Annotated in this window: 94 protein-coding genes and 7 pseudogenes (1 of these 101 only partly in view); 54 read left to right on the forward strand and 47 right to left on the reverse strand. The window is 73.0% G+C overall.

From position 1 onward, the window contains the following. From ACF07S_RS28085 to ACF07S_RS28105, 5 genes are all read left to right on the forward strand, one after another. A protein-coding gene (locus ACF07S_RS28085; protein ID WP_391975510.1) for an amino acid ABC transporter permease crosses the window boundary here: on the forward strand, window positions 1-701 show its 3' portion. Its footprint begins 229 nt before the window's first position; 701 of the gene's 930 nt are visible here — the last part of the coding sequence; the start codon falls outside the window, past its left edge; the stop codon is at window positions 699-701. 291 nt (window positions 702-992) lie between these two features. Beyond that, window positions 993-1,562 carry a winged helix-turn-helix domain-containing protein gene (locus tag ACF07S_RS28090; RefSeq protein ID WP_391975462.1) on the forward strand — a complete coding sequence of 190 codons (570 nt, stop codon included), beginning with the start codon at window positions 993-995 and terminating at the stop codon, window positions 1,560-1,562. A 13-nt stretch (window positions 1,563-1,575) separates the two neighbouring features. Next, entirely contained in the window at window positions 1,576-1,749 is a 174-nt protein-coding gene (locus tag ACF07S_RS28095) for a hypothetical protein (protein ID WP_391975463.1), read from the forward strand. After that, window positions 1,746-2,033, forward strand: a complete 288-nt coding sequence (locus ACF07S_RS28100) for a hypothetical protein (protein WP_391975464.1) — start codon at window positions 1,746-1,748, stop codon at window positions 2,031-2,033. Before ACF07S_RS28095 ends, ACF07S_RS28100 begins: the two co-directional genes overlap by 4 nt. A 109-nt stretch (window positions 2,034-2,142) precedes the next feature. Next, on the forward strand, window positions 2,143-2,610 hold the full coding sequence (locus tag ACF07S_RS28105) for a transposase (protein WP_391975511.1): 468 nt from the start codon (window positions 2,143-2,145) through the stop codon (window positions 2,608-2,610). Between the two features lie 720 nt (window positions 2,611-3,330). Here the strand turns inward: ACF07S_RS28105 and ACF07S_RS28110 are convergent. The 4 genes from ACF07S_RS28110 to ACF07S_RS28125 all read right to left on the reverse strand — a co-directional run bounded on the left by ACF07S_RS28110 (window position 3,331) and on the right by ACF07S_RS28125 (window position 7,668). Beyond that, window positions 3,331-3,831, reverse strand: coding sequence for a transposase family protein (locus tag ACF07S_RS28110; RefSeq protein WP_391966358.1), 501 nt, complete (start codon window positions 3,829-3,831; stop codon window positions 3,331-3,333). 127 nt (window positions 3,832-3,958) lie between these two features. Beyond that, on the reverse strand, window positions 3,959-4,162 hold the full coding sequence (locus ACF07S_RS28115; RefSeq protein ID WP_391966359.1) for a hypothetical protein: 204 nt from the start codon (window positions 4,160-4,162) through the stop codon (window positions 3,959-3,961). Window positions 4,163-4,931: 769 nt separating this feature from the next. Then, a complete protein-coding gene (locus ACF07S_RS28120) occupies window positions 4,932-5,159 on the reverse strand; it encodes a hypothetical protein (protein ID WP_391966360.1) in 228 nt (75 codons plus the stop codon). A gap of 985 nt (window positions 5,160-6,144) precedes the next feature. Continuing rightward, on the reverse strand, window positions 6,145-7,668 hold the full coding sequence (locus ACF07S_RS28125) for a Gfo/Idh/MocA family oxidoreductase (RefSeq protein WP_391975465.1): 1,524 nt from the start codon (window positions 7,666-7,668) through the stop codon (window positions 6,145-6,147). A gap of 153 nt (window positions 7,669-7,821) precedes the next feature. Between ACF07S_RS28125 and ACF07S_RS28130 the strand changes: the two are divergent. Continuing rightward, window positions 7,822-8,061: pseudogene (locus ACF07S_RS28130) on the forward strand (IS6 family transposase); the annotation flags it as partial. A 444-nt stretch (window positions 8,062-8,505) separates the two neighbouring features. On the opposite strand, the pseudogene ACF07S_RS28135 reads toward ACF07S_RS28130, so the two are convergent. Then, window positions 8,506-8,832 (reverse strand): annotated as a pseudogene (locus ACF07S_RS28135) (IS6 family transposase); the annotation flags it as partial. A gap of 78 nt (window positions 8,833-8,910) precedes the next feature. Beyond that, window positions 8,911-10,254 (reverse strand): endonuclease domain-containing protein, encoded by a 1,344-nt coding sequence (locus tag ACF07S_RS28140; protein WP_391975466.1) that lies wholly within the window; start codon window positions 10,252-10,254, stop codon window positions 8,911-8,913. A 296-nt stretch (window positions 10,255-10,550) separates the two neighbouring features. Here ACF07S_RS28140 and ACF07S_RS28145 point away from each other — a divergent pair. Continuing rightward, a pseudogene (locus ACF07S_RS28145) lies at window positions 10,551-10,679 on the forward strand (IS6 family transposase); the annotation flags it as partial. A gap of 331 nt (window positions 10,680-11,010) precedes the next feature. Here ACF07S_RS28145 and ACF07S_RS28150 read toward each other — a convergent pair. From ACF07S_RS28150 to ACF07S_RS28170, 5 genes and pseudogenes are all read right to left on the reverse strand, one after another. Next, window positions 11,011-11,424 carry an SRPBCC family protein gene (locus ACF07S_RS28150; protein ID WP_391966364.1) on the reverse strand — a complete coding sequence of 138 codons (414 nt, stop codon included), beginning with the start codon at window positions 11,422-11,424 and terminating at the stop codon, window positions 11,011-11,013. A gap of 244 nt (window positions 11,425-11,668) precedes the next feature. Continuing rightward, entirely contained in the window at window positions 11,669-11,914 is a 246-nt protein-coding gene (locus tag ACF07S_RS28155; protein ID WP_391966365.1) for a DUF5133 domain-containing protein, read from the reverse strand. Between the two features lie 358 nt (window positions 11,915-12,272). Next, window positions 12,273-13,136 (reverse strand): DUF1963 domain-containing protein, encoded by an 864-nt coding sequence (locus ACF07S_RS28160; protein ID WP_391966366.1) that lies wholly within the window; start codon window positions 13,134-13,136, stop codon window positions 12,273-12,275. 71 nt (window positions 13,137-13,207) lie between these two features. After that, window positions 13,208-13,648, reverse strand: coding sequence for a hypothetical protein (locus ACF07S_RS28165; RefSeq protein ID WP_391966367.1), 441 nt, complete (start codon window positions 13,646-13,648; stop codon window positions 13,208-13,210). A gap of 151 nt (window positions 13,649-13,799) precedes the next feature. Continuing rightward, a pseudogene (locus ACF07S_RS28170) lies at window positions 13,800-13,871 on the reverse strand (hypothetical protein); the annotation flags it as partial. 14 nt (window positions 13,872-13,885) lie between these two features. Between ACF07S_RS28170 and ACF07S_RS28175 the strand changes: the two are divergent. Next, window positions 13,886-14,020: pseudogene (locus ACF07S_RS28175) on the forward strand (IS5/IS1182 family transposase); the annotation flags it as partial. 145 nt (window positions 14,021-14,165) lie between these two features. Here the strand turns inward: ACF07S_RS28175 and ACF07S_RS28180 are convergent. The 3 genes from ACF07S_RS28180 to ACF07S_RS28190 form a co-directional block, all read right to left on the reverse strand. Then, window positions 14,166-14,453 (reverse strand): hypothetical protein, encoded by a 288-nt coding sequence (locus ACF07S_RS28180; RefSeq protein WP_391966368.1) that lies wholly within the window; start codon window positions 14,451-14,453, stop codon window positions 14,166-14,168. A gap of 9 nt (window positions 14,454-14,462) precedes the next feature. Next, a complete protein-coding gene (locus tag ACF07S_RS28185) occupies window positions 14,463-14,876 on the reverse strand; it encodes an STAS domain-containing protein (RefSeq protein WP_391966369.1) in 414 nt (137 codons plus the stop codon). Between the two features lie 141 nt (window positions 14,877-15,017). Continuing rightward, window positions 15,018-15,497, reverse strand: coding sequence for an ATP-binding protein (locus ACF07S_RS28190; protein WP_391966370.1), 480 nt, complete (start codon window positions 15,495-15,497; stop codon window positions 15,018-15,020). 196 nt (window positions 15,498-15,693) lie between these two features. Between ACF07S_RS28190 and ACF07S_RS28195 the strand changes: the two genes are divergently transcribed. Together ACF07S_RS28195 and ACF07S_RS28200 are read left to right on the forward strand one after the other, a co-directional pair. Further along, a complete protein-coding gene (locus tag ACF07S_RS28195) occupies window positions 15,694-16,050 on the forward strand; it encodes an STAS domain-containing protein (protein ID WP_391966371.1) in 357 nt (118 codons plus the stop codon). Window positions 16,051-16,255: 205 nt separating this feature from the next. After that, complete coding sequence (locus ACF07S_RS28200; RefSeq protein ID WP_391975467.1) at window positions 16,256-16,645, forward strand: hypothetical protein; 390 nt, start codon at window positions 16,256-16,258, stop codon at window positions 16,643-16,645. A 785-nt stretch (window positions 16,646-17,430) separates the two neighbouring features. Here ACF07S_RS28200 and ACF07S_RS28205 read toward each other — a convergent pair. From ACF07S_RS28205 to ACF07S_RS28215, 3 genes are read right to left on the reverse strand one after another with little or no spacing between them, the layout of a single operon-like run. Beyond that, window positions 17,431-18,180, reverse strand: coding sequence for a hypothetical protein (locus ACF07S_RS28205; protein WP_391966373.1), 750 nt, complete (start codon window positions 18,178-18,180; stop codon window positions 17,431-17,433). Then, window positions 18,167-19,732 (reverse strand): substrate-binding domain-containing protein, encoded by a 1,566-nt coding sequence (locus ACF07S_RS28210; RefSeq protein ID WP_391975468.1) that lies wholly within the window; start codon window positions 19,730-19,732, stop codon window positions 18,167-18,169. The genes ACF07S_RS28205 and ACF07S_RS28210 overlap by 14 nt, the downstream gene beginning before the upstream one ends. Next, window positions 19,729-20,835 (reverse strand): hypothetical protein, encoded by a 1,107-nt coding sequence (locus ACF07S_RS28215; RefSeq protein WP_391975469.1) that lies wholly within the window; start codon window positions 20,833-20,835, stop codon window positions 19,729-19,731. The genes ACF07S_RS28210 and ACF07S_RS28215 overlap by 4 nt, the downstream gene beginning before the upstream one ends. A gap of 415 nt (window positions 20,836-21,250) precedes the next feature. Between ACF07S_RS28215 and ACF07S_RS28220 the strand changes: the two genes are divergently transcribed. After that, the gene (locus ACF07S_RS28220) at window positions 21,251-21,382 is read left to right on the forward strand and encodes a hypothetical protein (protein ID WP_391975470.1); all 132 of its coding nucleotides are present in this window, start codon (window positions 21,251-21,253) and stop codon (window positions 21,380-21,382) included. Window positions 21,383-21,633: 251 nt separating this feature from the next. Here ACF07S_RS28220 and ACF07S_RS28225 read toward each other — a convergent pair whose 3' ends face one another. Together ACF07S_RS28225 and ACF07S_RS28230 are read right to left on the reverse strand one after the other, a co-directional pair. Then, window positions 21,634-21,837, reverse strand: coding sequence for a hypothetical protein (locus ACF07S_RS28225; RefSeq protein ID WP_391966377.1), 204 nt, complete (start codon window positions 21,835-21,837; stop codon window positions 21,634-21,636). Between the two features lie 104 nt (window positions 21,838-21,941). Then, the gene (locus ACF07S_RS28230) at window positions 21,942-22,382 is read right to left on the reverse strand and encodes an ATP-binding protein (RefSeq protein WP_391975512.1); all 441 of its coding nucleotides are present in this window, start codon (window positions 22,380-22,382) and stop codon (window positions 21,942-21,944) included. A 235-nt stretch (window positions 22,383-22,617) separates the two neighbouring features. Between ACF07S_RS28230 and ACF07S_RS28235 the strand changes: the two genes are divergently transcribed. Both ACF07S_RS28235 and ACF07S_RS28240 read left to right on the forward strand, forming a co-directional pair. Then, window positions 22,618-22,947 carry an STAS domain-containing protein gene (locus ACF07S_RS28235; protein ID WP_391966378.1) on the forward strand — a complete coding sequence of 110 codons (330 nt, stop codon included), beginning with the start codon at window positions 22,618-22,620 and terminating at the stop codon, window positions 22,945-22,947. A 235-nt stretch (window positions 22,948-23,182) separates the two neighbouring features. Further along, window positions 23,183-23,344, forward strand: a complete 162-nt coding sequence (locus ACF07S_RS28240; RefSeq protein WP_391975471.1) for a hypothetical protein — start codon at window positions 23,183-23,185, stop codon at window positions 23,342-23,344. A 187-nt stretch (window positions 23,345-23,531) separates the two neighbouring features. On the opposite strand, the gene ACF07S_RS28245 is transcribed toward ACF07S_RS28240, so the two are convergent. Beyond that, window positions 23,532-23,978, reverse strand: coding sequence for a hypothetical protein (locus ACF07S_RS28245; RefSeq protein WP_391975472.1), 447 nt, complete (start codon window positions 23,976-23,978; stop codon window positions 23,532-23,534). Window positions 23,979-24,104: 126 nt separating this feature from the next. Between ACF07S_RS28245 and ACF07S_RS28250 the strand changes: the two genes are divergently transcribed. Both ACF07S_RS28250 and ACF07S_RS28255 read left to right on the forward strand, forming a co-directional pair. Continuing rightward, a complete protein-coding gene (locus tag ACF07S_RS28250) occupies window positions 24,105-24,233 on the forward strand; it encodes a hypothetical protein (protein WP_391975473.1) in 129 nt (42 codons plus the stop codon). A 44-nt stretch (window positions 24,234-24,277) separates the two neighbouring features. Further along, window positions 24,278-24,631 (forward strand): MMPL family transporter, encoded by a 354-nt coding sequence (locus ACF07S_RS28255; protein WP_391975474.1) that lies wholly within the window; start codon window positions 24,278-24,280, stop codon window positions 24,629-24,631. Window positions 24,632-24,955: 324 nt separating this feature from the next. Here ACF07S_RS28255 and bla read toward each other — a convergent pair whose 3' ends face one another. From bla to ACF07S_RS28270, 3 genes are all read right to left on the reverse strand, one after another. Further along, a complete protein-coding gene (gene bla, locus ACF07S_RS28260; RefSeq protein WP_391966382.1) occupies window positions 24,956-25,969 on the reverse strand; it encodes a class A beta-lactamase in 1,014 nt (337 codons plus the stop codon). 347 nt (window positions 25,970-26,316) lie between these two features. Then, the gene (locus ACF07S_RS28265) at window positions 26,317-27,450 is read right to left on the reverse strand and encodes an MBL fold metallo-hydrolase (protein WP_391975475.1); all 1,134 of its coding nucleotides are present in this window, start codon (window positions 27,448-27,450) and stop codon (window positions 26,317-26,319) included. An 83-nt stretch (window positions 27,451-27,533) separates the two neighbouring features. Next, window positions 27,534-28,472 (reverse strand): serine hydrolase, encoded by a 939-nt coding sequence (locus tag ACF07S_RS28270; RefSeq protein ID WP_391975476.1) that lies wholly within the window; start codon window positions 28,470-28,472, stop codon window positions 27,534-27,536. 104 nt (window positions 28,473-28,576) lie between these two features. Between ACF07S_RS28270 and ACF07S_RS28275 the strand changes: the two genes are divergently transcribed. Further along, the gene (locus ACF07S_RS28275) at window positions 28,577-29,545 is read left to right on the forward strand and encodes a LysR family transcriptional regulator (RefSeq protein WP_391966385.1); all 969 of its coding nucleotides are present in this window, start codon (window positions 28,577-28,579) and stop codon (window positions 29,543-29,545) included. 641 nt (window positions 29,546-30,186) lie between these two features. Here ACF07S_RS28275 and ACF07S_RS28280 read toward each other — a convergent pair. Genes ACF07S_RS28280 through ACF07S_RS28305 form a run of 6 tightly spaced genes read right to left on the reverse strand, consistent with a single transcriptional unit; the run spans window position 30,187 to window position 35,905 of the window. Then, window positions 30,187-31,215, reverse strand: coding sequence for an NAD(P)/FAD-dependent oxidoreductase (locus tag ACF07S_RS28280; protein WP_391966386.1), 1,029 nt, complete (start codon window positions 31,213-31,215; stop codon window positions 30,187-30,189). 11 nt (window positions 31,216-31,226) lie between these two features. After that, entirely contained in the window at window positions 31,227-31,745 is a 519-nt protein-coding gene (locus ACF07S_RS28285; RefSeq protein ID WP_391966387.1) for an isoprenylcysteine carboxyl methyltransferase family protein, read from the reverse strand. Next, complete coding sequence (locus ACF07S_RS28290) at window positions 31,742-32,830, reverse strand: type III polyketide synthase (protein ID WP_391966388.1); 1,089 nt, start codon at window positions 32,828-32,830, stop codon at window positions 31,742-31,744. The genes ACF07S_RS28285 and ACF07S_RS28290 overlap by 4 nt, the downstream gene beginning before the upstream one ends. After that, a complete protein-coding gene (locus tag ACF07S_RS28295) occupies window positions 32,827-34,008 on the reverse strand; it encodes an NAD(P)/FAD-dependent oxidoreductase (RefSeq protein WP_391975477.1) in 1,182 nt (393 codons plus the stop codon). Before ACF07S_RS28295 ends, ACF07S_RS28290 begins: the two co-directional genes overlap by 4 nt. Beyond that, window positions 34,008-34,844: a UbiA family prenyltransferase gene (locus ACF07S_RS28300; RefSeq protein ID WP_391975478.1), complete on the reverse strand. Its 837-nt coding sequence runs from the start codon at window positions 34,842-34,844 to the stop codon at window positions 34,008-34,010. The genes ACF07S_RS28295 and ACF07S_RS28300 overlap by 1 nt, the downstream gene beginning before the upstream one ends. After that, the gene (locus tag ACF07S_RS28305; protein WP_391975479.1) at window positions 34,841-35,905 is read right to left on the reverse strand and encodes an NAD-dependent epimerase/dehydratase family protein; all 1,065 of its coding nucleotides are present in this window, start codon (window positions 35,903-35,905) and stop codon (window positions 34,841-34,843) included. Before ACF07S_RS28305 ends, ACF07S_RS28300 begins: the two co-directional genes overlap by 4 nt. Before the next feature lie 585 nt (window positions 35,906-36,490). Between ACF07S_RS28305 and ACF07S_RS28310 the strand changes: the two genes are divergently transcribed. Genes ACF07S_RS28310 through ACF07S_RS28350 form a run of 9 tightly spaced genes read left to right on the forward strand, consistent with a single transcriptional unit; the run spans window position 36,491 to window position 46,376 of the window. Next, a complete protein-coding gene (locus ACF07S_RS28310) occupies window positions 36,491-37,741 on the forward strand; it encodes an inositol-3-phosphate synthase (protein ID WP_391966392.1) in 1,251 nt (416 codons plus the stop codon). Beyond that, window positions 37,738-38,688 (forward strand): hypothetical protein, encoded by a 951-nt coding sequence (locus ACF07S_RS28315; protein ID WP_391975480.1) that lies wholly within the window; start codon window positions 37,738-37,740, stop codon window positions 38,686-38,688. The genes ACF07S_RS28310 and ACF07S_RS28315 overlap by 4 nt, the downstream gene beginning before the upstream one ends. Continuing rightward, a complete protein-coding gene (locus ACF07S_RS28320; protein WP_391975481.1) occupies window positions 38,685-39,932 on the forward strand; it encodes a class I SAM-dependent methyltransferase in 1,248 nt (415 codons plus the stop codon). The genes ACF07S_RS28315 and ACF07S_RS28320 overlap by 4 nt, the downstream gene beginning before the upstream one ends. Further along, on the forward strand, window positions 39,929-41,056 hold the full coding sequence (locus ACF07S_RS28325; RefSeq protein ID WP_391975482.1) for a Gfo/Idh/MocA family protein: 1,128 nt from the start codon (window positions 39,929-39,931) through the stop codon (window positions 41,054-41,056). Before ACF07S_RS28320 ends, ACF07S_RS28325 begins: the two co-directional genes overlap by 4 nt. Then, window positions 41,053-41,880 carry an MBL fold metallo-hydrolase gene (locus tag ACF07S_RS28330; RefSeq protein WP_391966396.1) on the forward strand — a complete coding sequence of 276 codons (828 nt, stop codon included), beginning with the start codon at window positions 41,053-41,055 and terminating at the stop codon, window positions 41,878-41,880. Before ACF07S_RS28325 ends, ACF07S_RS28330 begins: the two co-directional genes overlap by 4 nt. Then, on the forward strand, window positions 41,877-43,364 hold the full coding sequence (locus ACF07S_RS28335) for a YcaO-like family protein (protein ID WP_391966397.1): 1,488 nt from the start codon (window positions 41,877-41,879) through the stop codon (window positions 43,362-43,364). The genes ACF07S_RS28330 and ACF07S_RS28335 overlap by 4 nt, the downstream gene beginning before the upstream one ends. Next, window positions 43,361-44,281, forward strand: coding sequence for a sugar phosphate isomerase/epimerase family protein (locus ACF07S_RS28340; RefSeq protein ID WP_391975483.1), 921 nt, complete (start codon window positions 43,361-43,363; stop codon window positions 44,279-44,281). Before ACF07S_RS28335 ends, ACF07S_RS28340 begins: the two co-directional genes overlap by 4 nt. A gap of 44 nt (window positions 44,282-44,325) precedes the next feature. After that, complete coding sequence (locus tag ACF07S_RS28345) at window positions 44,326-45,558, forward strand: glycosyltransferase family 4 protein (RefSeq protein WP_391975484.1); 1,233 nt, start codon at window positions 44,326-44,328, stop codon at window positions 45,556-45,558. After that, a complete protein-coding gene (locus ACF07S_RS28350) occupies window positions 45,555-46,376 on the forward strand; it encodes a PIG-L deacetylase family protein (RefSeq protein ID WP_391975485.1) in 822 nt (273 codons plus the stop codon). Before ACF07S_RS28345 ends, ACF07S_RS28350 begins: the two co-directional genes overlap by 4 nt. Before the next feature lie 177 nt (window positions 46,377-46,553). Here ACF07S_RS28350 and ACF07S_RS28355 read toward each other — a convergent pair whose 3' ends face one another. The 3 genes from ACF07S_RS28355 to ACF07S_RS28365 form a co-directional block, all read right to left on the reverse strand. Beyond that, window positions 46,554-47,033: a MarR family winged helix-turn-helix transcriptional regulator gene (locus tag ACF07S_RS28355; RefSeq protein ID WP_391975486.1), complete on the reverse strand. Its 480-nt coding sequence runs from the start codon at window positions 47,031-47,033 to the stop codon at window positions 46,554-46,556. Between the two features lie 9 nt (window positions 47,034-47,042). Beyond that, entirely contained in the window at window positions 47,043-48,119 is a 1,077-nt protein-coding gene (locus ACF07S_RS28360) for an alkene reductase (protein WP_391975487.1), read from the reverse strand. 81 nt (window positions 48,120-48,200) lie between these two features. Continuing rightward, a complete protein-coding gene (locus ACF07S_RS28365) occupies window positions 48,201-49,115 on the reverse strand; it encodes an NADP-dependent oxidoreductase (RefSeq protein WP_391966403.1) in 915 nt (304 codons plus the stop codon). Window positions 49,116-49,661: 546 nt separating this feature from the next. Between ACF07S_RS28365 and ACF07S_RS28370 the strand changes: the two genes are divergently transcribed. Both ACF07S_RS28370 and ACF07S_RS28375 read left to right on the forward strand, forming a co-directional pair. Then, the gene (locus ACF07S_RS28370; RefSeq protein WP_391966404.1) at window positions 49,662-49,940 is read left to right on the forward strand and encodes a GlsB/YeaQ/YmgE family stress response membrane protein; all 279 of its coding nucleotides are present in this window, start codon (window positions 49,662-49,664) and stop codon (window positions 49,938-49,940) included. Window positions 49,941-50,162: 222 nt separating this feature from the next. Then, on the forward strand, window positions 50,163-50,636 hold the full coding sequence (locus ACF07S_RS28375) for an ATP-binding protein (protein WP_391975488.1): 474 nt from the start codon (window positions 50,163-50,165) through the stop codon (window positions 50,634-50,636). A 326-nt stretch (window positions 50,637-50,962) separates the two neighbouring features. Here ACF07S_RS28375 and ACF07S_RS28380 read toward each other — a convergent pair whose 3' ends face one another. Genes ACF07S_RS28380 through ACF07S_RS28395 form a run of 4 tightly spaced genes read right to left on the reverse strand, consistent with a single transcriptional unit; the run spans window position 50,963 to window position 55,719 of the window. Next, a complete protein-coding gene (locus tag ACF07S_RS28380) occupies window positions 50,963-52,372 on the reverse strand; it encodes a methylaspartate mutase (protein WP_391975513.1) in 1,410 nt (469 codons plus the stop codon). Window positions 52,373-52,392: 20 nt separating this feature from the next. Then, window positions 52,393-52,929 (reverse strand): cobalamin B12-binding domain-containing protein, encoded by a 537-nt coding sequence (locus tag ACF07S_RS28385; protein WP_391966406.1) that lies wholly within the window; start codon window positions 52,927-52,929, stop codon window positions 52,393-52,395. Further along, complete coding sequence (locus ACF07S_RS28390) at window positions 52,922-54,172, reverse strand: type III PLP-dependent enzyme (RefSeq protein ID WP_391975489.1); 1,251 nt, start codon at window positions 54,170-54,172, stop codon at window positions 52,922-52,924. The genes ACF07S_RS28385 and ACF07S_RS28390 overlap by 8 nt, the downstream gene beginning before the upstream one ends. Then, complete coding sequence (locus tag ACF07S_RS28395; protein WP_391975490.1) at window positions 54,169-55,719, reverse strand: AMP-binding protein; 1,551 nt, start codon at window positions 55,717-55,719, stop codon at window positions 54,169-54,171. Before ACF07S_RS28395 ends, ACF07S_RS28390 begins: the two co-directional genes overlap by 4 nt. 338 nt (window positions 55,720-56,057) lie before the next feature. Between ACF07S_RS28395 and ACF07S_RS28400 the strand changes: the two genes are divergently transcribed. The 17 genes from ACF07S_RS28400 to ACF07S_RS28480 all read left to right on the forward strand — a co-directional run bounded on the left by ACF07S_RS28400 (window position 56,058) and on the right by ACF07S_RS28480 (window position 74,826). Next, window positions 56,058-56,294, forward strand: a complete 237-nt coding sequence (locus tag ACF07S_RS28400) for a phosphopantetheine-binding protein (protein WP_391966409.1) — start codon at window positions 56,058-56,060, stop codon at window positions 56,292-56,294. Further along, window positions 56,270-59,530 (forward strand): amino acid adenylation domain-containing protein, encoded by a 3,261-nt coding sequence (locus tag ACF07S_RS28405; RefSeq protein WP_391966410.1) that lies wholly within the window; start codon window positions 56,270-56,272, stop codon window positions 59,528-59,530. The genes ACF07S_RS28400 and ACF07S_RS28405 overlap by 25 nt, the downstream gene beginning before the upstream one ends. Window positions 59,531-59,551: 21 nt before the next feature. Next, window positions 59,552-61,075 (forward strand): amino acid adenylation domain-containing protein, encoded by a 1,524-nt coding sequence (locus ACF07S_RS28410; protein ID WP_391975491.1) that lies wholly within the window; start codon window positions 59,552-59,554, stop codon window positions 61,073-61,075. Beyond that, window positions 61,072-61,857 carry an SDR family NAD(P)-dependent oxidoreductase gene (locus ACF07S_RS28415; RefSeq protein WP_391975492.1) on the forward strand — a complete coding sequence of 262 codons (786 nt, stop codon included), beginning with the start codon at window positions 61,072-61,074 and terminating at the stop codon, window positions 61,855-61,857. Before ACF07S_RS28410 ends, ACF07S_RS28415 begins: the two co-directional genes overlap by 4 nt. 6 nt (window positions 61,858-61,863) lie before the next feature. Next, window positions 61,864-63,138 (forward strand): glutamate-5-semialdehyde dehydrogenase, encoded by a 1,275-nt coding sequence (locus ACF07S_RS28420; protein ID WP_391975493.1) that lies wholly within the window; start codon window positions 61,864-61,866, stop codon window positions 63,136-63,138. A 78-nt stretch (window positions 63,139-63,216) separates the two neighbouring features. Beyond that, window positions 63,217-63,531 (forward strand): acyl carrier protein, encoded by a 315-nt coding sequence (locus ACF07S_RS28425; protein WP_391966414.1) that lies wholly within the window; start codon window positions 63,217-63,219, stop codon window positions 63,529-63,531. After that, window positions 63,528-64,934, forward strand: coding sequence for a TrpB-like pyridoxal phosphate-dependent enzyme (locus ACF07S_RS28430; RefSeq protein ID WP_391966415.1), 1,407 nt, complete (start codon window positions 63,528-63,530; stop codon window positions 64,932-64,934). The genes ACF07S_RS28425 and ACF07S_RS28430 overlap by 4 nt, the downstream gene beginning before the upstream one ends. Beyond that, window positions 64,931-66,109 carry an acyl carrier protein gene (locus ACF07S_RS28435; protein WP_391966416.1) on the forward strand — a complete coding sequence of 393 codons (1,179 nt, stop codon included), beginning with the start codon at window positions 64,931-64,933 and terminating at the stop codon, window positions 66,107-66,109. The genes ACF07S_RS28430 and ACF07S_RS28435 overlap by 4 nt, the downstream gene beginning before the upstream one ends. A 72-nt stretch (window positions 66,110-66,181) precedes the next feature. After that, the gene (locus tag ACF07S_RS28440; protein WP_391966417.1) at window positions 66,182-66,445 is read left to right on the forward strand and encodes an acyl carrier protein; all 264 of its coding nucleotides are present in this window, start codon (window positions 66,182-66,184) and stop codon (window positions 66,443-66,445) included. After that, window positions 66,442-67,656 (forward strand): acyl-CoA dehydrogenase family protein, encoded by a 1,215-nt coding sequence (locus ACF07S_RS28445; protein ID WP_391966418.1) that lies wholly within the window; start codon window positions 66,442-66,444, stop codon window positions 67,654-67,656. The genes ACF07S_RS28440 and ACF07S_RS28445 overlap by 4 nt, the downstream gene beginning before the upstream one ends. Next, window positions 67,649-68,746, forward strand: a complete 1,098-nt coding sequence (locus tag ACF07S_RS28450; RefSeq protein ID WP_391975494.1) for an acyl-CoA dehydrogenase family protein — start codon at window positions 67,649-67,651, stop codon at window positions 68,744-68,746. Before ACF07S_RS28445 ends, ACF07S_RS28450 begins: the two co-directional genes overlap by 8 nt. Beyond that, a complete protein-coding gene (locus tag ACF07S_RS28455) occupies window positions 68,743-69,432 on the forward strand; it encodes a 4'-phosphopantetheinyl transferase family protein (RefSeq protein ID WP_391966420.1) in 690 nt (229 codons plus the stop codon). The genes ACF07S_RS28450 and ACF07S_RS28455 overlap by 4 nt, the downstream gene beginning before the upstream one ends. Continuing rightward, window positions 69,429-70,373, forward strand: coding sequence for a hypothetical protein (locus ACF07S_RS28460; protein WP_391966421.1), 945 nt, complete (start codon window positions 69,429-69,431; stop codon window positions 70,371-70,373). Before ACF07S_RS28455 ends, ACF07S_RS28460 begins: the two co-directional genes overlap by 4 nt. Further along, entirely contained in the window at window positions 70,363-71,973 is a 1,611-nt protein-coding gene (locus ACF07S_RS28465) for an amino acid adenylation domain-containing protein (RefSeq protein WP_391966422.1), read from the forward strand. The genes ACF07S_RS28460 and ACF07S_RS28465 overlap by 11 nt, the downstream gene beginning before the upstream one ends. Before the next feature lie 209 nt (window positions 71,974-72,182). After that, window positions 72,183-72,719: a flavin reductase family protein gene (locus ACF07S_RS28470; protein ID WP_391966423.1), complete on the forward strand. Its 537-nt coding sequence runs from the start codon at window positions 72,183-72,185 to the stop codon at window positions 72,717-72,719. Window positions 72,720-72,724: 5 nt separating this feature from the next. Beyond that, a complete protein-coding gene (locus ACF07S_RS28475; protein ID WP_391975514.1) occupies window positions 72,725-74,005 on the forward strand; it encodes an MFS transporter in 1,281 nt (426 codons plus the stop codon). A 2-nt stretch (window positions 74,006-74,007) separates the two neighbouring features. Next, complete coding sequence (locus ACF07S_RS28480) at window positions 74,008-74,826, forward strand: thioesterase II family protein (protein WP_391966424.1); 819 nt, start codon at window positions 74,008-74,010, stop codon at window positions 74,824-74,826. Here ACF07S_RS28480 and ACF07S_RS28485 read toward each other — a convergent pair. From ACF07S_RS28485 to ACF07S_RS28495, 3 genes are all read right to left on the reverse strand, one after another. Next, window positions 74,813-75,655 carry a BTAD domain-containing putative transcriptional regulator gene (locus tag ACF07S_RS28485; RefSeq protein WP_391966425.1) on the reverse strand — a complete coding sequence of 281 codons (843 nt, stop codon included), beginning with the start codon at window positions 75,653-75,655 and terminating at the stop codon, window positions 74,813-74,815. The genes ACF07S_RS28480 and ACF07S_RS28485 overlap by 14 nt on opposite strands. Before the next feature lie 101 nt (window positions 75,656-75,756). Beyond that, complete coding sequence (locus ACF07S_RS28490; protein WP_391966426.1) at window positions 75,757-76,299, reverse strand: hypothetical protein; 543 nt, start codon at window positions 76,297-76,299, stop codon at window positions 75,757-75,759. Window positions 76,300-76,635: 336 nt separating this feature from the next. Continuing rightward, a complete protein-coding gene (locus tag ACF07S_RS28495; RefSeq protein WP_391966427.1) occupies window positions 76,636-77,631 on the reverse strand; it encodes a LuxR C-terminal-related transcriptional regulator in 996 nt (331 codons plus the stop codon). 653 nt (window positions 77,632-78,284) lie between these two features. On the opposite strand from ACF07S_RS28495, the gene ACF07S_RS28500 reads away from it, so the two are divergent. Together ACF07S_RS28500 and ACF07S_RS28505 are read left to right on the forward strand one after the other, a co-directional pair. Next, a complete protein-coding gene (locus ACF07S_RS28500) occupies window positions 78,285-78,527 on the forward strand; it encodes a response regulator transcription factor (protein ID WP_391966428.1) in 243 nt (80 codons plus the stop codon). Window positions 78,528-78,797: 270 nt separating this feature from the next. Next, window positions 78,798-78,992: an antitoxin gene (locus tag ACF07S_RS28505; protein WP_391966429.1), complete on the forward strand. Its 195-nt coding sequence runs from the start codon at window positions 78,798-78,800 to the stop codon at window positions 78,990-78,992. Window positions 78,993-79,123: 131 nt separating this feature from the next. On the opposite strand, the gene ACF07S_RS28510 is transcribed toward ACF07S_RS28505, so the two are convergent. After that, window positions 79,124-79,270, reverse strand: a complete 147-nt coding sequence (locus tag ACF07S_RS28510; RefSeq protein ID WP_391975495.1) for a hypothetical protein — start codon at window positions 79,268-79,270, stop codon at window positions 79,124-79,126. 108 nt (window positions 79,271-79,378) lie between these two features. Here ACF07S_RS28510 and ACF07S_RS28515 point away from each other — a divergent pair, with 108 nt between their 5' ends. After that, the gene (locus ACF07S_RS28515) at window positions 79,379-80,344 is read left to right on the forward strand and encodes a YihY/virulence factor BrkB family protein (RefSeq protein ID WP_391966431.1); all 966 of its coding nucleotides are present in this window, start codon (window positions 79,379-79,381) and stop codon (window positions 80,342-80,344) included. Window positions 80,345-80,520: 176 nt separating this feature from the next. Here ACF07S_RS28515 and ACF07S_RS28520 read toward each other — a convergent pair whose 3' ends face one another. Next, window positions 80,521-81,120, reverse strand: a complete 600-nt coding sequence (locus ACF07S_RS28520) for a lytic transglycosylase domain-containing protein (RefSeq protein WP_391975496.1) — start codon at window positions 81,118-81,120, stop codon at window positions 80,521-80,523. Between the two features lie 322 nt (window positions 81,121-81,442). On the opposite strand from ACF07S_RS28520, the gene ACF07S_RS28525 reads away from it, so the two are divergent. Further along, a complete protein-coding gene (locus ACF07S_RS28525) occupies window positions 81,443-81,700 on the forward strand; it encodes an HU family DNA-binding protein (RefSeq protein ID WP_391966433.1) in 258 nt (85 codons plus the stop codon). Window positions 81,701-82,408: 708 nt separating this feature from the next. Continuing rightward, entirely contained in the window at window positions 82,409-83,635 is a 1,227-nt protein-coding gene (locus ACF07S_RS28530) for a PP2C family protein-serine/threonine phosphatase (RefSeq protein ID WP_391966434.1), read from the forward strand. Between the two features lie 138 nt (window positions 83,636-83,773). Here the strand turns inward: ACF07S_RS28530 and ACF07S_RS28535 are convergent, their stop codons facing one another. After that, window positions 83,774-84,208, reverse strand: coding sequence for a VOC family protein (locus tag ACF07S_RS28535; RefSeq protein ID WP_391975497.1), 435 nt, complete (start codon window positions 84,206-84,208; stop codon window positions 83,774-83,776). A 487-nt stretch (window positions 84,209-84,695) separates the two neighbouring features. Between ACF07S_RS28535 and ACF07S_RS28540 the strand changes: the two genes are divergently transcribed. Further along, window positions 84,696-86,021 carry a ricin-type beta-trefoil lectin domain protein gene (locus ACF07S_RS28540; RefSeq protein WP_391975498.1) on the forward strand — a complete coding sequence of 442 codons (1,326 nt, stop codon included), beginning with the start codon at window positions 84,696-84,698 and terminating at the stop codon, window positions 86,019-86,021. A gap of 96 nt (window positions 86,022-86,117) precedes the next feature. Here ACF07S_RS28540 and ACF07S_RS28545 read toward each other — a convergent pair whose 3' ends face one another. Then, window positions 86,118-86,345 carry a DUF5133 domain-containing protein gene (locus tag ACF07S_RS28545; protein ID WP_391966437.1) on the reverse strand — a complete coding sequence of 76 codons (228 nt, stop codon included), beginning with the start codon at window positions 86,343-86,345 and terminating at the stop codon, window positions 86,118-86,120. Between the two features lie 587 nt (window positions 86,346-86,932). Between ACF07S_RS28545 and ACF07S_RS28550 the strand changes: the two genes are divergently transcribed. Next, the gene (locus ACF07S_RS28550) at window positions 86,933-88,195 is read left to right on the forward strand and encodes an MFS transporter (protein WP_391975499.1); all 1,263 of its coding nucleotides are present in this window, start codon (window positions 86,933-86,935) and stop codon (window positions 88,193-88,195) included. Window positions 88,196-88,296: 101 nt separating this feature from the next. Here the strand turns inward: ACF07S_RS28550 and ACF07S_RS28555 are convergent, their stop codons facing one another. Then, on the reverse strand, window positions 88,297-91,182 hold the full coding sequence (locus tag ACF07S_RS28555; protein WP_391975500.1) for a hypothetical protein: 2,886 nt from the start codon (window positions 91,180-91,182) through the stop codon (window positions 88,297-88,299). Between the two features lie 188 nt (window positions 91,183-91,370). Here ACF07S_RS28555 and ACF07S_RS28560 point away from each other — a divergent pair, with 188 nt between their 5' ends. Then, window positions 91,371-91,676: an SH3 domain-containing protein gene (locus ACF07S_RS28560; RefSeq protein ID WP_391966439.1), complete on the forward strand. Its 306-nt coding sequence runs from the start codon at window positions 91,371-91,373 to the stop codon at window positions 91,674-91,676. Window positions 91,677-91,823: 147 nt separating this feature from the next. On the opposite strand, the pseudogene ACF07S_RS28565 reads toward ACF07S_RS28560, so the two are convergent. Beyond that, a pseudogene (locus ACF07S_RS28565) lies at window positions 91,824-92,488 on the reverse strand (ROK family protein); the annotation flags it as partial. 536 nt (window positions 92,489-93,024) lie between these two features. On the opposite strand from ACF07S_RS28565, the gene ACF07S_RS28570 reads away from it, so the two are divergent. Then, window positions 93,025-93,267 carry a DUF6411 family protein gene (locus ACF07S_RS28570; RefSeq protein WP_391966441.1) on the forward strand — a complete coding sequence of 81 codons (243 nt, stop codon included), beginning with the start codon at window positions 93,025-93,027 and terminating at the stop codon, window positions 93,265-93,267. Between the two features lie 114 nt (window positions 93,268-93,381). Here the strand turns inward: ACF07S_RS28570 and ACF07S_RS28575 are convergent, their stop codons facing one another. Together ACF07S_RS28575 and ACF07S_RS28580 are read right to left on the reverse strand one after the other, a co-directional pair. Further along, window positions 93,382-95,139, reverse strand: coding sequence for a lectin (locus ACF07S_RS28575; RefSeq protein ID WP_391975501.1), 1,758 nt, complete (start codon window positions 95,137-95,139; stop codon window positions 93,382-93,384). A 17-nt stretch (window positions 95,140-95,156) separates the two neighbouring features. Then, window positions 95,157-98,051 carry a lectin gene (locus ACF07S_RS28580; protein WP_391975502.1) on the reverse strand — a complete coding sequence of 965 codons (2,895 nt, stop codon included), beginning with the start codon at window positions 98,049-98,051 and terminating at the stop codon, window positions 95,157-95,159. A 444-nt stretch (window positions 98,052-98,495) separates the two neighbouring features. Between ACF07S_RS28580 and ACF07S_RS28585 the strand changes: the two are divergent. Next, window positions 98,496-98,752, forward strand: a pseudogene (locus tag ACF07S_RS28585) (erythromycin esterase family protein); the annotation flags it as partial.

Here is a 98,752-nt window from a genome sequence, read left to right on the forward strand (position 1 = left end):
TGCGGCTTTCTGCCGATCCTGTACTGCGCACGCTGAGTTGGGGTTACGTGTGGATCTTCCGGTCCACTCCGCTGCTGGCACAGCTGCTGTTCTGGTTCAACATCGGCGCTCTCTACCCGACGCTCGGCCTCGGCATCCCCTTCGGGCCCGAGTTCGTCACCGTCAAGACGGTCAACCTGCTCGGCCCCACCCTCACCGCCGTCATCGGCCTGACCCTGCACGAAGCCGCCTACGCCGCCGAGGTGGTGCGCGGCGGCATCCTCTCCGTCGACTCCGGCCAGACGGAAGCCGCCCAGGCTCTCGGCATCGGCAGACGGCGCACCCTGCGCCGGATCGTCATTCCGCAGGCGATGCGCTCCATCGTGCCGACCGCCGGGAACATGCTGATCGGCACCCTGAAGGGCACCAGCATCGTCAGCGTGCTGGCCGTGCACGACCTGCTGTACTCGGTGCAGCTGGTCTACAACCAGACGTACCGGGTCATCCCGCTGCTGATGGTCGCCACCCTCTGGTACATCGCGGTCACGACCGTGCTCAGCGCGGGGCAGTTCTACGTCGAGCGCCACTGCGCGCGTGGCTCCGCCCGCGCGCTGCCGCCCACGCCTCTGGAAAAGCTCAGGGTCCATCTGGCCGCGGTGCGTGCCCGGCTGTACAGGGCGACGGAGCCCGACGCCCGCCCGGCAGTCGACCGTGGCCGGTGAGCCCACCCGCGGTGTTGCTTTCCCTGCATTTCCCATCGATTTACTAGGAAAGCATTGACGACCCGCCCATCGGGTGCGCAGGATGATGCACATGGCCCACACGCAGCAGCGACTCGTTCGTCGTCGGCATGTCGACTTTGGTCACGTCGTCAGCGCCGCCTGCTGTCGCGCGTAGAGGGCACGCCGCTCACACGTTGCGCGTGCCACCCCGCTCCTTCTCTCTCATCCAGGTGATCAGGCAAAGCCACCGCTGCGCCTGATGGCCCGACGCCCTCCTGAAGGACGACCGCCATGACCACGGCACTTCCGGCCCAGGCCACTCCATTGAATTCGCCACTCCCCGACATGCGCCATCTCCGCCTCGTGGGCGACACCGCGCAGTTCGGCGACGAGGGAAACGGTTCCGCTCCCCTCGTCGGCTACCTCGTACTCGTCCCCGAGGGCACCGATCCCGCCCAGCTCTTCGCGAAGGACGTGACACGACCGGAGATCCGGCCGGTCGCCTATACGGACGCACCTCCCGTGCAGCAGACGGGAGACGGCGGCGTGCGCATCGATCCCGCGCGACATGCCGCAGAGCTGGACGGACGTGAACTCGATCTCACCTACCTGGAGTTCGGGCTGCTGGCCCATCTCGTTCTACATCCCCACCAGGTGCATTCGCGCGAGCAGTTGATGGCCGGCATCTGGGGCTACGACCACATCGGCGACGGCCGCACCGTGGATGTCCACATCGCGCGGCTGCGCCGCAAGCTGGGCAGAGTTCACCGGCACCGGATCGTCACCGTGCGGCGCGTGGGCTACAAGTACGTGCCCGACCGGCAAGAGGACCCCGACACCGCACCTTGCCGCCGGCCTTGAGCAGAAAACCGCCATGGGCGTTGCCACTGCGCCGTCCGGACCCGCCTCGGATTCCGACCTGATCGGGCCCGGCCGTGCGCACTGGCTGCGCGAGGCCCGCAAGCGCATCCGGCTGCTGGAGCAGGAGACCGAGGTGCTGCAGAGGGCTGCGGCGTATCCGTCGCAGGCGAACCTGCCGGCAGAATGACGTACCCTCTCCTCCACGAGCTGGCCGCAGCCGCTGCCCCTCACCGGGTGCCGGTGGCGGTGACGTGCCGGGTGCTCGGGCCGGCCCGCCGGCCCTGCTGCCGGTGGCTGGACCGGCCGGTCACCGATACCGAGCTGTCCGAGGCATACCGGGCCAGTGCCCTGGGCGACGCGCACCGTGACGATCCCGGGCTCGGTCACCGCTTCCTTCTCGACGAGGCCCGCGTCGCCGGTGAGCCGACGGCCGAGCGGACCGCCTGGCGGATCTGCCGGGACAACGGCTGATGGAGCGCCTTCGGCAAGCGCAGGGGCCGCGGCAGGAACGCCAGGTCCGGGCCGCCGGTCCACGATGAGCGGGTAACGCCGCACCTTCACCGCCGACGGGCCGAACAGGCTGTGGCTCACGAACATCGCCGAGCACGCCACCCGCGAGGGGAAGCCGTATCTGTGCGCCGTCAAGGACGCCTTCCCGGGCCGCATCATGGGCTGCTCCACCGACGCCCGCACGGAGTCCCGCCTCGCCGTGGCCGCGCTGGAGTCCGCCGTCGCCCGCCGTGGCCGGGTGGCCGGGTGCGTGGTGCATGCGGACCGCGGCTCGCAGTTCCGGTCACGGAAGGCTGCTGCCGTACTCACCCGGCATGGCCTGGCCTGCTCGATGGGCCGCGTCGGGGCGGCGGGTGACAACGCTGCGATGGAGAGCTTCTTCGCGCTGCTGCAGAAGAACGTCCTCGACCGCCGTGTCTGGGCCGCTCGCCAGGAGTCGCGAATCGCGATCGTGACCTGGCTCGAGCGGACCTGCCACCGGCGCCGGCGCCAAAGACGCCTGGACCGATTGCCCCTGTCGAGTACGAGACCATCATGACCCCACCCGCGGCTCTGGCTGCATGAACCCCGTTGTCACCCGATCACGCAGCAGTCCCGACGGTGGATGGGGAAGGGAAGCGGGCCGGCCGGGGATGGTGCCGGACGAGTTGGTCAGGCGTGCGGTCGACGCATGATGGCAGGCAAGGTCGTTGTCCTGATCCGGCGATAGGTCACAAAGCCGTACACAGCCAGTGCCGCCCAGATGACGGTACTGGCCAACGGCCACCACATGTCCCGTCCCCTCTCCCCCTGGATGAGACTGCTGGCCCAACTGGCCAACCAGCTGACCGCGAGGAGAAGCGCCGCCCATCTGGCCCACCGCCAGATTCGCATGGTCCCTCGAGCACGGGCCTCCTGTGGGCCCTGCTCGTCCTGCCGCAATCGTGTGCCGTCCATGACTGCCGTCTACCCCCTCCCCGTCCCTCGCCTCCTGCCTCCTTCGGGAAAGGCCAAAAACGGATGGCTTCGCCAGCTTCACGGATACTCAGAGGCGGTCCGGGAGGAACTGGATTGCACTTCGTGTTTCGTTCTTTCCCAATGAGCTCGTGCACGGTAAGCGGTGAGGCGTCGAGGATGGCGGCGGAGCTCGATGTTCACGTCCGCCGTGCCGACGTCAGGTCCGCGGCCTGCTGAGGGGACAGCAGGCCGGCGACGGCCTGGACGGTGTGGCTCATGTGCTCGCGGCGACCGAGGTGGCGGGACAGAGCACGTCAGTTCTTCAGGTGGACGATGCCGGTCCTTGCGCCCGGCGGCAGGCCGCCGGGCGCGGCTCTCGGTGCCGTCGGCGATCCCGGTCTTCCCGCCGGCACCGAGGTGGGCGACGACCTCGGCCGGAGTCCGCAACCGAAGGCCGGGGCCCACAACTGCCTCCCCGCTCGGCCGGCAGAGGTCGCACCTCGCCAATGGCGCGGGTGATGGTGGAGCGGTCCACGTCGAACCAGCAAGCCAGCACGCCGTGCGTGGCCCCGTATCGGAGGTGCACGAGGATGGCCAGGAGCCGGTCGACGAAGAGCAGTGGGTGCTTCGCGGCGGTGCCCAGCGCGCGCTTCCGCGGTCCGGGCACAAGCCTGGCCCGGTGTCGTTCACGCCACAACGGACCGAGCTCGGCCACGGGTTCAGCGATCACGTCGGCCGACAGGCCCGTGACCCTCCGGTCGCTGATGACCGCTGCGCACGACGCGTTCCTCACCACACGACCATGAACGGCGATCAGGAGCACGACACCTCATCGCTCACCGTGCACGGGCTCGTCAGGGCCTGCCGGGAATCAATCCGTGGGTTTCGAGGCCTGAAATCGCAAGTCGGCGTGTCACTCGCCTGCATGTTGTTCTTCGGCAGGTCCTTGGTCAGCGTGTGCGGCGAGCGGTGGCCAGACCGTAGCCTCCGAGTACGATCGCGATGACGGACAGCACCAGCGCCGTGACCGGGAGGATCGCGGCGCCGTCGCGCAAAGAACCGGCTGAGCTGGTGAGCGCCACCAAGCCGAGAAGCAGCACGACCAGAGCGTGCAGTCGGGTGGCGGGAACGAGCTTCGAGCGGGTTTCACTCACACTTGCCTCCTCAGGTGGCCAACGTTGTCAGCTGTGCTCACGACTGCCCCTGGTGGAACCGATCATGCAGTCAACGCGACTGATGAACCACGCAGTTGGGCCGCTCGAACGAATGAACCGCTCCAGGTCCGATGGAGGCTCGATTTCCTGAAAGGATCAATTCATGGTATGCCCGCCCCCTACCCTCCTGGGCTGAAGCGGCCCGGCTCCACCAGCCGCTTGGACCGCGCGCACTCCTTCCCCTCGGGAGGCGGATGCGCTGTCCCGGCCCAGGACCGTCACCGCCCGACGGTGACCATCAACGTCTGGTAATTCAACCGCCAGGGCCTCGCGGCCCGGCCGCGTCCTTCCGGTGAGAAACCACCGTGCGTGGCCCGGTCGGCCGCACCGGTCTTCCCCCGACGACCGGCCGTCGATCACCACAGCAGGAGCATCCGTCCCGGCCGGCGCCTCCAGATACTGCGCCAGGCCGATGCCCCGGCGTCGGAGCACCTCCTCCGCCTCGGCCGGCGCCGACCGCACCCGCTCCGACTCGGCGCCGAGTTCCTCCACCCGCACCGCAGCGGCCTTCTGCCACGATGCCAGGACCGCCCGCATCGCGCGGCACAACCTCACGATCCTGGCATCAGGCGCGGCATGAACACAGACGGCGGGAACGACGAAGCCTCCGGAGCCGACCAGCCCCGGAGGCTTGCGCCGCGTCACCCCTCAACGAGCCCCGTTCACCGGGGTCACGCTGCCCACTCCGTAGCGGTGGGCGCGCAGGTGTTCAGCCGGTGCTGTTGTTCTCCGTGCCCTGCGCCTTCGTGTTCCCGTTGTTGTTCGACGCGCCCGAGAGGGCGCCGTTGGTGAGCGTGCCCAGGATGTTGCCGGGACTCAGGGCAGAGACGTTGTTGAGCGCGCCGTCGATGATGCCGGCCTGTGCGGGGGCCACGGAGGCAAGGGCTGCACCGGTGGTGAGCGCGGTGATGGCGAGGATGCGGGAGAATGTCTTCATACCGTGATCAACTTCCACGATGCCTTCGCGGATACGCCTGCAGTCCCCTGAAGGGACCAATCGTTCCTGTCTGCCGGGGGCGGCTACCCTCCACAGGGGCACCTGTGCCCGGACTGCCCAGCTCCCACCTGGACACGGGCCCGGCGGGCCCTCACGGTGCACCGCGGCCCCGGGGCACCCCGAGGCGGAATCGCAGTTCGGCGGTTCGTCCGCCCGGGCCCGGCCGGCCCGGGCGGTGAGGAAATGCTGTGCTCGTGGGACTGAGCCGCTGTGCCCTCGGCCTGAGACAGTGGCGGGACTGCCGGTCAGTAGTCAGGGCAGCCCGGCTAGCTGGAACGCCTGGCGGCCATGCGGACGCCGGCAACGTCCTCCGGGACGCCGTTCCCCTCGGCGCGATCGTTCGTTGAGGCGTCCCGCCGGGCGCTCATCGGGCGAGGCGGAACCGACATCGCCACGCCCGCCTGGACACCCTGCAGCGCACCCGTCGCGATCTCCGTCCTCGAGCGCCTGCCGAGGCCGCGCTGGGATGCGGCCGGCATGCCGGGGCAGGGTCGGCTGCGCTACAGAGGAAGGTGGCGAGGGACAGCCGCCCGTGGGCGCCCCGCGACTCCCCCGGTCCTCGGCTTCCACGACGACACCCACGCGATGGTGATGACGGACGCCTTCCCCGCCAGCCACGGCCGGCAGTTCGGGCAGGGCGAGGGCGAAGCGTCAGCCGCTTGGTGCGTCTGCGGCATCGTCGCTCGTCGGCGATCGGTACCGGATCGGTTCACAGGACCGGGATGCGGGAGAACCGGTCACGGCGGATCTTGGTGATCGCGCTTCCCCGGTGCCTCGGATGCGGATGACATGGCTCACGTCGCCGCCGGTCGCCCGCCCGATCGCGGTGATGTCGCCCGTGTGCGGGGCAGTCGGCCGGAACGAGGGGCAGCGCCTGGCCCGTCAGCGCGGACGGGGACGGCAGCGTGGGGCGCGGGGAGAGGGGTCACAGTGCAGCATCCGCCCTGGGACCGCGGGCGGGCGAGGGAACGCTCGTGTGTGTCGGTCCGAGGCTCAGCGTGGTCTCGGAGGAGCCGCCGGTCCACTGCGTGGCCATCGACAGGTAGGCGCCTGCCATCAGGGTGGCGGCCGTGCGGTGGCTGGTGAGCTCGGAGCGCATCTGTTCGCGGGTCCGTCGCCCGTTGAGGTAGTACAGGAACTCCTGAGAGGAGCGGCGTCTGGAGGATTGCTGCGTCGGGTGGGCCACCTGACCTTCCCAGGTGCTGGTCAGAGCCCCGTGGTCGAGACGGGTGTGGGCCGCCCAAGCCGGTCGGAACCGGCTGTTGCGGAAGACGTGCACCTCGACGTGGCCATCGCCGCCCGCTGCGTAACGGTCGTTGGTGCACCGACCGTCGTCCAGGGTCTGTAACGAGTGGAAATGCAGGGCCTGGAAGGGGCCTTGCTGAATGATGTGGGTTTCCTGCCGCACCCGGCCGTTGTCCTTGTAGAGGCCGAGGCCGGTCGCCGGGGCGAAGTTCCCCCGCTGGGAGAAGCCGTTGTGGACGAGGTTGAGGCTGCCGAGTGTCATGGTGCGGTCGGCGCTCTGGAACGCCATGGAGATGAAGGCGTCCACCTCACCGAAGCCGCGGGCCGCCGTGTGCAACTCCTGCGTGCTGTACGGGTTGCGTGCGGCGAAGCCGGGGAAAAGCCGCTCGTGGTCGACGACACCGAGCTGCGCCAGGAGGTCTGTGGGCCGGGTGACCCGGGCGTGGACCTTCACGGTGTCGGAGGTCTTGCCGCTGCGTTCGCCGGCGGCCAGCAGCCACGGGATGATGTCGAAGAAGTGGTAGCCGCTGTGAGCACACTTGCCGTAACCGCGGTCGTAGCCGTGGTAGCTCAGGTCGAGCAGTTCGTCGGGCAGCCGCCACTGCCCGTCGCTGTGGAAGGACTGCACGGAGGTCACCGGACAATTGGTCTCCTCGGCGATCTCCGTGATGAGCTGCCGCATCCGCCAGAACGCCGGGTGATAGCGCCGCTGCGACTGCACGCTCACCAGGATCTCGGGGTGGCGCCCTCGGGCTGCCTGGTACCGGACGAGCAGGTCGTCGACGTCCGCGAGGGTGGCGCTCGCCTGCCGGGGGTCGGTGGAGGCATCGGTGCGCACGCCCAGCGGCTTGTCGAGCAGTACGCTCAGTCCCCGTTCCAGCGCCCAGCGGGTGTAGACCACGTGATAGGCGGGTTCGGTGGACACCACGACCGCGTCGATGCCGCGACGGGCCACCAGCTCGTCCAGGGTACGCCGTACACCGTCCGGCAGCGTCCGTTCCCGGGAGTCGAAGGGCTCGACCAACGTCACCGGCACGGAGCGGGGGCCGTCATCGGCGTCGTAGGCGACCACAACGTTCGCAGCCCCGAGAACGTCCACGCCGCAGATTGTGCCGACGAGCCCGGCTGCCTGCCCGGCCGCCAGAGCAGGCAGGTGGGATCTGCGGGCGTGCGGACCGACGCCGATCACCAGCAGATTCTTCATGTCGGCCTCTCCACCTGGATCGGGCATGGGCTGCGGTGCCGGTACCGAAGCGTCACGGATGCCCCGGGCCGCGGCAGCGCAGCTCGGGCGGAACGCCGTCGCCGACGATATAGGCCTCCTCCGGGCGCGGGAAACCGGACAGGTTGAACGGCACTGCCACATGGGTTGAGAGGACATCGGTACCGGTTCGGTCATGTCCCACTGTGTGGGGCTCTCCCACCGCTTTCCGTTGTCGTACCGCGAGGTCGGGAGCTGATGCTCGGGCGCGGTGCGGTCGTCTCCTGCGGGACGGTCCGGCGGTGGTGTGCGGAGTTCGGGCAGGGCTGCGTCGGCGCGCTGCGCCGCCGGCGGCCCCGGCCCGGGGACGAACGGCAGCTGGACGAGGCCTTCCTCGGGACCGACGCCGGAGTTCGGCGATCCTGCCGGTGGTGAGCACCGCCGTGTGGCGCGTGCCCGGCAGATACTCCGCGGTGAGCAGGCTCTCGGCCAGGCGGATGCGCTGCTTCCTGTCCTCCCGTCCCGTCCGCAGGTCGATGGTGTGCGCCTCGGGCTCTCCCCCACACTCACCGTGACATGTGCCGGGTCCGGATGGGCCCCTGGTGAAGTCCGGGTCCCCGGCGGTACTGAGCCCGAGGCCGCGGAGTTCCAGGACGGACGGGAGGCGGCGCCCTTGCCGTGCGTCCCCGTGCTCGAGGACCGAACCGGACAGGGTGACCCCCCTGTCGTCGCTCTGGAACATGATGTCGATCATGTCCGGTTCTCCGGTCGCCTCGGCGAGGGGAGGCGCGGACACGACGAATTGGCTGATCCGACTGGTCGCGGCCTTGTTCCGGTGGTCTGCGCCAGGATGTCCAGGACGCCGCCGTCCTGGACGACGGCCCCCCACAGATACTTCCGTTCCCCACTGACCGTGATGAAGACCTCGTCCTGGTGCCATGTGGCACCAGGACGGGCCTGCCGGCGGCGCAGCGCACTCGCGTACTGCTGTCCGAACCCGGCACACCAGCGGGGCACCGTCCCGCAGGAGACGACGGTCCCGCGCTCGAGCATCAGCTCCTCGACCTCGCGGAACGACAGCAGGAAGCGGTGGTACCACCACACGCAGTGGGAAATGATCTCGACCGGATACCGGTGCCCCTCGTGCGACGGCGACACGCTCCCCACGGGCGGCCCTTCCCAAGCTGATCAACCGGGAAATCATCCCTACCGGTCAGCCAACGTGACAGTGCCCCCGGTGCCTGCTCAAAACAATCCCGGATCCTCGCCGCTGGTGTCTGCGATGACGGGCCGGAACTGTGCGGGGAGGCCGTCCAGGCGGTCGGGACCGGCCGCAGCGGCCACGGCAGGGGCCGTCTCGGTCAACCAGACGCGAAACTGCTCGACGGCCTCGCGGTAGGGGACTTGCGCCAGGACACGGTGCTCGCCGGAGGGACAGAAGTCGACGGTGACGGTGAGCAGGCAGGAACGGGGGGCGTTCTGACTGCCCGTCCAGGACACGCGCAGGACACCACAGGGCTTGCGCCCGCGGGGGGCGGGGTGGGTCGGGCGCAGTGACCGACAGGCTGTGTAGGCGGTCCATGCGGCGAGGTGCGGCAGGGGCAGGGTGGTGCGTGCGCGGCAGCCGGGGCAGCGGTGCCAGTGGCGGAGCCAGTCGTCGGTGTGGGTGTGGAAGAGGCGTGTGTAGCGGTTCGCCACGCGGATGTCGTTGCTGTAGAGGTGGTCCGGACGTTCTTGTGTGTTGCAGGACTGGCAGAGGGGGGCGCGGACGTAGCCGTGTTCGTGGCAATGGTCGAGCACGGTGGCGGGTGCGGTGCGGCAGACGGCACACGCCCACTCAGCCACCCTGCGGGAGGCAGCGGGCTTCCTGCTGAACACCGAGTACAGCTGGCCTTCCAGCTCTTTGTGGTACGGGCGCAGCGAGGCGGTGGGGCTCTCGAGACTCCTCGTCCGCCGACCGTCGGCGTCTGGGGTCTGCCGGGGGTGGGAGGGCGGGTCGGTGACGGCCGTGTTTGCCTGGCGGGTCCGCGCGGCTTGCACCCACTGCGTTTCGGCGTGCTCGGCCGCGTCCAGCAGCCTGACCACAGCGCGCGGCAGCCACCACGTGCGCTGCGTCCCGTCGCGGGTCTGCTCCACGAGTATCTTCCGCCAGTCGATCCCGGCCAGATGGTACGGGCGGCCGGCTTCACGGTGTGCCGCCCGCTCGGGGCCGCCCAGTTCCTGCAGTTCCCCCGCGATGCGCCGACGCCAACGCAGCCTCGTCTCCTCGTCGCGCTCCTGCCCAGATGCCCGACGAAACGGGCCGATGCGAACCAGGTCCTGCCGATCCATCCCCACCGCGTTCAGTCCTGCGGCCGCCAGGCGCACCTCACCCTCCACAACACTCCACCGACCTCCGCTCGTCCTCACCGTCGCCACCACGTGGCCGCCGAGCAAGACGTACCCCGCCCGGACACGGGCAGGAGAACAGGTGAATGCCCCAGAAGCCGTCGGCACAGCACTGTCGGCCGTCAAATCGGCCCACAGAGCGTCCGCGGCGACCAGGGGGATCAGGCCGTCCGTGCGACCGGGCATGACACGCTCCGACATACCCACAGGCTAATTGCGATGTCCCGGTTTCACGTCGGTCGACCGCCTGTGGATGTGCCGTCCCATGGCGGCGACTGACGATTTGCGACTGCCACAAAGCCGACACGTCGCAACGATGCCGCGCTGCGCACAAGGCGAGGGAGTGCGGGTGACGAGCGGGGACGGAGCGTTGCGCCGGATCGAGGGCGGTCGGCGGGTGGTGAGCCGGGCCCGGGCCGTGCAGCACACCGGTGCGTCGTCGGCGACCGTGGCCCGCTGGTACGCCCGGCGCGAGCAGTCCCCGGAAGGGCTCCGGCGGAATCTCACCGCACTTCCGACCCCGCCGCCACCTGATGACCGCTCCCCACTGCCGAGCCGAGATCGCCGCCCGCTTCGCCATCTGGGACCGGATCACCGGGTCTGTCGGCCAATCCGTCACCACCTGACCGCAGCCCCGGATCGCGAGCCCGCATACCGCGCGCACCATCAGACCGTCGTGCATCCACCGACGTGCCAACACCCGAACTCGACGTCTGTCCGCCTACCGTGCACGAACTCGCCAGGTAGGGCGCATCCGCAGGATGCACTTGAACAGCACGGACGAGGCAGCGCCCGTCTGCTCCTCTTCGCGATGACCACACCTTCAGCCTGTGAGGCAGGACCGGGGGCAGGCACTGCGGTGCTCGCGGCAGCCGCAGAGGAGTCGGCCGGTCCCAGCTGCGCGGTGGCCGCCCGTGGCCGCTGGGCGCGTGCCCGTGCCGGCTGCGTCCGGAGAGGTCAGTGCTCCGCACGCTCGACGGCGTTCTTGATACCGGTCAGAGCCTCGTCGAGGCCGTGATCGATCTGCTCTCCTTCAGCACTTTCGGTGTGCAGTTCGACGGTGAGTCGAGAGGTGCCGTCGCCGTCGCCGCCTGCGACGTGCAGGCGACCGTGATAGTCGTGCGGGCCCGGTGCGCCCCACTCCAGGCTCTTGCCCTCTTCGACCACACGGATCCACGCCTCGCTGGTGACGTCCTGTTCCGGGGCGTCGACAGGGTCGATATGGGCGGTCACGGTGACCTTGTCACCGTCATGAGGGCGCACGGAGGTCAGGCGCGGCAGGTAGGCGGGCAGGTTCTGTACGTCGGCGAGGTAGGAGAAAAGCCGTTCCGGCGGCACTGCCACCGTAATCGTGTCGCTGTAGTCACCCATGACCTTTTGGTCCCCGAACGGCCACACCATGAAACGGAATGGCGGATTCACCGCCCGGTGGGCGCATCGGTCGCTCGCCGCCGCCCACTCAGCACGGTCTGCGGCGCGTCCGCCGGCCGCTGCCGGCGGACGCGGAGTTGCCGACGGCCCGGCGGCAGACCGGCCGGCACCGCCATGGTCACGGTCCGGGCAGCGCGCCGTCGCCCGGCGCAGCGACAGGCGGAGGGGATCCAGCCTTACAGCCTTACGCGGCCAGCGTCTCGTCCTCCTGGGAGACACTCACACGGCCCGCGCTGTACCGCTCGAGCAATGCGTCGGCCGCGAGCAGGGCCTGCTCGACGGTGCGGACCCCGGTCATCACGCACAGCGTGTACGTCGAGTCTTCGAGATCCCGGCTGGTGCGGCCGGTAGGGCGCACGTCGTGTTCGATGCGCGCCTGAGCAAAACGGGCCAGCACGGCGCGCAATTCCCTCTCCGCCGGAAGGACCATGATGATACCTCTCCCCTCGAAGCCCATCCCGCGGTGCGGCCGGCCGCACCGCGGGGAATCAGCTGCATCCACGACGCCGGACACCACGGTTCATCACCGGACGGCGTCAAGCAGACCTTCAAATGCCCCGCATCGAGAGGTCTACGCCACCGTGCTCACTGTCCTTCGGCCTGTCCCGACCCCGTGGCGGTGCCGTCGCGGCGGCGGGGCCGGTGACCAGGCGCCTGCCGCGGGCGAGACCCGGGGCGGTCGCCGTCCCGTCCGGCACGACGTGGTGGACGAGTCCCACCGCTCGGCCTCGGCGGCGCCGAACCGGCCACCGAGCAGCATCGGGCCCGGGGTCAGCGTCCTGCGGGTGTCACGGGTTCCGGGTCATGGTGGCGCAGACCCGGTCGAAGCGTCCCGCGGCCAGGTCCTGCCGGGCGATCGGCCATGAGGAGCAGGACATCTCCAGGCCGCAGATCCCGTGCATCCACTGGGCGAGACACACCCGGTCCTCGGGACGTACGTCCGTATCGGGCGCGGGCAGTTCGCCTCGGGCCACCGCTCGTGCCGCCTCCCGTCCGGCCGTCGCACCGGGGTCCTCCGCCCAGTGCTCGTCCTCTGCGTATCCACCGAGCTGAAGCCCGCGGCCGATGCCGTCGCCCGGCATCTCGATCTCCGTCCATACGTCGATCAGTTCGTTCGCATGGGGGTGCTCCGGGTGATCCACGCAGTGCAAAGGCTGCCCGGGAGCGCAGACCGAGGTGCAGTACGGCAGGGAGACGTCGGTTCTCAGGTGGAGCGACCCCTCCGGGAGATCCGTTTCGTACGGGTGGTTCTTCCATTCGGGGTCGAGGTCCACAGGGCGTTCCTCGACGGGTGTGCCGACGGGAATGTGGAGCGCACTACCCAGGTTTCCCTGGTCGATCCGGTCGGGGTCGGGGTCGGGGTCGGCGAACAGCAGCAGGTGGCCGTCGGCGGGCAGGTCGAGGTCGGTCACTCCGGCGGGCAGCGCGGCGAGGTCGATGGTGGCGGCGAGCTTGCACCAGGGGCCGGGGGTGTCCGCGGGGAGCATGAGGGGCCCGCCGAGCCGGCCCACCACCGGTCCGTCTCCCATGGAGGTCAGCAGGGCGCAGGGTCGGGCGGTGGCCACCCGCCGTGCGATGTCGTCCGGGGGGATGCCCTCCGCGAGGGCCCTCTCACGGAACTCGTTCAGTGTGTCCAGGTTTTCGGGGGACATGAGAAGTCTCCTTGCGGCCACGTCGGTTCGGCGGGAGGCATCGCGCCGGGTGAGCGGCGGATCGTGGACGGTCAGTGGTGCAGCGTGACGGTCACGCCTCGTGCCCCGAGTTCGGTCACCACGGGATCGGGGGCGCCCGACGGTGAGGTCGCGATCCGTTCGGCCAGGTGGACGTGTGTCAGCGCCGGCATGTCGAGCAGCCGCCGGATGTCCCCGAGCGACCGGCAGTGGCGCAGGTCGAGTCCGGCGGGGTGGGGCAGAGCGGTGAACAGGGTGATGTCCTTCAGCGCGGCCCAGCGCGGGCCGGCCACGGTGAGCGAGCTGAGCCGTTCCACGGGTATGTCCTCGACCAAGGGGCAGTCGCTCAGGGAGCGGAGGGTCAGTTCACGCAGGCCGGAGCAGTCCCGAAGGGCGCTGAGCGATTCCAGGTCCTTCATGTACAGCAGGGTCAGCGCGGGCAGGCGGCCGAGGTCCTTGAGGTCGGTCGGCGCGGAGCAACTGGTCGAAGTCAACTTCCGCAGTGCCGGCAGCCTGCCCAGACCCCTCTGTGGTGCGCAGTACCGCACTGCCGTGGATCCCGAGCTGCGCCAGTCGGGGGTGGCCGTCCAGCCCTTCGAGCGTCGTCAGCTCGTTGCAGTTGTGGAGTTCGAGGGACTGGAGTCGAGGGAGAGCCGCGAACGGCGAGAGGTCGCGGAGCTGGCCGCCGCTCAGCTTGAGGTGGGCGAGGTTCGGCAGTCCGGCGAGTCCCTGAGATCCGTTGCGTCGGCGAGCAGGCCATGGCCGCGTTGAAAGGACGGCGCCTGCTGCGGAAGCCGCGCTGCAGCACCGACCGCATCACCGACATAGTGAAAGCCGTTCCCTTCCTCCACCACGTATCGGCATGAGGTTGAAAACGGCTCACTGCCGACCGTGACGACGACGGCGGGGACTGCGGCCATCGCGGCGATGCCGGCCGTGGCCGAGCCGCTCAGGGCCGGGCGGCGATGAACCGCATAGGCAACCGCGGCCACGGTGAGCCCAACGGACCAGTCACCACGGTCCCCCGTCGCAGGCCGCGTCGGCAGCGACGGTGCGGGCGTGGCCGGTGAGCTGGAGGGCGAAGGACTTGCGCACCCTCGCGGCCAACGTCCGGGCCGAGGCGGAAGGCCGGTACGGCAGCACGGCCCCGGGGTGGCGGGCAGGAGCCGAGTGGACGCTGCCGTGGATCGTGAACACCGCCAGCCAGCTGACCGAGGGCAGGCCGTAGGAGGTGGGACCGCGCCCGGGGAAGGGGATCTCCGGTGTGACGTGGACAATGTCGGAGCCGACGCTGAGCACCCTCGGTGCTCAGCCCTGTTCTGCTCCTTGAGCATCGTCCCTGCGAGTCCTGTGGCGTGTGCGCAGTGCCTCATGCACGGAAGGGGCCACGGTCAGGAGGGTGATGGCCTGGGTGATGTCCAGCATGCGGCTGATGAACAAAGGCGGCGCGGCCAGCGTGAGCGCGGCGCCGGCTGCCTGGCTTCGGTGCCTCACGCCCAGCAGCATGGCCAGCCCGGAGGAGTCGAAGTAGTCGATTGAGGACATGTCCAGCACGAGGTGGCGGCAGCCGCTCTCCTCCAACAGCGCCAGAAGCTGCGGGCGCAGTTCAGTGATGGTGTCGAAGGCGACGACATCGGGCAGCCGGGCCACGGTCACGTCGTTATGGCGCAACTGAACCGTCACCACGGTGGACCGCCCCTCTTTGCCGAAGGTCACCTGCATGTCACTACTGCCCGGCCGGTGCGGGGGCAGACTGAGATTGTCACCGGTTTTCCGGTCCCGTTTCCACTCCCCCCGGTCTCATCCGGTGGCTTGCCCAGCATCGTCTCGCATGGGCTCGTGGTGCAGGGTACCGGGGTGGGGTCAGGGGGTGATGCGGCCGGCGATGTCTCCGCCGGGGTCGTCGGCGAGTGCGATCACGGCGGTGACGCGTTTGCCGACCGGTTCCCGGCGCACTTCGTAGGCCTGGCTGACGGCGAGGGTGATCTCCAGGCCATGGCGTCCGACGCGCCTCGGGTCGGTGGCGGCGACGTCGGGCAGGACCGGGTCGCTGTCCCACACCGACACACGTACCGCGCCGTCGCTGACCTGCAGATCGAGCAGGACGGGGCCGGGTGCGTACTTCACCGCGTTGGTGACCAGCTCGCTGACCACCAGTTGCGTCATGCCCATCGCCCGCTCGGAGACCGGCAGGCCGTGCACGGCCTGCACCTCGGTGAGGAAGCCGGCCGCCAGATGCCGGGCCGCCCCGATGCAGGAAGGGTCGCCGTCGTAGGCGGCAGACGCCGACAGCGAACTGTCGTCCCCGGTTTTCTGTCCCTCGTCCCCCGCGGCCTGCTCCATACGCCCGCCCCGCCTCACACGATCATCACACGAACTTCGCGTCGTGTCCGCGAAGCATCGCACGATCCTCTACCGGCTGCCCGCCCCAGGCGCTCCCCACCCGGTATGACACAGTTGACACCGCGCGGCGGCATACGTTTGCGTGGACAGCGGCCTCGCAGCAGCGAGCGCCCGCCAAAGACCGGACGGAGACGGTATGAGCCAGGCCCAGCTGTCCGTCTCCCGGCACACCACCGCCGGCGGCGTGCGCGTCGTCGCCCTGACCGGGGACATCGACCACACCACAGCCGACATCCTCCGCCAGGCCCTGACCGCACCGGACGGCTCCGCCCCGCACACGGTCGCCGACTTCCGCGACGTCACCTTCATGGACTCCAGCGGCATCAACATCCTCGTCGCCGCGAACAACACCGCCCAGACCCGCGGCGGCTGGCTGCGCCTGGCCCACACCCCCGGACCAGTCCTCGACCTGCTGCACATCGTCGGCCTCGACACCGTCATCCCGCTGCACCCCACCCTCGACGACGCCCTCGCACCCCAGCCCGCCAGCTGACCCCCAGCACTCCTGCCAGGTCTCTCCCTGCCGGCCCTCACCGCTGCATCGACGACCGGCGCGGGCACGGCGGCCCGGCCCCACCGAAACCACATGGTGACCTGCACAGGCACGGGGAGGGCTCGCCGCCTGTGCGGCTATCGCAAGCCAGCCTGTCCACCTACTGTGTCCGTGCTGTGATTCACCGAGGCAAGGAGACAACACTGTGGTCGCATCAGCGTTACGTCAGCGGTCCGAATCGACCCCGCGCGAGATCCGTCGTCCCCGGCGGTCGGCGCGGCGTGCGGCTCTCGGAGGCTCTCTCACCGCCGTACTCACGGCGCTGATACTCGCCGTCACCCAGTCCGCCGCCTACGCCGGCGGCCCCCACCGGTGGGCGCAATACAGCGACGTCGGTAACCGCCTGACCGTGTGCGCCCAGACGCTCGATGTCCGCAGTTCCTACGGTGGCACGCCGTTCGCCCAGCTCACCAGTGGACAGACGTTCACCGTGTACCAGAACTACGCGGAGTTCGGCAGCGAGTACGTGCGCGGCTTCGCCTGGGGCAACGTCAACGCGGAGGGCTACGTGCAGAACGGATGGTTCTGCTGGTAAACCCCGCCAAACCGGGGCCAGTCGTCTGATACCAGGCCGACCGGGAGCGAAACTGCTGACCATCAGCGCCATATCGATCAAACCGCGGAACTCCCTGGGCGCTGCAGAGAATCTTGTGCGAAGGACGGTCACCGTGACCGTTCCCCGAGCGCTTGCGCAAAGTACCCATTCCAGCCTGACGCCCCTCGACCCGCTGATGCAGGGTGGGGAAACAGGCACTTGAGGACCGGATCCCCCAATGTCCCCGAGCCAGGTAAACGATGGAGACTGCGGCACAGGCCCGCTACGAGGTCTGGGAGATGCTCCGAACCATGAGAACCGCTATGCACCGCGATCTCGGTGCATCACATGAGGAGTGAAAGCTGCCACTCAGCTCCGTGCGGGCCCGCGGCTCAAGTGATCACCGTCCTGGAGTGCTGGACGAGCCGTTCGTCGTCCCGTGTACCGGAGAGCGTGCATCATCCAGGAATCTCGCGGCATGACGTCGGGGCCGGCCCGGGCGGGCCGGCCCCGGCGGGCGCATCCGGTCAGACGGCCAGGGGCAGCGGCCTCTGGTCCCGGATCCGGCCCTCAGGAAGGCGGCCACCGGCCCTCGCAATGCGGCCCGCCCCACTGCTCGGGGAAGAAGGCGACGTCGGCACCCCGGCGGTTCATGCCCGGCACCTGGGTCACCTTGGCGGCGCTGCGCGACCCGGCCCGGGTTCGCCCGCGAGGTCCGCGCCTCGATGCAACGCGCACATGCCCGCCCTCGCGTCGGAGGGCGGCTGCCGCCTGAGCGGCGGTGGTCACCAGAAGATCGCGATCGCTTCCAGCGTCACTTCGCGGGTTTCCTCGCGCCAGCCGGTCATCTTGCCGAGGCAGCGGGCCGTGAACGTGCCGTCCGGGATGGAGCGGCGAGCGTTTCCGGGGGCTACGACGCGCATGTGGACCGGGGGCTGCTCCTCACCGTACTCGGCCCGCAGGACGAATCCCTCCGTCACGTCCGGCACGCGCGAGAACACGCCTTTGACCGAGACGAATTCGCCGATGCGGCTCAGGGTCACCGCACGGCCGTCGGCCAGGTTGTCGGCGAGGTTCCGGTTCGGGACGACCGTCAGCGTGGTCAGGTCGGCGTGGACGATGGCGTCGGCCCGGTCGAAGGCCTCCATGACCACACCGATCACGTTGATCGGTTTGTCCTTGCGCACGAACTTGCGGAACGTCTCCTGGCTGACGTCCCGCTTCAGCCGGAACCGGAACAGCCACGTCAGCACCCGGCTCCAGAAGCCGACACTCGTGTCGACCTTCGTCCGCAGCTCGACGGCCTCCTCCAGCGCGGACCGATAGTTGCCGAGCTCGTACAGGTCCATCACGGCCTGCTCGTCGAGGTACAGGCAGATGCTGTACGCCGACTGCCAGCGGCGCAGGTACCTGCGCCGCTCCCGGGCATGGCGCACCAGGATCACCGCGAGCACCACCGCGCCGACGGCCGTGACCAGCCAGACGGTCATCCACGGCCACCAAAGGCTCCACCACAGTGCGTCAGTGACAGCCACGGATCTCCTTGAATGCCTCGGAAAGGGACGAGTCGGCGGCATTCACCATCCGTCCGCCCGTCCTCGCCGCCGCGCGCCGCAGCTCGCCTGCGTCAGCCTCGCCGAAGTGGACGGGGTAGGTGGGGACGGCGGCGCGCACGACGGCGGGCAGCGCCTTGTGGCGGCGTACGAAGTCAGCGTAGGACAGGCCCGCGTTGTTCTCGCCGTCCGTCATCAGGACGAGTGAGACGGAGCGGTCGGGGTCGGCGGCCAGTTCACGGGCGGCGGTGCGGTAGCCGTGGTCGAGGGCGGACCATACTGCGGTGGCGTCGCCGTAGCCGCCCCGGGTGACGGTGCCGGAGAGGGCCGTCAAATCCTCCGGGCCGGTGACGGTGACGGTCTTCTGCTCCAGCACCCGGCCGCCGAACCGGACGACGGTCAGTCGCTCGCCCCGGTAGAAGCGGGTGAACTTTCCGGAGGCGGAGGGGTCAGCGCCGCTGAGTCCGGCGAAGGCCTCGCGCAGGGCGGCCATCCGGGCGCCGCGCATTGAGCCGGAGAAGTCGAGCAGGAAGACCACCCGGCTCGTGGTGCGGTGGTCGGGGTCGCCGTAGTCCGCCAGCAGCGTGTCGACGACGGCCGGCTGGCCGGGGTAGAAGAGCGCGTTGCCGACCGGCTCGCGCAGCCGCGCGTCCCGGGTGACCGTCGTGTTCACGGGGCGGCGCAGCGTGTGCCGCATGATCTGCCGCTGCACCGATTCGCGCCGTAGCCACCGCGTGACCTTGTCGTACGCGGCGCGGTGGGCCGGATTCAGCAGGAGCAGCGGGAAGTCCGCCAGGACCATGCCGTCCTCGGGGCGGACGACCTCCAGACGGTCGTCGAGGCGGCCGGAGGCGTTGAGGGCGAGCAGATCGGACTCGTACGTGATGAGGGCGTTGACCTCGTCCTGGTGGTGGACGTAGGTGTCGACGAGGGCGGGGCCGGTGTCGGCGGTGAGGGCCTGGCCGGCGCGGAAGCCGCGCAGCCGGTCGCACGAGACGTCCTCGGGGCGCAGCGCGGCTCCGGTGCCGGCCGCGGCGGTGGCGACGCCCACGAGGGCGGCGAGACCGCTGCCGGCGTGCCGGGGGTCGGCCATGCCGAAGCGGACGGTGCCGGTGGCGGCAGCGTCCGCGATGTCCGCCCAGGTGAGCCGGGAGCCGGGCACTCGGGCACGAAGCTCGCGTGCCACATCCGGCTTCAGGCCGATGACGGCGGGGGACGTCATGGTGACCGTGCGCTGCAGTCCCCGGATCGCATATCTGTCGGTGAGACGCAGATAGCGGTCGGAGGACAGCCACGCGAGGTCGTACCGGTCGCGGTCCGGGGTTTTCGTCTCGGCGTCAGCCCGGTGGTCCAGGCGCAGGTCGACGCCGGTCTCGTCTTTCAACTCGCCCAGCAACGGTCCCAGTACGGCGAGGTCGGGGCTGGCGAGGACGCGCAGCCGGACCGCGTCGTCGCCGTCGTCACCCGAGCAGGCGGTGAGGAAGGTGGCGACGAGCGCCAGGCAGAGCGCCGGCAGGCCCGCGCCGCGTCTCACGGGCCGTCCGTCCGGTCCGGGCAATCGCCGACGATCTCGATCATCTTCTCCAGCAGGGGCAGGCTGGGCAGGACCGCGCGGGTGTCGTCGGAGGAGGTGGTGGGCACCGGGATCTGCCGCTCGATGAGGAACCGGGTGAGCTCGTCGCTGCCGGCGCCGCGGGTCCGGAAGCCCAGCTCCATGGCGCGGTGCTGGAGTTCGGGGTCCTCGCTGACCAGTTCGCCGAGGCGCGCGCCGTCGCCGGTCAGCGCGACGAGTTGGGGTTCGGTGACGAAGCGCGTGGACGGGTAGAGCAGCACGCGCTCGTCGTCGGTCTCGTCCTTGTGTGCCTCGTGCCGTAGCTGGTGGGCGAGGAACTGGTGCTCGTAGATCACCGAGATCGGGGCGATGCCCTGCCCGTCGGGGGACAGATACGTGTCGGCCCGTTCGGAGGACGGCAGGCCCTGTTCGACGAGGAGCGGCTTGATCCTCCGGGCGAGTTGCTCGGCCTCGGCCTCGCTGTCCGGTGCGTCGTTCCCGTGCTCGACGAAGGCCACGAGTCCGAGGTAGGTACCGGCGGAGTTGGCCTCGCAGATGTCCGAGGTCTGAGCGAGGATCTTGTTGCCGTTGCGGACGTGGTTCTTGTCGTCGATCTCGTCCCAGCGGTAGCCGTCCTCTGGATCACGCTGGACGCCCTTCCTCTTGCCGCGCGCGAGATCGAGGAACTTCCGCATGTCGAGGGTGTAGTACATCGGCGGGCCGCCCGAGCCCGGCAGGCGCTCTGCGACGCCTTCCGTCGCGAGCACCTCGGCGTAATCCCGGTAGGTGGCCAGCACGATGGGGCTGATGAACGGGCGGTACAGCAGCACCGGACGGTTCGCCCGGGCGCGCTCCCGGCTGATCAGGTCGGCGGCCGGCTGGCCGGAGGGGAAGACGACGTCGTATCCGTCGTAGTTCTGCTTGGCGATCTCACGCGAGCCCATGCTGGTGATGTGCACGCGGAAGCCGTGCTTCATGAGCAGCCGCTCGACTTCGGGGTCCTGGAAGAAGTCTCTCTTGGAGGCCATCTTGGCCTCGATGGTGACCACCGGCCGCACCGGCAGCAGCAGGTTCCCGGAGGCCACGAGCAGGACCAGCCCGATGACCGGGACGGGCAGCGCAACTGCCAGCGCTCTACGCAGGTGGCGGCGCGGGGGCCTGGTGACGGTTAACCGTGGCTCTTCGGTAGCGGGTCTGTTCGCGGGCACCTGCGTTCTCCCCCCGTGACACCTGCGTTCTCCTCGTATGGCCGGGCCAGGATCGTCGGTGATGGCGGTGTACCCCGAACAACCCTTCCGGGAACGTCGGCTGAATGCAGCGGAAAACGCGCGACGAAGGCCGGTAGCACGGCAGACCGAGGGATCCGACGACTGAGCAGATCACGTGCGCGGACGCCGTCGTCCGTCGGAAGCCTCCTTGGAACTCGTAAGGGAGGGACTGCTGCAGGGTTGGGTGACATCTGACCTGGCTCGCCGTCAGGCGGGCTGGACGGATGGAGCAATGCCCAAGCCGTACCCCAAGGAGTTCCGCGAGGACGCCGTGAGGGTCGCGCGCAACCGGGAGCCCGGCGTCACCCTGGAACAGGCCGCCGCCGGCTTCGGGGTCCACCCGGCCCCGCCGTCGACCAAGTGACCGCGTCACACGGAGATCGACGAGGACGCCGGGCCCGCGACGACGTCCAGCGAGTCGGCCGGGCTGCGCGAGGCCCGCAAGCGCATCCGGATGCCGGAGCAGGAGGACGAGGTGCTCCGGAAGGCTGCTGCGTGTCCGTCGCAGGCGAACCCGCCGGCAAGATGACGTACCCGCTCGTCCGTGGGCCGGCCGGCGCCGATGCCCTGGTGGCGGTGACGGTGACGTGCCGGGTGCTCGGGCTCGGCTCGTGGTCAGGCTGCGTCAAGCCGCCGGTGACGCCGGCCGTGCGTGGGGCGCGTGCCGTGTCCTTGCCTGCCGCCGGGAATCAGGTGCAGGTGCCGGTGACGGGCGTGGCGGGGTGGCTGTGCGGTGCGGCTGAGCCATTCCTCGATGCGGCTTGTGGTGTACAGCAGTGCTGCCATGACGGGCAGCAGCAGGCACGCGGTCAGGATCACCGGTTTCCCCCTTCACGGCAGGTGGCCTGTGCACGGGTGCCCGTGTCCGTTCCGGCGACGGCGCGCTGGTGTGAAGGTGCTGTGCCTGTTGCTCTCGGGTGTCCTCACAAAGGGGTGCGTCCCCGGGGCGTGCCGCCGGGGTCGTCGAGGAGGGCGATGCGGGCGGTGACGCGTTTGCCGACCGGCTCGCGCTGGACTTCGAAGCCCTGGGAGACGGCCATGACGATCTCCAGGCCGTGCTGGCCGACCCGGCCCGCGTCCGCGGGCCGGGCCACCGGCAGGACCGGGTTGCTGTCCCACACCACGACCTCCACCAGGTCGGCGGCGATTCGCAGCTCCATCGTCGCCGGGCCCGGCGCGTACTTGCGGACGTTGGTGACCAGTTCGCTGACGACCAGCTGGGTCAGGTCCATCGCGCGGGCGGAGACCGGGACGCCGTGCTCGGTCTGGACGCGGGTGAGAAAGTCCGCCGCGCGGTGGCGGGCCCGGGCGATGCACGAGTCGTCGCCGTCCAGGGCGACGATGTCCTGCAGGAAGCCGGGCATCACGCCCCCGCCTCCCGGTGCCCACTCCTCTGCGTCCACTGCCGCTCCCCCGTTACCTGTGCGTGTGTACCCGCGATGACGCCCCACACGCACCGTCCGTTCCCGGGGAGAGACCCTACGCGTGGATGCCCTTGACTCCCATGGCAGGCTGCAGGTGCACGCGCTTACCCGAGCTCGACCCGACGAGCGCAGTTGAGGAACCGTGACAAACACTCACACAGCAGGATCAGGCCACATGTCGATCGGCACTGATACCGTCGACGGTGTCCGCATCGTCACCGCGCACGGCGAAATCGACCACACCCACCGTGAGTCGCTCCACGAGGAACTGGTCCCCTCCCAGGACGCCCCAGGAGTTCGCACCGTGCTCGACCTCACCGGTGTGTCGTTCATGGACTCCAGTGGCATCAACGTCCTCGTCGCCGCCCACCAAGCCCTCACCGAGACCGGCGGCCGGCTGCAGTTGGCCGGCGCGCACGGCCCCGTACTGCGCATCATCGAACTGGTCGGCATCGACACCGTCATCGACTGCCACCCCACGGTGTGCCACGCTCTGGCCGGTTGACCCACCCGCAGCACGGGCACAGCGCGCGATCTCTGGAACGCCGTGACCAGCGGTGGGGCGGCTGTTACCCGCCCTGGCCAGGGTTGAGTCGCCCCGGTTGTCTTCCGCAGCCACAGCACGCCGCGGCCGTCGCACCGCGTCACAGCAGCTCGGCGAGGAACCCGGCGCAGGAGAGTCCCGCGCGCCGAGCGGGCGACGGCTTCGTCAACCGGCCCGCATCGTGGGTGGTCGGAGCATGCGGCGGGCGGTGTCGTTCGCGGCCGGCCGTCCCGGCGGCCTCTCGGTCATTCCGATCGACTGGGACACCGACGAGCAGTACCGCTGCGTCGGACCTGGTGAGACCAGGCTCGGCACCACCTCCGAGATCGACTACGCCCACTCCGTCGGGACGCGCTGAGGAATCGTTGCGCCAGGGGTGAGCAGAGGGGCGGTCCTCTCGGCCGAGGGGACCGCCCCTCGTTATTCAGGCGGCAATGACATCTGGTACTGGGCGTGGCGCTCCGGCCGTAGATCGTGATCTGCTGATCGGAACCGGTCCCGGGGCCTCGGCACACGTGAGGGTGCCCGGTTTCCGGGCGGGTGCTCTAACGCAGTGAGTGACGCTGGTAGCGCGACTCCACTGGCCCGAAGGTCAGCCCGTTCCCGTCGAGGGCGTTGAGGACGGTCAGCCGGCTGTGGGGGAAGCAGAAGCTGACGGCGACTGTTCCCTGGGCCATGTCACTCCCGGTCCATTCGAGGAGCTCGACGTCCTGAAGAACCTGGCCCCGCAGGGCGTGCAGTTCGGGGCGCGTGCCGTGACGCCACTGGAGATCGAAGCCGGGCCACTGGACCGGCTGGTGGGGGTCGACCGTGTTCCAGGTGATCGAGAGGTCGTCGAACTTCGCGTGGTTGATCTCAACCTGTTCTCCGGTGAAGTCGAGCAGGACTGGGCAGTCGGAGAACCACTCGCTGCCCTGAACGTCCCAGACCAGCCAGGCATGGGTCAACGGGCGGCCGATGAGCGCACGCAGTCGCTGACCGTGGCCTGCCACGACCGCGGAGCGACCGTTGAGCCATTGAGGCCGGTAGCTTTCGATCCCGAAGTCGAACACGCCAGGATCCTCTCAGAATCAGTCGTCGCCTTCGGCCCCGGAGCCAACGGTCCGTTGGTGGTTCTCGTGAGCGACGCACCGCCGGGGCCCCTGCCGGTCATCGGCGAGGAGATCGTGAACGAGGTGGCCGGGATGGACGGCGTTGCGCGCGTCAGCCCCGCCGAATACTCCCAGGGCGGTGCTCATCCGGCGTGATCGTCGCCGTCTTCCAGCGGGGGTGATCCGCCGACCGACTCGGTGTGCCGTCCACGGGCCCCGTCTCCGGCTTCGTTCCCATCGTCGTGACGGCCGTCCTGTTCGGTCCGGCCATGGACCACGAGGTCTTCACGGTCTCCGCGATACGGGAGGAGTACGTACACGGTCGACAGCCCCGCACCGCGATCATCGAAGGAACCCGGCACGCCGGCCGAGTGGTGACCGCCGCCGCGCTGATCATGGTGGCCGTCTTCACGGGTTTCCTGCCCGAGCAGGATCCCGCCCTCATGCCGATCGCCCTGGCGCTGGCCCTGGCTGGGGACGTCTTCATCGGCGCCTTCCTCGTCGGCATGACCCTGGTCCCGGCAGTTCTGACGCTGCTCGGTCACGGGGCGTAGTGGCTGCCGCGGTGGCTGGACAAGTGACTGCCCGTGTGGATGTTGAAAAGGCGCACCTGGATCGCGACCCGGCGTCCAACCGCGGAGCGGGCCCCGCCAGAACCGAGCAGGACGTCTCCCTGTGAACTCCCCGGACACGGTCCTCGTCGTCGAGGACGACGTCAGCATCCGCGACCTGATGGCCTCGGCCCTGGAGTTCGCGGGGTTCGACGTCCGCTTCGCCGAGGACGTACCTCAAGTCCGCACCGGTCCGGCCCGGCACGCACCGGACGTCATCCTCCGTGCATCCCTGTTGCACCGACCATGTGCTGGGCCAGTGACCGGTCAGAGTCTGCCGAGGGCCGTGGCCAGTGCGGTGGCGGCGGATGCGATCACCTTGTCGTCGTGTGCGGTGTTGTCGTGGCTGCGGTTGGTGAACACCGACAGGACGAGCGGCGCGTCCGATCCGGGTGGCCAGACGATCGCCAGGTCGTTGGCGGTGCCGTGGTTGCTCGCGCCGCCGGTGCCGGTTTTGTCGCCGGTCGTCCAGTCCTTCGGGAGTCCCGCCTTGATCCGGTCGGCGCCGGTGAGGCCGGCCTTCAGCCAGCCGACCAGCCGCGCCCGGTCGCCGGCCTGAAGGGTGTCACCGGTGGTGAGTTCGGTGAAGGTCCGCGCCGCCGCCGCGGGGGTGGTGGTGTCCCGCACTTCGCCGGGTTCCCACTCGGTCAGCCAGGGTTCCGGCCGGTCCAGGCGGCTTGTCCGGTCACCGACGGCGCGGAAGAACGCGGTCAGTCCGCGCGGCCCGCCGATCTGTTCCAGGAGCATGTTGCCCGCGAACCCGTCGGACTTGGTGATCCCGGCACGGCACAGCTGCGCGAACGTCATCCCGGTGTCGGTGTACTCGGTGGTTTCCGGAGAGTTCGCGGTCAATCCGGCCATGTCGGCGGGCTTCCAGCGCACCAGCCGGTCCATCAGCCCCGGCTCACCGGTACGCGCCCTGTCCAGCACCGCCGCGCACGCGAACACCTTGAACGAGGAGTTGAACGGAAAACGCTCGTCGGCCCGGTACCCGACCGTCCGGCCGGTCCCCAGGTCGATGCCCACCGCGCCGATCCGCCCGTCGTAGGACTTCTCGAGTGCCTGCAGCGTCTTGGTCAGACCGGAGGCGGAGGAGGCGTCGTCCTGCGCCCGGGATGCGACGCCTGAGGTGATCGTCTCACCGGCGGCGCTCGTGTCGCCGGTGGCGCCCGCGCCGGAGGCGGCGCCGGTGGCGGTACCCGCCGCACAGGCAAGGCCGCCCAGCAGCGCCGAAGCGGTCAACGCCGTGAGCGCTGATCGCAGTCGGAGTGTTCGTCTCATGCCGGAGAGGAGACCAGGGATCATCAGGAGTGTCCAATATCAACAGTGAATATTCGTCATATCGGCATGGCTGCCGATGACCATCCGAGCCGAGCGGCGCCGAGGACGCGTTGCGGCCCCGGCACGGGCGGGGCCGCGACGCGGATGAGCCGGCGCCGACAGGGCCGGGCCCGCCGGTGCGCGGTGGAGCGTCGTCCGGCTCGTGAAGGGCTTCGGGCACCGGAAGCGCCACAGTGGCACGCTGCGCCGGCGAGGCGGTGGCCGTCCTGGACGCGCACGCCCCGGATTCGGCAACGGCCGCCCGCGTCACGGCGCGCGGGGCGTTCGTGATCCTTGGCGGCAGGTGGTCACCGGTCGGCGGGACCGCCGCCGGCCGGCCCATGGGCCGTACGAGAACGGCCCCGGCCGGGCCAACGGCTCCGAACCGGCTCGGCGGGCCTCGTCCACCGGCTTGCGGGCCGCATCTCGCCGTCGTACACGGTGCGGTAGTCCGGGACGACGATCCGGGTGGCCGGAGACTCCTTCGCGACCTGGGCGAGGAAGGCGTCGAGGTCCATCGCCGGGTCGCGGACCGGGGAACCGCTCAGCGGCAACTCGAAGTTGTCCCAGTGGACGGGGACGACGACACCGGGGGCGTCCAGGGCGCTCAGCAGCCGGGGCACGTAGCGGTGGGTGGTGGTAGCGGCGGTGGGCACGGCGATCATCGCGAGGTCGGGGCGCAGGCCCTGCACCGCCCGCTCGGCGAAGTCGCTGGCCCCCATGAGGAATGCCGACGGGCCGTGCTCCCCGGCCGTGATCCGGAAGGCCAGGGTGTCGCCCTCGGGCAGGTCCGCGATGGTGCTGGGCACCGCCTTGGGCGGGGCGTTCAGCGTGCCCGGGGCGAAGTACGCGCAGTTCTTGTTGCGGCTGTGCAGGCTGGGTACGACCTCGACGGTGATCGTGCCGATGTCCAGTACCTCGCCGCCCTTCACCACGGAGATCTGTTCCGGGGCGACTCCGAGAGCGGTGAGCAGGTGGTACGTGGTCTCGGTGCCGATGACGCGGGCGCCGGTGGTCTTGGCGATGTACGGCACGTCACCGAGGTGGTCCCAGTGGGAGTGGCTCACCAGCACCAGTTCGGGACGGCCGATGTGCGCGTCCACGACGGTGGGATCCGTTTTCAGCTCGGTCTTCGGGTCGAGGCCGCCGTCGAACAGACCGGTGGGAAAACGGGTGAGGTAGGGATCGAAGAGCACGGTGCGGCCGCCCACGTCGATGCGCCAGCCCGCGGTGCCGAGCCAGCGGAACGACACGGAACGGGCGGCCCGGTCACCGCCCCGGTCGCGGCCGGCGGTCGCGGACGCCGTGGCTGCCGTGGCTGCCGCGGCCGGGATCAGCGGGGACGCCGCACCGAGCGCGGCGCCCCGTAGCACCGTACGGCGATCGGGCCCGCGGCCGGAGGGGACGTCTGGTCTGTCCGAGGCGTGCATGTCCTGGGTCATGGCGTCAGCAGATCAAGGGACGAAGTCCCGTGTCCAAGACCGGAGTCCGGCCCTTCCGATACGCGAACGCATATGTGCCCCGGTCAGCGGCCGCCGGCGCGGAGGAAAGCGGCCGCGATTCCGGCGGCCCGGCCGATCGCCGCATCCACCGTGGCACGGGAGGCGGTCAGATCGTGCGTGCGTGCGAACACGGCGACGGCGTAGCACTCGCCGTCCGGGTAACGGGCGACGCCCGCCTCCATGTGCAGCCCGGGCAGAGTCCCGGTCTTGGCCGCGACCGCGACGTCGTCCGGGAAACCCGACACCAGCCGGTGACGGAAGACCTGTTTGCCCATCAGGTCGCGCACGAGCGCACAGGCTTCCGGCGGGCCCGCGGCATCGGTCCAGACGAGCCGGAGCAGCCGTGTGATCTCCCGGGGCGTGCTGGCCGTGGTGTGCCGGGGGTCCAGTACCGCCAGCCGTCTCTTCCTCTCGTCCGGCAGAGCCGGGTAGCGCACGGCGAACTCCCTCTCGTCGCGTGCCCCGGCCTCCGCGAGCATCGACTCCAGCAGGTCCCGCGGGCCGCCCACGACGCGCGTCCGGTCCAGGCCGAGTTCCTTCGCGAGCAGTCTCACGGTGTCCAGGCCGACGCGGTCCAGCAGCAGGTCGGCAGCCGAGTTGTCGCTGACCGCCATCGTGAAGTAGGCCAGGTCGCGCAATGACAGCTCGACGTCGTCCAGGCAGCCGGCGGTGCCCCAGCCGCCGAGCCGGTCGGCCGAGGTCACCCGCACCCGCTCCCTCGGATCGAGCTGGCCGGCCACGGCCTGCCGGGCGAACTCCAGCACCAGCAGTATCTTGAAGATCGAAGCGATGACGACGGCGTCATCGGCGCCCACGGCGATCTCACGGACACCCCGCGCGCCGTCGGTCTCCCCGGCGGCCGGCGTGCCCGCGCGGACGGGAACGGCGTGCACCTGCCCCCTCGCGCCCGCCTCGGCGAAGATCTGCCGGATCCGGTCTTCGGTCGTTGTCCGCGTGCTCATTACTGCTCATCCTTGGATATCGGCGTTCCCCGTCAACCGGCCGGCTTGCCGTCGGCCGGCCGGTCCATCCCCCTCACGGCGGCTTCCGCATAGGATCATTGATCGTGGATCTCCTGCGCCACCTGCGTCTTTTCGTCACCGTAGCCGACGAGCTGCACTTCAGCCGGGCCGCCGAGCGACTGGGCATGGCCCAGCCACCGCTCAGCCAGGCGATCCGCCGGCTGGAGAAGGAACTCGGAGCCGAACTGTTCGACCGCTCCCAGCGCGGCGTCCGGCTCAGCGCCGCCGGAGCGGCGCTGCTGGAAGAGGCACACGAACTCCTCGCCCGGGAGAAGCGGCTGCGCGCCCTGGCCCGCCGCGCCGCCGACGGCGGCCTCGGCACCCTGCGCGCGGGCGTGCCGCCCGACACCACGGCCGCCGTACTGTCCGCGCTGCTCTCCACCTGCGCGGAACACGCTCCGGAGCTCTCCGTCGACCTGCGGGAGGTCACCACCATGGAGCAACTGCAGCTGCTGGCCTCCGGCGACCTGGACGTCGGACTCGTGCACCACCCCGTCGACGCCACCGAACTACGGCTCGGCCCCGGCATCTCACTGGACCTGGGTGTCGTCCTCCCCCGCACCTCACCACTGGCCCGGTCGGCGGAAGTGACGCTCGGCGACCTCTCCGGCCACGACCTGGTGCTCTTCCCCCGCGCGCACGCACCCGGCTGGCACGACCGCATCCTCGACGTGTGCCGCACCGAAGGCTTCGTCCCCGGCCGCCTCCGCCATGCCTCCAACCCCGAGTTCCTGCTCGCCCTCGTGACGGCAGGACACGGAGTCGCCTTCGACCAGGGACCGGCGGCCCGCAGAGAACCCCGCGTCGTCTGGCGTCCCCTGGCGGGCCGCCCCCTCGCCCTGCGCATCAGCGGCGTCTGGCCCACCGGCCGCGGAGCCCACCCGGCCGCCGGCCGCTTCGCCGAACTCGCCGCCGACGTCCTGGCCCGCCACCACACCGCCACACCACGACGCGAGGGCACTGCCCGGCCACCCGACGACACCCCGCGTCCGTGGTCGGTGGTCTACGGCTGAACACCTGCGCACCGGCCCCGCGCCTCGTGCCCCGCGTTCGGCAGGGACCTCTGCGCAGGCACGGCCGAAGCGGTCCGCCCAGCGGGACGGCGTCCTGATCCGGGAGTGTCGTGAAGCTCGAAGCGGTGCAGGGTCTCGTCGTCGGCCTGCTCGAGGAGGACGTCCCTGTCGCGGGTGACGGCGTCGCCCCGGAAGTCGCGGCGGCGGTCCTGGTGTGGACGGTCCGGACGCCGGGATCTCCGCGCACCGCGCGATCCGGGACGCCCTCGCCGGCATCCGCCGCCACGCCCGGGCGCACGCACCGTCGTCCGCCTCGACACCGGCCCCGACCGGCCCCGACCGGCCGCGGATCACCGTCACCGACATCGCGCTCCCGGTGGCGCGTCACCCGCCGACGGCCGCGGCGGTTACGGGCTGCCGGGTCCGCGCGAACCCATGAGGCCCTCGACGGCACCGCGGACGCCGGACCGCTGCCCGGCGGCGACCGGCGGTTCACCGCCGGATGTGGTCACCGGCCTCCGTGGACAGCCCTGGCGGGGGGCCGGTGCGCCGGTCCGTGGTGCGCGGCAGCCGCCTCGAGCGGGTTCGCGTCGACGTACCGCCCTCGGTGGGGGACACGGCGATGCCCGGCGCTCGCCGGATCACCTCCCCGCCGGATGCGCCAGCGCGTCGACGGCCGCGGAGAACAACCACGGCAGCCGCTGCGCCGCGGGTACCAGTGCCGCGCGGACGGGGGGCACCCTCGTCGCACCGAGCAGCGCGTGGGTCAGCCAGCGGCAGCGCCGGGTGAGCCGCCGCCACTCCTGTTCGTAGGCTGCCGGATCGCCGCTGACGACTGCCCGTACCGCTGCCGACGCCTGCGCGAGCGCCAGTGCGATGCCCTCGCCGGTCAGCGCGTCGACGTAGCCGGCCGCATCGCCGACGAGCAGCACCCGGCCGGCGGTGCGCGCACTCGCCTCCTGGCGGAGCGGGCCCGCCCCGCGCACCGGCCCGGCGGTCCCGGCCCCGGCCAGCCGCTCCCGTAACTCGGGGAAGGCGGCGAGGTGGTCGTCGTACGGTCCGCGGCCGGTGGTGAGCACGGCGACGCCTACGAGGTTGTCGGCCACGGGGGTCACATAGGCCTCCGCGTCACGGGCCCAGTGCACCTCGACGCGGTCGCTCCAGGGGGTGAGCACGTAGTGGCGCCGCAGCCCGTGCCGCCGGTGGGACCGACGCGGCCGGTGCAGGCCCAGGGCCCGGCGGATCGGCGAATGCAGGCCGTCGGCCGCGACGAGGTGGCCGGCACGGGTGCCGTCGACCACCACACCGTCCTCGTCCTGCTCGACACGGCGCACGGTGCGCCGCTCGACCCGTACGCCCGCGGCCAGCACCACCTCGTGCAGCGCCGCGTGCAGCGCGGTGCGACGCACCCCCCGCCCCGGACCCGCCCGGAAGTCGGCGTCGGCCCGTCGCGGCCCGGCGACGTACCGGATGCCCCGCAGGTCGTGCCCCGGCGGGTGGACGCCGAGCGCCGCCAGGGCGGCGACGGCCCCCGGCATCAGACCCTCGCCGCACGCCTTGTCGAGAGTGCCGGCGCGCTGCTCCCAGACGGTCGCGTCCAGTCCCGCCCGGGCCGCGTTCAGGGCCGTGGCCAGACCCGCGGGGCCTCCGCCCACGACGAGCAGGTCCATGCGTGCCCCTTTCAGGCCAGCCGAGCCAGGGCGGCGTCCTCGGTGCGGATGCGGGTGGCGAGCAGGATCCCGTTCAGCACGGTGAAGACGACCGCCGTGCCCCAGGCCGAGTGCACCAGCGGGAGCGCGAGCCCTTCGACGACGACGGCGACGTAGTTCGGGTGCGGGAGCCGGCGGTAGGGGCCGCTGGTCACACGCGGAGCACCGGGCACGACGATCACCCGGGTGTTCCACTGCCGTCCCAAGGCGGCGATGCACCACCAGCGCAACGCCTGCGAGGCCGCGACGAGGGCGAGCATGGTGCAGGCGAGGACCGGTACGGCGTCCGGCCGGCGCACCCACACCTCCGCGGGCGCACCGACCAGCAGACCCGCGTGCAGCACCACCATGAACGGGTAGTGTTCCCGCCCGGACTCCACGCCGCCCCGCGCGAGGCTCCAGGCTGCGTTGCGCCGGGACACGACCAGCTCGGCGACCCGCTCCAGGCCGACGGCCAGGACCAGGAGGGTGAACAGGACCTGACCGTTCATCCCTCGCTCCCCGGGGCGCGCAGGAGCACGAGTTCGGAGCAGAAACCCGGCCCCATGGCGAGCATGAGCCCGTGGGAGCCGGGCCGGGGCGGGCGCTCGGCGAGCGTGTCCGCCAGGACGTGCAGCACCGAGGAGGAGGACAGGTTGCCGATCCGCCGCAGTGAGGCCCAGGTCACGCCCAGGGCGTCCCGCTCGACCTCGAGGGCGTCCTGCAGCGCCTCGATGACCTTGGGGCCGCCGGGGTGCGCGACGTACCAGCGGAGGTCGTCGTCGGTCAGCCCGTGGTCGGTGAGGAAGCCGCGGACGTCGTCGCCGACGTACCGGCGCACCAGGTCGGGGATCGAGGAGTCGAGTACGACCCTGAACCCACCGGGACCGACGTCCCAGCCCATCATGCGCTCCGAGTCGGGGTAGAGGCGGCTGCGTGAGGCGAGCACCTCGGGGCGGGCGGGGTCGTCGGACCGCGCGAGCGGATGCTCGGGACCGACGGCGACCACCGCCGCGGCGCCGTCCCCGAACAGGCCGCTCGCCACGAGATTGGCGACCGAGGTGTCCTCGCGCTGGAGCGTGAGCGAGCACAGCTCGACCGACATCAGCACCGCGACTCCGTCCGGGCGTCCGCGCAGCAGGTCGTGCATGCGTGCGATGCCGGCCGCGCCGGCGACGCAGCCGAGGCCGACGAGGGGCAGGCGCACCACGTCGGGGCGGAGCCCGATCTGCGCCGCGACGCGGGCCTCGAGCGTGGGGACGGCCAGGCCGGTGACCGTGCACGACACGATGTAGTCGACGTCGGTCGGCGTGAGGCCGGCGTCCTTGAGCGCGTCGACGACCGCGCGCCCGCCGAGCTCGACGCCGGCCCGGATGAAGACGTCGTTCGACCGGCCGAAGTCCTCGAGCCGGGCGTACTCCTCCAGCGGGAGGACGATGTGCCGGGTCTCGACGCACGCGTTGCGGTGGAACCGCTCGACGACACCGCGGTCGACCGCGCCCTCGACCAGCGTGGTGGTGAAGCACTCGGTGATCTCCTCCTGCCGGTGTCGGTGCTCGGGCAGGACGCCGCGGACGCTGAGGACGCGCATGGTCATGCTGGCTCCTGAGGTCGGCCGGTCGGACGGACGGGTGCGAGGAACGCCCGGCCGAGGCCGAGCGCGGCGGTGGGGGTGAGCCGGCCCCGGGCGAGACCGAGTTCGACGAAGTCGTCGAAGACGCGCTGGTCGGCGGCCGAGGCCCGCAGCCCGGCCTCGATGACGCGCGTGCTGCGGGCGAGCCGGGCGGCCAGGGCGGTGTGGCGCAGGTGGGGCAGCAGGATCCGGCGGGCGGCGCGGGCGTACCGCTCCCCCGCCTGCTCGGGCCGTGCGGCGCGCAGGGCCGCGGCGGCGGCGCGACCGGCCGCGATGCCGGTGGCCACGGCGTGGTGGATGCCCTCCCCGGTCAGCGGGTTCACCAGGCCTGCGGCGTCGCCCACGAGCAGTACGCGGCCGGCCGGAGGGCGCCAGCGCGCCGTCGAGAGCGGCAGGTGGTGCCCGGCCCAGTCCCGCCCGCCCTCGGTGGTGCCGGGCAGGAGCGCGTCGAGGTGCTGGAGCAGCTGGGCACGGGTCGGCGCCGGACGGCCCTCGTGGAGGAGTTCGCCGTATCCGACGTTCGCGAGGCCGTCGCCCCGGTCGAAGGACCAGGCGTACGACGGCTGGTGCCGGGTGCCGAACTCGATGACCTGCGCGCCGCTCCGGCCGGGTGCGACCGGGGTGTAGCCGCGCAGCGCCAGGGCCACCGCGCCGCGGGGCAGACCGAGGGCGCGCCGGACGGCCGAGTGGGCGCCGTCGGCGCCGACCACGACCGCGGCGGAGACCTCTCCGTCCAGGATCACCGCCTCGGTGTGCTGCCGCAGTTCACGGACGCGGTGCCGCAGGAGCCGGGCGCCGGCGGCGATCGCCGCGTCGACCAGCCGGGCGTCGAGGATCCGGCGCGGCACCACCCATGCCGGGCGGGCCATCCGCCGCTCGGCGGCCAGGCCGCCGCGGCCGAGGCGAAGACGGTCGACCGGGTGCCGGTCGTCGACGAGACCGGTGACGCCGACCTCGGCGAGGAGGTCCAGGACGTGCGGGGCCACCCCGTCGCCGCAGGCCTTGTCCCGCGGGAAGTCCGTCCGGTCCAGGAGGGCGACGCGCAGTCCCGGAGCGGTGTGCAACGCGCCCAGGGCGGTGGCGGCACCGGCCGGTCCGGCGCCGACCACCGCGAGGTCCCAGTGGTCGGGTGCCTGCGCCATCAACCGGCCGCCACGAGCAGCACGACGTCGAGCAGGGCGACGGCCACCGCGGCCCGGAAGGGAACGCGGCCGTGGGCGGCCGACGTGAGTGCGACGAGGGCCACCACCAGCGCGAGGGCCGCCCACGCCCATGCCGGAGGGGGTCCGGCGGGACCGAGCGCGGCCAGCAGTGAGGCGGCGGACAGCAGCACCACGGCCAGGACCCGTGAGGGGTGCTCGCCGATCCGGTGCGGCAGGCCGCGGACACCGGTACGTGCGTCGTCGGCGAGGTCGGGCAGCGTGTTGAGCAGATGTGCCCCGACACCGAGCGCGGCGCCGGCACCGGTCGCCCACGGTGGCGCCCAAGCCGGGACGGGACCGGCGAGGGTGACGACCGAGGGCAGCGTCCCGAAGGCACTGGCGTACGGCACCCACGACCACCGGGTCGCCTTGAGCCCCAGGTTGTAGGCGTGGCCCGCGCCGGCGCCGAGGACCACGTTGACCAGCGCGCCGCGCCAGCCGACGAGCGCGGACAGCACCAGGCAGGCGAGTCCGGTCACGACCAGGGCGCGCACCGCCCAGGCGACCGGAAGGGCTCCGGTGACCAACGGCTTGTCGGTGCGGCCGACGGCGCGGTCGCGGGGGAGGTCGCGCAGGTCGTTGCCCCAACCGATCGTGAGCTGGCCGGTGAGCACCGCCGCGGTGACGACGGCGGCGTCGAGCGGGCGCAGGTCGCTGCGGAGCGCGAGCAGGCCCGCGATGGCGCCGACCACCAGGGCCGGTCCGCCGTGGGCAGCGGCGAGCAGCGCCGGCACGGGCGGCGGCCCGGAGCGCGTCGGGGCCGCGTCGGCGGTCACGGGCGTCGCCGCACGGCGACCGGCCCGCGACGGACCGCCTCGCCGAGCGCGCCGAGGACGGTGCGCGGGCGCAGCACGGGTGTCCGGCCGGACGCGGCCTCCCTCATGCCCTCGATCACTTCGGCGAGCACCTGCGGGCCGTCCTTGGCCGGGGCCCAGTCGAGTTCCGTGCGCGCACGCGTCGTGTCCGGCGTCGGGAGCGCGAAGCCCATGTCGAGCCATCCGGTGTCGATCGGTTGCAGGTGCGCGTGCCAGGCGGCCGACATGACGGCGCGGACCACCGCGGAGGGCACGTGCACCAGCCTGGCGCCGAGCACGTCCGCGATGACCGCCGCGGTCACGGGCGTGTCGGCGGCGAGGTTGAACGGACCGCCCACGCGCCGGTGAAGCACCGCGGCGATCGCCTCGGCGACGTCGTCGGCGTGGACCATCGGAACGGTCAGCCTCCGGTCCATCGGCAGGACCGGCAGCAGGTCGAGCGCCTTGGGGGGGACGAGAGCGGGCACGCCGTACCGGAGGAGGGAACTGCCGGCGGCGCGCTGTCCGACGATCCCCGGCCGCAGGCGGGTGACGAGCGGGACGGCGCCGGGGGCCGCGTACCGGTCGAGGAGGCGCTCGGCCGCCGACTTGTGCCGGCTGTACCGCGAGCTGCGCACGCCCCCGGTGGGCCAGGATTCGTCGACCGGGCGGTCGTCCTTCTTCGGTGAGTAGGCGCCGACCGAGGACATGTGGACCAGGTGCGGGACACCGGTCTCGGTGACGGCTCGGAGCACGCGGCGGGTGCCGCCGACTCCGAGCTCGGCGAGGTAGGCGAGATCGTGCGACGGCTGGAAGCCCCATGCCAGGTGGACGACCGCGTCCGCGCCGGTGAACGTCTCGACGAGCGCGTCGTGACAGGCCTCGGTGCTGAGGTCCACCGAGCGCCAGTGGACGCCACGGCTGTCGGGTCCCCCGGGCAGCCGCCGGGCCAGGCCCACCAGCTCGTGCGTGCCCTCGGCACTCAAGCGCCGTACGACGGCGGAACCGATGTTCCCGGTCGCCCCGGTGATCACGATGCGCATGCAGGATGTGGTGCCCCCTCGCTCCTCCGCTCACACAGGGGGCTCCGGCATCCGGTGGACACCGGTGTCACCCGGTTGGTGCACCACGCGTCGCGGGCGTCCCCGCCTCGCCCGGACGCGGGTACCGGCCGACGGCGGCGCCGGCCGGTACCCGGACACGGTGGGGGGCGTGCCTGCCCTTCCCTCCTCGGCCCGGTCGGCGTGCGGGGCCGGGCCCGCGTCCGACGTCGGCCGTCGTCGGCGTGCGGCTCGGCAGCGACGTGGTCCTCAAGACGGTCCGGAGGCCCGGAAACGCCACCCGTTCGGCCCATCACCGGAGTGGCCGGCCACGCGGCGGAACAGCCGCACCGGGCACGTTTCGGCGCGTCAGCGCCACGGGCACGGGAACGAAACACCGGAACCATGCTTTTTTCCCGCGAATGCACCGGTCCGCAATCGCACGGAGGCTGGGTGGTGTCGCTGCGGTGAACCCGACTGCTGCGCGAGGAAGAGTTTCCGCGGACCGCACAGGACCGCCGACCGTGCCCGTCGCCTCTCGATCCGGAGCCCGGTTGCGTCCCGTGGGCAAGGCGAACGGAGAGAGCGATGCATGAACCGACCGAGGGACGTTCATCCCGGCACAAGACCCCGGACGCTCCGACGGGGCGGCTGGGTGCCGCCGTCGTGGGACTGGGCGGGGCGGTCGCGACCACCGCCGTGGCCGGAGTGGAGCTGCTCAGGCTCGGCATCTGCGGTCAGGACGGGCTCCCCTTGGCGGCGCGTACGGACCTGGTGCCCTACGAGGAGCTGGTGTTCGGCGGCTGGGACGTGTCGGCCGACGACCTGGCCAAGGCCGCCCACCTGCACCGCGTCCTGGAACCGGCTCAGATCGAAGCCGCCGCTCCCCGGCTCCAGCAGCTGCGGCCGTGGCCGGCGGTGGCGGATCCGGCGTACTGCCGTGCGGTGACCGGCGCCCATGTCGTGCCGCTCGACAGCCCGCGCGGGCGCACGGAGCGCATCCGGGAGGACCTGCGGCGCTTCCGGGAGGAGCAGGGCCTGGCCGAGGTGGTCGTGGTCAACCTCGCCTCGACCGAGCGTCTGCCCGACCCGGCGTCGCCCGCCTTCGCCTCGCCCGAGGCGTTCGAGGCGGCACTGGACGCGGGCGACGAGGCGATCACCCCCGCCATGCTCTATGCCTACGCGGCCCTGCGGGAGGGCATGGCGTACCTGAACTTCACCCCCAGCCGCGGGGCCGACGTGCCGGCGCTGATCCGTCTGGCCGAGCGGCAGGGGGTGCCGATCGCGGGCAAGGACGGCAAGACCGGGCAGACCATGGTCAAGACGGTACTCGCCCCCGCCCTGCGCTCGCGGGCGCTGCGGGTGGAGGGCTGGTACTCCACCAACCTGCTGGGCAACCGCGACGGCCGGGCGCTGGAGGATCCGGACTCGCTGGCGAGCAAGACGGCCACCAAGGAGTCGGTGCTGGACGCCCTGCTCGGCTACCCGGTGGAGGACCACCAGGTGCGCATCGAGTTCTACCGGCCGCGCGGCGACGAGAAGGAGGCCTGGGACAACATCGATCTCGTGGGCTTCCTCGGCCGCCGGATGCAGATGAAGATCGATTTCCTGTGCCGGGACTCCATCCTGGCCGCTCCGCTGGTGCTGGAGCTGATCCGGCTCCTGGCCGAGGCGCGGCGCCGCGGGGAGCGCGGGGTGCAGGAGCAGTTCGGGTTCTTCTTCAAGGCCCCGATGACCGCCGGCGGGGGCGCCCCGGAGCACGCCCTGCACCTGCAGGAGCAGGCGCTGCTGGACTGGCTGGACGGTGAGGGCCGGACCGTGCCGGGCGGACGGCCGTGACGCAGGCCGCCGCCCGTCCCGCGGGGCGGGACGGGGAGGTGCCGGGCGGGCCCCTGCGGGCGGCCGTTCCCCTGCTGCGCGAGATCGGCGACCTGAAGCGGGTCCGTACGGCCGGCAGCGGTGGGGTCTCGATGGCCGAACGCGCCTTCTGCCGGTCGTGGGCGGAGTTGGTGCGCGGAGGGGCTCCCGACAGGATCGCCGTGCGCGCGTGCGCGGCCGCCGTGGCCGGGGCGCGTCTGGCGGGAATCGACGGCCCGGTGCTGCGACGGTGCGGGCTGGCGGCCGACGAGGCGGTGGCGGTGCTGGAGCGCTCGGTCGCCCAGCACGCGGACCGGGTGGGCCCGGTGACGGCCGGTCTGCTGCGCGGGGCGCTGCCGGATCTGGTGGAGGACCCGGACGAGGGGCCGGTCCCCGGGTTCGCGGCGGTGCTGTGCGCCCAGCCCCGGGCGGGTGCCACCTGCCCGGGACGGCCGCGGTTGATGGTCGAACCGCCCGAGAGCCACGGCGACCACTGCTGGGCGGTGGCGGTCTACGGAGTGCTGCTGGCCGAGACGTTCGACGCCGCTCCCGGCGACGTCTTCCTGCTCGGCCTCTCCCACCACCTGCACAATGCCGTCCTGCCCGACGCGGGCTTCGCCGGGGAGGAACTGCTGGGCGGGCACCTGTCCGCGGTCCGCGCACGGCTGACGCGGCAGGCGCTCGCCGACCTGCCCGCGGCCCTCGCGGCGTGTGTGGAGCCGCTGCTCGCCCTGCGCGAGGGGGTCGACGCCCCGGCCGCGCGGGCTTTCCACGCCGCCGACGTCCTCGACCGCGTGCTGCAGGTCCGCCACCACGCGCGGGCCGCCGCCTTCACCGCCGAGCAGGCCCTGGAGGAGCTGGACCTGGTGCATCCCTGCGCGGTGTCCGGCTTCCACCGGGCCGTCCTGGACGCGGCGGAGACGGGGTGAGGGGCCCGACGGACCGCGCGGCGGCCGGAGACACCACAGCGGGACCCGCGGCCGCCGGGGACACGCCGGCCACCGGCCCGGCGCGGACCACGGCCGGGCTGGTCAGCCCCGGCAACGGGGCCCCGCTGCGGCCTTGCGGGCCCGGGCTGCTGTCCGACGGCGAACGGCGCTGGCCGGTCGTGGCGGGCATCCCCTGGCTGCGCACCGGCCGTGAGGAGGTGCGCGAGCGGGTTGTGCGCCGGACGGAGGAGGGTGATCCGGACGGTGCCGCGCTCGTCCTGCTCGCCGACACCGACGACTGGTGGGACGGCCCGTCCCCCTCCTCCGGCGCGCTGCGCGCCGCGCTGGGGGCGGCCACCCTGCGCGAGGCGGTGACGCTGCTGGGCATGGGCAGGGTCGGGACGTATTTCCTGCACCGGTGGAGCGATCCCACCTGGCTGGCCGTGCTCGCCCTGACCGCCCGGCACTCCCCCGGGGGTCTGCCGGTGCTGGAACTGGCGTGCGGCGCCGGGCACCTGCTGCGGGAACTGCGACTGCGCGGGCACCGGGACCTGACCGGGATCGACGTGGTCTTCGCCAAGCTGTGGCTGGCCCGGCGCTTCATCGCCCCTTGGGCGCGGCTGGTGTGCGCCGACGTCACGGCGCCCTGGCCGCTGCGTCCCCCGGGCCGTCCCGCCTACGTGGCCTGCCACGACGCGCTGTACTTCCTGCCGCGCAAGGAGGAGGTGGTGCGCCGGGCGCTGGCGTATGCCGGTGGCGGCGGTGTCGTCCTGGGCCACTGTCACAACCGCCTCGTCCCCGGACCGGTCTCCGGCCTGCCGCTGGATCCGGCCGGATGGCGTGCGCTGCTGCCGGGGGCCGTCTGCTACGACGACGCCGACCTGACCCGCGCCCTGCTGGCGGGGGCCCCTCCCCGGCCGCGCACGGCGGGGGAACTGGCCGGCTGCGAAGCCATGGCCCTGGTCAGTACCCCGCCTCCGCCGCCCGGGCACGGCCGCCTGTCCCCGGACCGGCCCGTCCCCGGACGGCCCCTGCGCCCCAACCCGCTCTATCGCGACGGCCGGCTGCGCTGGCCGGGGGAACGCTGGCGGGACGAGTACGGTTCCGCCGCCCGGGCCTACCTGCCCGGCCGGATCGATCTCCCCTCCGCCCTGCTCGCCGACGCCCGGGCCGGACGGCTGACACCGGAGGTGACCGACCTGGCCCGTCGCCGGGTGCTCCTGGATCTTCCGGAGCGCTGGTGAACGCGGCGGACCGGCGGGCCGCCACCGTGTGCCGGTGGGCGGTCGCCGGATGCGGATGGGTGGCCCGGGACCACTTCCTGCCCGGACTGCTGGCGGCCGCCGCCGGCCGGGCCGGCGGCGCGGTGCCCCGTCTGGTCGCCGTGACCGACGCCGACCCCGCGGCCGCCGCCCGGCTGGCGGTCCGGGCGCACGGTGCCCGGACCGCCGCCGACCTCACCGCCCTGCTGGCCGTCCACCGGCCCGACGCGGTGTACGTCGCGACACCCAACCACGCCCACCGGTCCGCGACCGCGGCGGCCGCCGCGGCGGGGGCCGCGGTGCTGTGCGAGAAACCGCTGGCCGCCGACCTCGCCGACGCCGAACGGCTGGTCGCCGCCTGCCACCGGGCGGGGGTGCTGGCGGCGACCGCCTACGACCAGCGCTTCCACCCGGCCCACCGGGCCGTGCGGGAGGTGGTGGCCTCCGGGGCCCTGGGCACGGTCACCGCGGTGCGCATCACCTACTGCTGCTGGCTGCCGCCCGCCTGGTCGCCGGACGGCCGCCCGTACGACAACTGGCGCGCCGATCCGGTGCGGGCGGGCGGCGGAGCCGCCCTTGACCTGGCGCCGCACGGACTGGATCTGGTGGGCGTCCTGCTCGGCGGGGACGACCTGGCGGAGCTGACGGCGCTGGTGCAGCACCGGGTGCACCCCTACCCGGTCGACGACGGCGCCGTCCTGGCCGGCCGGACCGGCGGCGGGGTGCTGGTCTGCCTGCACGTCGCCTACAACACCCCGGACACGCTGCCCCGCCGCCGGCTGGAGGTCGTCGGCACCCGCGGGCAGCTGACCGCCCTCGACACCCTCGGTCAGGACGCCGGGGGGGAGCTGTGGCTCACCGGCGCGCACACCGCGCGCCGCGCGCCCGTGCCGTTCGACACCGGCACGTCCCCCTTTGCGGCCCAGGTCCGGGAATTCTCCTCGGCCACGCTCGCGGTACGCGCCGGCCGCCCGGCGCACCGGGCCTGGCCGTGGTCGCTGCACCGCGACCTGGCGCTGCACCGGCTGTTGCTGGAGGCCCTGTCGCGCTCCCGCCCGGCCCCGCCGCCACCGGACCCGTCCACCGTCGAGGAAGGCCGACGATGACCCTGACGATGTACGCCTGCGCCAACTGCGGGCACTGGCAACGGTGGTTCACCACCCCGCCCGCCTGCCCGGTCTGCTGTGACGTGCGCAACGCACTGCCCGAGGAGGGCTGGGACCTCCCCGACGAGAAGACGGTCGCAACCCTGCTGACCGCGGACTGGTACCGGCCCGTGCCGGGCGTCACCGGATTCCGCGTCCTGCCGTCCTTCGGCCTGGCCTCGACGGGCTGGCTGATCGAGGCCGAGGGCGGCAACGTCGCCTGGGAGGCCGCCCCCTACTACCCGTCCGACGCGCTGGCCGAGATCGAGCGGCTCGGCGGTGTCACCCGGCTGGGCGCCAGCCACGTCCACGGCTACGGGGCGCTGTGGCAGCTTCAGCACCGCTTCGCCCCACCGGTGGTGGCCGTCGGGGTGCGGGACCTGGCGTGGACGAAGGCGTTCCGGGTCACCTGGCCGGTGGACGAGCGCCTCGAACTGGCCCCCGGCCTGACCGTGCACCGCACCGGCGGCCACTTCCCCGGCCACTGCGTGCTGCACGACGAGCGCCGGAGGATCCTGTTCTGCGGCGACGCCCTCAAGGTCGACCTGGACGGCACCGTGCCGCGCGCCCTGTCCTGCCACAAGGCCTACCACGCCCGGATACCGCTCTCCCACGAGGAGGTGCGGCACTACCGGTCGGTGATCGGCGCACTGGATTTCGAGGCGGTGGCCACCCCCTTCGAGTTCGCCGCCCCGGTCACCACCGCGGACGTCCTGCGCCTGTTCGACCACCGGCTGGCCGGCCGGCCCGACACGGCCGCCCTCCCCCTGGGAGCCGCCCGGTGAGCGCCGTCGAGGAGGACCCGGTGGTCAGGGCGTACCGCGACGCGCTCGCCCCCGGCGAACAGCAGGACTTCGACATCAGCGGCGCCGACCGAACCGGTCTGCCGGTCGTCTCGGCCGACCACCTGGACACGGCCGGCGTCCGCAAGGGCGCCTGCGGGTACGGAGCCGACCTCGCCCGGGCCCGTACGGGCGCCTACGGCGAACTCGTCGAGGAGGTGCTGCTGGCGCGGCACCTGGCCCGCACCGGGCGCCGTCGTGCCTCCTACGCGGAACTGGTGCGCGAGCGCGGCCGGGACCGGGTCGCCGACCCGGTCGGTCTGGTGCTGCCGGCCGGCGCGGACTACGGTCCCGAGCGGCCCCTGGAGTGGGTGCCGGCGCATCGGCACCGCACCGGCGAGGAGGTGCTGGTGCCCGCCGAGTTCGCCGCCTCCTGCAGCTCGGACCTGCCCGGTGGTCCCCCGCCCGGCGGCTGGCTGACCACACCGGTCACCAACGGGCTGGGAGCCGGGGACACCCCGGAGCGGGCCCTGTCCCACGCGCTGCTGGAGATCCTCCAGCGAGACGGCAACGCCACCGCGCACCGCGCGATGGACGAGGGGGTGGTCATCGGCCTGGACGAGGTGGACGATCCGGTCACCCGCCGTGTCCTGGACCGGCTGCGAGAGGCCGGCATCGAGGTGCTGCCCAAGCTCGCCTCCACCCGGTTCGGCCTGGCCGACGTCCACGTGGTCGGCACGGACGCCGTCCCGGGGGCCGGGGAGAACGCGACGGCGCTGGCGCTCACCGCGTGCGGCGAGGCCGCCCACCCGGACCGCGAGGCGGCGTTGCGCAAGGCGCTCACGGAGTACGTCTCCTCCCGCGCCCGCAAGGTCTTCTTCCACGGCCCGCTGGAGACGGCCGCCCGCATCGCCCCGCCCGGGTACCTCGAGCGCGTGCTGTCCTCGCCCCTGGCCGGGCAGGAGCCCAGGGCGCTGTCGGCGATGAGGGCGTGGGCCGCCCTGGACGCCCCGCGTCTGCGGGAACTGCTGGAGCCCACCGTGCTGTCCCGGCGCTCCAGTGTGCCCTTCTCCTCCCTGCCGACCGTGCCGGCCGGCTCGCTGGACGACCCCGCCGCCCTCCTGGAGGACCTGCTGCGGCGGCTGGAGGACTTCGACGTCCTGGTGATCGGGGCGGGCGGCCCCGGGGCGTACGCGGTCAAGGTGCTCGTCCCGGGCATGGAGGTGGAGACGATGTCCTACGCGAGGATCGGCGAACGCGGCGTGCGCCGACTGACGGAACGCGAGCACCCGCTGGCCGGGGTGGGGCCGCTCCCCCACTCCGGGGCGCGGCCGGTGCACCTGACGCCCGAGGCCCGCGAACGGCTGGGCGGCCCGGCCTGGTTCGACGTCGGCGCCGCACGGGAGACGGTGGGGGCGCTGTATCCGCTCTACCGCGAACCCGACCGGCACGCGGTGGCCCGCACCACCGCGGGAGCGGTCCGGTGACCCCCTCCGCCGGCAGGCTGCGTTACGCCTACAACACCAACGGCATGACCTCGCACCGTCTGCAGGACGCGCTGGCGCTGCTGGCCGACACCGGGTACGACGGGGTCGCGCTCACCGTGGACGTGGCCCACCACGACCCCTTCGCACCGGACCTGGCCCTTCGCACGGCGGCGCTGGCCCGCCGCCTGGACCGCCTGGGCCTGGGGAGCACCGTGGAGACCGGGGCGCGCTTTCTGCTGGACCCGAGGCACAAGCACGAGCCGACCCTGGTCACCCCCGACCCGGCCGGCCGGGCCCGCCGCCTGGCGTTCCTGCGCCTGTGCGTGGACATCGCCGCCGGTCTGGGCAGTGAGGCGGTCTCGTTCTGGGCGGGCGTCCCGGCCGCGGGCACGGACACCTCCCCCGGCGGGACGGCCTGGTGCCGTCTGGTGGAGGGAGTGCGCGCCGTCACCGCGTACGCGGCCGAACGGGGCGTGGTGGCGGCCTTCGAACCCGAGCCCGGCATGCTCGTCGGGACGTGCGCCGACTGGTCCCGGCTGGCCGCCCTCGTCCCCGGCCTGCGTCTGGCCCTGGACACCGGGCACTGCCTGGTCACCGGCGACCTGGCACCGGATCAGGCGGTGGCGCGGTACGCCGGGGACCTCGGCGCGGTCGCCGTGGAGGACATGCCGTACGGCCGGCACGAGCACCGTGCTCCGGGCGAGGGCGACATGAACCTGCCCGCCGTCCTCGGCGCGCTGCGCGCCGTGCGGTACGCGGGACTGGTGAGTCTGGAACTGTCCCGGGACGCACACCGCGCCGACACTCTGGTGCGCTCCGCGCTGGAGGCGCTGCGCGACGCCGAGCACACCGGAGCCGGCGACCCCCCGGGCACCCCCGTCCCGTACGGCGCCGGCGCCCCGGAAGGAGCGGGATGAGGGTCTGCTTCGTCTCACGGCGCTACTGGCCTGCCGTGTCGGGCATGAGCGCCTACGCGGAGAACCTGCTGCGGTCCCTCACCGCGGCGGGCCACGAGGTCACCCTGGTGTCCCAGTACCGCGGCGACCGCCGGGGCCGCGCCGTCTACGGCGGCGGCCCTCCCCCGCCCGAGCGGGTCCCCCACGGCGTGCGCCTGGTGGCGCTGGAGTCCCTGGGCGAGCAGGCCGTGGGCGACGGACTGCCCGCCGACTTCGAGGCCGATGTCGCCGCGCTGCGCGACACGATCGCCGACCTGCACGCCCGCCGGCCGCTGGACGTACTGCACGCCCAGTACGGCTACCCTCCGGGTCTGGCCGTACTGGAGGCCTCCGAGCGGCTCGGGGTTCCGGCCGTGGTCTCCGTGCAGGGCGGCGACGGGCACTGGGTCGGCACCTGCTGCACCACCCACCGCGCGGCGATCCGCCGGGTGCTGCGGGATACACCGGCCGTGCTGATCGGCTCCCCCTCCTTCAGGGCCGAGGTCGCCGTCCGCCACCAGGTGCCGGCCGAACGCCTCACCGTGATCCCCGGAGCCACCGACACCGGTCTCTTCCGCCCCGCGCCCGGACGGCGGCCCGGGGCCCTCGACGACCCGCCGGTGCTGCTCTACCACGGCCGGATCGACGTCCGCAAAGGCGTCCTGGACCTGCTGGAGGCGGTACGGCTCCTGCGTGCCGGAGGAAGGCGGCTGCGGCTGCTGGTCTCCGGTACCGGCCCCGACCTGGACCGGCTGACCCACCGGGCACGACGGCGCGACCTGGCCGGCACCGTGGAGGTGCTCGGCCCCACCGGCTACCACGACGCCCCCGCCGTCTACCGCAGGGGTGACGTCTTCGTCAGCCCCACCTGGGCCGAGGGCTTCTCCAACACCATCCTGGAGGCGATGGCGAGCGGGCTTCCGGTGGTGTCCACCGACGTGGTCGGCGTGGTGGACTGCGTACGCGACGGCGTCAACGGGCTGCTGGTGCCCCCACGCGACCCCCGCGCCCTGGCCGAAGCCGTCGGCCGGATGCTCGACGACGCGCCGCTGCGTCACCGCCTCGCCCGCACGGCACTGCGGCAGGTGCGGACCCGGTGGTCGTGGCCGGTGGCCGCCGCGCGCGTCTGCGCCGTGTACGAGGAGGTGTGCGCCGCACGGCCGGGGAGGACGACGTCCGCGAAGGAGCCGGCCGACGGGTCCGTGGCGCCCGCCGTGGACCTGTCCTGCCGGTTCCGCCGCGAACCTCACCTACTGTGACCGCGCCCCTGTGCGGTGCCCGCACCGCCATCGCCGTCAGCCCGCATCTGGACGACGCGGTCTTCTCCGCCGGAGGCGTGCTGGCGCTGCTGTCCCGAGCGGGTTGGCTCGTACGGGTCGTCACCTGCTTCACCGCGTCGGTCGGCGATCCCTGCCCCTTCGCGCTGTCCACCCAGCTCGACAAGGGGCTGCCCGCCGACGTGGACTACATGGCCCTGCGCCGTGCCGAGGACGGGGCCGCCCAACGGAGGCTGGGCACGCTCCCCCCGGTCCACCTCCCGCTGCCCGAGGCGCCGCACCGGGGGTACGGCGGTCCGGCGGAGCTTTTCACACCTCCCCGCCCCCACGACACCGTCGAGACGGAACTACGGCACTTGCTCCGCCCTCACCTGGTGTCGGCGGACCTCGTCCTCGCCCCTCAGGGGATCGGCGGCCACGTCGATCACCTGCTCGCCGCCCGCGCGGTGGCCGCCCTCGCACCGTCCTCACGGACCGGCTGGTGGCGCGACGTGCCCTATGTCGCCCGCACACCGCCGTACGACGCCGGATTCCGGCGCGGCACCCCCGAGGGGGCGGGCGAGGTGACGATCGACATCGGCGCTGTCCTGGCGGACAAGACCGCCGCGGCGCAGTGCTACACGACCCAGCTCGGTTTCCAGTTCGGCGGTCCCGGGGAAACCGGCGAGTTCCTGTCCTCCGTGGCCCGTACCGAGGCCCTGCGTACCGGGGCCCCCTGCGCCTACGGTGAGTCGCTGAGGGCCGGACCCGCGGCCCGTCGGGTGCTGGAGGGGTCCGCCCGGCACGGGGCACGTCGATGAGCGCGGGCACGCCCGCGGCGAGCCGGGGGTTGCCGACCAGCCGGTTCGGCCGGGCACGGTGCCGTTTCCCCCTGGCGGCCCGGGTCGCCGGGCCACTTCTGCGCCTCCGCCCGCCGTGCCTGTCGGCCAAGATCGGCAAGCATGGGAACCGCGGCTGGCTCGTTCCGGAACGATCAGCTACCCGTTCGGCGGGTCCTGGCGACCGCGCTTCTTGATCGACTGCTCGATGGCGTACGCGGTCCTGGTGAACGTCTCGACCTGTTCCGCCGTCAGGCCCTGTACCGAGAGCTCCTCCAGGGCGCGCCACATGTCCGCGATGGGCTCACGCAGGGCGCGGCCGGCGTCGGTGAGCCGGACCACCATGACCCGCCGGTCGTGTTCGGCCGGTTCCCGGGTGAGCAGTCCCGCGTCCTGCATGCGGCGCAGCGACTTGGAGACGGTGGAGTGGTCGAGTCCGACGCTGTCCAGCAGTTCGGACTGGGTCTGGCCGTCGCGGTCGAAGAGCTGCATCAGCAGCAGCTCCTGTCCCGGGTGCAGCTTCATGGTGCGGAGCATCGCGGCGGCGTGGCCGCGATGGGCGCGGGCGAGCTGGAAGACGGCGTAGCTGAGACGGCCGTCGCGCGCCGTGCTGGGGGGCCTGGAGACGGGGTCGGTCATCGCTTCTCCTCAGGCGTCGCCACGGGTGAGGTAGTCGGTGTATCCGGTCTCGCCGCCGCTGTAGAAGGTGGCCGGGTCGGGGGTGTTCAGCGGCGCTCCGGAGCGTACCCGCTCGACCAGGTCGGGGTTGGCCAGCGCCAGGGCGCCGACGGAGACGAGGTCGGCCCGGCCGTCGGTGACGTCCTTGGCCCGCGCTGCCAGGTCGGCGCCCGCGCGGTTCAACACGAGTGCTCCGGGCCACAGCGGCCGAAGGGTGTCCAGCAGCTGCTCGTCGCCGGTGTGCACCAGGTGGAGGTAGGCCAGGTCCAGCGGGGCGAGGGCGCGCACCAGCGCCGGGTACAGCTCGTGCGTGTCGTCCTCGCGGATGTCGTTGTACGGGTTGCCGGGGGACAGGCGCATGCCGGTGCGGCCGGCACCGATCTCGTCGGCGACGGCCGCGGCGACCTCGACGGCGAAGCGGATGCGGTTGCCGACCGGGCCGCCGTAGCGGTCGGTGCGCTCGTTGGCGTTGGTGGACAGGAACTGGTGGACGAGGTAGCCGTTGGCGCCGTGGATCTCCACGCCGTCCGCGCCGGCCGCGACGGCGCCCGCGGCGGCGCGGCGGTAGTCCTCGACCGTCGCGGCGACCTCCTCGGTGGACAGCGCCCGGGGCCGGGGCATCTCCTGCGGCCCGGACGCGGTGAACATCATGCCCGCCGGGCGCACCGGGGAGGGCGCCACCGGCTGCCGTCCGTGCGGGGTGTTGCCGGGGTGCGCGATCCGCCCGACGTGCATCAGTTGCACGGCGATGCGCCCGCCGGCGGCGTGCACGGCGTCGGTGACCTTGCGCCACCCGGCCACCTGCTCCGCGGTGTGGACGCCGGGCGTCAGCAGGTAGCCCTGCCCGTCGGCGGACGGCTGGGTGCCCTCGGTGATGATGAGCGCGTTCGAGGCGCGCTGGGCGTAGTACTCGGCGTTCAGCTCGGTCGGCACGCCCTCCGCGGTGCTGCGGCCGCGCGTCATCGGGGCCATGACGAGCCGGTGCGGCAGCCGGAGGTCCCCGGCGCGGGCGGGCCGCCACAGGGCGTTCAGGTCGGTGGTGGGCATGGAGGGCTTCCTTCGGGACGAGGGGGACGGGCGGGAGGCGGGACCGGGTGCGGGCCGGCCGTGGGCGGTCGCGCCGGAGAGTCAGCCGACGGTGAGGACGAGCTTCCCCCGGCCGTGGCCGGCGTCGCCGGCCTGCTGCGCCTTGGCCGCTTCCGCGAGCGGGTAGGTGGCGCCGACCGTGATCACCAGCGCGCCGTCGGCGGCCTGCCGGGCGAGTTCGGCCAGTCGGGCGGCCGAGCGCCGCTGCGGGCCCTCGGCGAAGACGATTCCGAGTTCGCGGGCCCGGAAGTCGGCGGTGGTGACGATCCGGTCGGTGCCGCCGCGCAGAGTGATGGAGTCCTCCAGTGCGCCCTTGCCCGCGGCGTCGAACACGGCGTCCACGCCCTTCGGGGCGAGGGCGCGGACCCGCTCGACCAGACCCTGTCCGTAGACCAGCGCGGTGGCGCCGAGCGATGTCACGTAACTCTGGTTGGCCGGGCCGGCGGTGCCGATGACGCGGGCGCCGCGGGCGACGGCGAGCTGCACGGCGACGGTGCCGAGTGCGCCGGACGCACCGTGGATCAGCAGGGTCTCACCGGCCTTGACGCCGAGCAGGTCCAGGACCCGGTCGGCGCCGTCGCTCGCCACCGGCAGCGCGGCCGCGTGCGTCCAGTCCAGGCCGGCCGGCTTGGGGGCGAGGACGGCCGCGGTGGCCAGTGCGTACTGGGCGTAGGCGCCGGTGTCGGACCAGCCCAGCACCTCGTCACCCACCTTCAGCCGGTCGACGCCTTCGCCGAGGGCGTCGACGACCCCGGCGATCTCCCCGCCGGGGACGGCGGGCAGCGTGGTGGGGAAGATGGCCTCCATGATCCCGGAGCGGATCTTTCCGTCCACCGGGTTGACGCCGACCGCCCGGACGCGGATGCGGACCTGGCCGGGGCCGGGCTCGGGGATCTCGGTCTCCGTCTCGTGCAGGACCTCGGTGCCGCCGAACGTGTCGAAAACGATGGCCTTCATGACTGCTGTCTCCCTCGATGGGCGGAACCGGCGACCCGCTTTATGTGGCCGACCACATAAAGGTAACACCAATTAGGTGGCCAGCCAAGTATTAAGGGTGCGGGGGTGCGCGACCCGGCGTGCGACACCCCGGACCACCTGCGCGGAAGTCTCGCGAACCACGAGGACGGGACGCCCTCGGCCGCGAAGACGCGGATCCACCGCACCCTCGGAGGACAGCCGATGCGCGTCTTTCGTTCGAGCGGCCCAACCGCGTTGCGCGGCAGGACGGGTTCCGGAGGGCTCGCACAACCCCTCGTCCGGGCCGGGCTCTCGGCGACTGCGCGTTCCTCCCGGGCCGGGCACCGGTGAGGCCACCACGGTGCCGGACAGCCTCAAGGACGCCGCAGCCGCCGGGGAACGGCGGGCCACGGCGTCAGGAAGGCGCAGGAGGGCCGGACCGGGGCCCGGCCCGGCAAATGATCGTGTGCACGACGTTTGGAAGTGCCCCGGCGGTAAAGACGGTGCATTAACAGAAGCTTTATACAACGAGGTAGGAGACGTCTCATGGGCATCATCGCTTGGATCCTCATCGGCCTGCTCGCGGGCTTCATCGCCAAGGCACTGATGCCGGGCAAGGACCCCGGCGGCGTCATCATCACGATGCTCATCGGCATCGCGGGCGGCCTCCTCGGCGGCTGGCTCGGCAAGGTGATCTTCGGCGTCGACTCCATCGACGGCTTCTTCGACCTGTCCACCTGGATCGCCGCCATCGTCGGCTCCGTCATCCTTCTCCTCGTCTACCGCCTGATCGTCGGCAACCGCCACTCCCACCGTCACGCCTGATCCAGCGCGCACACCCCACGAAACGGCTCCTCGCCCCTCCGGCGAGGAGCCGTTCCTCCTTGTTCCCGGCATGCGGGAGTCCGGCCCCTCCCCCACCGACGTCCCCCGACCGACGTCACCGCCGCGCCGAGTGACTCAACCGTGATGTGAGGCATGCGTGTGTTCCGGTTCCGGGGGTAGCCGAACGCCCTTGGTCGGGTTGCTCAGGACGAGGGTGGCGGTATGAGGTCAGTGGTGCACGACGACGAGGATCAGCCGCTGGCCAGCCGTCCCCTGCAGTCCACGGTCGCCCTGGAGGGCGGGGAGCGGATCGCCGAGGCCCGGGACGCGGCCCGCCGTTTCATGACCGAGGTGCAGTCCGTCCACGGGATCCCGGTGTCGGAGCGTGCGATGGGCCTGGTGGAGCTGGTGGCCAGCGAGCTGGTGACCAACGCCCACAAGTACGCCCCCGGCCCGTGTCTGCTGGACTTGGTGATCAGCGACGGCGCCGTGGAAATCAGCGTCTGGGACAGCGATCCCGCCCTGCCGGTGCCCCAGGAAGCCGATCCGCACCGGGTCGGCAAGCACGGCCTGGAGATCGTCATGGCCGTGTGCCGCAGCTTCGAGATCCGCCGCGAGCCGGTGGGCAAACGCGTCGGAGCCGCCATCGTGCTGGCCGACGATCCCCGCGGCCATCCGGCGGGCCGGCTGATATGACCGGCCCGTGATCGTCACGGGCAGGTTCCGTTCCCGCGGGGCGGTCCACCGCGAGGTGACGCCCTCGGCCGGGCACCGCTCCCGCAAAGGCCTGAGCAGCCGGGCCGAGGACTCCCACCGGCCGCTGAAGCCGGCGGGGCCGGCACCTCCGCTCCCCCGGAGTCACCGGCGACCTTGCGGGCGAACGGGTGGGCCTGCGGCCGGGCACCGCGGCGGGGAAGACCACCGACCGTGCCGGCGCGGTCCGTCACCTCGCTGCTCCGCACACGATCACGGTCGTCACCTGCGCCGGGGCGTCGATCCACGGGACGGGGCGTCAGCACGCCTCACCGGCCGCCTCCTGACGGCCGCGAGGATGCCACCGGGTCGGCGGCCGACGGGCGGGCCGGGACGGTTCGGTCCGTCGTCGCCGTGCGGGAGGCGACGGCGGGGGGCGGGAGACCGTCGAAGCGGTTGCGGACATGGGTGAGGTCGGCGAGCAGGGTGGCGGAGGTGAGACGGGGGCCGCCGCGAGGACGTACCAGGTGGGCGATGGGCAGGTTGCCGGTGGCGGCCCAGCACAGCCGCCCGGCCGGATCGATGTAGCTGCGGGTCAGGCCCCGGTTGTCGGGGTGGAGGCAGTACGGGACGTCGAGGTAGCCGCGGCGGAAGGCGTGGAGCAGGGCCCGGGACAGATCGGGGTGCAGGTCGAGGACGGCGTGGACGAGGGCGGCGGCCTCCTGGTAGGTGGGGGTGTCGGCGGGCTGGAACGACGGGAGCGGTGCGGTTCGCCCGGCGGTGCGCGCGGTGGCCGCCGCCAGTTCGAGGGCGTCGATGTTCTCCTGGATGGTGGGGATGCGCCGCGATTCGGCGACCGTTTTGACGATCAGGCGTTCCGCTCCCGTGCGCACGGCGAGCTCGGCGGAGCTCGCCAGCAGCCGCCGGGCGCCGTGCTCGGTTTCGGGGAAGACGCCCATGTAGGTGTAGAGGACCACGTGCCAGTCGTCGGTCGGCAGGAGTTCCGCGCACAGGCGGCGCAGCGCCCCGACGGCCTCGGCGTCCTGTTCCGGGGAGCTCTGCTGGGCGTAGCTGACCGACAGGCTGCGCACGCCGTGCCGGAGGAAGAAGAGCGCTTCCAGGACGCTGATGGCCACCAGCATGCTCGGCGGGCACAACTGGCCGAGCATGCAGCCGCCGAAGGTCTCCAGATGGGGTTCGCGGCCGGTCTCCCGCAGGGAGGCGAACAGTTCGCAGGCGGTGGCCCACTGGGTGACGGACTCGGCCAGAGGGGTTCTGCCGTAGGGCAGGCAGTAGGAGACGGGTCCCCCTTCGCTGGCGTCCAGGCCGAGGGCGGCCAGGGCCCGGAAGATGCCGACCGGGCGGGCGGAGCCGTGCCGGACCTGGACGGGGAAGCCGGTGTCCCGGATGCCGTGCAGGACCTGTGCGGTGGTGGCCGGGGGGTGCGTGACGACGGGGTAGCCGTTGAGGGGGGTGCCGGTGCGCAGGGCGGCCGCGGCGGCGTCGAGGTGGCCGACGCGGGTGTGGGCGTCCAGAGTGATGGTGCCGACGGTGCGGGCGGCGGCGGCCCGGGTGGCGGCCAGACCGGCGCGCATGGCGGCCGGGTCGCTGAAACCCATCCGGGGCTGGACCACCAGGCGGCCGTTGCCGCCGTGGGCGCGGACGAAGTCGCCGAAGCCGCGCAGGGCCGGACCGGCCGGGGCGGGTTCGTCGGCGGAACCCGGTCGGCGGTCCGGCACGTTGCCCGGCGTGGGCGGCGTCACGCGGGGACGCCCATCTGCTCATCGGCGTGACGCGCCTGCCCGGCGCCGGCGCGCTGCGGGCGGGTGCCCAGGGCGCGGCCCGGCCCGGTGCCCAGTTCGTCCAGGAAGCGGCGGAAGGCGGCCAGGGTGTCGGCGCCGTCCTCGAAGACGGCGTTGAAACCGGCGGCCAGGAGCCGCTCGGCGTGGGAGGTGGCACCGCCGTCCACGCCGAGCTTGCCGCCGATGGCGACGGGCAGGGCGGCGGTCAGCTCGTCGTCGCGCAGCGCGCGGATGACGCGCAGCCCGTCCTGGGCGCCGTGGCCGTTGACGCTGCTGATGATCACGGCGGCCGGGCGGATCTCCCGGCAGTGGCGCACCAGCAGGTCGTCGGGGACGCACGGGCCCAGGTTGACGACGTGATAGCCGAGTTCCTCCAGCAGGAGCTGCAGGAACACCAGGTTCCAGGTGTGGGAGTCGGAGGCCACGGTGGTGACGACGACCGTGGCCCGGGCACGGTCGGGGGTGGTGCCGGACGGCTGGAACAGGTCAGTCATGCGTGTGCTCCGCGCCGTGAGGGACCCTGGTGCGTTCGATGCGGGTGACGGAGACGGTGTCCTCGCCGTCGGTGACGACCTCCACCGGGCTGGGCCGGCCGAGGAACATCAGCAGGCTGGCGGTGGGGCCGTAGGCACCGGTGTTGGGCACGGCGAGGAGGTCGCCGGGCGCCAGGCCGGCCGGGACGGTGACGTTGCGGCCCAGGACGTCGCCCGGGGTGCACAGCGGGCCGGCCAGGGTGACCTGCCGGCTGTCCTCGCCTCCCGGGACCTCGACGGAGACGGGCAGCAGGCGGCCGAGGCCGGACATGCCGCCGAACACGTTGATGCCCGCGTCCAGGACGGCGAAGGTGTGGCCGCGCCCGGTCTTGAGGTTGGTCACCGAGGTGAGGAGGTGGCCGCTGTCACCGACGAGGTAGCGGCCGGACTCCACGGCGATCCGCGGCAGGCCCTGCCGCCACCGGGGGAAGAACAGGTCCAGGGCGGCGGCGAGTTCGCCGCGCAGTTTGGGGTAGGCGGCGCGGTCGCCGGTCCGGCCGTAGGGCACGGAGAAGCCCCCGCCGATGTCCAGGACGCGCAGCTGCACCCCCAGCTCGTCCTGGATGCGGGCAGCGGTCTCCAGCGTGTGCCGGAACTCCGCCAGCAGGCTCTCCTCGTCGCGGGCGTTGCTCTGCGAGAACAGGTGCAGTCCCTCGACGGAGGTGCCGGGCACGGAGGTCAGCGCGGCGGCTGCCTCGGGGACGGTCTCGCTGTCGATGCCGAACTGGGTCGGCTTGCCGGTCATGCGCACCCCGCTGGCGGCGCTCGCGGTCACGCTGTTGATGCGCAGCAGGCAGCGGGCGGTGGTGCCGTGGTCGCGGGCGGCGCGGCCGATGTGCTCCAGGTCGGTGAGGGACTCCGCGGAGAACAGGCCCACACCGCTGCGGACGGCCAGGTCGAGTTCGCCGGCCGTCTTGCCGGGACCGGTGTAGAGGATGTCCCGGCCCTGGTAGCCGGCTTCCAGGGCGGTGGCGAGCTCGCCGGTGGAGCTGATCTCCGCCTTGCAGGCGGGACCGTCGCCGGTGCGCAGGGCACGGACCAGGTCGGGGTGGGGGTTGGCCTTGAAGGCGTAGTAGACCTCCACGCCCTCCGGCAGGAAGCCGAACAGGTCGCGGCGGGCGGCGCGCACCCGGGCCAGGTCGTAGACGTACAGCGGGGTGCCGTACTGTCCGGCGAGGTCGCGGTGGTGGGGGCTCACGGTCACGGGCGCTCTCCGTCGATCAGGGCGGCCAGTTCCCGCCGGGCGTTCTTGCCGTGCAGGGTGAGCGGGAATTCGGCCAGGACCCGGCACTGGGCGGGCATCTTCGCGGTCTCCAGGCGTTCCATCAGTTCCCGCACGACCGTGCGTTCGTCGAGGTCGCTCTCCACGAACAGGGTCAGGTCGTGGCGGTCGTCCGGGGGCAGCGCGGCGGCGGCCCGCACGCCGGGGATGTCCAGGGCGGCGGTCTCGATCTCCACGGTGCTCATGCGGAAGCCCTTGCGCTTGAACATGTCGTCGCGGCGGCCCTGGAAGTAGAGGTAGCCGTCCTCGTCGAGGTGTCCGTAGTCGCCGGTGTGCAGCCGGGTGACGGCCGGGTCGTCGGGGTCGGGGCGGAAACTGCGGGTGGTGGCCTCGGGGTTGCGCCAGTAGCCGCGCATCACGTGCGGGCCGAGGGCGACGATCTCGCCGACGGCGCCCGGCGGCAGGGGCTCGCCGTCCGGCCCGCAGATCAGCACGCGGGTGCCGGGCAGGGCCCGTCCGACGCTGTGCGGCCGTTCGTGCTCCTCCTCGGGCGGCATGACGGTGATCCGTTTGGCCTCCGTCTGCCCGTACTGGCGCACCACGCGGGCACCGGGGAACAGGGCGCGCAGGGCGTCGGCGGTGGCGGCGGGCAGGGCGGCGCCGGTGTTGGTGAACATGCGCACGGGCGGCCGCTGGTCGGGGTGGCGCCGGGCCAGGGAGACGATCATCGAGGCGTAGGAGGGGACGAGCGGCACCACGGTCGTGCCCGTCTCGTGCATGCGGCGCAGCACGGTGAAGTCCGAGTCGCCGTCGGCGAGGACGATCTCGCAGCGGGCGATGCAGGTCATCAGGACCTTGTACAGGCCGTAGTCCCAGGACATCGGGAAACGGCAGAACACGACGTCGTCGGAGCGGTAGTCCAGGGCCTGGACCAGCGCGGTGGAGGCGAAGACCACGGCGGCGTGCGGGCAGGCCACGGCCTTGGGCGCGGCGGTGCTGCCGGAGGTGTAGATGAGGGTGGCCAGGTCGTCGCCGGACACGTCCGGCGACGCGGCCGCGTCCGGGCCGGGCTCCTGTGCCGCCGCCTCGGCGAGGACGTCGGCGATGTCGTGGACGGGGGCGTCGGTGAGGGGGCGCAGGCGGTGGACGCCCTCGGTGTCGGTCAGGACGAGGGCGGGGTCGGCGTCGGCGACGACGGACCGCAGGTGGAACGGTTTCATGGCCGGGTGCACCGGCACGAAGACCGCCCCGCGCCGCACCGTGGCGTAGAAGAGGGCCGCCAGCGGCCGGCCGGTGGGCAGCTGGAGCAGGACGCGGTCGCCGCGGCCCACGCCGCGGGCCGCCAGCCACGCGGTCAGCCGTTCGGCCTGCTCGGCCAGTTGGGCGTAGGTCCAGGCGCCGGTCGCATCCCGTACGGCCGGGCGGTGCGGGGTCTGCGCCACGGCCTCGGCCAAGAGTCCGTGCACCGTCCGGCCGTCGGCCGGCGCGGGCGCGGTGTGTCGTTCGATCAGGTCCTGTGGGGTTGCCAATGCTCCGCTCTCCGTTCTCGGGCCCGGCGGGCCTGTGGGCGGGGGCGGGGGCGGACGCGGCCGGGCCCGCGCGCTGCGGCCGGCGCGGCGTGCGGCCGGCGCGGCGTGCGGCCGGTGCGGGCCGGGTGCGTGCCGCGGGCCGCGGAACCGCCCCTGGGGTGCGCACCAAGAACACCACCGGCCCCTGACGTTCGGCTCACCGGCGGCTACCGGACCGCTAGCGACGCACGTCGGCGGCCGCGCCCGGCCGCCCGGTAGCCGACGACAACCGGATCGTTAGGACGGGCTGCTGTGCTGGTCACCGACGCCGGATCCCGCAGAAAGGGCGGTTGCTCCGTATGACGACCACCGAAGACGTCCTGGCCTGCATCACCCGCCGGGTCGGAGACCAACCGATGAGCGAGAGCAGTGAGTTGACGGCCCTGGGTGTCGACTCCCTGCTGCTGCTGCGCATCATCACCGACCTGGCGGCGGACGAGACGCAGGAGATCGAGCCGCACGAGCTGGCACGGCTCGTCACCGTCGGCGACCTGACGGAGTTCGTCGGCCGGTGGAACGGCGGGCCGCACCGGTGACCGCCCTCGACCTGCGACAGGAGACGTCCGCGATGCGTCCCGACGAGCGGGGGGACGTGCTCCCCCTGACCGACTCCCAGCGCAGCCTGCTGTTCATCCAGGAGGCCGCCGCCCGCAAGGACCTGTACAACAACAGCTTCCGCATCGTCTTCGACGCAACGCTGGACGCCGACGCCGTGCGGGCCGCCCTGGAGCGGCTGGTGCTGGTGCAGCCGGCTCTGCGCACCGAGTTCCACGCCGGTCCCGACGGCCCCGGCGCCCGCATCGCGCAGGCGGTGACGCTGCCCTGGGAGGTCGTGGGGCACGACGGCGGCGCGGTGCCGTGGGAGACCTGGCTGGAGGAGCAGACCGAGGAGTTCGTGCGGCTGCCGCTGGACCTGGCCCGCGCCCCGCTGTGCAGGTTCCGGCTGCTGACGTCCGCGCCGGGCGCGCCCGCGCGGTCGGCCCTGCTGGCGACGGTGCACCACACCGTCAGCGACGGGGTGTCGGTCCGGGTCCTCGTCGACGAGATCTGCGCCGGGTACCGGCAGGCCCTGGGCCGCGCGGCCGCCGACGGCGACGAGGACCCGGCCGCGCTGGCCCGGGCGCGCGAGCACACGCTGCGCGCGGAGCTCGCGGCGCAGTGCGCGGCGGCGCAGGCGGCGGTGACCGCCGGGGACGCCGACGCGCTCGTCAAGCCGCTGGCCGGCGTGGCCCCCACCACGCTGTACCCGGTGCCCGGCCGGCCGCAGGACACCGCCCACCGGGCCGAGCGGCTGCGACTGCTGCTCGACCGGCCGGAGCGGGCACGCGTCGAGCGGGCGGCCCGGGACCTCGGCAGCACGCCGTACGAGCTGCTGCTGGCCTGCTACGCGCTGCTGCTCGGCGACTACGCCGGCACCGCGGACGTCCTGGTGGGCAGCCCGTTCGCCACCCGGCGCACGGTGGCCTCGCACCAGCTGTGCGGGTTCTTCGTCAACACGCTGCCCATGGCGCTGCCCGCCCGCGACGTGCCGTTCGACACGCACTGCCGCGAGGTGTCGACGACGGTGCGCGAGACCCGCGCCCGGCAGTCGGTGCCGTTCGACGCCCTGGTGACGCGGCTGGCCCCGGAGCGGTCGAGCAACCGCAATCCGGTCTTCCAGTGCATGTTCGCCATGCAGGACGAGCTGCGCACCCGGGTGGCGCCGATGCCGTGGATCGAGGGACGGCTCGAGATCCTGGAGAACGGCTCGGCCAAGTTCGACCTCTGGCTGGGTGCGACGGCGGTCGAGGACGGCCTGCGGATCGAGCTGGACTACGACCGGGACCTGCTGCCGGCGTCCTACGCGCAGCGGTTCCTGACCGAGTACCGCGAGCTGCTGCTGCGCGCCGTCGGGACGCCGTCGGCGGACACCGGGAGCCTGCTGGCCGGGCTGAGCGCCCGGCGCGGCACGGTCGCACGCACCCTGCGGCTGGGCGCCGACGGGCGGACCGACGCGCCGGGCGGTCTGCTCGGTCTGGTGCGCGAGGCCGGGCGGCGCCACCCCGACGCCGTCGCCGTGCGGCAGCCGGGCGGCGCCGAGGTGACCTACGCGGAGCTGCTGCGGCGCACCGAGCGGGCCGCCACCGGACTCGCCGGGCGCGGTGTGGGCCGCGGCGACACCGTGGCCGTCGTCCCGGGCGACCTGGTGGAGACGGTGGTCGCGATGCTCGCCGTGCTGTGGCGCGGGGCGGCCTATCTGCCGCTGGACACCTCGCTGCCCGCCGAACGGCTGGCCTACATGATCGAGCAGTCCGGGTGCCGCTTCACGGTCGGCGACCGGGACGCGGTGCCGGACGGGCCGCCGCGCGCCACCCCGGCGCAGCTGGAGGCCGAGGCCGGCACGGCGCGGACGCCGGACGCGGCAGACGGCACGGACCCCGTGTACATCATGTTCACCTCCGGCTCGACCGGCCGGCCCAAGGGTGTGCACATGGGGCAGGGCCCCCTGGTGAACCTGCTGCACTGGCAGCTGCGCGAGCTGCGGATGGGCCCGGGCAGCCGGTTCCTGCAGTACGCGCCCCTCGGCTTCGACGTCTCCTACCAGGAGATCTTCCCGACCCTCGCCTGCGGTGGAACGGTGGTCGGACTCGGCGCGCTGGACCGCAGGGACCTGACGGCCGTGGCCCGGCTCGCCGAGGAGGAGGAGCTGACCCACGTCTACCTGCCGGTCGCGGTGGCCGGCGCGTTCGCCGGCGCGGTCGAGGAGGCCGGGCTGACCCTGCCCACCGTGCGCCACGTCTGCGTCTCCGGGGAGCAGCTGAACCTGGACGAGCGGCTGCGGCGGCTGCTGGCGCGGGACACCGGACGCGAGCTGGTCAACCTCTACGGCCCGACCGAGACGACCGCGGTCACCTGGCACGTGGTGCGCGGCGACGACCTGCCCGCCCACGACCACGTCCCCGTGGGCCGCCCGGTGCCGGGCGTGGACGCCTACCTGCTCACCCCCGAGGGCCGCGACGTGCCGCCGGGCGCGGTGGGCGAGCTGTACCTGGGCGGGGTGTGCCCGGCGGTGGGCTACATCAACGACCCCGAGCGCACCACGGCGGCGTTCCTGCCCGCGCCGGACGCGCCGTCCGGATCCGGCGACCGCGTCTACCGCACCGGTGACCTGGCCCTGCTCGCGGAGGACGGCGCCCTGGTGTTCCTCGGCCGCCGCGACGCGCAGGTCAAGGTGCGCGGGCACCGGGTGGAGCTGGGCGAGCTGGAGTCCGCGGCGGAGCGCCTGCCCGAGGTGGGCGAGGCCGTGGCGGCGGTGACCGGCACCGGCGAACAGGCCGCCCTGTGCCTGTTCCTGCGGCCGGCCGGCGAGGCGCAGCCCCAGGAGCCGGCCGTCCGGGCCCACCTGGAGCAGGTCCTGCCCTCCTACATGCTCCCGCGCCACGTGCGGCTGATCGACGCGGTGCCGCTGACGCCGAACGGCAAGGTCGACCGCACCGCCCTGACCACCGCGCTCCAGGCGGGCCGGCTGCGGACCGCCCAGCCGGCCGGGGCGGCGTCCGGCTGGGAGCCGACCGGGACCGAGCGCATGATCCGCGACCTGTGGACGACGCTGCTCGGCAGCGCGCCGAGCGGCCCCGACGAGTCCTTCTTCGCCCTGGGTGGCAACTCCTTCGACGTGCTGAAGCTGATCACGGCGCTGCGGGAGACCACGGGCCGGCCGCCGACGGTCGGTGACTTCTTCCGCCGGCCGACCGTCCGGGCGCTCGCCGCCCACGTGGACGGGGACTCCTGAGCGATGGAGGCAAGGACGGACATGACGACGATCCTGGACGCGATCGAGGAGCGGGTCCGGCACACCCCGGACCGTACGGCGGTGATCTGCGCCGACGCCCGGCTCGGCTACCGCCGGCTGTGGGACGGCGCGCGGGCCGTGGCGCGGGCGCTGGCCGCGCGGGGCCCGGCCCGGGGCTCCGTGGTGGGGGTGCTGGGCCCGGGCAACGAGCACTTCATGACCGCCGTCCTCGGCTGCTGGCTGGCCGGGGCGTCCTGGACGCCGCTGGACCCGGCGTGGCCCGAGGAGCGGCAGCGGCACGTGCTCGCGGACACCGGCGCACCGCTGGTCCTCGCCACCGACGGGTCCGCCGCCCCGGCCCGGCTGCACGGGGCTCCGGTCCTCTCCGTGGCCGAGGCGACCGCGTCCGGCACACCGGACGACGGCCCGCTGCCCGGCCGCCCCGGCCCCGACGACCAGGCGTACGTGATCTACACCTCCGGTTCGACGGGCGCCCCGAAGGGCGTGTGCGTGGACCACGGGGCCCTGGCGGCGCATCTGGCCGGCGCGGTGGAGGCCTACGGACTCGCCGACGACGACGTGCTGCTCTCCTTCTCGGCGCCCGCCTTCGACGCCACCGTCATGGAGATGTGGGCGGGTCTGGTGGCCGGGGGCACCGTGCTGCTGCGCGGTTCCGCGCTGTGGACCGGCCCGCAGCTGTTCGCCCGGGTGCACCAGCACGGTGTCACCTACGTGGGCTGCACCACCGCCTACTTCGAGACGTTCTTCGGCGAGGAGCTGACGGCGCGTGACGTGGAGCTGCTGAGCGGACTGCGTGCGGTCTTCTTCGGCGGGGAGGCGCCCAGCGCCGCCGTGGTGCGGCGGTGGGCGGCCGGACCGCTGGGCCATGTGCCGCTGTGCAACGGCTACGGCCCCACCGAGGCGGTGATCGCCGCCACCCGCTACTGGATCCGGCAGGGCTGGGACGGCGGCGACCAGGTGCCCATCGGCACCTGCGTGCCGGGCCACGAGGCCGTGGTGCTGGACGACGGGGGCCGTGAGGTGCCCCCGGGCGCCGACGGCGAGCTGTACCTGGGCGGCAGGTGCGTGGCGCGCGGCTACCTCAACCGCCCGGACCTGACGGCCCAGCGCTTCGTACGGCTCCCGGGACGCGAGGGCGTGTGGTACCGCACGGGCGACCTGGTCTCCCGGGACGGCGAGGACCTGGTGTTCGTGGGGCGGGTCGACCGGCAGGTGAAGATCCGCGGCTTCCGGATCGAACCGGAGGAGATCGAGGTGGTGCTGCGCGGCCTGCAGCGGGTGCGCGGCGCGGTGGTCGGCGTCGGCAAGGGCCCCAGCGGCCGGGACCGGCTGGAGGCGCACGTGGTGCCGGAGGACCGCGCGGTGCCGTCCGACGTCTTCACCGCCCAGGTGCGGCAGGCGCTGCGCGAACGGCTGCCCGTCTACATGGTTCCCGAAGTGATCAGGGTCCTGGACGAGTTGCCGCTCGGCGCGACCGGCAAGGTCGACCGGGCGAAGGTGCTGGCGGGGACGGGGGGAGCATGAGCACCGCCCCCGTGGCCGCCCCGGCCGCCGGCAGTCTGGCCGGCGCCGGCTCCCTGGCCGTGGTCAGCGGCGGCACCCGGGGCATCGGACGCGCCCTGTCCGAGCGCCTGGCCCGCCGCGGCCACCGGGTGGTCGCCCTGTACGTCGCCGACGAGGAGGCCGCCCGCGCCACCGAGGCCGACCTCGGCCCCGCGGTCCGGGCCGTCCGCGCCGACGTCACCGACGCCGGTGCCGTGGCCGCCGCCGTGGCGGACGCCGTGGAGCGGCACGGCCCGCCGAGGGTCGTGGTCAACAACGCGGGCGTCAACATCGACAAGCCCTTCCTGCGGAGCACTCCCGAGGAGTGGCACACGGTGATCGGCACCAGCCTCTTCGGCGCCCTGAACCTCACCCACGCGTGCGCCCCGCACATGCTGGACGAGCCCGGCGGCAGCGTCGTCAACATCGGCGCGACGACCGGCCTGCGCCCCCGCACGGACGGGGCCGCCTACTGCGCCGCCAAGGCGGCCCTGCTGCACCTCACCAAGTGCCTGGCCCTGGAACTGGCGCCGGCGGTCCGGGTCAACTGCCTCATTCCCGGCTTCACCTGGACCGACGAGGTCGTCGCCCGGTTCCGTCTGGACGACGACGCGGCCCGCGAGGCCGTGCTGCGTCACATCCCGCAAGGACGAATCGCCTCCACCGCCGAGATCGCCGACGCCCTGGAGTTCCTCGTGGACTCCCGCAGTTCGTACATCACCGGGCAGAAGCTGATCGTCGACGGCGGCCAATTCATGTGGTAGGGAGTCATGATCGAAGAAGCCGCCCGAGCGGCACGCGAGGCCAGTGTGCAGGCGCCCCCCGTGGGTGCCCCGGCCTATCAGGAGTACTGCCTGCGCCTGGCGGACCAGCTGCGCGCCCGCTGGTCCCGGATCCGCAAGGCCAACGAGGAGGACGTCGCCGCCGCCGAACGCCGCGGCCTGCCGCCCACGCTGGTGGACCGGCTCCGCCTCGGCGACGCCCACCTGCAGGTGCTGACCCGGCTGACCGAGCAGGTGCACGAGGCGCTGCCGCACGTCACCGCCCCGGGTCCGCAGAGCCCGATCGGCACCTGGGGCAGCCGCCGGCAGGTGCGCAAGCCCCTCGGCGTCGTCCTCATGGTGTACGAGGCCCGGCCGACGGCCACCATCGAGGGCGCCCTGCTGTGCGTCGCCACCGGCAACGCCGTGCTGCTGCGCGGCGGCAAGGAGATCTCGTCGACCAACGCCGAGCTGGGCGAGGCGATCCGCGCCGCCTGCGCACAGGCCGGGCTGCCCGAGGCGCTGGCCACGGTGCTGGACGACCCGGACCGCTCCCAGCTGCGCTGGCTCCTGGCCCGGCCGGACGCCGTGGACGTCCTCGTCCCCCGGGGCGGGCCGTCGCTCGTCGACTACTGCCGCACCGCGAGCACCCTGCCGGTCATCGCCAGCGGCGGCGGGGTCAATCACCTGTTCGTCCATGCCAGCGCCGACCTGCCGCTGGCCGCGTCGATCGCCCTCAATAGCAAGATGACCGAGCCGACCGCCTGCAACGCCCTGGAACTGGTCCTGGTCGAGCGCGCGGTGGCCGACGAGTTCACGGCACACCTGCGCGAGGCGGCCCGCCGCTGGGAGGGACCGGTGACGCTGCGCACCGACCCGGCCCTGCCGGCCCCGGCCGACCCGGAGGGCGCGGCCGCCGACGGCCTGCGCGAGGAGCCGCTGGCCGAGCACGACTTCGGCCGCGAGGTGCTGGAGCCCGCGATCGGCGTCCACGTCGTCGACGACCTCGACGCCGCGGTGGCCCATGTGCGCCGCCACGGCTCCGGGCACACCGAGGGCATCGTCGCCGCCGACGAGGCGGCCGTGGCGGCCTACACCGGCTCGGTGGACGCCGCCGCGCTGATCGTCAACGGATCCCTGCGCCTGCACGACGGTCCGACCATGGGTCTGGGCCCCGAACTGTCCATCTCCACCGGCCGACTGCACGTGCGCGGCCCGGTCGCCCTCGGCTCGCTGCTGACCACCCAGTGGGTGGTCCAGGCCCGCGGCACCCTGCGCACCTGACCGCCGCGCCCCTCCCCGGCGCACCCTCTCCTCCATCCGGCCCGCGCACCGTCCCGGGCCGAGAAGGGCTCATCCCACATGTCCAGCGAACCGTCCGTGTCCACCGCACCGCCCCTGTCCACCGCGCCGGACCGCGACCGCATCGCCGCCGCCGTGCGGCGCCTGGTCGTCACCGAGTCCCGGCTGTCCGTGGACCCCGCCACGATCTCCGAGGACGAACCGCTCAACGGCCCCCTGCTGAAGGTGAACTCCCTGGGTTTCCTGGGCATGCTCATCCGCCTGGAGGACGACCTCGGACTGGCCCTGCCCGACGACCTGTTCGTGGGCCGCAGCTTCGCCACCGTACGCGACCTGATCGACCTGGTCGCCACCGCCGCGGAGGCCGCACGATGAGCGCGCCCGTCACCGAGCGCGTCACCGCGCGGCCCGCTGTCCCCGCCACTGCGGTGCCGGCGCGCTGGCGCAGCGTCCTGCCGCACCTGGACACCGCCCTGCCCGCCGACCTGCCGCCGGAGAACCCGGCGTCCGACTCCGGCATCCACATCAACCTGCCGATGGAGCTGATGCGGCAGAGCCTGCAGCCCCGGGAGTTCTGGGACATCCCGCAGGAGGTGGCCGAGGCCTACCGCTCGTTCCGGCCCACTCCGCTGTGGCGGGCCCGCGGCTTCGAGCGGGCGATCGGCGCCCGGGTCCCGGTCTGGGTCAAGTACGAGGGCGGGAACATCTCCGGCAGCCACAAGCTCAACACGGCGCTCGCCCAGGCCTATTACTACAAGCGGGCCGGGGTGACCGAGCTGGTCACCGGCACCGGCGCCGGCCAGTGGGGCACGGCGATGGCCGCGGCCTGCGCGATGTTCGGCCTGCGCTGCACGGTCTTCATGGTGGGCTCCAGCCTGGCCAAGAAGCCCTACCGGGGTGTGCTGATGCGGATGCTCGGCGCGCAGGTGCATGCCAGCCCCAGCGATCTGACCTCGGTGGCCGCCGCCGACGACGGCAGCCAGGGCAACAGCCTCTCGCTCGCCATCGGCGAGGCCGTCGAGTACGCCCAGACGCACGAGGGCGCCGCGTTCTGCATCGGCAGCGGCGAGACGTACAGCATTCTGCACCAGTCGGTCATCGGCCTGGAGAGCGAGGAGCAGCTCGCCGCCGCGGACACCTCGGTGGACGCCGTGGTGGGCGCGGTCGGCGCCGGCTCGAACTTCGGCGGTATCGCCCTGCCGTTCCTCGCCTCCGCCCGGGCGGCGGGCGCCCGGCCACCGCGCCTGGTGGCGGCCGAGTCCGCCGCCTCGCCCAAGCTGAGCAGGGGCGTGTACGCGTACGACAAGACCGACGCGACGGGCACCGGACCCCGCGAGGCGATGTACACCATCGGCAGCGACTACCGCATCCCCGACTCCCACTCGGGCGGACTGCGCTACCACGGCGCCGCCAAGCTCGTCTCGGCGCTGCGGCACCGCGGTGACGTGGAGGCGGTGGCCGTCGGGCAGGTGGAGGCCCTGGAGGCGGGTCGCCGGTTCACGCTGTCGGAGGCGGTGCTGCCCGCCCCCGAGTCGGGACACGCGCTCGCCGTGGCGGCCCGGCTCGCCAGTGGGGACGAGGCACGCGACCTCCCCCGGGGTGTGCTGGTCTGCCTGAGCGGCCACGGCTACCTCGACCTCGGCGCCTACCAGCAGCTGCTGGCCGGTGAGCTGGCGGACAGCGCGCCCGACCCCGCGGGACTGCGGGAGGCGGTGCGCGGTCTGACCCGCATCGGCGACGCGCCGGGCGCGGACGGGGCGGCGGGAGGCACGGCATGACCACCCTCACCTCCCAGGACGCCGCGCACGCGGGCGGGCCGCGCGCGCTGGAGGCGCCGCGGGTGCGGGCCGCACTGCTCGACTGCCTCCAGGCCAACCTCGCCGTGCTCGCCGACCGCCACCACGGGCCCGACACCCATCTGCGCCTGGGCGCCGTCCTGCGCTTCGCCCCGGCACCGCACGGGCCGGGCGGCCTGCCCACGGTCGAGCCCACCGTCGAGGACCAGCTCGCCGCGGCCGGTGAACTGCTCGGCCTGGCCGTGCGCGAACGCGCGACGGGCCGGCCCGGCGCGGCACCGGACGGGCCGGCGGAGCCGTCGTACGTCGTCGCGGACGCCTTCCACCTGCCGTGGGTGCCCTACCACGGGCACAAGCACGTCGAGCACAGCTTCCTGCTCGAGCCGGGCGCCGACGGCGTGACGGTGACCGACGCCTACCACAACGACACCACGTGGGGCCCGGCCCGTCCGCTGCACCTGTCCTACCGGCGCGACCAACTGGACGCCCTGCTCGCGGCGTTGCCGGAGGACACCGTCACCGTGCGGCTGGCCGCGCGCCCGCCGGGGCCCGCCCCGGCGCCGGTGCACACGCCCGCCGACGAGGCGGTGGTCGACGCCTATCTGCGGGCCTACGCCGACCACGAGGACCGCGTCCTCGCCCTGGAGCGGTTCACGCTGGAGACCTGGCTGCTGGCCCGCGCCCGGCACCTGCACGCCGCGTACGCCGCCCACCTGGCCGGCGGTGCGCAGGACGAGGCGGTGCGCGCGCACCTGGCCCGGTGGGACGGCGTGGTCGAGCACACCTACCTCGCCTACCGCCGGGTGGCGCGCGGCCGGGCGGAACCGGCCGGACTGTTCGAGCGGGCCGGCGAGGCGCTGCGCGGGGACGCCGCCGTGTTCGGCGGGCAGCGGCCGCAGGCCCTGGAGGACGAGGTGCGCGCCGTCGTCGCGGAGGTGCTGCACGTCTCCGCGGACACCCTGGTCGTCGGGACCGGCGACTTCGACGGGGACCTCAGCCGGCTGGCGGAGTTCGGTTCGATGCGCATGGTCGAGGTCGTGGAACGGCTGGAACAGCGCTTCGCCGTCGAGTTCGCCCCAGAGGACCTGGTGCCGGAGAACCTGCACCGCGTGGACGATCTGTGCGCCCTGATCCGCCGGTCGCCCTCCGCCCACTGACCGTCTGCCCTCCTTCCTTCCCTCCTTTTCTCCCTCCTTCCTCCCTCTTGCACCAGAAAGGCACTGATCACGATGGACGCACGCTTCATCGAGACGCTCACGCCGTTCCTGCCGTTCCTGCACGGCGAGACGATCACCGAGGACACGCCCCTGCGCACCTACGGGCTGGACTCCATGCAGGCCATCGAGCTGATGTTCGCGCTGGAGGACAGCCTCGGCGTCTCCCTGCCCGACGAGGCCCTGGTCGAGGAGACCTTCGCCACGGCCGGCAACCTGTGGCGGGCCGTACAGGGCGCGGACGCGGGCGCGGTCACGGCCACGGCGGAGTCGGTGTGAGCGCCCCCGCACCGGCCGCGCCCGTGCCGGGCGCCGCCGCGTCCGGCCCGTCCGCGTCGCTGCGCGCCGAGGTCGACCAGGTGTCCGCCCTGGCCGCCCGGCACGCCGCGCACTGCGACGAGCGGGCCGAGTTCCCCCTCGCCGTGCTCGACGCCCTGCGGCCCCGGCTGCTCGGCCTGCTGGTGCCCACCCGGTACGGGGGCCCCGGCGGCACCGTCGACGACCTGATCGACGTCACCATGGAGCTGGGCCGCGCCGACATGTCCACGGCCATGGTGTTCGCCATGCACTGCCAGCAGGTCGCCGCGATCGCCGGGCATGCCGGTCCTCGCCTGGCCGCGGAGCTGCTGCCGGAGATCGCCGCCGGGCGGATGTACCTCGCCTCGGTCACCACCGAGGCCGACAAGGGCGGCCACCTGCTCTCGGCGCGGGCCGAACTCGGCGCGCGGGACGGGTGGCTGGAGATCGACCGGTTCGCCCCCGTGGTGACCGGCGGGATGCACGCCGACGGCTACCTCATCACCATGCGCAGCCCGCAGGCCCGCTCCGACGGCGAGGTCTCCCTCGTCTTCGCCCGCCGCGACCAGCTGGAGGTGACGCAGCGCGGGAGTTGGAACCCCCTGGGCATGCGCGCCAGCCACAGCACCCCGCTCCAGCTGACCGGCCGGGTCCCCGAGGACCAGGTGGTCGGGGAGCACGGCGCCTTCCGGCGGATCGCGATGAACACCTTCGGTCCGCTGGCCCACCTGGGCTGGTCGGCGGCGTGGCTGGGCACCGCGAGCGGCGCCCTGTCACGGGTGGTGTCGGAGCTGCGCGGCGGCCCCGGCCGCCGCCGCGCCGACCTCTCCTCCGAGCTGCTGCTCACCCGGCTCTCCACGGCACGGCAGCGCCTGGACACGGTGCACGCGATGCTGCGGCACACCGCCGACGTGGTACGCCGGGCCGTGGAGGAGGACGCGGACCTGTCGCACCCCCGCCACCAGTTGCTGGTCAACGCCCTGAAGCTGACCGCCTCCGAGCAGTGCCACCGGGCGGTCGACGACCTGGTGACCGCGCTCGGCATGCGGCACGGCTACCTCAAGGACTCCCCCACCGGCCTCGAACGCGCCCTGCGCGACCTGCGGTCCGCCGCGCTGAACTACAGCAACGACCGCCTCCACCTGGCCGACGGCCGGCTCGTCCTGCTCGATCAGGAGGTGCGCCATGTCTGAGGCGCCCGGCGTCCTGCCACCCGGCAGGGACGCCCGGGAGGTGCTGACGGGGCTGGCCCACGCGGGCACGCTCGACCGGCTGTACCCCGCCGGCCCCGCCGGGCGGATCGACGCGGTGCTGCTGCGGCGCCTGCTGGGCGCCGCCGACGCGCGGGGCCCGCAGGGGCTGGTGCTGTCGCTGCTCGTCCAGCTGGCCACGGCGCTGCCGCTGCTGGCGCAGACCGCGTCGTCGCCGGTGGCGGAGAAGGTGCTGGGCGCCGCGTCCGAGGGGCAGGCCCTGCTGGCGCTGGCGGCCACCGACGAGCAGGCAGGCTCGGACCTCACCGGTCTGGCCACCCGCGTGGACCTGACGGCGGCGGACGCCGACAACGGCGGCACGCTCGTCCTCGACGGCGTGAAGCGCTGGGTGACCTCGGCCACCACCGCCGATCACGCCCTGGTCCTCGCCCGGCACCGTCCCGGCCGTCACTTCACCAGCTTCACCTGGCTGCTCGTCCCGCTCGACACCCCGGGCGTGTCGGTCCGCCCGGCCGACACCCCGCTGTTCGCCGGGTCCGGCGTCGGCCACGTCACCTTCTCCGGGTGCCGGCTGGACCGCGGCCACCTGCTGGGGCGGCCCGGCCGCGGCCTGGCCCTGTTCGCCCGCAACATCGCCGTCGAACGGCTCGCCTCGGCCGCCTGGGGCACCGAACTGTGCCGCCGGGTGCTCGCGGACACCGCCACCCGGCTCGCCGGGCGCACCGTCGACGGCACCCCGCTCGACCGCCACCCCGCCGTACGGCAGCGGCTCGCGGAGTGCGCCGTGCGGGTCAGCGCGCTGGACGCGCTGTGGACCGCCTCGTGCGACCGGATCACCGGCGAGCGGGACGCCACCGCCGCCGCGGTCCTCAAGGCGGCCTCCGGTGCCACGGTGGACCACGTCCTGTCGGCCTGCGCCCAGCTGTGGGGCGCGGACGGCTTCTCCGCCGGCGGCATCCAGCAACTGCGTGCCGAGGCCGCCCTGTTCGGCATCGGCGGGGGCGCGACCGAGGTGGTCCTGGACACCGTGGCCGACCGGTTGGTGCCGCTGGTGGAAGGGCTGTCCGTATGAACGGCACCGCGGTGCGCCCCGCTCCCCCGCGGGCCCTGCGGCCCCGGAGGCGGCTGCTGACCGAGGCGGCGCCCGGGGTGTGGGTGGCGCTCGCCGACGGCTGCCCGCCCCGGGGCCACCTCACCGAAGGGGACCTGGCCGACGCCGCCGCACTGCCGCCGCACCGCGCCGCCGAACGCCTCGCGGCCCGGCGGGCGCTGCGCGGGCTGCTCGCCGCCCGCTTCCCCGAGGCCCGGGACGCCGAGGTGGTCTACTCGGCGCACGGCCGCCCCGCCCTCGCCGGCCGGCCCGAGATCGGCATCAGCGTCAGCCACGACGGTGACGCCGTCGCCGCCTGCGCGGCCCGGGGCCACGCGGTCGGACTGGACGTTCAGCACCCGCCCCGGTCCGTGGCGGACGCCCTGCTGCGCCGCTGCGCACACCGGCGCGCAGACGCGCTGACCCGGCTCCCGCAGCGGCTGCGCGCCCGGGAGTTCGCCTGGCTGTGGACCGTGCAGGAGGCGTGCGTGAAGGCGGCGGGCACCGGCCTCGCCGGCCGGCCGTGGGCCATCGACGTCCCGCTGCCCGCCACACACGGCACCTGGGGCCCCTACCACTGGATCAGCCTGCGTGGCCGCACGACCGTCCCGCTGAGCATCGCCCACACCGCCCTGCCGGACCCGACTCGCGTACCGGAGACCCCATGACCACCGAAGCCGCAGCACCGGAGCTGAGCTGCTACACGGCCGCGCTGCTGCCCTACCTGGAGACGGAACGCCCGGCGGTGAACGCCGAGTTCGCCGCCGCGATACGCCTGGCCGTGCGCACGGACCCCGCCGAGGGCGGCATGGCCTTCTCCCACCACGCCCGGATCGACGTCGACGCGCACGGCACCGGCCTCCTCCATCGTTCCGCCGCCGGCTGGGAGTCGGCGCGGGCGGCGCTGGCCGGGGAGGCCGGCCGCCGTGGACGGGTGATCGCCGTGGGCAACACCCGGCACCTGCCCTGGTCCCCCGCGTACGGCGGGACCGAGACCCCGCACTGGCTGCTCGTCGAGGCCCTGGCGGACGACCGCTGGGCGGTGCGCGACCCGTTCCAGGCCCTGACGCCGCACGGCGCCCACAACCCCTGGGCAGGCACCCTGACCGACGCCGAACTGCGCGCCGCCCTGACGCCGCCGACCGCCCTGACCCCGCAGGCCGTCAACCGGGACCGCTACGCGCTCGGCGAGGAAGGCAGCCCGGCGAACGCCCGGGAGTACCGGTGGCTGGAACGCGTCGGCACCGTGCGGCGGCCGGCCGGTGAGGGCCACTGGCTGCACGGCGCCGACGCGCTGCGCCACGTCGCCGAGCGGGTGTGCCACGACCCGCAGGCCCTGGCCGCGCACGCCGACGACCTGTGGACGGCGGCCCGCCACCAGCGGTACCGGCTCGGTACGCTGGGCTCCGGAACACCGCGGGCCGTGGAACGGGCGGCGGCCGCCTGGGCGGAACTGCCGCGCGCGGCCCGCTTCGTGACGGCTTCCGCCGCACGCGGCCGGCCCCGGCCGGCCGTGATCGAGAGGGCGTTCACGGAACTCCTCGACGCCCTGCGGGACCTGGAGACGACGGCCACCTCGCGGACGGAGGACCTGAGCCATGAGCGCTGACAGCGTCACGAACACCCCGGCCGGGCTGTACGGCCGTTTCGCGGCCACCGCACGCCGCCACCCGGACGCGGTCGCCCTGGAGGTCGGGGGCGAGTCGTACACCTACCGGCGCCTCGAGTCGCTGGCCGGCCGGCTGGCCCGGCTGCTCCTCGACGCGCACGCCGGCGCCGTGCCCCGGCGTGTGGGGCTGCTGGCCTCCCGCACCGTCACGGCGTACGCGGGCTACCTCGCGGTGCAGCGCCTGGGCGCCGTCGTCGTCCCGCTCAACCCTGGCTTCCCGGTGGCGCGCACCGCGGACATCACCGCGCGGGCCCGTCTCGACCTGGTCCTGGCACAGCCCGACCAGGCCGGGGCGGCGCTGCCGGTGCCGGTGATCACCCCGCTCGCCGTCGACGGACCGGACACCGCGGCGGACCGTCCGGCCCCGCCGGTCCGCCCGGTGGACCCGGACGACGTGTGCTACGTGCTGTTCACGTCCGGCTCCACCGGCACCCCCAAGGGCGTCCCGGTGCAGCACCGCAGCATCGAGGCCTACCTCGACCACGTCGTCCCGCGCTACGGCCTCGGTGTGGGGTCGCGGCTGAGCCAGACCTTCGACCTCACCTTCGACCTGTCCGTCTTCGACCTGTTCGGGGCGTGGGCGTCCGGCGGCACCGTCGTGGTGCCCGGCCCGCACGACCTGCTCGCCCCGGCCCGGTTCGTGGCCCGGGAGGGCATCACCCACTGGTTCTCCGTGCCGTCCGTCGTCTCGCTCGCCGCCCGGCTGCGGCAGCTCGGCCCTGACTCCATGCCGGAACTGCGCTGGAGCCTGTTCTGCGGCGAGCCGCTCACCCGTGCCCAGGCGGCGGCCTGGCAGGCGGCGGCACCGGCGTCCGTGCTGGAGAACCTGTACGGGCCGACCGAACTCACCCTGAGCTGCGCCCAGTTCCGCCTGAGCGACGCGGACGCCGCGACGCGGACCGGGGCGACGGTGCCGATCGGCACGCTGTACCCGGGCCTCGACCACCTGGTGCTCGACGAGGACGGACGCCCGGCCGCCGAGGGCGAGTTGTGCGTCCGCGGCGTCCAGCGGTTCCCCGGCTACCTCGACCCGGAGGACAACCGTGGCCGCTTCGTGCGGTACACGGACGGCACGGCCACCGTCGTGACGGACACGGCACCCCCGGAGCCCGGCCTGTACTACCGCACCGGCGACCGGGTTCGCGTGACCGAGGAGGGCCTCGCCCACCTGGGCCGTCTCGACCAGCAGGTCAAGATCCAGGGCTACCGGGTCGAACTCGGCGAGATCGAGGCGGCGTTGCGCGCCGCTCCCGGAGTGCGGGACGCCGTGGTCCTGGCCGTGCCGCACCCGGGCGGGCAGACCGGCCTGGCCGCCGCCTGCACCGGCGACGCCGTCGAACCCTCCGGGGTGCTGACCGCGCTGCGGTCGCGGCTGCCCGCGTACATGGTCCCCGCCTCGCTCACGGTCCTGGAGGCCCTGCCGCTGAACGCCAACGGCAAGACCGACCGTACGGCCCTGCGGCGCGTCCTGCAGGTGCCGGACACCGCGAACGGCGCCAAGCATGCGGACGCCCGCCCGGTGGAAGGAAGCAACCGATGACGCGTCCCGCAGGAAGACCGCCGATGCCCCCTCCGGGTGGCCGCCGTCCGGTGGCCGCCCGGAGGTAGGAAGCCCGACGCCCCGTCCAGGAGGACGCCCGCGATGCTCCGCCCGCCGGCGAGCCGCCCGATACCCCGTCCGGGCGGCCGTTCCCCGACGACCCGCCCGCCGGCAAGCCGCCCGATACCCCGTCCGGAAGGAAGTCACCGATGACCTCGCTCACTGCGGAGGCCTCTGCCGCGAGTGCTGTGCCCGAGAGCGCCGGCACGGTCGTGCCCGCCGAGTTCCGGGAGGCGATGACCCGTTTCGCCACCTGCGTGACGGTGATCACCGCCCAGGCGGGGTCCCGTCCGGTGGGCTGCACCGCCACCGCGGTGTTCTCGCTCACCGACCGACCGCCGACGCTGGTGGTGTCGCTCGCCTCGGGCAGCGGCACACTGCGCGCCGTCCGGGCGGCGGGCACCTTCGCGGTCAACGTGCTGTCGTGGCAGCAGCGTGCCCTCGTCGACCGGTTCGCACGACTGCCCGGCGAAGCGCGGTTCCAGCAGGTCCCCCACGACACGGTCCACGGCGCCCCGCTGCTGGAGGGGACCGTGGCCGGTGTGGTGTGCCGGGTGGCGGACTGCGTGACCCTGGACGACCACGTGCTGGTCTCCGGCCGGGTCGTGCACGCGCGCACGCACGAGGACGTGACGCCCCTGGTGCACTTCGCCCGCCGGCCCTCGCCCCTGGAGTTCCCGGTATGACCACAATGCCCGCCCCTCCCCCCGCCGCCTCCGGCGCGGCAGAGCCTGCGCACCGGGTGAGCCGGCGCAACACCTGGCTGCTGACGGTCTTCACCGCCGTCACCAACCTCGCCGACGGCGTGACGAAGTTGGTCATCCCGCTGATGGCCGCCCGTGTCACCGACTCGCCCCTGGCGGTCTCCGCCGTGACCCTGTCGCTGACCCTGCCGTGGCTGCTCACCTCGCTGCACGTCGGCGTTCTCGTCGACCGCTTCGACCGGCGGCTGCTGCTGTGGCTCGCGGACGGGGCGCGGGCCCTGTCGGTGCTCGTCCTGATGGCCGCGGTGTCCGGCGGCGGCGCGGGCGTGCCCCTGCTGTTCACCTGCGGCCTGGTGCTCGGCATCGCCGAGGTGGTGGCGCTCACCGCCGCCGCCTCCCTCGTGCCGGCCGCCGTGACGGGCCCGGGCCGGGAGCGGGCCAACGCGTGGATGGCGGGCGCGGAGACCGTCTGCAACCAGTTCGCCGGACCCCTGGTGGGCGCGGTGCTGCTGGCCGCGGGCACGGTGGCGGCGCTCGGCACGACGGCCGTCACCTATGTGCTGGGCACCCTGATCCTGCTCCCGCTCGTCCCCCTCGCGGGCCGGTTCCGGGCCGACGCCGGCCAGGGCGGCACGGTCCGCTCGGTGCACGGCGACATCCGGGCGGGCCTCGCCTTCCTGTGGGGCAACCGGGTGCTGCGGACCATGGCGCTCACGCTGACCGTGATGTGCGCCTGCTGGGGTGCCTGGATGGCGTTGATCCCGCTGGCCGCCACCCGCACCATGGGCGCCGACGAGAGCCGGTACGGGGTGCTGATGAGCGCCCTGGGTCTGGGCGGGGTGGTGGGCGCGGTGACCGTCGGCCTCGTCAACCGGTTGCTGGGCCGCAAGGGGGCGATGTTCGCCGACCTGCTCGGCACCCTGGTCCTGGTCGCCACGCCGTGGCTGACGTCGTCGCTGGTGCTCAACACGGTGGCGGCCTTCCTGGGCGGGATGGGCGGCGTCCTGTGGTCGGTCAACTCCCGGACCATCGGGCAGTCGCTGGTGCCCGACGCGCTCCTGGGCCGGTACACCGCCGCGCTGCGCATGTTCAGCTGGGGGGCGCTGCCGCTGGGCTCGGCCCTGGCGGGCGCGATCGCCCAGGCGGCCGGCCTGTCCGCCGCCTTCGCGGTGTTCGCGCTGGCGGCGGCCGTCATCATCGTCCCGTTCCTGCGGTGGATGCCCGCCGGGGAACTGACCGCGGAACCGACATCCGGAGCGAAGGACTGACCATGAGTGCGCACACCGACGAAGAGCCCGGCCGGGGCGTGTGGCTGCGCCGCTACGTTCCCGCCGCGGCGCCGCTGCCGGCGACCCTCGTCTGCCTGCCGCACGCGGGCGGGGCACCGACGTTCTTCCGCCCGTGGGCGGAGCGGCTGGCCGGTTCCCTCGACGTCGTCCCGGTGTGCTACCCGGGACGCCAGGACCGCTTCACCGAGCCGTGCGTCACCCGCATGCACGTGCTGGCCGAGGAGGTCGCCGACGCGCTGCTGCCGCTGACGGACCGGCCGCTGGCCCTGTTCGGGCACAGCTTGGGGGCGGCTCTGGGCTACGAGGTGGCGAGGCTGCTGCGCCAGGCCCACGGGAAGGACGTCGCCCACCTCTTCGTGTCGGGCATGGTGCCGCCGCACCTGGTGCCACCGGGACGCCGCCACCTGGAGGGTGACGAGGCGCTGATCGCCGACGTCCTGGAGCAGGGCGGCACGGACGCGGCGCTGCTGGCCGACGAGGACTTCCGCGCCTTCCTCCTGCCGGCCATCCGCGGGGACTACCGGCTGATGGAGACCTACACGTTCACCGGCGCCGACCGGGCCCTGAACGCGCCGGTCACCGTCTACTACGGACGCCAGGACAAGGACGTCTCCGCCGAGGCGGCCGGTGAGTGGGCGCGGCACACCACCGGGCCGACCGAGGTCCTCGACTTCCCCGGCGGGCACTTCTATCTCCAGGACGTGCTGGAGACGCTGGTGGCGGACGTGGAACGGCGGGTCCTCGACTCGGTGCGAGGACCCGGGCACGGGCCCCGGCCGGCCGCGCTCAGCCCGCGCTGAGCAGGCGCGAGCCGAGCGGGGACGAGAGCCGGCCGACCGGGTCGGGGCCGGGCGCGGTGAGTTCGGGGCTCTCCGCGAGGACGGCCGCGTGCAGTTCGCGCAGCCGGGGCGACGGCTCGATGCCGATCTGCGTCACCAGGCGGTCGCGCAGCTGGCGGTACGCCTCCAGGCACTGGGCCACCCGGCCGGACCGGTAGAGGGCGATCATGTACTGGGCGTGCAGGTTCTCGTGCGTGGGGAAGTACACCGTCAGACTGCGCAGTTCAGGCAGCAGTTCGTGGTGCAGGCCGAGGCGCAGTTCCGCCTCCACGCACTTCTCCAGCAGAGTGACGCGCCGCTCCTCCAGGCTCGTGACGTGGGCCTGGATGCGCGGACCCGCCGGGGTGTCCCCGAGAACCGGGCCGCGCCACAGGCTCAGGGCGTCGCGCAGCGCGAACGACAGCTTGCGGTCGTCACGGACCAGCTCCGCCTGCCGGGCGACGCGCAGCCGGTGCTCCAGGTCGTGCAGGTCCAGGTCGTTCTCCCCGATCCGGAGCGCGTAACCGCCGGGCTCGGTGACCAGGATCTGCTTGGCGGCCCGCAGCGAGCCCACCGACGGCACGGCCGCGAGGGCCTGGCGCAGGTGCAGCACCCGGGTGTGCAGGCTCTGCACGGCGGTGGGCGGCATCTCCTCGGGCCACAGTTCGTCCCGGCAGATGTCCTGCAGCACCGGCTGGCCGGCGTGGAGCACGAGCAGCGCGAGGAGGCTGCGGGTTTTCGGCGCCGTGGGCAGGGCCCGGAGGCCGCCGCCATCGCGCAGCGTGAGCGGTCCAAGGACGGTGAACTTCATGCGACCCACCTTTCGTGACGACAGCGATCGTCGTCGGCGGACGGGCCGGACGGTAGTCACGGGTTCACGGTCCCCGTGCGGGGGCGGGTGCGGGCCGGCGGTCACCAGGAGGCGGCGTGCAGCGAGATCACCTGGAGGACGCACGGGGTGTACACCCCGCCGAGGGTGTAGGTCAGTCCGCTGGGCACGTAGAGCGCCTCGCCGCTCCGCAGCCGCAGGTTCAGGTCCTGGGCGCAGGCGGCGGAATCCGCGTCGCGCGGCTTCAGTTCCACCCGGCAGTCGCACCCGCCCTGCACGGGCAGCAGCACCAGATCGGTGGCGGCCCTGTTGTCCGCGCGTTCCTCGCCGGCCAGCAGCAGGACGAGCGACCTGCGCACCTCGCAGCCCAGCAGCCGGCCCAGTTCCTCGGCCATCTCCCCCGCGCGGCCGGGGCCGGACGGCGCTGGTGACGGAACGGCCGACGCGATCCCGGCGGTCGCCTGGGCGAAGTCGTCCACGGAGGACTCGGCCACGAGGGCCTCCATACCGTCCGGCCAGACGAGGGCCGGGCTGCGGTCGCGATGCACCGACAGGCACAGCGCCAGATCCCGTGCGAACACGTCCACGGCTAATCTGCCGGCGACCGGAGCCGATTCCATGTCCACGTCCCGCTTCCCCCATCGTCGCGCCTTTCCACCGGCAAGCCGGACGACCACGACGAATCCCCCTGGAAGCACGCCGCCGACGATGCGACGGGGGTGACCCGTGGGCCGGGTCACCCGTGATCCGGGGCGTGCTCGCGCCGTGGCCCGAGGGCGTACGGCGCGTCCGGAGAGGGAGGATCTGCTTGTCCCTCTCCGCACGTGGCCGCAGCCGTGTGCGGACTCCGGCACGTCGGCGTGGCGTGCTTGACACTCTGCAACCCGAGGGCTCGTCGCGGTAGTCCCGGACTTACGGTACCCAGATCGCGGGCGGGCGGCGCCACCGGTGTACGGTCATCCTCAGCCGTTCTCCGAGCCGGGCTCCCCGGAGTCGATCAGACCGTTCCTGGCGGCCAGGAAACCCGCCTGGAACCGGCTCTCCGCCCCGAGTGTCTCCATGATGTCCGCGATGTGCTTGCGCGCCGTGCGCAGCGACATGCCCGTGCGGCGGGCGATGGTCTCGTCCTTGAACCCCGCGGCGAGCAGCCGCACGATGGTCCGGTCGATGTCCTTGGCAACGGCTTCGAGTCCGTCGACGGCGGCGTCGGAGAACGGTTCGGCGAGGGACCACGTCTGTTCGAAGATCTCGCACAGGTAGTGCACGAGGGACGGCTCGCGCACCACCACGGCGCCTGCGGACTCGCCCTGTTCGGGCACGAAGGCGATTTTGCGGTCGAAGACGATGAGCCGGCCGAACAGCTGGTGGGCAGTGCGGTACTCGGCGCCGAGCGCCGACACCGTGGCGACGTACGCCTGGCTCGGGCCGTTGAAGCGGGCGGTGTGGTGGTAGAGGGTGCGCATGCGCACACCGCGGGCGAGTAAGGCGGTGTCCCTGCCGAGGGCTTCCTGGAGGACCGCGGGGTCCCGCCGGCCGCCGGGCTGGCTGGTCAGCATCTCCTCAGTGCACTCGGCGGAGGCACGGTTGAGGGCGGCGCGCACCTCTTCCAGGCGCGGCACGATCTCCACGTCGGCGGAGGCGTGGTTGAGGCTGTCCATGTAGTGTCCGCGCAGGTCGGAGAACTGCTCACGGATGCGGTGCAGTTCGGCCTGCCGGCTGCGGATCGCGGCTTCCAGGCGGCCGGTGACGACGACGCCGACCAGGTCCGGGTCGACCGGCCGCAGCCGGGCGGGGTCCTCCGCGTCCGCCTTGAGCAGTCCCATGCCGGTCAGGGACAGCAGAGCGGCGTCTATCTCGTCCCGGTCGAGACCCAGTTCACGTGCGGCGCGATCCGGTTCGAGGCGCTGATTGCGGGCTATCCAGCGGTAGAGGGTCGCTTCCCGTTCGCTCGGCCGCATCGGCGGCTCGATTGAGTAACCTTCGTCCACTACGCACACTTCTGATCCCTGTTCGTCTTGCTGCCGGGCAACTTGGTGAGCACCGTCATCGGTAGTCATGGACCCGCTGACACGACAGACTCGGAGCCCAGGAGATCAGCGGGACCGCCCCCGCCGACTCCCTGGTAACGCGTTAGGAGTGCCTCGATGAGAACCGTTCGTTCCTACCTCGCCGTCGCCGCCCCACTGACCGCGGTTTTCGCGGTCGGGCTCTGCGCAGTGCACACTTTCTCCGCGCCGTCGGGCTTACCGGCTGCCATGACGACCGCCTCGGCCGTCCGGACCGACGGCGACAGCGGGTGGAGTCGCTCGGCGACCGTCGTGGCAGCGGTCACGTCCACCGACGACCACGGCGACAGCGGCTGGGGCTGATCCGGCACGCGGCTCGTGGCCGGATTCCGCGCCCACGGTACCGCTGCGCCGCCGCAGACGCGCCGACGGGCTGCCGACCACGCGCTGCTCGCACTCGAGCCAGGCCTCACGAGTCAGTCCGCACCCTCGCTTGTCGTCTACAAGACTTCCCATACCTTAACTCGGGCCAGCCGCCAGCCGATTGGTTCGGCCGGCCCGTGCCCGCACCGCCGTACGGCCCCGCCTCCGACGAAAGGCCCCCCGTGAGTCCGATCGCCGTCGAAGCCGTGGACACCCTCAGCGACCGCGAACGCCAAGTATTGACCTACCTGGCCGAGGGATACACCTACCTTTCCATCGCCCGGAGGCTCAGCCTGAGCCCGCACACCGTGGACACCTACCTGCGCAGGATCCGCGGGAAGACGGGAGTCAGCAACCGGGCGCATCTGATGATCCTCGCCCTCGAGGTCTCCCGCAGAGCGGGCCGCGATCCGCGGCAGAGATGAGACGGTGACGGCTGGTCGTGGGCCCGGTCGGCGCATGACCGGGCCCGCCAGCGGGCCGGAGCCGGCCGAACGGGGCGCGCTCGGCCACGGCGCGGCGTACGGCGTGGCCGGGACCACGTGCACCCGCCGTGCCGGGTACGGGCCGCCCGCGCGGTTACCGGACCAGCCGGCCGGTCCGGGCGGCGTCCCGCGCAGGTCGGCGTGGATGGGGTGCGGCGTGCGGGGTACCCGCGGTGGAGTACGACGTAGGCACTGACGCGGGAGGTACCCATGGGCAAGCTGGGAGACATGGCGAACAAGGCCAAGGAGATGGCGAAGGGCCACCCGGAGCAGGCCGACAAGGGCGTCGAGAGCGCCGAGCGGATGGTCGACGAGCGCACGGGCGACAAGTACGACGCCCAGACGGACAAGGGCGCCGACGCGGCCCGGCGCTCCTACGGCGGCAGTCCCACGACGGAGCGCTGATATCGGGTCTCCCTCGTAACCCGTACGCACCCGAAGTCCGGGCCCCCGGTGCCACGCGCCGGGGGCCCGGTGGTGTCCCGTCCCGCTGCGTGGCACCGGGGGCCGCTCCGGCCGATGGCGCGTTTCCCGTGTCAGGCGGTCGACCGGCCGGCCCGCCACGCGCGGTGGTGCCGCTCGGGGTCGTCGGTGGAGGAGGCGAGGCGGGGGCGCCGGCCGAGGGGACAGCGGGCCCTGGCACTGCTGACCAGTTCGTCCCGGGCGGCGGCCGACCGCATCACGCCGCCCGCCTCGACGGACGCAGCCGCCGTCCCGCCGGAGGTGTGAGGTCGGAAAAAGGGGCGATCAATAGCTGGAGCAGACCCACTTGAGGCGAGGAGTGTGCGTGTATGGGAACCGTCGTCCACGTCCCGCAGACCCGGGACATGATCGGGGACGAACTCTCCGGCGACGAGGCGTTCGCGGCGCTGCGGCACTACGGAAGCCTGCGGCTGCTCACCGACTCCTTCGCCCGCTTCCGCTACGCGGACGGGTTCACCAACGCCCGGGCACTCGCCTTCCAGGTCGTCCTCGGCCTGGTGCCGTTCACCGTGGCGCTGGTGGGCCTGGCGACCTCGGTGCACACCGAGAGCGTGGGCCGGGTCATCGAACTCACCCTCGGCCGGATCGTGCCCGGTGCCAGCGCGGACCTCGTCCAGGACGCCTTCGACGGAACGCGGCGCAGCGCCCACCACGACCTCGGGGCCACGCTGGCCCTGTGGCTCGGCCTGGGCTTCGCCCTGCTGAACCTCGCCTCCGCCATGGGCCAGATCGAGCGGGGCGCCAATCGCATCTACGGCATCGAACGCGATCGTCCCTTCCCTCGTAAATACGGCAGGGCCATCCTCCTCGCCTTCACGGCCGGTCTGCCGCTGGTGCTCGGTTTCGTCGTGCTCGTCACCGGCGACGCCGTCGGCGACGCGGTGGCCCGCGTGGTCGGGGGGCAGGGCGGCGGCACGCGGTGGTGGGACGCGCTCGACCTGCCGGTGGGACTGGCGCTGGCGTGGATCGCCTCCGCGGTGATCTTCCGCTGGTCGCCCCGGCGGGTCCAGCCCGGCTACACGTGGCTGGCTTTCGGCTCGGCCGTCCATCTCCTGCTGTGGGTCGCGGCGACGTGGCTGCTCGCGCTCTACGTCGAGGGCAGCGGTGCGTTCGGTGCCCTGTACGGGCCGCTCACCGCCTTCATCGCCCTGCTGCTGTGGGCCAATCTCACCGCCGTCGCGCTCTTCCTCGGCATCGCGTTCGCGGCCCAGTTGGAGGCGGCGCGTGCCGGTATCGACGCCGCGGTACGGCCGGACCCCGGGCCGGGCCGCTGACCGCCGGGAGGGACACGCCGCGCCGGTACGGGGCGCGGCGCCCCGGCCGCGGGCGGACGGCTTCAAGGTCCGCGGCGGGGGCGTGACCCGCCTCCCGCCACGCGTACGGCACCGCATCACCGTGCTCGGCCGCTGCTCCTTCCGGCTCCCGGGCCTTCCCGGCGGCCCGCGACCGCTCACCCGGCCACGGTGTCGCGCGGCCTGCCGCAGTCCGCCAGGACCTCGGCGGCCCGGCTCCGGTGGGCACGGAAACGGCGCAGGTACGACCGTGCCATGGGACCCGGTGGTACACCTCGGGCGAAGGCCCGCATGTTGCGTTCGCCCGTGTTGTAGCCCAGGGCGAGCAGTTCGTCGCGGGTGTAGCGGCGCACGTACCGCTGCGGAAGGCTCCGGTCGAGGTCCTTCAGGTGCAGGGCCGCCGCGTGAATGGCGAAAGCGGGGTCGTCCCGAAGGTCCTGCCACCGCCCCGTCAGGCCGTGCGCGCGCCGGATCCGCTCGAACGCCGCGCGGTGCATGTTGGCCACTCCGAAGGACGCCCCGGGCTTCCACCACTGCCACAGCCGCTCCAGCAGCGGATGGTGCGGCTTGTACGCCTCGTTGTGGAGCACGGTCATCACCAGTAGGGCCGGCACTCCGGCCTCCCCGGCGCTGCGCACCACCGACGCGGCGTAGTCGGCCGGGTCGTAGCCGCCGGGCCGCAACGGTGGAGTACGGACGTCACCGCGGCCCACCGGTCGGGACCGTCGCTTCGGCGCCTCCGACGATCGCTCGGCCATCTTCACTCACCTCTCGCCTGCCACTCGGACGGCAGTGCGTCAGCCGTCCCGAGGTGCGCGTGCCCGCATGCCCCGGCCCCAATCAAACGCACCGGACCCGCCGTCCCGCCGTCCCCCCCTTCCACCCCCCGGGCCGCGCCCGGTCCCCCGGCCCAGGCAGCTCGCCCGAGCACCGGGCGGCTGGAGGTCCTGCGCACCGGGGCAGGCAGGGGTGACCCGCTTGGGGGGTCATGGCTTACGGACCGGCAGGTACCCGGGCAGCATGGACAAGGACCCGTAGGGCTGCCGCAACCAGCAGATCTTTCACGAGCGGACAGGTGAGATGGACAAGAAGGCGTTGATCGAGGCAATCAACCGCAAAGCGGCGGACACAGGCGGACAGCTCCCGCCGGACGAGGTCGAGCGAGTGATCGACGCCTTGTTCGGCACGGTGGAAGTCTCCGGAGTCATCGCCGAAAGCCTCAAACGCGGAGAGACGGTCGCCGTGCTCGGCTTCGGCGACTTCCATCTCGAAGGCGGCCGGCCCATGCTGCGCCCCGGCCAGGCCCTGCACGAGTACATCAACGGCACCTCCGGTTGACCTGGTTCGCCTGATCGGCGGCCTCGGTCCGGCCGCGACACCAGGCACGCGGCAACGGACGGCTACGGGCACCGCGTACCCGCTCGGGCCACACGCGGACCCGGACCGTGCTGTCGGCCCGTCCCCATGGCTCCGCACCGGGACCTCCGGCCTCCGGGTCGGCATGGCTTCCCCTCCCTCGTCGTGGGAAAGGAGATCCTCGGCGTCGCCGGCCGGCCCGGCGGAGAACCGGACCGGCACCGCCGCCGCGCAGCCGGTCACGGCGGCCGCTCGTCGGGCTCGAGGTCTGTTCCCCGTGGGGACCCGGGCGTCGGGAACCGAGCCGGACGCTGACCAGCGTGCGCCCTCGTCCTCGTCAGCCGTCTCATGGCGGGCGCTGTCCGTCCCCGGGCGGTGCGCGACTCGATGCCGGTGCCCTGGAGCACCCTGGCGGATACGGCGCCGACCCGCGCCTCGCCGACCTTTTCCGGCAGGCCGGCGAGGTACCGCAGCCGCGCTCCGCTTCGCCGATGAGGCGGAGGCTCCAGGGGCCCGGTCCGTGGGGCTCCACCCGCAGCCCGCTCGATCGTGGGCAGTGTGTGGCTGGTTGAGCTGGGAAGACGCAGTACCAGTCAAGGTCCGGCCGGTGGAAGGGAGCCGATGTTGTGATGATCCGAGTACTGGTCTTGCACCCACACAGACACAACGGTTCGACAGCGGGCACCGACCGTGGTTGACAGCAGCACGGCATCCCGGCAGATGATGCGGCTGCTGCAGGCCAGCCACACCATCACGCTCGAGGAACTACCCGATCTGGTCGCCGAACACGCCGAGGCGGCCGGAATGTACGACACGGCCGTCTTCGTGGTGGACATCCGTGAGACGGTGCTGCGCCGGCTCACCGGCCGGGGGCCGGACGCCCGCGACGGCGGGCAGCAGTTCACCGTCCGGGGCAGCCTGCCCGGGCGTGCCTACCAGCAGGTGAGCCTGCTGCCCGAGCGGGAGACGGACGGCAGGCAGGAAGGCCGGCGGCGCTGGTGGGTGGCCATCACCGACGGGGTCGAGCGGCTGGGGGTACTGCGGGCCGACACCGGCGACGACGACGAGCCGACCCGCCGGGCGCTGCGCGACCTGGCGTCGATGGTCGCCCTGCTGCTTCTGAGCAAGCGTTCCTTCAGCGACTCCTACGCGCGCCTGGTGCGCACGGAGGCGATGAACGTGGCCGCGGAGATGCAGTGGAACCTGACCCCGCCGCCCGCCTACGCCGGACAGGACACCACCGTGGGCGCGGTGATGGAGCCCGCCTACCAGGTGGGCGGGGATGCCTTCGACTACGCCGTCGGCGGCAGCGTCCTGCACATGGGCGTCTTCGACGCCATGGGCCATGACACCACCGCTGGTATCACCGCCAACGTCGCGGTAGCCGCCTGCCGCAACGCCCGCCGTCAGGGCGCGTCCCTGGCCGACACCAGCCGGCACATCGAGAACATCCTGGTCGAGCAGTTCGGCACCAGCCGCTACGTCACCGCCATCCTGGCCCAGTTGGACATGGAGACGGGACGGCTGAGGTGGGTCAACCGCGGCCACCACCTGCCGATCCTGATCCGCGGCAACCGGTGGACCACCAGATTGGCCTGCCCGCCGGCCGGCCCCATGGGCGCCCGCCTGGGCCTGCCGGTCACCGAGGCCGTCGAGCAGCTCGAGCCCGGGGACCGCCTGCTGCTCTACACCGACGGCATCACCGAGGCACGCGACACCTGCGGCAGGGAGTTCGGCCGGGACCGGTTCACCGACTTCGTCCTGCGCCACCACTCCGGCAAGCACACCTTGCACGAGACGCTGCGCCGGCTCATGACCGCCGTGCTGGACCACCATGACGGGAAACTCGACGACGACGCCACCGTCCTGCTCGCCGAGTGGCGCGGCCGGCTGGAGGAAACCGCCCTCGTGCCGTGACACCGTCCCGAGCGGACACGAGCCCCGTGCGACCGACGACCTGCCCGCTCCGGCCCGATGGCGCCGAGGTCCGTACGGGACCGTCGTTCGGGCAGGCCCGCGGGAGGCGGCTCCCCACCTCGCCGTCTCGCAGGACGCTCAGTCGAGACAGAACTCGTTGCCCTCGACGTCCTGCATCAGGATGCACGACTCGTTGTCCTCATCGGCAAGCAGTACTCGCACGCGTACCGCGCCGAGCGCGACCAGCCGTGCGCATTCGGCCTCAAGCGTGGCCAGGCGCTCTTCGCCCACGAGTCCGGTGCCGACCCGCACGTCGAGATGCACCCGGTTCTTGACGACCTTCCCTTCGGGAACGCGCTGGAAGTACAGCCGCGGGCCCACACCTGAGGGATCCATGCACGCGAACCATGCCCCCTGGTTCTCAGGCGGCAGCGAGCTGTTGAAATCGTCCCAGGTGGCGAAACCCTCCGGTGGCGGCGGTGCCACGTACCCCAACACCTCGCACCAGAAACGAGCGACGCGCTCGGGTTCCGCGCAGTCGAAGGTGACCTGGACCTGTCTGACGGATGACATCGGCCCACCATAACAGGGGGACTCCGCCGCTCAAGCGCCGGTGGAAATCCGCAGGTTGACGAAGGAGTGGCTCTTGCGAGCCGCTGCCGTGCCGTGCGGTCGCAGGGGTGCAGGCCACCCGTTCCGCCTGGGGTCACCGCTCACCACCGCAGGCAGCCCCGGCACGCGCGTACCCAGCGCGATCCGCAACGGGAGCACCGGGCGACAGTCCCCGAGTCGCCATCAACTACGCTGGCCGCGGCCGTAGAACCTCTCCGCGCAGGCCGGTCGAGCCCCGCTCACGAGGGGGAAGCACCGTCCCGGTCAGGGCGTCGCACAGTCGTAGGCATGACCAAGAAGGGCGTCCTCTCCCCCTCATCTCCCCCTCATCCGCTTCCACGGGTACGTGACCGACACGAACATCTCACGGAGCTGCCGGTGCCCATCGGCTGCCTGACGATCTACGCGGACTTCCAGGTCGAGCCTGAGAAGAAAGGTATGGAAGTACATGTCCGAACAGCAGCAGGCGTCGAGCGAGCCGTCCGTCTCCGAGGCGGCAGCCGCAACGCCCGGCGCCGGGAAGCCCCCGACCGCCTCCGCGCCGGAGGGCACCGGTGCGGGGACCGCCGCGGCCGTGCCGGAGGCCGGTGCGGGAGCCCCGCCCGCCGGTTCCACGGAGGGACGGAACGCCGGTACCGCGGCCGCGGGGCGGAGCAGTGCCGCGGGTGACACCGGGGAAACCCCCGCCGGCGGGAAGGCTCGGGGCGCCGACAGCGCCGAGGCGACGGCCGCCGTGACCGCGAGCGGTGGCGAGGACGTCGGCGAGGACGGGAAGGGCGGCGCCGACTCGGCCCGAGGCGCGGGCACCGAGGAGACCAATGGCGCGCAGGGACTGTCCGCCGCAGCGGCCAAGGGGCAGCGCGTGGCCGTTGCGGCCGCCGTGGACGGTGGCGGCGCAACCGGCTCCACCCGCAGCGGTGTAGGCCGCCCCCGCAGGCCCGTGCTCGCCGCCGCCGCCGTAGCAGGTGTCCTCCTGGTCACCGTGCCGCTGCTGATCACGGCGAACGACGAGGACGAGGACGAGAAGGTCGTCGACACCGCGGCCGCCGACACTGTCGTGGGCGCGGCCAACGACCCGGCCGGCGTCTTCGCCACCCAGTCGCCCTCCTCCGCGAAGACCGGGCCGGACAAGAAGGACAAGAAGGAGAAGAAGGAGAAGGAAGAGGAGAAGCAGGAGAAGCAGGAGAAGGCGCCCGCGCCGCCGCCCGCGGAGAAGCCCGCAGCGCCCGCCGCGGAGCCCAGCCCTTCGCCTGCCCGGAAGAAGAAGGCCGTCGCGAAGGAGGCGCCGAGCGATCTGCCGGCCGTCCTGACCAGAGTGCTGATCAAGAACAACACCAATCGCACCTGCGTGGACGTCCCGGGCTTCACCAGCGGCCGGCCGGACGGGCCGGTGACGCATGCCACGTGCAACAGCAACACCGACGACAACCAGCTGTGGAACGTCGAGAAGCGTTACGACAAGGCCGGCCCCGGCGGGGCACCGCTCTTCCAGATACGCAACGTCATGGACAGCATGTGCCTGGACCTGCCCGGCTACCAGGGCGTCGGAGGGGCCACCAAGGTCACGGAGTTCCCCTGCGACGGCACCACGAACGACAACCAGCTGTGGTGGCTGGACAAACAGTCCGACGGGGCCTTCTGGATACGCAACGCCGCCGCCAACAACCAGTGCCTGGACTCCTACGGGCCCGACGACGGGACCCGCGACCTGATCGTGTGGCCCTGCGCCCCCGAGGGCCGGAACAACCACGAGTGGATCTTCACGCGGTCGTGACCGGGCCGGGCCGCTGCCACCGGGTGCGGCCCGGCCGCGCTCTCGTCCCCTTCGGTACGGCCGGGGCACGGCGGAGGCGCGGCGACACGGCAGCGGTCAGGTCGTGAGGAGGGAGTCGTCGCGGGTGCGGGCGCCGGGAAGCCGGTGGCGGGCGGCGATGAGAGCGGCGTCGATGTCACGGGTGCCGGTCGACACGCACAGGGTGTAGGCGACGTCGTCCATGCGTCGGCGGACTTCCGGGCTGCCCTCCTCGGCGTGCAGGATGCGCAGTGCGTCGTACTGCTCGATCAGGTTCTGCAGTACCGCGGGGTGTGCCATGAGCATCGGAAGTGTCCCTTTCGCCGCAATCACCATGTGCCATGCACTGGCCCGTATGCCCCGATCCCGGGCCGTCATGCCGGTGGTTTCCGGCCGGTGACCAGGGCCCGGGCCGGCAGGGGCGCAGTCGGTGCGGCGGGCATGCGGCGGGGGCGCGGTGTGGCATCACCCGGCCGAACGGCACTCCGACACCTCGCCGGGAGGCTGCCGGGCGGCGCCGGCCGGCTCGGCAGGGGCCGCCCGGCGAGTCCGTGAGGCCGCTGCGGGTGTCGCTCGGTCCGGATCACGGCGCGGCGGCGACCGCGACGTGCCCGGTGTGACGTTCGGCGAGTTGATCACGCTGTGAGGGTGTGCCGGTCGGTCACCGGTGTGATGCCGCAGCCCCGGGCATCCGATACGGCACGAAGGCATCGGGCACCCGCCTCCGGCGCGCCGGGAGCGGGCCCGCCCTCGCGACCGCGGCCCGGTATGCGGCCCGTCCCGCCTCGCCCTGAAAGGGGGTTCGCCAGACGCCCCGCTCCGTCGTGGCTCCTACCCTTTCCCGTCCAGGTCGCGCCTCGGCTGCCACCACGGTCCACAGAAGAAGCACCTCCTTGATATCCACGAAAGCCCGGCACGCCGCGCCCCGGCATTCCCGTCCCGTCGCCTACGGCCGGGTCCGGGGTATCTATCTGCCTCGTCTCACGGACGCCCTCGCGGCCTCGATGGCCACCTACGGCATCCCGCTGCTGGTGCTGGGCACGACGAACTCGTCGTCCCTGACCGGAGTCGCCTTCGTGCTGGCGTGGGCGCCGCGCCTGTGCACGTTCACCCCGGCCGGCATGGCCGTCGACCGTTACGGGCCCGCACGGGTCTTCCGGCTGGCCGCCGCGACCCGGGCGCTCGTCACCGGCCTCGCGGCGTCCGCCCTGGCCATGACCGATGAACGCACGGCCCTGGGCCTGGTGATGCTCCTGGCGGCGTGCGCGGGATGTCTGACCCAGTTCAGCTACGTCGCGGCCGAGAGCGTCGGCGCGACCGCCAGCCGGGACGCGGGCGACGGGGCACACCGCGTCCAGTCGGTGCTCCTGGGCATCGACCAGACGGCCGCGCTGGCCGGCCCCGCGGCAGGCGGCCTGCTTCTGCAGTGGGACGGCCCCAGCCGCATGCTGGCTGTGATCGGCGGCTTGTCGATGCTGTCGGCCGCCATCACCCCCCGCATGCGCCACGCGCCCCGGCACACGCCGGAGGCAACCACGTCACCGGCACACGGATGGCGCACCGGCTGGTCCACCCTGCGCGCACTGCCGGCGCTCGCCCGGCTGGTGGCCGGACTGGCGCTGTCCAACCTGGCCCTCGCCCTTCTGGAGGCGGCGACCCCGGTGATCGTGGTGCAACAACTCGGCCGCTCCAGCGCCTCGGTCGGCATGGTGTGGTCCTGCGCGGCCGCCGCCTCACTGCTGGCGGTCGCCGCCTGCCGTCTCATGATGGACCGGTGGTCACTGACGACGGTGGGCCGCTGCGCCGCTCTCCTGACGGGCGTGCCGTGTTTCCTGATCGCCCACGCCGACTCCTATCCGGCATACCTCACGCTGATCGCCGTGTTCATGGCCGGCGACAGCGTGCTGGCCGTCGTCCTGCGCACCCTGCGGTCCCACCTCATCCCCGCCGAGGTGTTCGGCAGCACCCTGTCGGTGACCGTGCTGCTCCTGCTCCTGCCCTACCCCCTCGCCGGCGCCCTCATGGCCGTCGTCGACCCCGCCGCCATCCCCACACTGATCACCGTCTGCGCCGTCCTGCAGTGCCTCGGTCTCGCCTGCGCCTTCACCCACGGCACACGCCCCCGGACACACCGCGGCAGACACCGCAGGAAATAGGGCCGGATGGTGCGGCGTGGGCACGTCCTCGTCGCCGGCGGAGCGGTACTCGTCGTACACCGGTCCGCGGGCCCGTCCGCTTCCGCGCCGGTCCGCCGGATTCAGGCCGGGTCGGCCGCCGCGCGACGCGGGCAGGGCGGGGCGTAGTCGAGGCGGGGGAAGTGCCGGGCCCACCGGGCACGGCTGATGGTGCCGTGGAAGCGGTCGCAGGCGGCGGCGAGCACCCGGTCGAGGTCGGTGTACCAGACCTGGACACTGCGGTGGGCGGTCACGGTGAGGATCGTGCCGTCCGCCGTGAGATACCGGACCTCCTTGACCGACCCGCCGGGGTTGGTGAGGAAGGCCAGCGGCGCGGGGTGCGCGCGGTCGGTCACGTCCCAGGTGTTCACCGCGCCGTCCACGCCGACGGTCACCGCCGTACGGCCGTCGGGGGCGAAGGCCACACCGGCGACGATGTCGGCGTGTCTGGCCAGCTCGCCCAGCTGACGGTGCCGGGGGAGACGGCTGATGTCCCACAGCTTCGCCGTACGGTCGTCGCTCCCGCTCAGCAGGGTGCGTCCGTCCGGGCTGTAGGCGAGGGCGTCGACGAAGTGCCGGTGCCCCTCAAGGACGGCGATGGTGGCGGCGCGCTGCGGGCGGGTCACGTCCCAGATGCGGACGGTGCCGTCGTCGGAGCCCGAGGCCAGGGTCGTTCCGTCGGGGCTGAAGGCCACGGGCTTGACGTTGGCGATGTGCCCGGTCAGCTTGGCGAGTGAACGGGGACGCGCCGGATCGGTGATGTCCCAGAGGCGGACGGTGTCGTCGTAGCCCGCGGTGGCGGCCATGCGGCCGTCCCGGCGCACGGCGACGGAGTAGACGGCCTCGGAGTGCCCCGTGGGCCGCTGCGACAGCAGCGCCGGGTGCCGGGGGTCGGTCACGTCCCACAGCCGGAGCGTGCGGTCGGCGCCCGCGCCGACCAGCGTGTCGCCGCGGGGGGTGAACTCGATGAAGTTCATGCCGACGCCGTCGCCGTCCATGGTGCGGAGCCGGCGGGGCTGCCGTGGATCGGTGATGTCCCACAGGAGGATCTGCGAGCCGTCGGCCATGGCCAGGGTGCGGCCGTCGGCGGTCACGGCCGGTGTGTGTCCGGTCGGCCTGGGTCCGGCCTGTCCGGCGCCGGCCGAGGCGACGGACAGGGTGCTGAGCAGGGCGTCCCGAGTGCGCTTCTGCGGAGCCTGCTGGTAGGCGGCCAGCGCGATCTGGGCGGCCAGCGCCGGATCGTGCGGGCTGAGGCGCACGGACTCGTCGGCGGCCCGCAGGACCACGGCCTCGTTGCGCTGCCGGGTGACGGTGTTCTGGGCCTGTACGGCGAAGCCGGCGGCGGCCACGGCACACACGAGCAGGACGACCAGGGCCCCGACCAGCCTGCGCAGACGACGCAGGCGGCGGCGGTCGCGCCGTTGCGCCTCCTCCGCCGCCGACTCGCTGGCGTCGAGGAAGGCGCGTTCCCGGGCGGTCAGCGCCTGCCGCGGGAGGTCCTTCACGGCGGCGAGGCGCACGCCGCGGTACAGGATGTCACGGTCGTGGTCCAGGGACTCCCAGAGGGCGGTGGCCTCGGTGAGCGCGCGGAGCAGACGTTCCTGGTCGCGGTCCTCGTCCAGCCAGTCGCCGAGCCGGGTCCAGCAGCGGATCAGCGCCTCGTGGGCGATCTCCACGTGGTCGCCGTCGACGGTCAGCAGCCGCGCTCGGGTGGCCTGCTCGAGGACGAGCGCGGTGTCGGGGCCGTCGTCGAGTTCTTGGCGCGGCACGCGGCGCTTGGTGTCCTCGGTGCCCTCGCCCAGGGCGACGAGCCTCAGGAACAGCCGTCGCGTGGCCCGCCGCTGGCTGTCGCTCAGGGCACGGTAGAAGGCCTCGGCGGTTTGCGTGAGGGCGCCCTCGAAACCACCGGCCGCCCGGTACCCGGCCAGCGTGAGGGCGTTGCCCCGCCGTCGGCTCCAGGTTTCCAGCAGGGCGTGCGACAGCAGGGGCAGCGCCCCTGACCGGCCGTGGGCGTCGGCCGTGAGGGTCGTCAGCAGGGCGCTCTCGACGGTCAGCCGGGCGCGGGCGGCAGGCCGGACGATCGCCGCCCTCAGTTCCTCGACGGTCATCGGGCCGACGGGATGGTGGGCGTGGGGCAGGGCGTCGACGAGGCCGGGCGACCGCGTGCAGTGCGTGTAGAAGTCGGACCGCACGGCGACGGCGACCCGCGTGCGGCTGTCGGGGGCCTGTGCCGCGTGCACGAGCGAGGCGACGAACCGCTCGCGCTCCCCCGCGTCGCGGCAGAGGGTGAACACCTCCTCGAACTGGTCTACGACAAGGAGGAGTTCCTCCGTGGCGGAGTCGCCCTCCTGCCGCCCGGCGAGGATCTGCCGCACCATCCGGTGGAGAGCGCCCGACTCGGCCGCGAGCTCGGCGCGCACCGGGCCGGGGGCGACGCCGGCGCGGGCCGCCAGCCGGTTGGCGCATTCCTCCAGCGGATGCGGCCCGGGCGTGAAAACCAGCGTGGGAACACCGACGAAGGCGGGAAGCACGCCCGCGCGCAGCACGGACGACTTGCCGGACCCTGACGCACCGAACAGAACGAGAAGCCTTCTTTCCTTCAAATGTTCGACGAGTGCGCCGGTGAGCCTTTCACGGCCGAAGAAAACACCGGCGTCGGCCTCCCGGAAAGCGGCCAGACCGGCATAGGGGGGCCGGGCGTCATCGCTGTGGCGGTTCTCCGTGGCGGCCGCCGCGGGGGCACCCGCGCAGGCGTCTGCCGTCCGGCGCCAGATCAGCTCCCATTCCCGCTCGTCACCGCCGCAGGCGCGGACATAGGCGAGGGTGACGGCCAGGCTGGGCAGCTGGCGTCCCGCCGCGGCCGAGGACAGCGTCGCGATCGAATAGTGCGCGTGCCGAGCGAGGTCCCGGTAAGTGGGACGGCCGGCCTGTTCCCGCAGTTTCCGCAATCGCGCCGCAAATTCGAACAATGGACCGCCCTCCGGGTCCAGTGGGCGCTCTCCCCGTGGCACGCGTACACACTTCCTCCCGGTCACACGGATTGTTCGGCATCCGTTTGTTCGGCTTCGGCGGGCCGGCCCTGAACAACAGATTAGCGGCTACAAACGGTGCATCAGGTCCCGCACCGGGACCGGGAAACGAGTGGAAAGAGGAATCCATGAAGAAGCGAATTCTGGCCGCGGCCCTCCTGATCAGCGGGCTCACGCTGATCGCCGGCCCCCTCGCGCAGGCCGCGCAGGATGCCGCCCCGTCCCACGCCGCGGGGCAGCAGGCCCACATCTGCACGGTCAACGACGACGGGGTCAACTTCCGCGGCGGCCCCGGCACGCAGTACCCGGTCCTGGGCCAGGTGAACAGGGGACAGCAGCTCGTCTACCGCGCCCAGGAGGAGAGGTGGATCATGGGCGACCTGGTGGGCGGGCGCACCGGCGTCTGGATCCACGACGCCTACCTGGACTGCTGACCCGGTAGCGTCCTGCCGGCACCGCGGGGCGCGGTCACCAGGTGTGACCGCGCCCCGCGGCACCCATGGGGACGCGCCTGCGCCGTGCGGCCACGACACCCGCGCACCGGCCGTCACCCCCGCGAGCGTCGACCGCGCCGTACCGGATCACTGCCGGCCGATGGCGAGTGCCGCGGCGGCGGCGCCGACCAGGCCGGCGTCGCGGCGCAGGGCCGCCGTCCTGATCCGGCAGGCGGTCGCGAAGGGCGGCGTGGCGTACTCCCGCACGTGGGCACGCGAAGGGGCGAACAGTACCGTCCCGGCCTCGGCCGCCCCTCCGCCGACGACGGCGAGATCGGCCTCCAGCAGATGGGCGGTGGCCGCTATGCCCGCGGCGAGCGCACGGGCCGCCCCGTCGAAGGCGGCGATCGCCGCCGTGCCGCCCTGCCCGGCCGATGCGGCCACAGCCCGGGCGGTCGCCTCCTCGCCCCGCGGGGCCTCCATCCCAGGGACAGTGCGGTGCGCGTGATGGCCGGTCCGCCGGCGGCCTGCTCGACGCATCCCCGGGCACCGCAGACGCAGAGGTCCTCGTTCATCTCGACGCCGATGCGGCCGATGCGGCCGATGTGGCCGGCGTTCCCCGTCGGTCCCGGGTGGACCCGGCCGTCGATGACCAGTCCACCGCCCCTCCCGGTGGACACGACCATGCACAAGGCGTTGTCGGCCTCGCGCGCGGCGCCCCGCCACCGCTCCCCCGTGGCCATCGCCACCGCGTCACCCACCAGGCGCACCGGAAGCCCTCCGGTGAGGCGGCCGACCTCCCCGGTGATCGGGACCGCCGAGCACCGGCGGGCCGTCAGCCGGCTGGTCGCGGCGCAGCGCCCGCACCGCAACGCCCCGGACGGCTACTGGGTGGCCGCGGCGGACCCCGCCGCGGCGTACAACGCCGTGACGGGCTCCGTACCGCGTGCGGAGGTCACCCGCGCGGCCGTCCTGAGCGACGGGGCCCCTGCCTCGCCGAGGACTACGGACTCACCGACTGGGCCGGTCCGCTGGACATCCTCGAGGCGGCGGGCCCCGACGAGCCCGTCTCCCGTGTCCGGCAGGCGGAGTCGACCGATCCGGACGGCGAGCGCTGGCCCCGGTACAAGGCCGGCGACGACTCGACCGCCGTCTTCTGCCGCTTCGGCCGCCCCGGACCCGCCGGTCGCCGAACCGTCACCGGCCGCGACCGCTGCCCGGGCGGTTCGCCCGGGCGGCGGGGCCGGGCGAAGGGACCGGCTCGGGTGCGTGTTCGGCGGGGAACGGGGCACGCGGTACCACACGGGCCAGCCAGTCCGGCGTCCGCATCCTGACTTTGGAGGTCCTCATGATGGTCGTTGGCATCATCGCCGTCTGTGTGGTCATCGCCGTCCTCGCCTTTCTCGTCCCACGTCTCTCCCGGCACCCGCAGAACGGGACGCAACGTGTCCTCGGTGTCGGCTCCCGGGCCGGGTCCAAGGCCCCGGGCCCGCTCGGGCGCCTGTTCAGCAAGCCCTTCCGCTCCAGCTCCCGCGCGGTCGGCCGCAGCGGTTCCGCGGGCCGGCGGACCCGCGGCAAGCTGCCGTTCTGACGCCCGGTCCGCACCTCGGCTCCCGCCTCCCGGATCGGATACGGATGTGCCCCGCTCACCGGTGTGAGCGGGGCACATCACGTGGTGGCCGGTCGGTTCACCGGCCGGTGTCCGTCAGGGCAGGGTCCATTTCTGGTTGGCGGCGGTGTGGCAGGTCCACAGGTGGACGGGGGTGCCGTCGTTCCAGGTGCCGCCCGACGCGTCCAGGCACTTCCCGGACTGCGGATTGCGCACCGTGCCGTCGGACTGCGCCGCCCACACCTGCGCACCCGAACCGTTGCACGTCCACAACTGGATCCGCGTACCGTCCGCGCTCGCGCCGCCCGACACGTCCAGGCACTTGCCGAGCGCCCGCAACGAGCCGTCACCGGACACCGTCCACCGCTGCGCCGCACTCCCGTTGCACGTCCAGACCTGCACCTCCGTCCCGTCGGCCGTCTGCCCGCCGTCCACGTCCAGGCACTTGCCGTTGACCCCCTTCACCTCACCCGAGCGGGGGCCCGGCTCCTGGCCGCCGCCCCGCTTGACCCGGATGTCGCGGAAGGCGACCTCGTCGCCGTCGCCGTGGTTCTGGATGCCGACGTGGCCCTGGCGCAGGCTTCGTGCCGGGTCGGTGTTGGTGTAGTCGTTGATCTTGCGGCCGTTCAGGAAGATCTCCAGCCGCTCGCCGGTCACGCGGAGTTCGTAGGTGTTCCACTCCCCCGGCGGATTCAGCGCGGCGTCCCGTGCGGCGATGTCGGCGGACCGGAAGCCGTAGACGGCGCCCGTGGTGCGGTCGGCCGCGTCGGTGGCGTCGATCTGGATCTCGTAGCCGTTGTCCACCGCCGACCACGGGTCGTCGGAGGCGGGGAAGCCGATGAGGACCCCGGAGTTGTCGTCCCCCGCCGCCTTCCAGTCGAGCTTGAGGGAGTAGTCCCCGGTGAACTCCTCGGCGGAGTACCAGAGCATGCCCAGACCGCCCCGGGAGGTGAGGGTGCCGTCGGCGAGGGTGAAACCGCCGGGTCCCGCCTGCCTCCAGCCGGTGGTGGACGAGCCGTCGAAGAGGGCGGTGTAGCCGGTCTCGGGACGGCAGTCGGCGTGGGTCGTGCCGGCGGCCCAGCGGATGCCGCCGAGGAGGTGCCGGCGGAAGGCCGGCTCGGCGTACGACTCGTCGGTGTGGCCACCGCCGGTGTAGAAGGCGCGCCCGCCCCGGTAGTCGCTGCACCAGGCGATCGGATGGTCGCCGGACATGGTGCCGCCCGTGTAGCTGGACTCGTCCAGCGAGGCCAGGACGTGGGCGGTGGTGCGCGGGTTGGTGCGGTAGTTGTACCACTCGTCGGTACGCTGCCAGGTGTCGCCCAGGTGGGCGGTGGCGTCGTGTGCCCGGTCCTCCACCTCGACGGTGGCGGACTGGATCGCCGGGTGCGAGTGGAACAGGGCACCGGCCAGCCCCTCGTAGAAGGGCCAGTCGTACTCCGTGTCGGCCGCGGCGTGGATGCCGACGTAACCGCCGCCGCCCTGGATGTATCCCTCGAAGGCGGTCTGCTGGGCGCCGTTCAGCACGTCGCCCGTCGTCGACAGGAAGACGACCGCCTTGTACTGGGCGAGGTTTCCGGTGGTGAAGGCCTGTCCGTCCTCGGTGGCGTCGACGGTGAAGTTGTTCGCCGTGCCCAGGTCGCGGAGCGCGGCGATGCCGTCGTCGATCGAGGAGTGGCGGAAGCCGGCGGTCTTGGAGAAGACCAGGATCCGGTACGCCGGGTCGGCCGCCGATCGCGTCTCACCGTGCGCGGCGAGGGCCTGGCCCTCGGCTGCGGGCAGGGCCGCGGCCTGGGGGACGAGGCAGAGTACGGCAGCGGCGAACAGGCCGAGGGCCGCTTTCAGATGGGTGCGCATGTCGGGTCGCCTCCTTTCTACGGCAGGGTCCATTTCTGGTTGGCGGCGGTGTGGCAGGTCCACAGGTGGACGGGGGTGCCGTCGTTCCAGGTGCCGCCCGACGCGTCCAGGCACTTCCCGGACTGCGGATTGCGCACCGTGCCGTCGGACTGCGCCGCCCACACCTGCGCACCCGAACCGTTGCACGTCCACAACTGGATCCGCGTACCGTCCGCGCTCGCGCCGCCCGACACGTCCAGGCACTTGCCGAGCGCCCGCAACGAGCCGTCACCGGACACCGTCCACCGCTGCGCCGCACTCCCGTTGCACGTCCAGATCCGCACCCCCGTCCCGTCGGCCGTCTGCCCGCCGTCCACGTCCAGGCACTTGCCGTTGACCCCCTTCACCTCACCCGAGCCGGTACCGCCGCCGGCGGTGGTGAAGGAGAACTCGTCCACGTCGAACAGCGAGCCGCTGCCGCCCTTGAAGACGAGGTGGAGGGAGGTGGAACCGGCGGGCCGGTTGCCCAGCGTGGCGGTGACGTCCTGGAAGGTTTCCCAGCCGCCGGTCACCGGCACGGTCGCCGTGCCGAGCAGGGTGCCCGTCGGGGAGCCCGCGCGCACCTCGATCGTGCCGCCCGTGCCCGCGGAGGAGACCCGCGCGGTGAACGTGGCGGCGTCGGCCAGGGCGTAGGGCTCGAAGGAGATCCAGTCGCCGTTGTCGATGTGGCCGACCGTCCTGCCGCCGTGCGCGGGGCCGTGGGCGACGACCTGGACGCCGGCGGAGTCGCCGTAGTGCTCGGCCTGGCGGTGGCTGGGCTGTGTGATGTGCTGGTCGTGCGTGGTGAGCGCGGGCTGGCCGTTCGCGCCGTTGTCCGTGTACTCGGCGTCGACGACACCGAAGATGTTGGCGTTGGGGTCGTGTTCTCCGTCGGCCAGGGTCCGCAGGGTGCCGCTGCAGCCGGTGGCCGAGGTCTGCGGGTGGCCGTGGCTGTCGTGCCCGATGACGAAGGTGACCTTCACCTTGGAGCAGTCCACGGTGCCGTCCTCGGGGTCGGTCACCGTCACCCTGAACGGGATCGCGGCGCCGAAGTCGTAGATGCTCCCGTCCACGGGCAGTTCGAGCCGCACCGTGGGTGCGGTGTTCCCGACCGTGATCCGCACCGACGCGGTGGCGGACCTGCCGGTCGTGTCCGTGACCTTGAGCGTGGCCGTGTACTGGCCGTCGGCGGAGTAGGTGTGGGAGGGATGGGCGGCGTTCGAGGTGGCGCCGTCGCCGAAGGTCCACGCGTGGGCGAGGGCGTCGCCGTCGGCGTCGGAGCTGCCCGCCGAGGAGAACGAGACGGCCAGCGGCGCCTTTCCGGAGGTGACGCTCGCCTTGGCCTGAGCCACCGGGGCTCGTCCGCCCGTGACGTGCTCCATGCGGTACAGGGCGGAGTTCTCGTCGCCGTTGAAGTATCCGGTGCCGTAGTCGAGGACGTACAGGGCGCCGTCCGGTCCGAAGGCCATGTCCATCACCTGGGTGCCGCTCCAGGGGAAGGCGTTGATGGACTGCACGGTGCCGTCGCCGGCGGACTCGACGCGCTTGATCCAGCGGCGGCCGAACTCTCCGGCGAAGAAGTCGCCGTCGTACTCCTGCGGGAACTTCACCTCGGAGGTGGAGGAGGCGTCGTAGCGGTAGACGGGACCGCCCATGGGCGACTCCGAGCCGCCGCCGAACTCGGGAACCGAGCCGCCGTTGTACGGGATCCAGGCCGGCTGGGCGGGCGGGAGGTCGGTGAGGCCGGTGTTGTTCGGCGAGGTGTTCCTGGGTGCCGCGCAGTCGAACTCGGCGCCCGTGGCTCCGGTGGCGAAGTCGTGGTCGGTGTAGGCGTCGTTGTTCCCGGTGCAGTACGGCCAGCCGAAGTTGCCCGCCTTGGTGATGCGGTTGAACTCGACCTGTCCCTCCGGGCCCCGCCGGGGGTCGGCGGTACCCGAGTCCGGGCCGTAGTCGCCGAGGTGGACGACGCCGGTGGCCTTGTCGACGCTCATCCGGAACGGGTTGCGGAAGCCCATCGCGTAGATTTCGGGCCGCGTCCTGGCGGTGCCCGGCGGAAAGAGGTTGCCGCCGGGGATCGTGTACGAGCCGTCGGCGTTGACCTTGATCCGCAGGACCTTGCCGCGCAGGTCGTTGGTGTTGCCGGACGAACGCTGGGCGTCGAAGGCCGGGTTGCGGGACGCCCGTTCGTCGATCGGGGTGAAGCCGTCCGAGGCGAAGGGGTTGCTGTCGTCGCCGGTGGACAGGTACAGGTTGCCCGCCGCGTCGAAGTCGATGTCGCCGCCGACGTGGCAGCAGATGCCCCGCGAGGCGGGTACGTCGAGGATCTTCCTCTCACTGGCGGGGTCCAGGGTGCCGTTCGTCCGCAGGACGAACCGGGACAGCCGGTTGACGCCGTCGAACGGGGCGAAGTCGGCGGCCGTACCGTTCCCGGGGGCGTCACCGCCCGGTGTGCCGAGCTTGGGCGCGTAGTAGAGGTAGACGTGCCGGTTGGACGTGAACGCCGGGTCCACGGCGACGCCCTGCAGGCCCTCTTCGTCGTGGCTGTAGACGTCCAGCTTGCCGGCGACGGTGGTGGTTCCCGCGGCGTCGGTCAGCCGGAGGGTGCCGTCGCGCGAGGTGTGCAGGACCGAGCGGTCCGGCAGCACCGCCAGCGTCATGGGCTCGCCCGTCTCGGCGACGCCCTTGGCGAGCGTGACCTGCTGGAACTCGGGCGCGGCGACGCCTTCGGCCTCGCTGCCCGGAGCAGCGGGCGCGGCGGTGGCCGGGGACACCGGCACCAGGCAGCCGACGGCGCATGCCACGGCGGTCAGTAAGAGACGGGCACGTCTGCGTCTGAGCGGTCTCGTGCGCACAGAGGTCTCCCAAATGTGGGGTGGGAAGACGGCAGGCCTCATCGGACTGCCGGGGTCGCGGGCGCGCGCCGTCGCGCCGTCAGAACCGGCCGGGCAGCTTTATGACCGGTTCATTTCAAGGAAGTTAGCGAGCTTCGTGGAGCTCCGTAACCCACCGCACACAAGATCTCGCGGCTTTTTCCTCGCGCGGGACAAAGTGGTGCGGTCGCCCCGGCGCGCGGAGGGAGGACACCGCCCCGGCAGTGGCTCGGCCCGGCACGCCCGCATGGGCGTCGGTCCTCGCCGACGTGGCGCCGGCCTCCGCGAGCGGTGGGCCGAGCCGGGCGGCGGGCACGGCATGCCGCCGGGGACGCCCGGACGCGGGCGTCCCCGGCGTCGTCGCCTTCCCGTCGGCACATCTCCTGGCCTGCGGTGTTGCTCCGGCCGGGTGACGCATGGAGCGCGGCCGGGCGCTCCGGCGGGGACGCCGGCGTCATGACACCCTCCATGACAAGGCGGCTCGCCGCCGCGCTGCTCCTCTGGCTCGCCGTCGCCCCCGCGACGGCTTCGGCGTCACCGGCCGGCGGAGGGCCCGGGGGGCCGGGCGGGACCGTCACGAGCGCCGAGGACGTCCTGCCTGCCCTCGAGGAGGCGGCCCGCCCCCTGCGCACCACCGAGGCCTCCGGTCCGCTCGAGGACCTGCGCCCCTTCGGGGAGGCGGTCGGTGACGCCGTGGTGGTCGGCGTCGGCGAGGCCGCGCACGG

Source organism: Streptomyces sp. NPDC016640, assembly GCF_043076215.1.
Lineage (GTDB): Bacteria > Actinomycetota > Actinomycetes > Streptomycetales > Streptomycetaceae > Streptomyces.

Excerpts from the sequence above, each read along its gene's own strand:
- ACF07S_RS28090 (WP_391975462.1), top strand. The coding sequence starts at position 993 with ATGACCACGGCACTTCCGGCCCAGGCCACTCCATTGAATTCGCCACTC.
- ACF07S_RS28095 (WP_391975463.1), top strand. The coding sequence starts at position 1,576 with ATGGGCGTTGCCACTGCGCCGTCCGGACCCGCCTCGGATTCCGACCTG.
- ACF07S_RS28100 (WP_391975464.1), top strand. The coding sequence starts at position 1,746 with ATGACGTACCCTCTCCTCCACGAGCTGGCCGCAGCCGCTGCCCCTCAC.
- ACF07S_RS28120 (WP_391966360.1), bottom strand. The coding sequence starts at position 5,159 with ATGAAGACATTCTCCCGCATCCTCGCCATCACCGCGCTCACCACCGGT.
- ACF07S_RS28125 (WP_391975465.1), bottom strand. The coding sequence starts at position 7,668 with ATGAAGAATCTGCTGGTGATCGGCGTCGGTCCGCACGCCCGCAGATCC.
- ACF07S_RS28140 (WP_391975466.1), bottom strand. The coding sequence starts at position 10,254 with ATGTCGGAGCGTGTCATGCCCGGTCGCACGGACGGCCTGATCCCCCTG.
- ACF07S_RS28150 (WP_391966364.1), bottom strand. The coding sequence starts at position 11,424 with ATGGGTGACTACAGCGACACGATTACGGTGGCAGTGCCGCCGGAACGG.
- ACF07S_RS28155 (WP_391966365.1), bottom strand. The coding sequence starts at position 11,914 with ATGGTCCTTCCGGCGGAGAGGGAATTGCGCGCCGTGCTGGCCCGTTTT.
- ACF07S_RS28160 (WP_391966366.1), bottom strand. The coding sequence starts at position 13,136 with ATGTCCCCCGAAAACCTGGACACACTGAACGAGTTCCGTGAGAGGGCC.
- ACF07S_RS28185 (WP_391966369.1), bottom strand. The coding sequence starts at position 14,876 with ATGCAGGTGACCTTCGGCAAAGAGGGGCGGTCCACCGTGGTGACGGTT.
- ACF07S_RS28190 (WP_391966370.1), bottom strand. The coding sequence starts at position 15,497 with ATGGAGCAGGCCGCGGGGGACGAGGGACAGAAAACCGGGGACGACAGT.
- ACF07S_RS28195 (WP_391966371.1), top strand. The coding sequence starts at position 15,694 with ATGAGCCAGGCCCAGCTGTCCGTCTCCCGGCACACCACCGCCGGCGGC.
- ACF07S_RS28220 (WP_391975470.1), top strand. The coding sequence starts at position 21,251 with ATGCCCAAGCCGTACCCCAAGGAGTTCCGCGAGGACGCCGTGAGGGTC.
- ACF07S_RS28230 (WP_391975512.1), bottom strand. The coding sequence starts at position 22,382 with ATGCCCGGCTTCCTGCAGGACATCGTCGCCCTGGACGGCGACGACTCG.
- ACF07S_RS28235 (WP_391966378.1), top strand. The coding sequence starts at position 22,618 with ATGTCGATCGGCACTGATACCGTCGACGGTGTCCGCATCGTCACCGCG.
- ACF07S_RS28240 (WP_391975471.1), top strand. The coding sequence starts at position 23,183 with ATGCGGCGGGCGGTGTCGTTCGCGGCCGGCCGTCCCGGCGGCCTCTCG.
- bla (WP_391966382.1), bottom strand. The coding sequence starts at position 25,969 with ATGAGACGAACACTCCGACTGCGATCAGCGCTCACGGCGTTGACCGCT.
- ACF07S_RS28265 (WP_391975475.1), bottom strand. The coding sequence starts at position 27,450 with ATGACCCAGGACATGCACGCCTCGGACAGACCAGACGTCCCCTCCGGC.
- ACF07S_RS28270 (WP_391975476.1), bottom strand. The coding sequence starts at position 28,472 with ATGAGCACGCGGACAACGACCGAAGACCGGATCCGGCAGATCTTCGCC.
- ACF07S_RS28280 (WP_391966386.1), bottom strand. The coding sequence starts at position 31,215 with ATGGACCTGCTCGTCGTGGGCGGAGGCCCCGCGGGTCTGGCCACGGCC.
- ACF07S_RS28285 (WP_391966387.1), bottom strand. The coding sequence starts at position 31,745 with ATGAACGGTCAGGTCCTGTTCACCCTCCTGGTCCTGGCCGTCGGCCTG.
- ACF07S_RS28290 (WP_391966388.1), bottom strand. The coding sequence starts at position 32,830 with ATGACCATGCGCGTCCTCAGCGTCCGCGGCGTCCTGCCCGAGCACCGA.
- ACF07S_RS28295 (WP_391975477.1), bottom strand. The coding sequence starts at position 34,008 with ATGGCGCAGGCACCCGACCACTGGGACCTCGCGGTGGTCGGCGCCGGA.
- ACF07S_RS28305 (WP_391975479.1), bottom strand. The coding sequence starts at position 35,905 with ATGCGCATCGTGATCACCGGGGCGACCGGGAACATCGGTTCCGCCGTC.
- ACF07S_RS28310 (WP_391966392.1), top strand. The coding sequence starts at position 36,491 with ATGCATGAACCGACCGAGGGACGTTCATCCCGGCACAAGACCCCGGAC.
- ACF07S_RS28330 (WP_391966396.1), top strand. The coding sequence starts at position 41,053 with ATGACCCTGACGATGTACGCCTGCGCCAACTGCGGGCACTGGCAACGG.
- ACF07S_RS28345 (WP_391975484.1), top strand. The coding sequence starts at position 44,326 with ATGAGCGCCTACGCGGAGAACCTGCTGCGGTCCCTCACCGCGGCGGGC.
- ACF07S_RS28355 (WP_391975486.1), bottom strand. The coding sequence starts at position 47,033 with ATGACCGACCCCGTCTCCAGGCCCCCCAGCACGGCGCGCGACGGCCGT.
- ACF07S_RS28360 (WP_391975487.1), bottom strand. The coding sequence starts at position 48,119 with ATGCCCACCACCGACCTGAACGCCCTGTGGCGGCCCGCCCGCGCCGGG.
- ACF07S_RS28365 (WP_391966403.1), bottom strand. The coding sequence starts at position 49,115 with ATGAAGGCCATCGTTTTCGACACGTTCGGCGGCACCGAGGTCCTGCAC.
- ACF07S_RS28370 (WP_391966404.1), top strand. The coding sequence starts at position 49,662 with ATGGGCATCATCGCTTGGATCCTCATCGGCCTGCTCGCGGGCTTCATC.
- ACF07S_RS28375 (WP_391975488.1), top strand. The coding sequence starts at position 50,163 with ATGAGGTCAGTGGTGCACGACGACGAGGATCAGCCGCTGGCCAGCCGT.
- ACF07S_RS28385 (WP_391966406.1), bottom strand. The coding sequence starts at position 52,929 with ATGACTGACCTGTTCCAGCCGTCCGGCACCACCCCCGACCGTGCCCGG.
- ACF07S_RS28400 (WP_391966409.1), top strand. The coding sequence starts at position 56,058 with ATGACGACCACCGAAGACGTCCTGGCCTGCATCACCCGCCGGGTCGGA.
- ACF07S_RS28410 (WP_391975491.1), top strand. The coding sequence starts at position 59,552 with ATGACGACGATCCTGGACGCGATCGAGGAGCGGGTCCGGCACACCCCG.
- ACF07S_RS28415 (WP_391975492.1), top strand. The coding sequence starts at position 61,072 with ATGAGCACCGCCCCCGTGGCCGCCCCGGCCGCCGGCAGTCTGGCCGGC.
- ACF07S_RS28420 (WP_391975493.1), top strand. The coding sequence starts at position 61,864 with ATGATCGAAGAAGCCGCCCGAGCGGCACGCGAGGCCAGTGTGCAGGCG.
- ACF07S_RS28425 (WP_391966414.1), top strand. The coding sequence starts at position 63,217 with ATGTCCAGCGAACCGTCCGTGTCCACCGCACCGCCCCTGTCCACCGCG.
- ACF07S_RS28430 (WP_391966415.1), top strand. The coding sequence starts at position 63,528 with ATGAGCGCGCCCGTCACCGAGCGCGTCACCGCGCGGCCCGCTGTCCCC.
- ACF07S_RS28435 (WP_391966416.1), top strand. The coding sequence starts at position 64,931 with ATGACCACCCTCACCTCCCAGGACGCCGCGCACGCGGGCGGGCCGCGC.
- ACF07S_RS28440 (WP_391966417.1), top strand. The coding sequence starts at position 66,182 with ATGGACGCACGCTTCATCGAGACGCTCACGCCGTTCCTGCCGTTCCTG.
- ACF07S_RS28450 (WP_391975494.1), top strand. The coding sequence starts at position 67,649 with ATGTCTGAGGCGCCCGGCGTCCTGCCACCCGGCAGGGACGCCCGGGAG.
- ACF07S_RS28455 (WP_391966420.1), top strand. The coding sequence starts at position 68,743 with ATGAACGGCACCGCGGTGCGCCCCGCTCCCCCGCGGGCCCTGCGGCCC.
- ACF07S_RS28460 (WP_391966421.1), top strand. The coding sequence starts at position 69,429 with ATGACCACCGAAGCCGCAGCACCGGAGCTGAGCTGCTACACGGCCGCG.
- ACF07S_RS28465 (WP_391966422.1), top strand. The coding sequence starts at position 70,363 with ATGAGCGCTGACAGCGTCACGAACACCCCGGCCGGGCTGTACGGCCGT.
- ACF07S_RS28470 (WP_391966423.1), top strand. The coding sequence starts at position 72,183 with ATGACCTCGCTCACTGCGGAGGCCTCTGCCGCGAGTGCTGTGCCCGAG.
- ACF07S_RS28475 (WP_391975514.1), top strand. The coding sequence starts at position 72,725 with ATGCCCGCCCCTCCCCCCGCCGCCTCCGGCGCGGCAGAGCCTGCGCAC.
- ACF07S_RS28480 (WP_391966424.1), top strand. The coding sequence starts at position 74,008 with ATGAGTGCGCACACCGACGAAGAGCCCGGCCGGGGCGTGTGGCTGCGC.
- ACF07S_RS28485 (WP_391966425.1), bottom strand. The coding sequence starts at position 75,655 with ATGAAGTTCACCGTCCTTGGACCGCTCACGCTGCGCGATGGCGGCGGC.
- ACF07S_RS28495 (WP_391966427.1), bottom strand. The coding sequence starts at position 77,631 with ATGCGGCCGAGCGAACGGGAAGCGACCCTCTACCGCTGGATAGCCCGC.
- ACF07S_RS28505 (WP_391966429.1), top strand. The coding sequence starts at position 78,798 with ATGGGCAAGCTGGGAGACATGGCGAACAAGGCCAAGGAGATGGCGAAG.
- ACF07S_RS28515 (WP_391966431.1), top strand. The coding sequence starts at position 79,379 with ATGGGAACCGTCGTCCACGTCCCGCAGACCCGGGACATGATCGGGGAC.
- ACF07S_RS28520 (WP_391975496.1), bottom strand. The coding sequence starts at position 81,120 with ATGGCCGAGCGATCGTCGGAGGCGCCGAAGCGACGGTCCCGACCGGTG.
- ACF07S_RS28525 (WP_391966433.1), top strand. The coding sequence starts at position 81,443 with ATGGACAAGAAGGCGTTGATCGAGGCAATCAACCGCAAAGCGGCGGAC.
- ACF07S_RS28535 (WP_391975497.1), bottom strand. The coding sequence starts at position 84,208 with ATGTCATCCGTCAGACAGGTCCAGGTCACCTTCGACTGCGCGGAACCC.
- ACF07S_RS28540 (WP_391975498.1), top strand. The coding sequence starts at position 84,696 with ATGTCCGAACAGCAGCAGGCGTCGAGCGAGCCGTCCGTCTCCGAGGCG.
- ACF07S_RS28545 (WP_391966437.1), bottom strand. The coding sequence starts at position 86,345 with ATGCTCATGGCACACCCCGCGGTACTGCAGAACCTGATCGAGCAGTAC.
- ACF07S_RS28560 (WP_391966439.1), top strand. The coding sequence starts at position 91,371 with ATGAAGAAGCGAATTCTGGCCGCGGCCCTCCTGATCAGCGGGCTCACG.
- ACF07S_RS28570 (WP_391966441.1), top strand. The coding sequence starts at position 93,025 with ATGATGGTCGTTGGCATCATCGCCGTCTGTGTGGTCATCGCCGTCCTC.
- ACF07S_RS28575 (WP_391975501.1), bottom strand. The coding sequence starts at position 95,139 with ATGCGCACCCATCTGAAAGCGGCCCTCGGCCTGTTCGCCGCTGCCGTA.
- ACF07S_RS28580 (WP_391975502.1), bottom strand. The coding sequence starts at position 98,051 with ATGAGGCCTGCCGTCTTCCCACCCCACATTTGGGAGACCTCTGTGCGC.